A 114,672-nucleotide genomic window follows, 5' to 3' on the forward strand; every position below is an offset into this window, starting at 1 on the left:
TGATTTGATTCATCCCCTCAACTGAACCTGAAGGACGGTGGTAGGTCAAGATTGACAGCACGTACGGTATGCGCACACCGAAAACAGACTTGTGATCAGCTTCGTTAAAGAAAGCAATCATGTCCCAAGCTGCTGGGTCCTCTGTTGTTTCATAAACACCCTCTGTCGCTGAGAATTTCATCGGTTGAGTATTTTTAACTTCCAACATTTGTTGGTCACCAGCCACGAAGTTCCCCATCGCACCGATCAAAGCAACTAAGAGTCCTAAACGCAAGGCTGGTTTAAAGAAATCAGCTTCACGTTTTTTAAGGATTTGGAATGCAGAGATACCGGCAACCGCAAATCCACCAGTTAAGAATGACCCTGTGATAACGTGGGTAAATTCTAAGGTTGTTTGTGGGTTTGTCAATAAAGCTGAGAAACTGGTCAATGTGGCACGACCATCAATAACTTCATAGCCCACTGGATTTTGCATGAAGCTGTTCGCTGCCAAAATCCAAAGTGAAGAAAGCCAAGTTCCGACCATAACTAAGCCAAGTGCCGCCAAGTGCAACTTTTTGCCTATACGGTCCCAACCAAACATCCAAACACCCAAGAATGTTGATTCCATAAAGAATGCAAGCAGTGCTTCTACAGCAAGTGGTGCTCCAAAGATATCACCGACAAATCGTGAATAGTCTGACCAGTTCATCCCAAATTGGAATTCCTGAATAATACCAGTCACGACTCCGACGGCAAAAGATAATAGCATGATTGCACCAAAGAATTTGGTACGTGTTTTCCATTTCTCATCGCCCGTTTTAACATACAATGCTTCCATAATAAAGGTCATCAATGTTAACCCTATCGAAAGGGGAACAAAGAAAAAGTGGAAGATTGTGGTCATGCCAAACTGGAAACGCGCGAGAGTTTCAATTGTCAACATAAAGCCTCCTATTGCTCGAATAAAGGTAAAAGTACACAATTTTCGAGACTAACAAAAAATTAATTACAATTCATTGTAACACTATGAAAGCGTATCGAAAAGGAATTTGTTTATAAATTCAAGATTCTGATACATTTCTTATACAGCATCATCTTTAGTGTTCAAATTGACACGAGAAAACACTGCTTTTGACAGCAGTATTTCTTTTTAAATCTTATTTTCTACCTTGATTATCTTAAAATCCTGCCCTGATTTTGCTGGAAGGATAAGTTCATCAAGACAGTCCGCCAGTCGCTCAGTGAAAGAAACCTTTTGCAGAAAATGAATTTCTTTAAATGTTAGCTTGACTTCTGCATGTGTTGGATTAATAACGTAGACAAAAGCCTCGCAATCTGTGTAGCGAAAAATTCCTAAAACATCTCCTTGAAAAAACGTAAGCACCATTAATAGAGCTTATTCTAGGGCCTTGATTTCACCCAAAGAATTGAATTCCACTCTAACTTTTAACTTTTCTTTTGTATGTATAAGAATTAAAAATAAACTTTTTCTCATTTTACCTTAACTAGGAGAAAAGTTATTTTACAAACATTTCATCTCGTTATTAATTATAAAATTCTGAAAATTCGCAATAAAAAATTTGACACTTCTACTTCACTAGAAACGCTTTTATATCTTGGTATTTTCACATACTTTTATTATAGTATTTTACTATAAAATTTGCTAATATTAATATTAAATATCAAAAAAAAGACACAGAAACGTAAATTTTCTGTGTCTTTTATTTTATTTTTTAATTAAATTAGTCAACATACCATTGATAAACTTACTTGATTTTTCATCACTGAAATCTTTAGTCAGTTCGATAGCCTCATCAATGGCAACCAAATCCGGTGTTTCAGTAAAGAGGATTTCATAGGCACCTAGACGAAGCAAGGCTTGCTCCACTGTTGTTAAGCGCGAGAAAGTCCAACCTTTTGCTAAATGCTCGGATAAAGCAGCATCAAGAACATTTTGTTTCTCTATGATGCCGTCCACCAATTCTGAAAAATAAGCGGGTGCTTCTACGGGTTCATCTGTATCGTTATCATAATTCAAAGCAAAAGTTTTGGCTTGAACTAAGATATCTTTAGAAGCTGTGGCAAATTTTGGCTCAGTCATCGCCAAAATTTCAGAAACTTCATTTTGAACCGTCAAAGGTTTGAAAAGATCAACTGTAATCTTTTCACGAACACTTGTATGAACATCAGAGAAAACTCGGTTGAAAACCTCTAATTTTTGCTCTGCTGTCTCTGATCGGAAACTTGCACGCAAGAAATCACGGACACGAACCGCAATATTTTCTTCTTCAAGTTCAATATTGAAAAGGCGTACCAAGTTCAGGTTCATGAAGACATCTTTGTACAAATCAATAGCTTCTTGATCTGTCATACGTTTCGTATAACCACCAAAATCACGAATAAAACTCAAAGCTTTGTAAACAGCTGTTTTTTCACGGTTTGGAATATCTAAAATTTCATAAATCTTATCAATTTCTTTTAATGGTTTTGTGAAAAAGCGTGGAAAATCACGTACTGTAATGCGTTCATCTTTGTAGGCAACATCAAAACGAATCGGTTTTGCCAACTCACGATTAATCTTTTCGACATTGTTCTTGAACTCTGTCAAAACCGTTTCTGACATTGCTTTTCTGATTTCGTATTCAAAAAGAGTTTGCACAGTGCGCTGACGAATGCTATGTTGCGTTAGCTTGTTAGGCATCAAAGAAACCCTCATCAAACAAATCTTCAAAGCTTGGTTTTGGTAATTTTTCAGGAACGATACCTACTACGTGGATGTTCACATCATCAATTACGATTTCTGTTGCTTGTTCAACTGCTTCTTTCACTTCTTTTTGAATATTCATGGCTACTTGTGGGACGTTGATACCGAAAGCCAAGTAAACATAGATGTTGACAACAACTTTGTCGTCTTTGCTTTCGATATAAACACCACGGCCTTCTGATTTTTTGCCGAGGCTATCTGAAAAATGCTTGTTGCGTAATGCATAAACACCATCGATTTTTGCAGTTGTGATACCGATAATTACTTCAAGAACTTCTGGTGCAATAACGATTTCACCAAGTTCTTCAGTATGAACAGTTGTATCTGCCATAGTTCTCTCCTCTATCTTTTCTTTTGTTTCTCCGTGGAGCAGGGCTTTTATAACTCCTCACCTTGTGGGAGAGCTAGCCCAAAACGGCTTATGCACGTTTAAGGTATTCACCTGTTTGTGTGTTGATTTCGAGTTTTGTTCCTGCTTCAACAAAGTCAGGGACGTTAACAACCAAGCCTGTTTCCATTGTTGCTGGCTTACCTGAACCTGTTACTGTTGCACCTTTGATAGAAGGTTGAGTTTCAGCGACTTCAAGGACAACAGTCGTTGGCAATTGAAGCCCGATGACTTCTGTACCGTAAAATTGGATTTTTACATCTGTATTTTCAAGGACATAGAGCAATTCTTCTTTAACTTGTTCAACAGGGATTTCATATTGATCATATGTTTCGTTGTTCATGAAGAAAGCTGTATCGTCCATTTGGTAAAGATATTGTGCAGGCACTGTATCAATCACAGCTTGTTCAAATTTGTCTTCTGGACGGTATGTATCGTCAAATGTAGAGCCTGAACGCACATCACGCAATTTCATACGCATGATTGTGTTACCTTTACCTGGTTTGTGGTGACTTGCTTCCATAACACGGAGGAGTTTGTCTCCGTTCAAAAATGTCATTCCGGCTTTGAGGTCTTTTGCTGCTACCATAATTATATATATCTCCTAGTGAATATTCTATTTACCGCCCAAAGAGGCAGCTTTTAACAATTCATTTTAGCACAAATTCACCCTTTTTTCAAATGTCTGTTTGTTTCCTTCAGACAAACTTTAGAGCAAATGAAGCTCTTGAAGCAAGAATTCAAATTAAAGAACGAGAAGTTCTTTCGGCGATTGGGTCAGTACCTGACAGCCCTCCTCAGTAATAAGCAAATCGTCTTCTATCCGTACACCACCAAAGTCAGGAATATAGATTCCTGGTTCATCCGTAACGACCATATTGGACATGAGTGCTCCTTTTGCTTTAGCACCAAAGTAAGGAATTTCATGTACATCTAAGCCTAAACCATGACCAATCCCATGTGTAAAGTGTCCTCCGTATGAGGCTGCTTCAATGACATCGCGTGGCACTTTGTCAAAGTCAGCAAGAGACATGCCTTCTTTTGCTTCTGCGATCAGAGCTTCATTTGCTTGACGTACTGTCTGATAGATTTCACGCATCTTCGGACTTGCTTCGCCAACAAAGACTGTTCTTGTCATGTCACTTGCATAATGATTATAATAACAGCCGAAATCAATGGTTACAGGATCCCCAAACTCAATCATTTTATGGGTTGCTACTCCATGTGGCAAACTGCTACGTTTTCCTGAAGCAACGATTGTGTCAAAAGAGATGCCACTTGCGCCCATTTCTCGCATTTTAAAGTCAAGAAAATTAGCGACTTCTATTTCTGTTCTGCCTGGCTCGATATATCTCAATACAGCTTCAAAGGCCTTATCAGCAATTTGACAAGCTTTCTTGATTGTGGCGATTTCATCGACCTCTTTGATTTGGCGAAGCTCAGCTACAAAATTTGTCGTAGGAACAAGTTTCGCTTTCTTTAATTTTTCCGCTAATACACGATAAAATGCAAAATCAACTGTATCTTCAAAACCAATAGCTTGAAGGTCTTCAGCAAGGTCAGCAATTTCAGATAAGGCATCACGTGTCTGGATGATTTCAAACCCCGTAATCAATTGGCATGCAATTCCAATATAACGATCATCCGTCATAAAGTAGGAATGTTCTGCTGTCATGAAAATCGTTCCAGCTGTACCCGAAAAACCCGTCAAATAGTAGATGTTTTTCATATCAGTAAGGATTAAGCCATCTAAATTTTCTCGTGCTATTTTTTCTTTTAAGTTACTGATTCTCATTGATTTCTCCTTTTTAATTGGGATGTTTTCTTCTATTATAACAAAGTCTGAACTATAATATTGAATCTTTATCTAGAGAAAAAAGAACTCCTAAAAGCAGAAGTTCTTTCCTTTATTCTGATTCCGCCAACAAATTTTTGGCATCCGTAAGTGTCTCAATAAAACGGTCTGCTTGCTCTTGATTAATACCGAAATAGTTATCCTTAACTGCCCAAACAGTGGCTCCAGCCGCCTTACCAGCCATAATACCATAATGCGAATCTTCAATAATCAAGGTTTCTGAAGGTTCTACACCAAGCTTTTCCATAGCAGCCAGATAAATAGCTGGATTAGGTTTAGACTGCTCAAACTCGTCCTGCCCTGACAAGAAAAACTCAAAATACTGGCGTAAATCATGCGTATCCAAGACTTCAGCAATCTCATGACGACGAGAGCTTGAAGCTACGGCCATTTTATATCCCTTTTCTGAAAAGGTCTTCAAGGCGTCCGTAACACCAGGTAAAAGTAGCTCCTTATAAGGAATCGGAAATTGTGCATCGTAATCTAAGAATTCTTGGTGCACTTGCGCTGCATGCGCCTCTGTAAACTCATCACGTAATACTTTTGGCCACATGTCTTTCAAAACACTGCCGACAAAATCTTTTGGTGTTAAATGGCTAGCATCAATACCACTTTCAACGAAAAAGTTATCTAAAACCTTAGAGTGAAAACGTTCTGAATCTACCAAAACACCGTCCATATCAAATACAATTGCTTTAAATTTCATAGCTTTATTATAGCATAAGTAAGCGGTTATTTTTTATATTGAGATGTAATATATGAGGTATTGCTTATCTTGTTTTTTTATTTAGATATACTGAATCACTTAGATTACTGCGCACCATCACTCCTCAGCTTTTCCATCAGAACCAAGCACTTGAATTTTTTGTTTCACAAGTTCTTTGACTGCTTGTTTAGCTGCGGAGTTGTATTTTTTCGGATCTACGACTTTTTCATCTTCGGAGATGTAGGATTTGATAGCATTTGTGAAAACAGCGCGGAGTTCAGTGGCATAGTTAACTTTAGCAATGCCCATAGCAACAGCTTTTGAAACATCTTCGTCAGGGATCCCTGAAGTGCCGTGAAGGACCAATGGTACATCACCCGTTCTCGCTTTGACAGCCTCTAAGATATCATATTGTAACTTTGGTTCTGCTTTGTAAAAGCCGTGTGAGTTGCCGATACCAATAGCTAAAAAGTCAACATTTGTAGATTTGACAAATTTTTCAGCTTCTTCTGGATCGGTAAAAGCTACCGTCTCTGCATTATTGCCATCTTCTTTTCCACCAACAATACCTAGTTCAGCTTCTACTGGAATACCCATCGAATGTGCCATCTTGACCACTTCTTCGGTTATTGCGACATTTTCTTCAAATGGTTTTTTCGAAGCATCAATCATTACCGAGGTATAACCTGTACGCAAGCAACGTGCGACGCGTTCAAAATCATCACCATGATCAAGATGCATCACTACAGGCACTGAGACCTTGTCTGCTGCTGCTTTAACCATATGGTAGAACATTTCTGGGGGTGTCGTATTGAGCGTACCCGAAGTTGTTTGGACAATGACGGGGGCATTCATCTCTTGCGCTGCTTCTACGATTGCTTCCGCCATTTCCATATTTTCTGCATTAAAGGCCCCAATGGCATAGCCATTTTTAAATGCCTTTTCTATCATTTCTTTACTTTTTACAAGTACCATTTTTTCTCCTCTTCACGTCTTTGTTTTATATTTTTTCTACTTTGAGTTGATCAAACAAAGCTTGATAATTTGTCCGATTAATATAACCTGTCTTCGCCTCCTGCGCATTGAGCATGCCACATACATTAGCACCTTTCAAGGTATTCTCAACAGTTTCATTCTGGCTTATCCCATAAACAAGCCCTGCAACAGTCGCATCGCCGGATCCGACCGGATTTACTACATCTATTTTGGGGATTTGCACACGATAAAAGTCATTGGAAACTTTAGCAAATGCGCCTTCTTTTCCAAGAGAAACCACAATCCACTCAATACCGTTAAAAAGCCTATCCTGTAAACTTTCTTTGATATTTTCTAAGGTGACTTCCTTCCCTAACAAATCCGTCAACTCTTCCAAGTTGGGTTTGATTACACTTGGCTTATGTGGGTTTTTAAGCACTGCTTCAAGTGAGCGCCCCGAACAATCCAAAACAACTGTTTTCTCTTGCTTGTTGGCAATTGCGATAAGCTCAGAATAGAAAGTTTCCTGTAAGCCATCAGGCAGAGAACCAGAAATGGCAATTGCTTCAACTTCAGATAACATTGCTTTAAAATTTTCAATAAACTCTTCTGCTTCTTGCCTTAAAATCTGTGGTCCTTTTTCTAAAATCTCGGTCTGTTGTCCTTCGTGTAAAATCGCAATACAGTTGCGTGTCTTTCCAGAAATCTTAGTAAATCGACTATCAATGCCTTCACCTTTTAAGTTCTCGACAATCTCCGCACCTAAGATATCGTCAGCAAATCCTGTCGCCAAGACCTCTGCACCTAGTTCTTTCAGCACACGTGATACATTAAGCCCTTTACCACCAGCCGTTTTACCAACCTGTGCCACACGATTGACCGTATTTAAGTGAAAGGCTTCCAATGGATAAGAAATATCGATAGCAGGATTAAGTGTGACTGTTAAAATACTCATGGTTTACTGCTCTCCTATTTTTCCAGAGGATGGATAATCACACCTTTTACGACACGGTTCACTGTGCCTGATGCTGAAGGTGTATCAGGCGTATTTTTCACCAAAATTGAAGCATTCAAGGCAATGACATGAGCAAATGCAAATGCTGGGAAGACAAGATATGCTTCTTTAAGCTCTGGTACTTCCTTATACGTAAAACCTTCAGTAAGATTTTGTCCGATGACGACTGTTCGCTGAGCAATTGCATCACCGGCAACCTCTTTGTAGAGATCCAAATCATATTGACGTGTATAAGCGTTATTGGCAGCAAAGACGAAAACGACAGTATTTTCATTAATGAAAGATTTAGGTCCATGACGGAAGCCCATCGAGCTGTCAAACATGGTTGCTATTTTTCCTGCTGTTAATTCCAAAACCTTGAGTTGAGCTTCACGTACAAAACCTGAAAGTGTACTTGAGCCCACGTAAACCATACGGTCTGTATCGTCATTTAAAAAACTTACAATTTCCGTTTCTCGCTGAAAAACATCTGCAGCTAAATCCGCGGCAACGCTGACCTGCTTTTCTTTTTCCGAAAGGTCTTCTGTTGAAAAAATAAGCGTTGATAAAAGCGTCATTGAACTGCATGAGCCTGTCATTGCAAACCCTTTATCGTTAGACTCATCTGGCAAGATACAAGTCAACGCATTTTCCATGGTGAGGGCTTGCTGAGCGAGCTTGCCTTCTTTGGCGCAAGTAATTACCAACTGATAACTGTCTTGGACTAGCTCTTCTACAATATTGACTGCTGCAACAGATTCAGGGGAGTTTCCACTGCGTGCAAATGAAACCAACAAGGTCGGTGTATTCTGCTCCAACGTAGCTTGTGGGGCTGCTACGATATCCGTTGTTCCGATTGATTCAAAACGGAAATGTTCCGTATCTCCCAGCTCAATTAAACTTTTAAGTACGGTGTCACCCACATACTGCGAGCTACCTGCCCCAGTAAAAATTACTCGGATAAAGCCATGTTTTTCGATAAGTTTTGCTAAGAAAGCATCAATCTCTGTTTTTCTTTCTGCGTATTCTCCGAAAACCTTGCGCCATAAGTCTGGTTGCCCTAAAGTTTCTTTAACGGTGATAGCCGCACCTAGTTCTTTGAGTCGTTCCTCTGGTAATTGAAGCATATTATTCCCTCGATTTCTATTTTTCTTTAAGCTTATGGTATCTATTATAAGGTGATAACCATAGGAAAATTTTCCAAATGGCACTTTACCAAAATGGAAATTTTTCCTGATTTCAAGGGAATGTTTCAATGCTCCATAGAATTATTTTGTCACATCATGAAAAACCAAGAAGTTCCAATACTTCAGTTAAATGCTCAACACGTCTGTCTGCATGACTCTGGTCACTATCAAATCGTTGATCTCTAATCGCCCAAATGGTTGCTCCCACTGCTTTTCCCGCTGCAATACCATTGGGTGAATCTTCAATGACAAGCACATCAGATGCTCTGGCATTCAACTGCTTCATGGCAGACAAATAAACGGTAGGATGGGGCTTAGACTCTGGAAAATCTTCGCCAGATGAAATAACCTCAAAATATTTACGAAGATTATGTGTATCAAGAACTTCTGCAATTTCATCGTGTGACGAACTTGTGGCTAAACCAATCTTTAGTTTTGTTTCAGACAAGCGTTGCAGGACAACTTTCACATCAGGAAACAGCATTTCCTCGATGGGAAAATGGCTACTCTTTTTATAGGTGAAGAACTCTTTTTGTAACCTTGCCGCATCTTTCTTATCAAAATCTTCTCCCAAAATGAACGGCCACAAGTCTCTCAGAGGGCGACCTAAAAGCTCACGGCGATTTAGATGTGCTATCGGAATGCCCTTTTTATCGAAAAAGGCATCAAATACTTGGGCATAATGATACTCCGTATCGATTAAAACACCGTCCATATCAAAGATAATCGTATTAAAGCTCATCTTATACTCCTGCATATACAAGGCTTTCTGAAGCTTCCTCACTATTTTCAACTAGTTTTTGGTTAATGATTGACACAATCTCCGCTTGGCTGTCCGCTGCTTTTAGCTGATCTATCACCGCAGGTATCATGAGCATTTTCGCAACAGAAGAGAGCAATTGTAGATGTGCCGTACCTTTTTGATGTTTGGGTATAAAAAGTCCAATGATAAAAGTAATTGGTTGACCATCTAAGCTATCCCAAGCAATACCTTTCTCATTTTTTACAATAATCAAACTGGCTTTATTAATATTTGACGATTTAGCATGCGGTATGGCAAAGCCGTCCATCATTCCTGTAGTTCCTTCGAGTTCACGCGCCACTAACTTTTCCTTGATTTCTTCCTTGTCTGTGGCGATTCCTCGTTGGATTGTTTTTTCTGCTAAAAAGTCGAACATCTCATCTCGTGTATTGAATGTCTGATGGAGAAAGACATCATTTTCAGAAAGGAATGCAGAGGGAGCTAGAATTTCTTCAGTGGCTAATTCTTTATTTTCACGTTTTTCCTTCTCCCAGCGTCGTTTTTGATAGAGGCCAAGTAAAATTCCACCTACTGCCGAACCAATCAAAATTGATAAAACCCATTGGAAAGCACCTGTGACAACAGGTAAAACAAGAAATCCTCCATGTGGCGCAGGAACCTTTACTCCGAAAAGATAAGTTAAAATTGAAGCGATTGAAGAACCCACCATAAAAATAGGCAAAATAATCAAGGGATTTTTGGCTGCAAAAGGAATTGCGCCCTCAGTGATATGTGTGGAACCTAAGATGAGGTTCACAATCCCTGCATTACGTTCTTCAGTATTGTAATACTTTCTAAATACAAGCGTTGCAATACTTGTAATCAATGGCGGCGCAATACAAGCAGCTGACACACCTGCCATAAAGGAGTAATTCCCTTGAGCTAAGAGCGCTGTACCTGTAACATAGGCAGCTTTGTTGATCGGACCTCCCATATCAAAGGCACACATTGAACCAACAATAAGTCCTAAAACAATCGGGTTACTGTTTTCAAATCCAGCCAAGAAATTCATCATAGCTTGATTGATGGCTTCCATAGGAGCTGCCAACAAATACATAGCTATTCCGACAATTGCGACTCCTAGAACCGGTAAAATAAAGACAGCTTTTAATCCATCAAGAGATTTGGGCATCTTACGCAAGAGTTTTTGAAGGAAAAGAATTAAGTAACCCGCTAAGAAACCTGATAGAATTCCTCCTAAGAAACCTGCACCACCTGCATTTGCTACGATACCACCAATCAAACCTGCGACAAGCGCGGGACGCTTAGCAATGCTTTCAGCAATGAAAGCTGACAATATTGGCACCATCATTCCCATAGCTTGCCCGCCAATATCATTGATCATCGCTGCTGTGGCATTATATGTAGCATGATCTGGTTCTGCAGAATGGATCCCCCAAACTGCAAAAGAAATTGCAATCAAAACACCACCAGCAACAACGAAAGGCAGCATATGCGAGACACCGTTCATAAGGTTTTTGTAGATGCTGTGCCCGATTTTAGATACATCTGGTGCTGTTGAGGTATTTTCCCTAGTCGTTGTACCGTCCTTGATTTTTCCTTTCCCAGCTAATGCTTCCTTAATCAAGTGGTCCGCCTCTTTAATCCCTGCTGAAACAGAAACTTCAATGACCCGTTTTCCAGCAAAACGCTCAGCATGGACATCTTTATCGGCTGCAATAATTACAGCTTCTGCATGACGAATGTCCTCGTTTGTCAATTCATTTTCTACACCAATCTGTCCATGTGTTTCTACCTTGATTGATACACCTGCTTTTTTTGCCGCCGCTTCTAAAGCTTCCTGTGCCATAAACGTGTGTGCTATCCCTGTTGGACAACCTGTTGCAGCGATTATTTTATAGTTTCCCATAAATCCTCCTTATAGTTTATTCATAGTTTCAGTAACAGTAATTTGTTTCATCAGCTGTGGAACATCGGAAAAATCAGTCAAGCCTTTTTGAAAAGCTGTAGAAGAGCCAGCTGCAATTGCTAATTGCAAATTTTTTCCGATAGCTTCATTTTTGATTATTCCGGCTAAGAAAGTTCCAAGCAAGCTATCGCCTGCACAAGCTGTGTTGACAACTTCTCCTTGCGGAGCATTTACAGATAAGATTTGGTCCGAATTGATAAACAAGGCACCTTTTTCCCCCAAGGAAATCAAAACATTTTGCGCACCTTGCTCTACCAATTTTTTACCGTAATAGATTACATCTTCTGGCGTTTTTAGCTCCACATTAAACCAGTGCGCCAGTTCCTCATCATTGGGTTTAAGCAAGAAAGGTTTGTAAGACAAAGTATCCAGTACTTCTGCATAGCTGGTATCAATAATGAGTCTCACCTTGTTTTCTTGACAGATCGCTGCAATCTCTTTTAAGAGTATGGGTGGAACTCCTTCAGAAAAACTGCCAGATAAACAGAGGTAGTCCCCCTCTCTGAGTTGGTGTACTTGCTTTAAAAACATTTCTACTTGTTCAGATGTAACTTTTGGCCCTTTATTGACTAGCTTATACTCCAGATTTTCTTTTTTTACATGTGTAAAGACATTGATTCTGGTTATACCGTCAACTTCGATAAAGTCTGTGTAAATGCCTTCATTTCGGAGCGTGTCATCGATGAAATTTCCGGTAAACCCAGCCTTAAAACCAAGTGCTGTACTTGTCACTCCGAGTTGCTGCAAGATCAAAGAAACATTGACACCTTTTCCATTGGCTTGAACATCATACTCATCTGTACGATTCACTATTTTAGGAGACATCTCCTGGGTGTCAATAAACAGATCAATTGCTAAATTTAGTGTAGCTGTGTAGATCATTGAACACCTCACTTTCTTTTTATCATAGTATTATCATAGCGTATTATTTATGTACCCGCTTACAAATTTTGGATATTTCTGAAAAACGTTACACTTCTATTTTTAATTTTGCTATACTTAGAGTAATAAATCTTAGAAAACGGGGAGGTTTACTGTGAGTACTAAACTAAGCGACTCTGAGCAATATTTATGGAATTATATTGAGCGTAATATTATAGAAATCCCTAACTATTCCATCGCCGAATTAAGTGTTGAAGCTGCTGTTTCAACAGCAACAATTGTGCGTACACTAAAGAAAAAAGGGTATTCTGGATATGCCGACTTCAAGTATAAACTCAAAGAGCGAAGAAAGTTGCATGAAGATTTTTCCCAGTTTGATCAAGAAGATGAAGGTATTCGTCTCGTCATTACCAAAAATGAGCAAGAAGTCATGCGCACCATCTCAATGATTAATATCCAGAAACTTGAAGAAGCAATTCGAATTATCACTGCTTCAAGACGGCTCATTTTATTTGCCCGTGGTTTTTCAGAAATGGTTGCCCAAGAGATGATGATCAAGTTTCAGCTTACAGAAAAATACTGTGAACTCTTTACAGACCCTGAAATCATTAAAATCATGAGTAAAAAATTATCCCCCGAAGACGCTGTCCTTTTCATATCTTTAAATGGCGAAACTCCAGAATTGGTAAATGCTGCACAAAGTTGTCAACAACACAATATTGCAACACTTCTCCTTACGACAGCGGGTGAATCCACGCTGACCTCCCTATCTGATGTTGCTCTAGTTGGTTTTAAATCAGATGGCTCCTTTTTCCCAGACTATGAAGTACGCTCACGACTTCCTCTGACTATTCTTTCACGAATTTTGCTTGACTCTTATGCTTTAAGAAAAAAAGAAATATAAAAAAGTAAGTGTCTTTGTCCCACACTTACTTTTTTATATTTACGGCCAGATTGAAGGCCAGATACCTATTCCTGAGCCAAGGATGCCAAGGCAGAGGAGTAAAAGAATACAACGGATAGGTGTCCATTTGTGCTTCTGCATGAGATAGAACAAAAGTAAAGTTAATCCTAGCGGCAACATTGATGGCAAGATACCATCTAAGATGGATTGAATATTAATTTCAGCTTCACCATTTGGAATGACAATGTTTACTGAAGTAGCTCCCATAGCTGAAGTCAATGCCCCCACTACGAAAATACCAAGGATAGAAGCTGCGCGTGTAAATTCTTTTGCATTAGCAGTCATGATGCTGATAGCATCTGTTCCTTTTCGGTAAGACCAATGCATCAGGAAGTAACGCAAGCCGAACTGTACAGCATTGAAAATAAAGAGGAAGATGAACGGTGCTGCGATATTTCCCGCAATCGCCATATTGGCTGTTATCCCTGCCGTAATTGGTACAAGCGTGAACCAGAAGAGTGCATCACCAATCCCTCCAAGTGCTCCCATCGCTGCAACACGAACGGCACGTATCGTCTGAATATCTGTTTTATTTTGCTCAAGTGAAAGCACGATCCCCATTACAAAGTTAACCAAAAATGGGTGTGTGTTGAAAAACTCTAAATTGTGCGCCATTGAAGCTGAAAGGTCTTTTTTGTCCGTGTGGATTTTTTCCAAACCGGGCAAGATCGAGTAGAGCCATCCACCGGCTTGCATCCGTTCATAGTTAAAAGATGCTTGGAGGTAAACGGAGCGCCAAACCATTTTGTTGAGTGTTTTTTTATCAAGTTGTGGTGCTGGCGTTTGGTTAGAATAATTATCAGGAATATTAAATACCATCTTCATAATCTCCTTCACTAGCTGGTGCTGCTGCAGCAGCTGCTTTGAGTTTTGTATTCATTTGGAAATCCCAGTAGGCGAATGCAAAACCAATTACGGCGAGTAAAAGTAACGCTGGACCTTTGAGCGCTTCAATACCGGTAACAATAACAGCAAGCACGAAGCCTAGGAAGTAGAAGCCCCAAAGTTCTTTTGAAACCATAACTTTAATCAAGATTGCAAAACCGACATAACGCATCATGTTTCCGGATGCACCGAGTCCACACATAAGCCAGGCTGGAATAGCATTTACTACTGTATCTCCAAAGGCTTTCCCTCCAATAAAGAAGAGCGTTACGACAATACCAAAGATTGTTCCGAGTGCACACATCGCTAGCCAGTTAATTTTCGCGATTCCGGCTGGGTTTGCTTCTTCTGCATATTTATCCGCTACACCCATTACCGGTGCCATAACTGTGAAGATCAAGGTTACACCATATTGACCTAGCAATGAGAATGGGATAGCAGTGGCAACGGCTGCTGCGGGCTGGAGACCCAGAGTGATAGCCAAGACTGTTGCCATAATACCACCGATAACCGCATTTGGTGGTTGAGCCCCACCAACCGGCATATTACCAATAGTCATCAGTTGATAAGTACCACCAACAATCAAACCGGTTTGAACATCACCGAGAATAAGGCCGATAACCAAACCGGTGACAATAGGCTGGTACAAAGATTGAAGTAAACTAAATTGGTCAATGGCAACGACAAAAGTCACTGCAAAGATCAAAATAATCTGAAAAATGGAAGCATCCATAAGTTTTTCTCCTTATATTTTTTTGTTGGATTTTAACCAAAAAATTGAGAGCCTATAATATCAAAACGAGAAAAATAAATTCACTTGACAATAAATACTCTATTTTCTTGCAAAATCCTCTTGTTACCAAAATTAGAAATGTATCACGAGTATCATTTGAAGAGCTTATCTAATGGCTCTATTGCTGTCGTTGGCACGCGCTGTATCTCAAGCTCAACACCAAGTCCTTTCAGTTTCTTAAATGCTGCCACATCATCGTCATCCACGGCGATAACAGTTGCAACTTGACGTTTTCCTTCTGACATGTGCATATTACCGATATTCACTTTTTTAATGGGTACACCACCTTCAACAAGACGTAATACATCTTGGGGATTTTCACAGATAATAAAAATCAATTGGCGATCAGCAGCTTTACTAATAATATCAATCGTTTTTTGGAGACTAAAATAGCGTGTCGCAACTCCAGTCGGTGCGGCCATATCCATCAGTGCTTGACGCTGTGGATTGCTTGCCACATCATCATTTGCGACAAGCAAAAGGTTGGAGCCGACAAAGCTGTTCCACTGTGTGGCAACTTGACCATGAATCAAGCGATTGTCAATACGAGTAAGTAAAATATTTGGCATAAAAATAACCTTTCTTAATAAAGAATAGGAAGCTCTTTGTCCTACTCAAATTTTATTTAACATCCTAGAAGATAGGGAAATGAACGTTTTACAATATCTGCGTGATGGCATAACGTGAAACTCTAATCACCAACTTATCCGCAAGCTTTATGCGGCAGAATTCTTCATCTAAATCAGTAACCACTCCTGTCAAGCCGCCACTAAACATGACCTCACTCCCTACGGCAAGAGTCTGATGCAGCTCGGCGATAACTTTTTTTCGCTTGCTAAACTGCAGACCACTAACAATGCTATAAAAAGCACCGCCTAGAAGAATAAAACCAATAAAGACAAGTGAACTGTTGATAATAAATTGTGCCGTCATTTAAATGCCATCGCTTTCTTCAACTTCTAGCATTTTTTTGCCGAGCGCTAAGTCAAGAGTGACACCATCTTTAGCTGTAGAAACAGACAAATCAAGTATTAAATCACCCTCTGTTTCCATCATTCCTTGAGAAACAAACTCAATCAGCATCGGAAGATTCGTACCCGTAAAAATATGCACGTTCTCACTATCTCCTTTAGCTATCATTGCTTTATTAAAAGGTGTCCCTCCAAGTAGATCCGTAAAAATGGCTACTTCTTCACCATTTTTACAAAAATTATTTAAAGCCTCTTGATACTCTTCAAGGTTTGTTGCTTCATCAAAAGTAAGTGTGATTAAGTCTGCCTGTGGTCCGGTAATTAATTCAACCGCACTCTTCATACCTTCTGCAAAATGCGCATGCCCAGAAATTAAAGCTTTCATCATTTCTCCTTGTCTTCTCAATTTAGTTTTATTATAAGCTATGAATTATAGGAAATTTTTCCAAATAAGTCCTATATTTTTGGTAAATTTTCCTGAATTAACCGCTTACAACTATGTTTTGTCTTTATATACTTTCGCGTTTTAAGACGACATGACCTGTTCACCATTGACGTAGACTTCTGAAAGTTCCATATTGGACTTTAAAACGATAAAGTCAGCATTATAGTTTTCTTTAATTTGACCACAGCGGTCATCAATATTAACAGACTTGGCAGCAGTTAAGGTCGCCATCATAAGAGCTTCCTCCGGTGTTGCAATTCCCCAATCTACTATGTTTTTAACCGCATCCTTTAACATGAGGATAGAACCAGCCAAACTATTTCCTTCTTTAAGATGAGCAGCGCCTCCTTCAACACGTACAGGAAATTCTCCCAACATGTAATCTCCATCGGGCATTCCTGCAGCACGCATCGCATCGGTAATCAGGACCGTGTGCGATGCTCCCTTACTTTGAATTAATATTTTAGCCGCTGTCGGATGAACATGATGTCCGTCACAGATAAGCTCGGCATATGTATTCGGAAGGCTCAGTGCCGCACCAACCATTCCGGGTTCCCGATGGTTGAAGGGACTCATGCCATTAAATGTATGGACAAAGACAGTAGCACCTGCTTCTACTGCTGCTGTTGCTTGAGCTAAAGTAGCGTTAGAGTGTCCCAAAGCAACCGTGATTCCTCGATTTGTCAAAGCTCGGATAAATTCGATACTTCCTTCTCTTTCAGGTGCAACGGCTATTTTTCGAATCATACCATGCGCTGCTTGGTTCCAATTTTCAAATTCTTCCACATTTGGATCTGTCATATAAGCGGGATTTTGCGCACCTTTATGTTGAGTAGTAAAGTATGGTCCTTCAAAGAAAAGACCTTGTATTTTGGCCCCTGTAACTGCTGGTTTATAATTTCCAACTACTTCGCAGACTTCTCTAAGGCGCTCATGTTTCCCTGTTAATGGTGTAGCTATCCAAGAAGTTACACCCCCTCTAAGTAAACTCTGACTCATCTTATCAAGCAACTCTGACTATCCGTCCATCACATCTGCGCCATCGAAACCATGTATATGTGTATCCACCAATCCTGGCGCAATCCAGTATCCTGTATAATCTTTGACCTCAGCATCTTCAGGAACTTCTTGCATGTGTTTGCCAAATTTACCCGCTTTAATTTCTAAATAGCCACCACTGAGCGTTTGATAAGGATAAAAAAATTTATCTGCTTTAATATAGTAAGTCATGCCTTACCTCCATTTATCTTTTTTCTTAGTATAAATCAGAAATAAGGGGAAAATTTTCCAAAAAGTCCCTTATATAAGTGGAAAATTTTCCCAAAAAAAACAGAGATTTTATCTTCTCTGCTTGTCTTATTTAATCTTCACGAATAGGTGCTAAATTTTTGTAAAGGGCAAAAGCATCCAACAAGATACTATTCACAACTTGTAAACATAGGCGACTCCCCACGTCTAAACCAAAATTAATCGTTTTTTGAGTTGATTTGTAAGCATGGATGTAAACATCAGCTTGACTTCCAATGGCACTCGGCATTGCTCCCACAAGTGCAATAATCTTTGCTCCCCGATTCTTCGCTTTATGAAGTGCTTGTACAATCTCAGGTGTTTCGCCACTCAAAGAAAAGGCAACGATGAGATAATCACGGTTGGCTTTACTTGCAAAATACTGCATATAATCAAAATCATCGTGAATAACACAAAGTTTTCCAAAAAGTTGCAGCTTATCCATCATTTCCCGTGCAACATTAGCACTCAGCCCTGCACAAAAAATCATAATTTTGCTATGATGATCAATCAACTTAATAGCAGCTTCAATATCATCCGCTGAAAGTTGATTAATCGTCCGTGTATTTTCTATTTCATTTTTACGGATCGCCTGATTAACCTCTTTTGAAAAGCCATTTTTGCGACGCTCGTTTTTGGTATTACGAATAGTTTTTTTAAAGTCAGAATAACCATCGTAGCCCATTTTTTTCAAGGTTCTATTAACTGTGGAAACACTGACATGTGATTCTGTTGCCAATATCGAGATAGATAGATTAGGAATCCGATTTAAATTATCTTGAATATGATTCCAACAATACGACTCTGCTTCACTTAAGGTTTTCAATTGTCACTCCTTTAACTTCAAAATTTGTATTTTCGAGCATTGCAAGTCAATATTTTTCATAATTTTCAAAAAGATACTCTAAATCATCAATTGTCTTCAAAAGCTCCTGACCGATATTGGTATCTTTAACACAGGTTCTTTCCTCTACTCGATCAACTAATCGCTTGACACTTACAATATCGCTGCCGTCTTCGACAGCTGCTTTTATCGTTTTAAAAGGCTCGTGAGCTGCCAACTGCATACCATAGCTGTTATAAAGCAAAGTGTATCCCGCAATTCCAGTTTCTTTTTGGTAAGGCTTAGAAAAACCGCCATCAATTACAATCAGTTTACCACCAGCTTTGATTGGTTCTTCACCTTTCTTTTCTTTAACCGGTGTATGTCCATTGATGACATGCCCTTTTTCATCCATCCCAAAATTTTTCAAGATACGACTAATCGTCTCTGGCTCTTCTCTTAGACGATAATAAGGATTTTTCTTTTCCACATGTGTTGCTTTATCCGTGATATAATAACGCTCAAAAGTGGTCATCGCTTCTTTACCAAAAAGTGAAGAAGATTCTCCCACCCACAGATACCAGAGTAAGTCTGTAGATAAATCTTCTTTCACATCAGGATGCGCCAAACTCTTTCTCACATGATCTTCAAAAAGATCGAGCAATTCGCGCCCAGAATAAGCTTCTCCTTCAAGTCTGAAACACTTGAAGTCGCCGTTTTCATGGAGAGGAAGGCAACCATGAATCAATAAATTGCCATTGTAGGAAAGATACATTGAACCTTTTTCTAAAAGAAAATCAATATGTTTTTTGAGTTTTTGGGAAGCCTGAAAATTTTTCAGCAGTTTTTTCAGTAAGATTTCTTCCTCGTCTGTTAACTGCTCCGGTTGAACTGGATCAACCGTGGGTGCCTGAAATTCCTGTAAATCATACTGTTTGCCTTTGAGCGTGATACGCTCTTCATCATAATTAATAAAATGCAAGACATCCCGCTCTTCCAGATGAAAATCTGGGCGTCGTGCAATTAATTGACTTTCTAACTTGAACTGTAAGATTGCCGTAGCTTGTTGGAGTTTATTGAGTAAATCGCACTCCTCCTGTGACAGATATTCTCCTTCCGTCAAACGAGGGGCAAAGGCTGTACTGGGCTTATAATATCGCTCCGCATATTCAATCAGCGGACGTAAGTTAATCCCATATGAATCTTCAAGAATATCCAAGTTCCCATAACGCGAGCTAATCCGAATAACATTCATCATCGCAAGCGGTGAACCTGCGATGGCTGCCATCCAGATAATATCATGGTTGCCCCATTGAACATCAACCGAAGGCATACTGATCAGTCGATCGATAATTTTATCCGGAAAAGGGCCACGATCATAAATATCGCCCACCACATGTAAATGGTCAACGGTCAAACGTCTCACACTATCCGCAAGTGCAATAATTAAGTTCGGAAGTTCACCCAGATGTTGAAGCTTTTCAATAATGGAGTCAAAATAAGCACGTTTTTCTGAACTCGACTCAACCTCATGTTTTAATTCCTCCAGAATATAGCGGAATTTTTCTGGAAAAGCTTTACGTACTTTCGACCGTGTATATTTTTTCCCTGCAAAACGGGCGAGTTTCAATAAGGAAATCAGGTTCTCACGGCAATAATATGCAAATGCATCTTGCGAAAGCTGACTTTCTTTGGAAACCAGCTTTTCTTCTGGGTAATAAATTAAAGTTGCAAGCTCTGAAATCTCGGTAGGATCTAGGTCAGGAAAGCATTCGCGGAGCTTTTCTTTAATCGAACCTGAGCCATTACGCAAGACATGATTAAAAGCATCGTATTCCCCATGTATGTCACTCACAAAATGTTCTGTACCTTTAGGAAGTTCACAAATTGCGCTGAGGTTTATGATTTCGGTTAAGACTGCTTCTTTGGATACAAACTGTTCTTTTAGCAGCTTATAGTACTTTTCATCCATGATCTGTTTTCTCCTCTAATTCTTGCTTCGTAATAAAAGCAACATGCCTACATTATAGTATTTTTAACATTTATAGTAAAGCGCTTTCTTCTAAATATGTTTTTTCCATGCAAAAAAGAGCAAAGATCAGACTTTACTCTTTTTTTAATCAGACAATTATAATTTTTGTTTTAAATATTGTCCGGTGTAAGATTGCTCAACCTCAGCAACTTCTTCAGGTGTGCCTGTAGCTAGGATTGTTCCGCCGCCAGCACCGCCTTCTGGTCCAAGATCGATAATATAGTCAGCGGTCTTGATCACATCAAGATTATGTTCAATAACCACGATGGTATTGCCTTGATCCACAAGCCGATCCAAAACTTTAATCAATGTGGCGATATCTTCGCTGTGCAAGCCTGTTGTGGGCTCATCCAAGATATAAAAGCTCTTGCCTGTACTGCGTTTTTGCAATTCGGAAGCAAGCTTCATCCTTTGGGCCTCACCACCAGATAAGGTTGTAGCTGGTTGTCCCAAAGTAACATAGCCTAAGCCGACATCAACGATGGTTTGCAATTTTCTCTCGATTTTGGGAATATGACGGAAGAATTCTAAAGCATCCGACACGCGCATATCAAGAATTTCCGAAATATTTTTTCCTTTGTAATGTACTTCCAAAGTCTCTGAGTTATAGCGTTTGCCATGACAGATTTCACATGGGACATACACATCTGGAAGAAAATGCATTTCTATCTTGATAATCCCGTCACCCGAACAAGCTTCACAACGTCCGCCTTTCACGTTAAATGAAAAACGTCCTTTTTTGTAGCCACGTATTTTGGCTTCATTGGTTTCAGCAAAGAGTCCACGGATATCATCAAATACAGAGGTATAGGTTGCTGGATTTGACCGTGGTGTACGTCCAATCGGCGATTGGTCAATATCAATCAAACGTTCAATTTCTTCATAACCAGTAACTTTTTTATGTTTACCTGGTTTTTCTGAATTATGATTAAGTTTTTGCGCCAAGGTTTTCTTCAGAATCGAATTAACCAAGGTTGATTTACCCGACCCTGAAACACCAGTTACAGCTGTCATAATCCCTAAAGGAAATTGGGCATCGATATTTTGTAAATTGTTTTCTGAAGCCCCAGTGACCTTCACCATACGTTTTTTATCGATTTTACGGCGTTTGGCAGGTACAGGGATGGAACGTTTTCCTGATAAATATTGTCCTGTCAAAGATTTTTTATTTTTCGCTACTTGTTTCGGCGTACCAGCAGCAATGATTTCACCACCTAAATCTCCAGCGCCTGGTCCGACATCAATCAGCCAATCTGCTGCTTTCATCGTATCTTCATCGTGCTCAACCACGATAAGTGTATTTCCTAAATCACGCATTTTTTGGAGGGATTCAATCAAGCGGTCATTGTCTCTTTGATGTAGACCAATTGATGGCTCATCAAGGATATAAAGTACACCTGAAAGGTTAGAACCAATCTGGGTTGCTAAACGAATACGTTGCGATTCTCCACCTGATAAAGTACCTGAAGCCCGTGAAAGTGTCAGATAATCTAGACCCACATTTTTTAAGAAAGATAAGCGATCTTTGATTTCCTTTACAATAGGTTGCGCAATCATTTCATCGTTTGTAGATAAAGTAAGAGTAGCTAAAAACTCTAACTCGTCACCGATAGCTAAGTTAGAAAGTTCTCCGATATGTTTCCCATCAACCTTAACCGAAAGGGCTTGATCGTTCAAACGATAGCCGTGACAAGTCGTACATGTTAACTCCGTCATGTAACCACGAAGGTATTCACGTGTATAATCACTTGAAGTTTCGCGGAAACGACGGTTGATATTATTGATTATACCAGGGAAAACCATGTCTTTATCAGACACATTTCCAAAATCACCGACATAGTAAAAATGAAATTTACGCTCACCAGAACCATTAAGAATAATATCTTTGTGTTCTTCCGGCAAGTCAGCCCATGGTGTATCCATATCAATTCCAAAATCACGGCTAGCACATTCCAACATGGTTGGATAGTAATTTGAAGAGATAGGATTCCAGGCAGCGACAGCACCTTCACGTAAGGTCTTACTGTCGTCAGGAATAACCAAGTCAGGATCGACTTCATTTTTCATCCCTAGACCATCACAGTCTGGACAAGAACCAAAAGGCGCATTAAATGAAAAGAGACGTGGTTCTAACTCGGGAACTGTAAAACCACAGACAGGACAGGCATAAAACTCACTGAAAAGGAGTTCCTCCCCATCCATCTTGTCCACAATAACATAGCCTTCAGCAATACGAAGTGCTGCTTCAACAGAGTCGAACAAACGTGAACGAATACCTTCTTTTACAACGATACGGTCAATAACGACTTCGATATTGTGCTTTTTATTTTTATCAAGCTCTGGTGCTTCTGTTACATCGTAAACTTCACCATCAGCGCGGACACGCACATAGCCCTCTTTTTGCACACGCTCAAAAACTTTAACGTGCTGTCCTTTTTTACCACGCACAATTGGTGCTAAAATCTGTAGGCGTGTTTTTTCAGGCAATTCGAGGATTTGGTCCACAATTTCTTCAACCGATTGTGCTGAAATTTCTCCGTGTCCATTGATACAGAAAGGTTTTCCGACACGCGCAAAAAGTAAACGGAGATAATCGTTAATCTCCGTTACTGTTCCAACAGTAGAGCGTGGATTTTTGCTAGTTGTTTTCTGGTCAATAGAGATAGCTGGCGACAAGCCGTCAATACTGTCCACATCTGGTTTATCCATATTACCTAAAAACTGACGGGCATAAGCAGATAATGATTCGACATAACGTCGTTGTCCTTCAGCATATAAAGTCTCAAAAGCCAGAGAAGACTTCCCTGAACCTGATACACCTGTAACAACGACCAACTTATCACGCGGAATAGTAACATCTATATTTTTTAAATTGTGCTCTCGAGCACCATGTATAACAATTTTATCTTGGGGCATTTATTCTTCCCTTCTCACTTCTATCCCAGATTCACTGAGACTGAATTTCTTATTTTCGATAAAGATACTTCAATTATACTACATTTTAAGGTACAATAGCCTTATCATGAAATCTTATTTTGTCTATGTTTTACGTTGTGCTGACGATACGCTTTATTGTGGCTATACAGACGATGTTACAAAACGACTGGAAACCCATAATTCTGGTAAAGGTGCCAAATATACTAAAGCACGACGTCCTCTTCAACTTCTGACTTCCGTTGAATTTTCAGATAAGAAACGCGCCTTAAAATGCGAATGGTGGTTTAAGCATAAACTCAATCGTTCACAAAAATTAAAATTAATTAAAGAAAGAGCAATCAAAGAAACTTTTGAAAAAGAACTTCTAGCTAAAGAAAAGGGATAAACATCTCTTTTTTCAGTTTAATTATAAAAAGCAAACTCCAGTTTGCTTTTTATAATTTTTCTAGTTTAACAGCTGTACCGTAAGCAGCAACTGAGTCAACATTACCAAATGTCGATGAGTCAAAACGCATAGCGAGAATTGCATTAGCACCTTTATCTCGTGCTTCTTCTGCAAGACGTTCAATAGCACTCTCACGCGTTTCATGCTGGAGTTTCGTATAGCCGGCAATTTCTCCTCCGACAATCGTTTTTAATTGTTGTCCAGTACTTGAGAAGACGTTACGTGAACGAGTGGTTAAACCAAAAACTTCACCATAGACCTCAACCACACGATAGCCTGGTGCATCATTTGTAGTTAAAATTAAGATATCTTTCATTTCTTTACTCCTTTATAAGTTACATTTTGTCCAAGATTTCATGGATAATTTCATGCGAATCCAGAACATTTGTTTGCTTCATTTGTTTCATGAGTTCCACTCTGTTATGGCCATCAAAATTAGCTACTGCTTCAACCATACCAAAAACCAAACTTTCAAAACCACGATTATATGTGGCAGTTTGCCAGCCGTTAATTCCTATTTTTTGCTTGTCTAGTCCTGTAAGAATTTCTAACTCCGTCAGTTCTGATAAACGATAGGTTCCGCTGCTTGCTTCAACCGTAAATTCCTCAGAAAAAGCGCCTGAGACCAAGTTCATGCTGGCAACACCCATACAAGATTGTGTTCTCAGTGTGACCATCACACGTGAAAGTTTTTTGTCCGGTGTCATCGCTAATTGATAACTGTAACGTTCAATCTCATCATCCAACAAGTAAATCAACGTATCCAAAGGATGAATGAAAATATCATACAAACTAAACTGCACTTCGTCGGCATTGTTCGCTAAGTTTTTACTTACTTTGATAAAGTTTTTTTGATTGACCTCTTTTAGTTTGTCGGTCAGTGGGGCAAAACGGCGATTAAAACCGATAACAAAGAGGACATTATTTTCCTCAGCCAAGCGATGAAGTTCTTGGACCTCCTCAAAGTTTTCGGAAATCGGCTTATCCATCATGACATGTGTCCCTGCACTCAAATAACGTTTTGCAAGTTCAAAATGTTGGGCCGTTGCTGCATGAATGACAACCATATCGCAAGTTTCCAACGCGCTTAAATCCGTTGTCGCATATTCAAATTTGTATTTTTTTCGAATCTCTTCAGCTTTTTCCCAGGTTCTCGAATGCAAAATGAAGCGATGTTCGGCCTGCATTTTCGCATAAACGGGCAGATAGGCCTTACCTGCGATATTTGATGTTGCACCAATTATTCCAATAATCATATAATCTCTCTAACTGTCTTTTGAATAAATTACGATGAGCTTGCCTTGAGCAATTTTTAACTCCATCGTCTCACTGATAAAAGCATTACTTGCATAGATGTCCGCAAAGTTATCCTCAGCTTTCAGTGGATATTTTGCGTTTTTAATCTCTAAACTTCTGTTTGTTCCAACCTGAACAATTCCCAAATACGGATAGCCTTCAATCTTGCGAATTGTATGCTGCCCTTGAGTCAAATATGTTACAAAATTTTGATTGTCCTTCAAAGAAATCCTTTCCGGACAGGCAAAATACAGGGGCAGATACACATTGGTCAAATGATGGTCAAGCCTTCCACCAAGGGCGCCAATAATCATAATTTCTGCATCTGGAAAACGAGAAAGTACCTGATCTAAACCAGCTTCTAAATCCGTCTGATCCTTCTCTGCCGGAAGTTTAACAAGTTCATGAGCAGCTTCTGATAGTTTATCGAATTCTTCCTTACTTACAGAGTCAAAATCACCAACCGCTAAGTCCAAGTCTTGATGTTCCTCAAGTAAAAATAAAGCGCCACGGTCAATGCCGACATAATAATCATAGCTTTCTTCAGGTAGGCTGGCTGGCCGTCCTGCGTGAATAAGTACTCTCATCGCTCGTCCCCGCTGCCCGCTATTTTGCCTCTCAACTGACGACTTTCTAGTTTATTTAAGTTGGCTTGAGCGACTTGTTCCAAATCAAGCCCCAGATAGCGCGCACAGGTTGCCACATGCCATAAGACATCGCCTAATTCTTTTCCCAAAGCATTTTTATCATCATCTTTAATAATGCCATCCTGATCACGGATGATTTTTTTTATCTTATCCGCAACTTCTCCTGATTCCCCCGCTAAACCGAGTACCTTATCTAAAAAAGCAAAATTTACCTGCTCAATATCCGCTAGAGGACCATTGACATCAAATTTTATTATTTCCTTTTGATAATCCTTAAGTTCCATAGATAAGGTTCCTCCTTTAATTCTCCCTCTTATTATATCAAAAACTCCACTGAAAAAGGATGTTTCACCCCTTGGTTTTATACAAAAAAGCCCTCAAGTAACTTGAGAACTTTTATTTAAGCTTTAAGGGCGAATACGTCCAAGCATACGTGGGAATGGAATAGCTTCACGGATATGTTGGTTACCTGTAATAAAGGTTACCGCACGTTCCAAGCCAAGTCCAAAACCAGAATGTGGCACAGAACCGAATTTACGTAAGTCAAGGTACCAGCTGTACTCTTCTTCTGAAAGCCCGAATTCTTTTACTTTTTCAACCAAGTAATCATAATCTGTCGCACGTTCTGAACCACCAATGATTTCACCATATCCTTCTGGCGCGATAAGATCGGCACAAATCACAACATCTTCACGTGTTGGATGTGGTTTCATGTAGAAAGCTTTAATCGCTTTAGGGTAGTTGATGATAAATGTTGGCACACCATAGTAGTTAGAAACAAATGTTTCATGTGGTGAACCAAAGTCATCACCCCACTCGATATGATCATAATCATTATTTGCTTCTTCTTTTTGAAGAAGTTCAATCGCATCATCGTAAGTGACACGTTTGAATGGTTCATTGACATATTTTTCCAATAAATCAATGTCACGTTCCAAACTTTCTAAAGCATAACGTTGATTTTCCAAGACTGATTTGATCAAATGTTTGACATAAGCTTCTTGAATATCCAAAGATTCTTCATGAGTTGTGAAGGCCATTTCTGGCTCAATCATCCAGAATTCTGTCAAATGACGGCGCGTTTTTGATTTTTCAGCACGGAAAGTTGGACCAAAGGTAAAGACTTTGCCAAATGCCATCGCACCCGCTTCTGCATAGAGCTGACCAGTTTGTGACAAGTAAGCAGGCTGTCCAAAGTAATCTGTCTCAAAGAGTTCTGTTGTTCCTTCAGGAGCTGAACCTGTCAAGATTGGACTATCAATTTTAACAAAGCCATTGGCATTGTAAAACTCATATGTTGCACGAATAATTTCGTTACGTACAAGCATGATAGCATGTTGCTTGCGGCTACGTAGCCACAAGTGACGGTTATCCATCAAGAAATCTGTACCATGCTCTTTTGGTGTGATAGGATAATCCACAGATCCACCAATGACTTCAAGGTCTGTGACATCAAGCTCGTAACCAAATTTTGAACGTGAATCTTCTTTTACAATCCCTGTTACGATTACTGATGTTTCTTGAGCCAAGTGTTTGATTTCAGTGAACTTTTCTAGTCCTGCTTCTTCACCAAATTTTTCAAACATGTTTGGTTTGAAAACGACAGCTTGGAAATAAGCTGTACCATCACGGAGTTGGAGAAATTGCAATTTTCCTTTTCCTGATTTGTCTGCAACCCAAGCGCCAATTTTAATTTCTTCTCCGACGTGGTCTTTCACATCGATGATTGATACTAAGTCTTTCATAAATAATTCCTTCTCTTTTTTAATATAAATCTTTGTCTATAAATTTCTCTAACCAGATTTCTTTCAAAGTTTTCAAATCTTCTTTAAAAGCTTTTGGTGTCTGTAATTCATCTTTTTTAAGCTCTTCCAACACCAGGAGTTCAAAGTCATCAGACTTCCAATCTTTGTCAATGGCTAGGGGAACACCGATACCTGTTTTTCGTGAAAATTCAAAGCGATTTTTCAAACCAGGTAAATCTGGTGCTATATCAAGATAAAACTTGTTTTTTGAAATATTTTTATAAGCTACAACAGCACCAAGCTTTTCTTGGAGCTTATAAGCTGATTTTGCTTCTTTTTTATCTATCATGCGACTCTTCCATCCAAATCTGAAGACGTTTTACTGCTTCTGTCAAACTCTCAAGGTCAGTGGCATAACTCAACCTCACATGTACGGGTGACCCAAATCCTTCCCCCGTCACCAGAGCCACTCCAGTTTCTTCAAGAATCGCTGTCGCAAAATCCGTAACATTGTCATACCCTTTCAGTGCCATTGCTTTCTCAACTTTAGGAAAGAGATAGAATGCACCATTAGGCTTAATAGCCTCAAAGCCAGGTATTTGATCGATCATAGGATGTATCAAGTTTAGCCTTGATTCAAATGCTGTACGCATTTTTTCGACTGCCGCTTCATCAGAATTAAAAGCTTCAATGGCTGCATATTGAGCAACTGTACTTGGGTTTGAGGTCGTTTGACCTGCAATCTTCGTCATTGCTGCAATAATTTCGCTATCACCAACTGCAAGTCCAATGCGCCAACCGGTCATCGCAAAGGTTTTCGATACACCATTAATGACAATCGTGCGTTGACGAATCTCCTCTGATAAGGATGAAATAGCTGTAAACTCGCTTTTATTATAAACCAATCGGTGATAAATATCGTCTGCTAAGATTAACAAATCATTAGCAACAGCCCAATTTCCCAAGGCCAGTAATTCTTCTTTTGAATAAATCATTCCTGTTGGATTGGATGGACTATTTAATAAAAGCACCTTCGTCTTTTCGGTTTTTACTGCCTCAAGTTGTTCAACTGTGATTTTAAAGTCATTTTCTTGCAAAGTCGAAACGACAACAGGTTGACCTCCTGACATTTTGACTTGATCCACATAGCTCACCCAATACGGGGCTGGGATGATGACTTCATCTCCTTTATCTAAAACACTTTGGAAGAAGGCATAAAGCGCAAATTTAGCACCCGTGGTAACTAAAATTTCCTTATCTTCAATGGCGTAACCATAATATTTATCCCAATAATTACGCACAGCACTTTTCAACTCAGGTAAGCCAGAAGCTTGGGTATAGAAACTTGCCTTGCCTGAATGAATAGAATCAATGGCTGCTTCCCCGATGAGTTCTGGGGTAGAAAAGTCTGGCTGTCCCAAAGTTAAATCAATAATGTTTTTTCCTTGGCTTGCGAGATCTTTGGCACGCTTTGCAGCAGCGAGAGTCACAGACTCTTCGATGTTTGAAACAAAATCAGATAATTTTTTCATAAATTACATCAGCTCCTTACCCGTCTTGAAATCATAAAGTTTAAAACCTTCACGACTATTTACCTGCCATACGGGCTGATTTTTATACAGGGCCAAGACGATAGATGTCGTATTATCTGCTTGAAGCGTTTCGGGCTTAACACCTGTTGCCATGTCAATAACTGTTAAATTTCCCCCTTTTTCCGGAATTAAAACACCTATCTCCTTGCCTTTTTCAGTTTTGCCAAGTAAAGAATAATCTGTGCTATCTGTAGTTGCAATGTCAAAAGCTGTTGGAGTTTTCAGCTCCGTTTTATCCTTTGCTATAGCAATTGCAGCGCTTCTTGCTGTATTGTAAGGGCTGACTGCTCTCCAGATAAAGAGGCTTATCGCAATAAAACCTGCCAGAATTACCGTTAAAACACCGATAATAATCTGTGTGTGCAGAGTCATTCGTCTTCTTCTCATAGCCTACCTTTCTGTCCTTTAGATAATCTATTTAATTATAGCAAAAAAGCAACGAAATTGCTTCTCTACAAAGGTCTTCTACCAGAAAAAGTTAAATCCATAATTTTCCGTAATCTTGTCATTGAAGAAATTCGGTGTCTTTTCTTAACTTCTTCTTGGACTTATCTGTATCGGGTATCACTTCACATCAAGAATTCAATAATTTTTTCTACTAATTCACTATTTTCAAGTGTTTTAAGCGGCGCAGTTTGCGCAAGATTTTTACGCATTCTTTTCGCATAAGATTTTCCTGCTAATCGATTGTCAAGAATCACAACTTTGGAATACTGATTATGGCGACGATTGACGCGTCCAAGAGCTTGCTGCAACTTCAAAGTTGCCATAGGGACATTAAAATCGTAAAAAGGATTATTAAAACGTTTTGCATACTTTTTCGTTAAAATATCATCTGGCGTAGCAAAGGGTAGCCGGGGAATCATCAAAACAAGATGATCTTGCTTCTCAAAATCCACACCCTCCCAGAAGGAAGATAAGCCCAGAAGAATCTGCCCTTCTCCTTTATCAAATTTTTTCTTGATTTGTGCAGCAGTCCCATTAATATCTTGAGCCAATACATCCCAACCTTCAGCGGACAGTTGTTCTGCTACAAAAGTTAAGGACACTTTTGCCGTAAAGAGAACAACAACTTGGCAGCCTAGCTCAGCAACCTCGGAAACTTTATCCGCAACATAATGTGCATAAGCCATAACACCTGTATTTTTGATATGCGGCCCATCAGACACGATAAATATTTCTTGGTTATCGGCGGGATGGCTGTCAAATTTGAAGAAACGATAGTCCTTAAAGCCCAAAAGTTCTGGGAAAATAGGTTTGTCTTCTGTCAGAGATAAGGTTGCCCCCAGCATATATATTTTAGTTCCTGAAGGTACCAGTTTTTCAAAATTATAAAAATCCGTACTTGAAGCGTGAACCCTATCTCCCTCGCGCCAAATAAAGTTCTGCTCTGGATGTTCAAAAATTTCAGCCAGTTCTTTTAAACCAAGCTCTCTCGCATCAAGAGCGATTTTCTCACTGTCCAACTTTTTATTTTTGAGCTGAAATGTCAAACTTTCCACAAGGCGTTTATTTAAATGCGAATTTTCTATATCGACGGTTTCCAATTGCTCCGAGATTTTAACTGTTTTCTGATTGGCTCTTTCCAGTGTTGTGAAGAGTTGCTGTGCTTCATCCACAACCAAAATACGTTCCTGTAAGAAAGTCTCAGGATAATCTGCAAGACGTTCAATTAGGTAAGCATGATTGACGACTTTGACTTGCGAAATTTCAGCTCGGCGTTGTGCTTTCAGCCAGAAGTCCTGTTCATAATGCAGTTGTTTATTGTTAACATAGCCATCATGCGCAATCTGAGCAAAGTACTCCTCATTGGTCATCACTTTGGAGAGCTCGTCTAGCTCCCCTGTAAGCGTCTCCGTCAACCAAACCAAGATTTTCATCTTAAAAATTTCGAAGTTTTTTCCTTCAGTATTTGCCAGCAAAAGCCGTGAAAATTTTTCTAAAGAAATATAATTCTTCGTTCCTAAAAGCTTAGAGAAATTCACACCAAATTTTTCTTTAAGAATAGGTGCTACACCATGAATCATCTGATTTTGTAGAACTTTAGTCGGCGTTGATACAACAATTTCCCGTCCTTCTGCAAGCAAAGGTAAAAGATAAGCATATGTCTTCCCGATGCCAGTGGGGGCTTCAATGAAAGAAGGGCGACTTTGTGTAAGTTCTTCTTTTATTTTTTCGGCAATCTTTTCTTGATTTTTCCGGACTTTAAGACCCAAACGAGAGATATTTTTAGCAAAAGAATTGGCAAGGGGCTGTCTGTTTTCTTTAACTTTTTCTCTACGGGTAGCAATATTATGAACTACATAAAGATGTTCAACGTTGAGTGATGTATAAGGCAGCTGCTCCTTCAAGAATTCTTTCGTCTCATAGAGTAAGCTGTCCGAATGGTGAATAATCTCCTCTAACACAGCACGTGGAAGTTCCCTAATCTTGTCTTGCATTTTAAGCAACAACTCCGCTGTAGCCAAAGCATCGGATAAGGCCGCATGAGGCTGATCGTGTCGTAAGTCCAGTCGCTCACTCAGAGCTTCCATCCCATATTTTTCAAAGGTAGGAAAAACAACTCGCGCCAGCTCAACTGTATCTACACGCGGTAATTCCAAATCCAAGCCTAAAGGAAAAAGACTTTTCATTAATAAGGAGTAATCAAAGCGCGCATTGTGTGCCACAAAAATGGTGCCTTCCAATTTTTGGCGCACTTCTTCTGCAACTTCCGAAAAGTCTGGCGCTTTTGACAAGCGACGATCAGACAAACCTGTAAGGCTCGCAATTCTCGGCAAAAGTGACTCATGTGGATTGACATCTGTCGTATAAGTGTCTACCACTTCTCCACCCTCGACTAGCGCAATACCAATTTGGATAATTTTATTCTGCGAGCTGTGCGCATCGGTGGCTTCTAAATCCACCACAGCATATCGAGTCATTTTTTTACCTTTCAACTTCTATTTATTTTTATAAGGCTTTGCTTTGCTCGGCCATTTAAAAATAGATCTTTATAATTATATCAAATTAGACGCAATGACACAGCACACAGGTGTTCTTCTCAACATACAGCAACCTTTACCTGCCACTTTGATTCACCAAAAAGGTGATTTTACAGTAAGAAGGCCGTAAAAATCTCAAAAAATACACTTGCATATGCCCTTGCCTTGTCCTCTTCTGTTCGGTTAAGCCCCTCCTGCGCTAAAGCCAGACCCCCAAAAATAGTTTTTCTTTTACAAATGCTACAAATTAGAGTAAAATTAGAGTATAGTAAAAAAAAGAAAAGGAGTCCCACTATGCTCGATAATTACAAAAAAATCCTCGTTGGTCTTGACGGTTCTGTAGAATCAACTAAGGCCTTTGATAAAGCTGTTGCCACTGCTCTTCGTAACGATGCCGAATTGGTCATCGCTAACGTCATTGACTTGCGTGCATTTCAGTCTATCTCTGCTTATGATTCTGTTGTAGCGGATGATACACATAAAGGTGCCGAAAACCTCATTAATGACTTTGCAACTGAAGCGAAAAACGCTGGTGTAAAAACAGTAACTACTCGTGTCGAATTCGGCTCACCAAAAGTTATGTTGGGACAAACACTTCCAAAAGAAGAAAACATTGACCTTATCGTGCTTGGTGCAACTGGTTTGAGTTACATTGAACGTATCTTTATTGGTTCTGTTGCAGACTATATCATTAAAAATGCGCCATGTGATACTCTTGTCGTCCGTAAATAATTGTTATATTTCGCCCTCTCGTTGAGAGGGTTTTTATTAAGAAAAAGCACCGCAAAAACTGCGGTGCTTTTATTTTTCAATCTTTGTACGAAGTTTTTCAAGGATCAACTTGTTTATCCCTTTAGGATTTTGAGCCTTCAGCATAGCGTAGGCATAGCTGAAACTAAAAGGTTTGAGCGCATAAGCGATATAACGCGCTTGCCAATCGCTTGGGTTCCATTTTTTCTTGGCTTGATAAAGCCCCTTGAAGCCATATACACCATTCATATTTTCATAAATAAACTGGAAGAGCTGTGTTGTCACTTTGCTGCTATCCTCGTCATCTTTGATATTTGCCAAAGGGCAGAGACCGAGATTACCCCAAGTCACTCCCTCCTCGCGCATTGTTTCAAAGGCTTGGAGAAGACACACTTCCATAGAGCCATTAGGCACTTGCACGCGGCGGCGCGTCACATCAGCCATATAACCACTTTCCTCGCCTTCAGCATACGGAACAAAAATTACAAAAGCCAACATTTTTCCGGATGCATCACGACTGTAAAAATAACGGCGCCCAAGAGGATTTTCTAAAGCCAAGCCTCCCAGCATAAAGCCAAGCTCAGGGCCTTTAGAGCCAAACCATTCGTCTGATATTTCTTGAAGTTCATTTTCAATTTTTATATCTCGTTTTTCATTTGGCTTGTATTCTTCAACAGTAATACCTAAGCGGCGCGCATGATTGATATTGGCACGAACCTTTGCTGTTTTCTTGCCCTTAAGGCTAAAGTCCTCTAAGCGCAAACAAGCATCTTCACCAATCTTAATCATCGAAAATCCATAAGATTCATAGGCAGGGCGCATCGTTTCTGTAATGTCCATAAACAAGATTTTCCATCCATTACGACGTGAAAAATGAACCAGTTCTCCCATAAAACGAGCGGCATCTTTAGGGTCACAAACGATATCCCCACAACCTACGAGAACGTTGTTTACAACGGTATAGGCAAGCATCCCTTCAACAGTAACACTGAAAAAATAAGATTTTTGACCATCAATGGTCATATAAGCCATCGGATTTTGACCATATTTTTCAACAAGTGCGATGGCTTTCTCTTTTTCACGACCACTTAAGATTGGGTAATAAACCAATGGTTTCAATATATAATAGAGTGCTAACATCACACAAATCCAAGTAATGATGATTAGCCCAACCATATAAAAGCCATGTACATGAGAATTGAAATGCGCTTGCCGGATATCCATTGTAAAAAGAAAATGCAAGGATTGCTTAAAGATAGAATATACATCTGGATTTCCTAAATAATCGCGCTTCAAAAAGCTTAAACTCAATAAGGTATTAAAGAAAGCCAAGACCAGTGGGATGAAACCGAGAAACACTGCCTTTTTTGCATAATTACGGTCCATTGTTCGACTAAAATCACGATAAGTCAACCCGAGAATAACCAGAATGATAAGTGAAAGAAGTGAGCCAATACTGAAAAACCTCTGAGTAGAAATAAAGTTCAACCGTAAAATGACAAATTGAACGACAATAGTAATAATCCAAGCTGACCTTACCCGTCGGTAGAGATTGAGAGAGACCAAAAGCCCCAAAAGTCCTAAAGCAAAACCTAAAATATAATGCGGCATGAAGCTATAGGAAGGAAAATACTCTCTCAAAACAGGTGATCGATGCAAATAGAAAGCCAAAATTGCTCCAATATCAATCACTACGGACAAGAAGATTGCTAAATTTTGTGCAAAAATACGTAATCTATACATGAATAACTGTTCCTTTATGATAACTTGCGATGGTTAAACGATCACAGCATGTCTTTTTTGCGTAACGCCCAAACGACAATGCCACAAAATATAAGCGTTAACCCTAATATGGCCCACATGACCCAACTGATTTCCTGACCAGGTATGGGGACATTCATCCCATAAAAACCGACAACAACACCTGGAATACCCAAGACAAAGGTTGCGGATGTCATGATTTTCATGACAATATTCAAATTGTTAGACACAATATTTGAGAACAAGTCGCGCAGGTTTTGGAGCAATTTCAGTTGAATACGTGTTTCCGTGTAGGCCTGATCCGTTTCAATATAAATATCGTAAATCTTATCAGCAAAACCATCTTCATCTTCTTCACGCAGATAATCAATAAATTTCTTCAACACTTCGAGATTATTATTCAAAGCATCTTCAAAATAAATAAGGCTAGCTTGAATACCAATCATATCAACAATTTGATCATTTTTGGTTGAGTTTTTGATTCCTACCTCAAGACGACGACGACGGAGACGAAATTCTCGTAGATAATCATGGAAGTCATGTGTCATTTGATACATAACCTGATAAATAATTTCATGCTTATAGCGTGTAGAGCTGTATTCTCTACCGAATATATGTTCTCCCTTAATGTCATGATTTAAAGCTAAAATGACAGCTTCATTTTTTGTCCAAATCAAAGAGTAAGGAAATGTGCCTACCTCGCCATAACTTGATGAGGCTGGATATTGTAAAAGTATAAGATTATTATCGATATCATCCGTTTCAAAACGGGCGTTTTCATAATCATCGAGAATGCCGCTAAGGTAGTCAAAAGGCAGTTGAAAGTACTCCGAGACACTACCAATTTCTTCACGTGTCGGATTAAGTACGTATGTAAAATTCCTCATCTCTGCCGTAGAGACTAGCCGATGTTCAGCTGACAATTCATAGTTTTTAATCATAGTTATATTTTAACAGAAAATCTCTTAAATAAACGTCTCAAACGCTGTTTTCTCCCATGATTTTCACCTTACTTTTTTGAAAGCATTTTCCAAGCCAATCAAGCGGTAAAAAATATGATTTATGTTACAATGAGCTTAAAGTTAAGAATATTTTGATATAAAATTTAATTTTAAGGAGGATTTCATATGTCGACAATGGTTTTCGTCAACTTTCCTGTCTCAGATATTCAGGTTTCCACAGCTTTTTATGAAAAGCTTGGTTTCAAAAAGAACCCTGATTTTTCAGACGATTTGGTAAGCTGTATGGTTTGGGATGAAAATTTCTATATCATGTTACTTTCGCATGAGCGTTACCAAACATTTATTGGTGATAAAACAATCGCTGATACACACAAAGTAAGTGGCGCTCTTGCTGCCTTTACTCTTCCAAGTGCAGATGCTGTCAAAGCATTCGGCAAACTTGCCAGTCAATATGGCGGACAATCCCTTCATTTAGAAAATGGCATTCCTGAGGACGTTATGTATGGCCTTGAAGTTCAAGATCCAGATGGTAACTGCTTAGAGCCTGTATGGATGGCCATGTGAGTCAATCCCTTTCCTACAAAAAAGACAGGACGCAAATCCTGTCTTTTTTAATTCAAACGACTTAAATAATCATCCGTTGCTTTAAAGAAAACAACTTTATTATCCATGCGAACGCTGCCTAACTCGTTTGCTTGCGCATCATTTGCCCAAAAGTAAAGATAACTTTCCTTGCCTGAGGCATCTACTGGATTAGGCAGTTCTGTAGATGCTTCGCTGATGAGTGACTTTTCGTTCAAGTCATGATTCGTTTTACTGATAAGATTGTAACCATTGGTTTGAATATAAGCTTCTGCTTCCGCTGTCTTAGCTACAATTAAGTTCTTATAGGTGCTTTGAGGTGGAACGAGATGATAGAGAGAAGAGATAGACTGTTCACTACTGCTTGTTGAAGTTGAAGAGGGTGTTGTTTTCACTTCAGAGGAACTACTGGAGGTAGTACTCTCTTTGGTGGATGTTGAGGAACTAGAACTTTCCTTTGCCATCGGTGTAGCAGGTGATTGAGTAATATTAGATATCCCTAAGGCTACTATTGCTCCAAGTAAGAACGAAAACATCCCTACAATAATATACTTTTTCATCTGATTTTTTCTCCTTTATTCTCTTACTTTCTATTATACACAGTTTTTTCGTTCCTCTCGCTTCATCTGCTCTAAAATCTAAGATAATCTGTTCTTAGCTAAAATTTTGAAAGTGTTGCATCTGTTTCTCTCCTATTTTTTGGTATAATTACTCTAGTTAAGAAAGCTCTCAACATACACTAAAACCTTTGAGAAGCACTCTTTCACTGCTTATATACTTATCACAAGGAGACAAAATGTGAATTACAGCCATATCAAAATAGGGCAAAGAACAATCAAAACTGCAATTTGTGCAACATTAGCCATTATTATTGCACAGTTTTTCCACTTAGAATCTGCGACCAGCGCAGGCATCATTGCCATTCTTTCCATTACGAACACACAGAAAAGCACCTTACGATTAGGATTTCTGCGTGTTCTAGGGCTTATCATCGCCACCTTACTCGCCTTTATCGTTTTAAATTTATTTAATTTTACACCTTTATCTTTTGGTATCTTTTTATTATTATTTATTCCTATCTCTGTTGCCACAAATACGAGCGAAGGCATTGTCGTAAACTCTGTGCTTTTTTCCCATTACCTTTTGGCTCAAGAAATAACTTTTCCTCTCGTAGGCAATGAGTTTTCATTAATGTTCATTGGAGTAGGTTTAGCACTTTTGGCAAACATATATATGCCAAGCAATGAAAGATTATTAGAAAATAATCTTAATATTTTAGAAAAAGAATTCAAAAATATTTCAGCACATCTCGTCATTTGTTTGAATCAAAAGCAAGATCTCCAGGATCTCGTGGCGCAGTGTGAGAACCTGCTGGAACTCATTGATGCCAGCAGTAAAGTCGCCACTGAAAAATCAGAGAATAACCTTTTAAGAAATAATACATTTTATCAACGCTATTTTGACATGCGCCATATCCAAATTACACTTCTCAAAGATATTATTATGAAATTAGAAGAAATAGATGTGGAAAGTACGCATATCGCCGAAATTTCCAATATTTTTGAAACTTTGTCACTTACCTATGCTGCCCATAATGACGGCAGCGAGCTCTTAAAGAAAATAGAAAATGCCTATTCTCATTACCGTCAGATGGACTTGCCACAAACACGTGAAGAGTTTGAGAATCGCGCAGGTCTCTTCCAAGTGCTTCAGTTGCTTGAACTATTGATTCAAGAAAAAAATACTTTTGCATTAAGTCAGACCAACAATGCTTCATAAAAAAGACATGATAAAAACCTTGCTGGCTCATAAGAGCAACAAGGTTTTTTATATCTGTGTTATCACAAGTTGCGCGCCGACATGATCCTCTAAGATCATGCTCGTCCCTCTCGCTTCGTAAGTCCACTCCGTTGCCAACAGTCGTTCCAAAACTGCTTCATAATACGCTCTTCCAACTTCAATCTCCCAAGCTAAAATGCCGTTTTTTTGAAGGTTTCGTTTTTTCAAGCTTGTCCCTTCCCAGAGATTTGTCGCAAAGTGATGATGGTAATGATTTTGCGAGTAAAAATGAGCAGTATTACCCACTCGTGCGACTAGATCCGTCCGAAGTATATCCATAAAGAGTGTATCAGCCTGTGCAAGAGAACTTCCCGTGAAATGGAGATGACCAATACTCATTTTTGGCGGATAACGAAATGCTCCTACCTTTTTTGTTGCTAAAACAGCTTCAAGATCAACAGCAAAGGTCCCCATTTCAACTTGTCCTTCATTCCATTTCCAAGTTTTCGGGTCGCGGTCATGATAGAGCTCAATTCCATTTCCTTCAGGATCACTAAGATAAAAAGATTCACTGACGAGATGGTCTCCCGCTCCTAATGGATAGTTTGCCTTCATGAGTCGTGAAATAAGTCCAGCTTTTGAGGCACGATCGGGAAAAAGAAGAGCGTAATGAAAAAGGCCGGTCGTTTTTTCTGTACTTGCATTTCCACCAAACTCGAGTTTTAAAAAAGGAATTTCTTTTTCTCTAAACGCATAGGCAAGTGTATGCTCTGTTTCCTCAGAAAGATAAAAACCTAGTAACTCCTCATAAAAATGACGCATGACTTGTCGATTGGAAGCTTTCAAAGTAATTTTTTTAATATTAAAGGGTTGAGTGTCCATACTTATTCTCGTTTCTTTTGAATTTTACTTCATTCTTTATATGTTGTTAGTATATCACTTAAAATTCAGAAAGCAAAAGACTTTGTTTACAAACGTAAACAAAGTCTTTTGTGACTATAAAATTATTGTGAGTCTTCTTTTGTTACAGGAAAGCCTTTGGTCCCAAAGTGTGTAGCAATGGCTCCACCGCCATGTTTTTGATAGCTTACAGTAGAAAAACCCGCCTCGCTAAACAATAAAGCCAAAGCTTTCGCATCAGGAAAATTCTCCGCAGATTTTTGAAGCCATTGGTATTCCTTCAAAGACTTGGCAAAGACTTTTCCCAGAAAAGGCATCACTTTTTTAAAATAAAGTTCAAATGCTTGCTTGTAAATAGGCAAAGTCGGATGAGAAGTTTCAATACACACCACTTTTCCGCCAGTTTTTAAGACACGGAAAATTTCTCGTAGCACTGTGAGATAATCAGGCGTGTTTCTCAAGCCGTAACCAATCGTAACAGCATCAAACATGTCATTTTCAAAAGGAATGGCCATGGCATTTCCTTGAATAAATTCAATGTTTTCATTGCCTTTTTTGTCAAGTTTATCTTGGGCCACTTTCAGCATATTTTCAGAAAAGTCTAAGCCCACGACCTTACCCTTTTGCCCCACAGCTTTTGAAAGGTCAAAAGTCCAATCCCCAGTACCACAACACAAATCCAAAATGGTCATGTCAGATAAATCCCCCATTTTTTTCATGGTTTTATCCCGCCATAAGTCATGCTGCTTGAAACTAATGATTGCATTCATTTTGTCATAATCAGTGGATATATTATTAAATATTTCGTGTACACGTTCTTCGTTTACCTTATTCATGTACTCATTATAGCATAAGCTAACCTTTACACCCTTGCTTCTTGTCTCTCAATTTCCAAACTAAAAAACACTCTTTCGATGTTTAAAAATTAAACATCGAAAGAGTGTTTCATTAAGCATTAGTTGCTCTCTAAACCTTATTTTTTAAGGTTGTAGAATGCGTTAAGACCTTTGTAAACGGCAACTTCACCCAATTGGTCTTCGATACGAAGCAATTGGTTGTATTTAGCCATACGGTCTGTACGTGAAAGTGAACCAGTTTTGATTTGGCATGACCTATATGATAAATCCTTGTATAGTGCTGTTCTTATGTTTAAATGAAGTATAGCATATGGATTTGAAATTGTCTAGTATGTATAACCAAAACCATTAAAAAAAATGGTTCTATTTAGCAATACCCATTTAAATAGTAGAAAGTACAAAAAATAGACCAAATTATTACTCAGTCTATTTAATTTAGTTATCCTGTTGAGCTTCTTCTAGATTAAGAAATCCATTACCGTAAAGTGGGAATATCTGTTTACTTATTTGTTTTTGTTCAACGTTACTAAGTCCAGACTGTTTTAAGAACTTATCTTTTGTCTCATTCCAACTTCTTTCCATCTTACTCTGTACAACTTTACTAATACTTTCCATTGGAGTTTCATAATCATATAAAAGAACAATACGCTCATCACTATTTAAAAGCCATGTAGCTATTTTTCCCCAATATATTTTATCAGTTTCTCCAAGGGAAACTCCAAATAAGAAAATGACCTGACTATACCTGATAACTTCCAATGCCTCTTCTAAATCAGTGCTATTTACATGGTCAGTTAAATTTTTATTTTTGACAAAGAACTCTGGAAAATTATTATCAAAAATTTCTGATTTGAATTGAGTTTCATCATTGACACCTAATACCATAGAATTATTTAACGTACCATGAACATGAATAGGCTGGTTAATTCTTAATTGCATATAGTTTGAGTTTGATAATTTTCTTGAATACCCATTATCATGAAGAAGCATTTCCATAGTCTCTGTATAATTAAAAGTTATAAATTGGATTGGAGCTATACTATAAAAGTGGACAGAAAATTGTGTCTTAATAGACAGATTATAACACACAATTTTCTGTCCACTTTTATAGTATAGCTCCATGATAGGCTTTATCATTACTGTACTTTGCAATTTGATTCTTTATCATATTATCTACTTGTGTCCAATTAAAAGCGGTAGACCCACCTTTACCTGCATCTGGATTGTAAATATTAGTATTTCCATTATAACGCTCACATATAAAATGAGTGTTACCTTTTGCCTGACCACGAACTGGTTTATATTTTACTGAATCAAAAAAAGTATTCAAAGATTTTTCGACTGATATTCTAACTTTCGTTCCCATTTTTAAATTTTTAGATAACGATCGTAAAGATTTTTTACTAACTAAATAGGGATACTCTTCTACAATTTTCTCTACAGTCAAATATTCTATGTTTTGACCAACCTTTAATTCAAACATTTAAACTTCTCCTATTCCTCAACTATCTCTTAAAGTAAAAATCCATTAACGTACCTGTTCATTCCCATAAATAAATATATAATCTATAATATATTTATAGATAATGAACAAGTACATTAATAAACAATATAGTAGCTTGTACCTTAATAATATATTTTATCTTAAATTAATAAAAAAAACAGTTCTATCTATAACAACTATAATTTGGTTTAATTCCTCAATTAAAATAAACTTGTTAACAAAAATTTGAAATAATTGAGATTGTACCTATAGTATTAAGTTGTACTCCATTGTGACAATAAAAAAAAAACTTCAATGTGATGTTGCGGATATTACAGCTTGCTGGAATATCTAGCAACTCACTTAGAAATATCTAGACAGTAGCGTAGCGGATGTCGGATATTTCTAGAAGAAGATAGATCTTGAAGAAATTATTATTTTCCTGTTTATTAATAAATATCTTAATTATAGAAAGGACAGTTTAATTTAGTAGAAAGAGGGCTGTTGCCTATGAGTATAGGTGTTTCCCTATCAAACTAGAAAGACTAGATTTTTGAGTGTTTCAGATAGTTTAACTTTGCTAATTTCATTTGCAAGTTTCGTCGTTACGTTGCTCAATCTCATTATTGTAATTGTAAAGAGCATAAAAAAATAGAACCGCTAACTTTTGGCAGAGTCTTTTGGCAGAGTGCGGTTCTACTTTTAGATAAGTAACTTGTCAACCGTCTTAAACGGTCTCTATGAAGTTTGTTAGTAGCAAGCTCTTTTTTCTTTACTTATATAATGTCACGTCACGTTACGTTACCTTATGTCAATATAGATGATTAATATTGTTCTGTATGCAAGTCATATTTGATTATGGAATTATAGTGCATTACCATTTTCTAGTAGCTTCCTTAATTTTATCTTTTCTTCATTTGATAATTCAATATCGGAAAATTGAGGCTTAATAAAACTGAGTAGTTGATTTTCAAATACGGAAAATTTATCATAATATTTTGATAAAAGTCCACTTCTTATAACTCCCTTATACTCTGCAAAATCACAGACAGAATTATACATCATATACACTGATCTTAATAAACCAATATAAATATATAAATTATATTCTGAGGAAATTTTTCCATTAAAAGAAAATTCATCAATATTTTTATCTACACGTTGAGAATGAACCCAATTAGAAGGTTCATCATAACAAAAATAATAATCTTCATTAATAGAAAATTCATCTGATAGGTCTTTAAAAGATTTACCACTTGCTAATTCGAACCATAATTTGCTGTTGTTCATTTTCGATTGTTGTTTGATATTTTTTTAATTATTTTTCTGGTCGTCTCTCTCTTTCAACAATATCTTTTTCCCATGACTCTAGTAAATTACTGAAAGAATTATCAGCGGAAATTAACTTAGACCACTTAAATGATGTTTCGTAGCGTTCCTTGACAACATAAAACAAAATAAACTTTTCTTTTTCATCGGAATTTAGCATTGACTGATAAGCAATAAACATTTCAAAAAAAGTTCGTTGCAATGGATATACCCCATCATAAATATTATTATTCATTAAATAAAACATTGTGTTAAGACGTTCATTCATATTACTCAATAAAATCAGAAGAAGGGAGTCAGGAGCTTCTTCTTTTTTTGTTGTTGAAAATCGCCTTATTCTTCTTTTAGTTAATTCAGATAGCTTGGTATAATCAAAAATATTTCTCTACATGTTTATATATTCTCCCATTCCTTGTTTTGAATTTAATCTTTATCATCTAAATTCATTTTTTTTATTTTGTAAACTGTAGGTCGTGAAAGGCCATTCTCTTTTGCAATTTCCGCAACTGGAACTTCTGCTTTTAGCATATCCACTATATGAAGGATCATTTTATAAAATTCGAGTTTTAAATCTACGCTTCTGCGTTGCGATACTAATTCCAGTTTTTCGCTCAATCATTTTGTAAGTCATACCTTGTTTCTTTAGTTCAAAAGCAAAATCAATTTGTTCTTCAGTAAACTTTTGAGGCCGTCCTTCTTTGAATGCTGGATCATTGTCCTTGGCATATTTTTTTCCCTCACCCGTACGATTGACAATCATATCTCTCTCAAATTGAGCAAATGCACTAAATATAGTAAAAATAAGTTGCCCTGTTGGAGTGTTATCAATGATGCCCATATTTAGGATATGCACTTTTATATCATTCTGGAACAGATACTGAATGATTTCTAACGCTTCTCGAGTATTTCTTGCAAATCGGTCCAACTTTGTCACAATAAGCATATCGTCTTTTTGAAGTTGATTGAGGAGCTTTTGAAATTCTGGTCTCTCTGTTGTTGTCCCAGTAAATTTTTTCTGCCCCTGCAGCTTTTAAATTTTCAATTTGACTTTCTAGTTTTTGATCAGTTGTACTCACTCGAGCGTATCCAAATTTCATAATTTCTCCCCTACTTATAATCCTTAGTTATGAGCAATTGAAAACTCTGTATTTATTGTATACACAAAAAGAGCTCAAAACTGTTAAGTTATGAGCTCTTTTTGTTATAACTAGTTTCCATTTAAAACTTACTCATGACTCCATAGTTAATTCTACACTTTTCAAAACCAATTATAAGTAGACTTAAAATTTACTTTTCTTATAAAAAGTAGTACCCGATAAATCATAATTTTTTGTTTTTACAAAGCATATTTAAGGAATTAAAAAATATCTATGTTCTGAATATTATTAGTAATAATAATTCAACGTTAACTTAACCTTTTCCTAATTGTTATCAAAAACACAAAGTAGTATAATATATTTGTTTAAGTAAAAGTGTTTGAATATTTTAGAATAAGGAGAAAAAATATGGAAAACAACAATTACACAGTCCTTTCAGATGAAGAACTACAAAAAATTGATGGCGGTGGGAGAGAAACTCTCGCTCAAGGCATCAAACGTGTATATGACTCAATATGGCCAAACGATACGGCTTGGTATACTGGGAAAAATAATAAAACAAATATTCCTCCATACAGTCCTTACGGTCATTAAAATAATTAAAATAATTAAATTTTACTTTACTAATAGGAGAAACAGTTGTTTAATAAATCAAAAAAATATACCGTTAAAGAATTAGAGCAGGAAGTTTTAATTGAACTAAAAAGTATTATTGAAAATTCTGAAACTACTAATTTTGAAAAAGAAAAAGTTTCCATTGCAATTGATTTAATTGAAAATGGAACCCCTCTAGCAAATGTGCTTAGACGTCTCCAAATTACCTTCGTTGGAAAAACACAAAGTCCATCTTTAAAATCATTTAATAAAAAGATCACTCAGTATCTGAGAGATAGTCAAATATTAGGGACTGCTTTTATGGGCTCTGCGACATCACTATAATAATCTGTATATAAAAATTTATTAGTTACTTTATATTTGACTTATGACAAATAGAAGTTGATAAGCTATGAATAAAAAAGAAATAATGACTGAACTTGATTATTTGATTCAACAACCACAAATAAGTGATGATGAATTAACAATCTTGAAAGAATTAAAGGCTAAGTATCAAAATAATGATAACCTCTCACAAATCGCTCATGGAATTAAGTCTTCTTTAACTCCTTTGGCAATACAAGGTAAGTTATCTCAGGAAAGCGTTTCTTTATTTAAAAACCTTGCTCAAAATAATTTTTGGAATAAAGGAGCCAGAGTTAGCCCATTTTCTATGTAAATCTTTTGGTCCAAAAAGTATATAAAAGATGAGAATGTATTTCTCGTCTTTTATATTGTCCACGATTTATCTCAAAACCTTAGTGAAACAAAAAACAGGAAGAAATTATGCGTTTTAAAAAGAAATATTATACTTCACAAATAGATGAAAGAGATTGTGGGTGTGCTGCCCTTTCCATGGTTTTAAAAGCTTATGGTACAGAACAATCTCTTGCTTCATTACGTTTACTTGCTGGTACAACGATAGAAGGTACCTCTGCTCTAGGTATTAAAAAAGCCGCAGAACATTTGAAATTCAGCGTTCAAGCCTTTCGTGCAGATTCAACTCTATTTGATACAAAAAAACTTCCTTGTCCATTTATCATTCATGTGGTTAAAGAAAAGAAATATCCTCACTACTATGTGGTTAAATATTCCAATAAAAAACACATCATTATTGCAGACCCAGATCCCACGGTTAAAATTCGAAAAATGACGTGGGACCAATTTTATTCTGAATGGACAGGAGTAACTTTATTTATTGCTCCTCAACCTTCTTATAAACCAGTGAAAGAAAAATCCGAGTCTTTGTTTTCTTTTATCCCCCTCATCGCAAAGCAAAAGCTGCTTGTTTGTCAGATTATTATTGCTTCTCTTTTAGTCACTTTAATTAATATTATTGGCTCTTATTATCTTCAGAATATTATTGACGAATATGTGCCTAATGCTTTAATGAAAACTTTAGGCATTGTTTCGCTTGGATTAATGGCAACATATTTCATCCAGCAAATTCTTAATTTTGCTCAAACTTTCTTACTTACAATACTTGGACAACGTTTAGCCATTGATGTTATCCTTTCCTATATCCGTCATATTTTTCAACTTCCTATGTCTTTCTTTTCTACACGAAGAACGGGAGAAATTACCAGTCGTTTCTCTGACGCCAATTCAATTATTGATGCCCTTGCTTCTGCCATCTTATCCCTTTTCTTAGATGTCACGATTGTCATTCTGACAGGGCTTGTTTTAGGACTTCAAAACATGAGCTTATTCTTCCTTGTCTTGTTTTCAATTCCGCTTTATGTTCTTATCATTTTTATTTTTATTCCTTTATTTGAAAAACAAAATAATGAAGTCATGCAAGCAAATTCTATTTTAAATTCTTCAATTATTGAGGATATCAATGGAATTGAAACCATAAAATCTCTTGGGAGTGAAGAGATTCGCTATCAAAAAATAGACCGTGAATTTGCGGACTACATGAAAAAATCATTCACGCGTCAAAAATCCGAAGCTTTTCAAACTGCCTTGAAATCAGGATTACAACTTGTTTTAAATGTACTTATCTTGTGGTATGGAGCCACCCTCGTGGTGAGTCAAAAAATCACCTTGGGTCAATTAATTACTTTCAATGTCTTACTTTCATACTTTATGAATCCTCTTTCTAATATCATCAACTTACAAACTAAACTTCAATCCGCTAAAGTAGCTAATCATCGCTTAAATGAAGTTTACTTGGTAGACAGTGAATTTGATACAAAAACAGATGAAATTATTCTTTCAAATTTTGAGATGCAGTTGATAGGTATATCTTACCACTATGGTTTTGGTAGAGACATTCTTTCTAATATTTCACTTAATATAAAAGAAAATGAAAAATTAACAATTGTCGGAATGAGTGGCTCAGGTAAAAGTACCCTAGTCAAATTGTTGGTTAATTTTTTCGAACCTACACAAGGGACTATCATTCTTGGGGGGATAGATATAAAACAAATGGATAAACATCAACTCAGAAGGATTGTCAGCTATCTTCCCCAACACCCCTATATCTTCACTGGAACAGTACTTGATAATTTAACCTTAGGAGTAAGTGAGGATATTTCTCAGGAAGAAATTTTCCAAGCTGTTGAAGCTGCGGAAATTCGTTCCGATATTGAACAACTTCAATTGGGCTATCAAACGGAGCTTTCTAGTGATGCTACAACTCTCTCTGGAGGTCAAAAACAAAGAATCGCATTGGCTCGTACCTTACTTTCTCCCGCAAAGATCCTTATTTTTGATGAAGCAACAAGTAATCTGGACGTAATTACCGAGAAAAAAATTTTGAAAAATCTATTTAAGTTAGATAAAACCATTATTTTTATTGCCCATCGTCTGTCTATCGCGGAAAAGAGCGACAGGATTGTTGTTATTGATCAGGGAAAAATTATGGAAGAAGGTAGTCATTTAGAACTGCTTTCTAAAAATGGTTTTTATGCACAACTTTATAATCAATAGGAGGTTCACGTGTTTGATAAACGTTTATTAGAGAGTTCAGAACTCTATGAAAAGAGATATAAAAATTTCTCGGTACTTCTTATATTTCCAGTAGCTCTTCTTTTTATTGGATTGTTTGTTTTTTCTTTCTTTGCAAAAAAAGAATTGATTGTCACTAATATTGCAAGTATTGCCCCACAAAAAATTATTTCTAATATCCAGTCGACAAGTAATACACCTATTATTGAGAATCATCTCGTAGAAGGCAAAACAGTTCAATCCAATAGCTTACTTATAAAATATAATAATGACTCGGACAGCACGCAAATCACAATCTTAATGGATCAGAAGCAAGAATTTTTAAATAAAAAAGAACAACTTCAACTTCTTTTGAATAGTCTTAACTCAGATACCAATCAATTCCCTAGTACAGACTCTTACGGCTATGAAAAAACATTCGAAACATACAAAGCCCAAGCAGAGAGCTTAAGAGAAAGCATTCAAAAGTCTAACCAAGTTGTGGACGATCAGAACAACAGCATTGCGAATCAGAAGTCGGCTATTACTACACAAATTTCTAATGTTAACACTCAAATTAATGCTTATATTGATATCCAAAATGCAGCATCTACAAATAGCTCTGTATCCTCAGATAACCCTTATATAGCCCAGTATAATAGCTATCTTGAACAACGGAAAGTTCTTGAAGAGAGCATGAAAAATCAAGAAAAAACAGAAGCTTCCTCTAAAGCAGATATCACTCAACAAAAAGAAGCTTTAAAAGCTCAATTTATATCTACCATCTCTTCAAATATTGATAATTTAAAAAATCAAATACAAACTTTAGAAGTACAAAAAAGTAGTTTAAGCTCAAGCAATAGCTATGATCAAAGTCAAAAGAGCCAACTCCTCGCTCTTAAAACACAAGCTCTAACTACTGCAAATAAAGAACTATCTGATATAAATAGTACACTCACCGAAATAGGGGGTAAAATTAGCTTACAAAAACAAGCCAATCAATACAATGCAATTTTTGCGGAAAAGGAGGGCATTTTGCATGTTTTACCTAATGTTCTAGAAAATAAAACAGTCCAATTAGGCACTCCACTCGCTCAAATTTATCCCGCATTAAAAGCTAAATCTCAAGTTTATTTAACCTCTTATATTCCAAGTACTCAAATATCTGGTATCAAGTTAGGACAAAGAGCTCGCTTTACTGTTCAACAAAACCTTCCTAAGCCAGAAATATTAACGGGAACTATTAAACAAATTGATAGCGCACCCACAGCCTTAAAGGAGGGAAATGGTTATAAAGTTTCTGCACTCGTTACCTTGAATGAAAGAGACCTCTCTTATATTCGATATGGTTTAGAAGGTAAATTTGTAGTAGTTACTGGTCAAAAGACTTATTTTAACTATTATTTAGATAAGATAAAAGGACAAGATTCATTAGATTAAACTCGAAGATATAAAGTAAAAACAGCACTCTCTAAAATACAGAAAGTGCTGTTTTATAATCATTGCAATATAATCTATAAGCCTTTTGAAAGAAGTTGAAAAGTTTGAGCTATAAATTCAACAAAATCTTTCTCAGTCATTATTTTTTATTTGTTGTCCTAATTGTATCGCTTCTTCTGCTTCTAAGAGCTTCTGTGAAGGATGATATCCTTTTATTAAATCAATCGGAAAATAACCTGTGACGAGTCGTGTACTTGAAAAAATCTTCCCTTCTGTACGTCAATACCCACTTGTTCTCTAAAACTAGTGTCTACTGAAAATATATTACTATTGGTATTTATATAGATACTATCTAACTCTTTATGAGTCATAGTATTGTACTCACGTCTTAATGAGTTAATATTGTTAGATAAATCAATCATATAAGTAAGAACTGTTTGTTTTTAAATACAATATTTATTGTTCATCTTTTACACTTTTAATTCTCATATATGATTCATAGCTATGAGTAACTGTTACTTCTTTTTTAATTTCCTTATCTGTACCATCATTAATTGTGATATAGATAGTGCCGCCTATAACATCATCACTTAAACGGAATCCCTCTAAAATCTCCCCATAATCATCTGATGTTCCAACTTTATGAATCGTATCATAATCAGATTTGATATTACTTGCCTCAACTGTATATTCTGAGTTAGGTTCTGTTTGCCCCTCAACATTGAAAAATCCAAGATTGTTTGTCGTTACATTTTCATCTACAGTTAAAGTTCTTTCTGGTTCAGTATTTTGTTCCGTACTCTGTGTAGTACTTTCTTTTGTAGCAGCTGTGTCTTTGTTCTGAGAACAAGCACTCAGCGATATTCCACATAAAACAATCATTCCAATGATTGCAACCTTTTTCATAAATCTCTCCTTAAAAATTAAAATGAATATACAACTTCGTTCATTCGCTTCAAGTATAGCAAATAATGAATTTCTATTCAAGGTTTGTCAGTGGGCTAAATTTCAAAGCCTTGGTAATTAATTGTTCATTAGTTAGAGACTGTATGTATGTTTGAGTAATTGATAAATTACTGTGCCCTAATAACTTACTAATAGTAAATAAATCTTGTCCTAGTTGAACATTCTTGACTGTATAATAGTGTCTAAAGGTATGCGGTGAGAGCACCTCACAGAGCCTCTCACATTGGCTTTTAAGCCTGTTTGAGTAATCATTAACTCAATGTTAATCACTATCTTTATACGCTGTCCTGTCTTGCTTAAAAACAGGTTATCATCTAATTTTCTAGCTCTACCGTTTCTATTTCTCATTGTATAAAAATGGCTGTCTCTGATTCTCTTGTACTTGGTTAATAGATAGTTTAATTCATATGAAACTGGAACTACTCGCCACTTACTACCTTTTCCTAAAACCTTTATATACTGTTCATTTAAGTCACAATTTTTGATAGTTAGTAGTTCGCTTACCCTTATTCCTGTATCAGCTAAAACAGCTATTATAGCTTTATTCCTAGCGCCTAAATAAGTGTCCATTTTCCAAACATTTAACATACTCTTTATTTCATTGTCATTGAATGTAGTTAATGTTTGTTTATCCTCTTTAAGTAGCTTTACAGAGTCCATAGGACTTGTTTTAAGCACTCTTTCAAGTACAAGGTAATTCCATAATGCTTTGTTTGATTTGAGTATAGCATTGATGTATGTAGCTCTCAGAGAGCTATCTAAAAGCTGTGAGATAAAGATTTTGTAGTGAACTTTCGAGATATTATCAATATCTAAATCAGTAGCTATTTCCTCTTTGTAAAAGCTTATAAACTTATTTATGTGTTGCCTATAAGTTTCTATAGTCCTTTTAGAATAATTCTCTAGTTTAAGTTCTAGTAAGTATTCTTTAACCAATTGTTCTAGTTGCACAAAAAAATGCCCCCCTTATGTTTGTATTTAAACATAAGAGAGACATCTATCAAGGTAATATTTTACTAAATAGAACCATCTAAACCTTATTTTTTAAGGTTGTAGAATGCGTTAAGACCTTTGTAAACGGCAACTTCACCCAATTGGTCTTCGATACGAAGCAATTGGTTGTATTTAGCCATACGGTCTGTACGTGAAAGTGAACCAGTTTTGATTTGGCCAGCATTTGTAGCAACGGCGATATCTGAGATTGTTGAATCTTCAGTTTCACCTGAACGGTGAGAAACGATAGCTGTGTAACCAGCTTCTTTAGCCATTTCGATTGCTTCAAATGTTTCAGTCAAAGTACCGATTTGGTTAACTTTGATCAAGATAGCGTTCGCAGCTTCTTCTTTGATACCACGTGCCAAGTAAGAAGTGTTTGTAACGAAGAAGTCGTCACCAACGAGTTGAACTTTGTTACCCAAACGTTCTGTGAGGGCTTTCCAACCATCCCAGTCGTTTTCGTCCATACCATCTTCGATAGTGATGATTGGGTATTTGTTAACCAATTCTTCAAGGTAATCGATTTGTTCTGCAGCAGTACGTTTAGCACCACCTTCACCTTCGAATTTAGCGTAGTTGTAAACGCCGTCTTCGTAGAATTCTGAAGAAGCACAGTCGAAACCGATCATAACGCCGTTTTCACCAGCTTCGTAGCCAGCAGCTTCGATAGCTTTAAGGATAGTTTCTACACCATCTTCAGTACCTTCGAAACGTGGAGCAAATCCACCTTCGTCACCAACTGAAGTTTCAAGGCCACGAGCTTTAAGGATTTTCTTCAATGCGTGGAAGATTTCAGCACCCCAACGAAGCGCTTCTTTGAATGTAGGTGCACCAACTGGTACGATCATGAATTCTTGGAAAGCGATTGGAGCGTCTGAGTGAGAACCACCATTGATGATGTTCATCATTGGAGTTGGCAATACTTTAGCGTTGAATCCGCCAAGGTAGTTGTAAAGTGGAACACCGAGTTCATCAGCAGCTGCACGAGCAACAGCGATAGAAACACCAAGGATAGCGTTAGCGCCCAATTTACCTTTGTTTTCTGTACCGTCAAGAGCGATCATTGCACGGTCAATAGCTTGTTGTTCAGTAACTTCGTAGCCGATGATAGCTTCAGCGATTACGTTGTTTACGTTGTCAACAGCTTTTTGAGTACCAAGACCGAGGTAACGAGATTTGTCACCGTCACGGAGTTCAACAGCTTCGTGTTCACCAGTTGAAGCACCTGAAGGTACCATACCGCGTCCGAATGCACCGTCTTCAGTGTAAACTTCAACTTCGATTGTTGGGTTACCGCGTGAGTCAAGGACTTCGCGAGCATAAACATCAGTAATAATTGACATTTTTATCTCCTTATTGTTTTAAGTGCTTTCTGCACTTTTTAATACACTATGATTTTACTATTTTTCCGGCCTTATTTCAAGTGAAAAAGAAGCTAAAAGGCTTTTTATGCAAGGTATGCGGTTACATTTCAACTTTTTTATTCTGTGATATTTTTTTTATAAAATATCGTGTCCACCTCCATTCTTGGCATATGTTTGGGCAGTATTTTTTCATTGATAGGTAGAAAGTCATTTTTTTCATAAAAACGATGTGCCGCTTTGAATTGTTCGACAGTTCCAAGATAAATTTCTTTGATATTCTCTATGCGACAGTACTCAAACAAATTATCCAAAAGAAGTTGTGCAACAGACTTTCCTCTGTATTCAACATTGACAAACATCTTTTTCAGAACAGCTTGCTGTTCATTAAACTTGACGATACCAAGTGTTCCAACAACTCCCTTCTCTTCATCAACAGCAAGCCAAAATTGACTGTAATGTGCATGAATATCTTGCAAATCGGGTTGATCTGCTAAATCAATAGCAACTCCAAATTCTTCCTTCTGAATAGAAAGTATCAAATCAATAACTGCTTGTTTATAGGTATCATTGTAAGCGATTAACTTCATAGCCATAGTATAACAGATTACTTTAAATTTTATAAATAAAAAACTTCCAAAAGGAAGTTTTTAAAATTATTTAGCCAATGCTTTTTTAGCTTCTTCAGCAAGAGCTGTGAAAGCAGCTGCGTCAGCAATAGCGATATCAGCAAGCATTTTACGGTTGATTTCGATTTCAGCCAATTTCAAACCGTGCATCATTTTGCTGTATGAAAGTCCGTTCATACGAGCAGCTGCATTGATACGTGCAATCCACAATTTACGGAAGTCGCGTTTCTTTTGACGACGGTCGCGGAATGCGTAGTAGTATGAGTTCATTACTTGTTCTTTAGCTGTCTTGAAAAGACGGTGTTTAGAACCGTAGTAACCTTTAGCGAGTTTTAAAATACGTTTACGGCGTTTGCGAGTTGCAACGCTATTTTTAACACGTGCCATGTGTGTTCTCCTTGTTTCTTAGAAAATTTTTATCCTGTCATTGACAGTTAATTTAAATGGTTGATTGATTTCGAGTGAAATCCTATAAGTCTTATGTAATGCTTATGAGTTAATCAGTCGTGAAATGTTATTGGGACAGCAATGTATCCATGCATAACAGTCCACAGGACTGTTATTAACGCATGTTCGCAACCATACGACGGATACGTTTGAAGTCACCTGCTGAAACCATACGGCCTTTACGGAGTTGACGACGTTGTTTTACAGTTTTACCGTGCATACGGTGTGAAGTGTAAGCGCGGAAGCGTTTAAGACCGCCATTACCAGTACGTTTGAAACGTTTAGCTGATGCGCGGTGAGTTTTTTGTTTTGGCATTTTAATTCTCCTTGGTTAATAATAAGAACTTAGTTCTTTTTGATTGGTGCCAATTGTAAGAACATTTGACGACCATCCATTTTGGCTTTTTGCTCTACCACAGCGATATCTTTCACTGCTTCAGCAAATTCATCCATTACTTGACGACCCACATCTTGGTGAGTAATCATACGACCTTTAAAGCGAATCGAAACTTTAACTTTGTCTCCTTTTTCAAGGAACTTAGTTGCTTGACGAAGTTTTGTATTGAAGTCATTTTTATCAATGACTGGACTCAAACGAACTTCTTTCAAAGTAACAGTTGCCTGTTTCTTCTTAGCTTCTTTTTGCTTTTTCTTTTGCTCAAACATGAATTTAGTGTAATCCATGATTTTTGCAACTGGTGGTTCTTGATTTGAAATCAAAACCAAATCCATGTTAAGGTCTTCGGCCTGAGTAAGTGCAACAGCTGTAGGTGTAACACCAAGCTGTTCGCCTTCAGCACCGATAAGACGTACTTCGCGTGAACGGATTTGACCGTTCATCAAAGGTTTTCTGTTGTCTTGCTTTGCTATGTCTATTCTCCTTCTAAAATATTTTTTTAGAAAAACAAAAGCGGAACGCATAGTGCGCCCCGCTAATGAAAACATTCGTTTTGTGAATAATTCCATTTTGTTGCCCAGGGCTATTACCACTCAGGCGAGAAGCGGGTGCTTCTGCTTTTCAACATCTCTATTATACCACAAAATTATTTTCTGTCAACACCTATTTAATTTTTGTACGTGTCTATATTTTTCGTGCTCAAAAAAATATCAAAGTTTCTCTAACTAGAACAGAAAAAGACTGAAATCTGCTTTCCCCCTCGCAAATTTCAGCCTTGATTTTTTACTTCTTTTGGTGTAAAATAATCAAAGTTGATTATCGCAAGTCCGATTTGCTTTAATCACATGCCTCGAGTTGCCCGCTCGGGGCTTTTTTCTTGATTTATTCTATACCCTAATTATACTAAAGTGCACACAAAAATGCAACCTTTTTAAGCAAAAAGGCTGTTTTTTATTACTTTTTTCTCTTTATGGATCGCTTAAAAATACCTTGCTCGTCCCGATTTATTGGCTTGCTTCACCTGTCTAATTCCAGATGAGCGCTCTCCTCTTTTTAAAAATTGTTGGACACTTAAACAATCTAAATCTTTATATTTTGCATACTTTTCTCGCCAGTCTCCAAAGAAAAGATCATGAAGTTTACCTTCCGCTTTATCAAGAATCATTTGTCCCATGATAAGTGCACCCTCCACGGACCAATGTCGTGCTTGTTTTTTCATACGATATGACAGTTTCGTATGGTTACTTTCCATGATACCAATACCGGCAGAAGACAAACCACGGCTTTCTGGAGATTTCGTATAGGCAAAATTTCTTAATAACTTTCGAGAAAATGTCACAAAACTTTCCCCAAAGGATTCCTCTTTTTCAGGAATAAGTGCAGAGGCTCTATTCAATATCTCTTTTACGGCTTTCTTATCATGTTGTGCGATAGCCTGAAAAAGCCCTTCCTCAAAAGTTAAAGGAAAAGGTTTCATCATTTTTGAAATTTCTTTTCGAAGATGGTATTTGTCCCAAAAATGAACATGTTGGCAAGAAAAGGTTTTAACGATTTCATCAAACACATAAGGAGTATAGCCATGTCCCATATCTGAATTGGTAATGAGGAGTGTATCCTTTGTGATTTCATAATGATTGTACAGATAATCCATCACTTTTTCTCTGGCCGCTTTATTGCTGGTTGACCATATTTCATGGTGATGAACCGTTTTCTGACGCTTCCCATATTCTTTTTCAAGTCCCTCATGGATAAGAAAGTGTGAAAAATCTGTTTTCTTTTTCTTATCATTGGCTTCTGGGGTACTTAAAAGAAGACCGTCACCTTCTATATAAAGTACTTTAACCTCCTTCTTGATAAATTCTTCTTCGTCAAAAAAGCGATAATCTTCACGTTCTTTATAAAGTTGAGTCGCTAGTTTACGAGCCTTACACACCGTATCTTTACTGATATCCAGCTGAAGAAGTTCTTTGAAATGCGCAGCGGCTTTTCTACACGTTAAATCAACAGCTGTAACAGCTATTTTGTAAAGGAGTTCTTTAGAGTATCGGCTATAAGGCTCTAAACCAAGATATTCATCCACAGGATAACGGCGTTTTCCTTTTTTAACATAGCACCTTCTCACAAGGACAACTTCTCCAAAAATGAACATGACACGCCGCTCTGCCGTTTCCTTATAAAACCAACCTTCTTTTTCTAATAGAGCCCCCTGTTCACGATCAACTTGTTTCATCTTTTTGATAAACTTTTGAATATACAGTTCTCTTATTTCTATTTGAAAAGTTTCTTCGCTAAATGACATTTGGAGCTATACTATAAAAGTGGACAGAAAATTGTGTGTTATAATCTGTCTATTAAGACACAAAAATGAAAGGACTTTTATGTCAGGTTTTAAACGTTACGACGAGGAATTTAAGCAATCTCTCGTTAATCTCTACCAAACAGGTAAAACTCAATCCGAACTCTGTAAAGACTATGGTGTCTCCCCTTCTGCACTTGCAAAATGGATCAAGCAGTACTCTCAAGTTCGTCTTGAAGATAATACGGTCTTGACTGCTAAACAGATTCAAGAATTACAAAAAAGGAATGCCCAACTCGAAGAAGAAAATCTTATCTTAAAAAAAGCAAGTGCCATATTCATGCAAAACTCCAAGTGAGATTAAAAGCAGTCTATAGACTCCGATTTGAACACACGACAGTTATGCTCTGTCGTGTTTTACATGTCAATCGTTCCACCTACTATAACTTCATAAACAAGAAGCCCTCAAAACGTGAAATAGAAAATCAACGCTTGAGAAAATTACTCCTTGAGATTTATATGAAAGCCAAGAAAAGAATTGGAACGAGAGCTTTTAAAATCATTCTCCTGCGTGATTATGGCGTTAATATTTCTGAGGGGCGTATCTTAAGACTTCTCAAGTCTATGACACTCCCTAAAATGTCAACGATTAAACCTAGAGTTAAATCAAAACACTCTCCTGCATTTTCTTCTGATAATCTCCTTAAACAAGAATTTAATCCTAAGTCCCCGAATCAAGTATGGACAACTGATTTCACTTATATTTCTATAGGACATAGACGGCATGTTTATCTCTGCGCCATCCTTGACCTCTACTCTAGAAAATGTATTGCTTGGAAAGTAAGTGACAGGATTGATGCTAAACTTGCCTGTGACACATTAGGGATGGCTATAAATAAGAGGAAGCCTAAGGAACCAATCATTTTTCATTCGGATCAAGGTAGCCAATTTAAATCAGCTTCCTTTAGAAAAATATTAGATGAGCATCAATTGCTTGCTTCTTACTCCAAACCTGGATATCCTTATGATAATGCTGTCACTGAGGCCTTTTTCAAGTACCTCAAACAACGGGAAATAAACAGAAGAACTTATCACTCCATTCAAGAAGTTCAACTCTCTTGCTTTGAATACATCGAACAGTTTTATAACAACTATAATCCTCATTCCGCAAACAATGGTTTAACTCCAAATCAGAAAGAAGAAAACTATTTTAAGAAAATATAGCTCATTTTGTGTCTAAATATTTGACATTAGTCCAAGTATAATAAGCGTTGTAATTTAAGACTTTAAATCCTGCATCTAAAAGTTCTTGAGCACTTGCTGTATATTTTCGACCCAAAGTTGCTCTCTCGTCCGTACTATTAATATCCCAACCACCAATCTGTGTCCAATAAGTGATTTGAATGTCTTTATTGTAGGCAGGAAGATCTGCTTTAGCCACACGATCATTCCACATTCTCGTAGTATAACCTTGACTCTTTAAAAAATTGTCTAAAGCATTCACGTAGTTCACTAAATTCATGTTTGATTCAACAGGCAACCAGTCAATCTCATCGACACCGATATGAAAATAGCGCTTTGCTTGTCCAGCAAAAAGTGGTGTGTATTCTGCCAAGATTTCTTGAACAAATTTGAGTGACTCAACCTTAGAGTAATCAATCAGATTAAACTGCTCTGGCGCTCCATCAGGTAGCTTAATGGCATCATATCGCTCAGGATCATTGACTTTCAAAAGGTCCAGAATAGCTTGCATGTGGGCAGGAGCCTCTACCTCTGGGATTAAAACAACATTTTTTGAGCGCGCGTAAGCAACCAAATCTACCAGCTCCTTTTTCGAAAGAAAAGGGCGATTGATTTGCGTGTTTATCCATTGTCCGTCTTGATAAATAGCGTTTTTTTCAGTCGTTTGTCCCACCGCAGACATCTCCACAGCCAAATTTTGGTTGTCGGTCATATGCAGCTGTAGAAAACTATTCGGATATTTACTCAAATCATCAATAAACTTTTTGATAACCTGACTCTTATAAAATTTACGTGAAATATCCAAAGTTATTCCTTTTTCTGCCATCACTGCTGGTGGCTTTTTATCTGCTTGAACCCCTGTCTGTTTTAACATCATCATTAAAAGCATAACGAGTACCATTAATCCCCATATTTTGAAGACTTTTCTTTGATTCATTCACCGCTCTCCTTTTTCATTATACAAAGATTATAACAAAATGAGAATAAAATAACAAAAAATACAATAAAAAAACCGTCCAAAGACGATTTTTATTATTTTGCTTTCAATGCGCTCAAAATTTGTGTACGCATATCTTCTATACCATCTGCACTGGCTGGAAGGAAAATTGTAGAATTCCCTGCTTCAGCAAATTGATTAAGCGTATCAAGATACTGGTTGGTTAAAAGAATGGACATAATCTGATCTTCTGTTAAACTTGCTCCAGTATTTTTAATTTCAATAATTTGTTGAGCGAGTCCGTCAACAATAGCTTTACGTTGTTCAGCAATACCTACACCACGCAAGCGATCTTTTTCGGCTTCGGCTTCAGCAGAAGTTACAATTTTTATTTTCTCAGCATTCGCAAGCATTTGCGATGCATCTTGCTTACGTTGAGCAGCATTAATTTCATTCATTGATTGCTTAACCTCGGCATCAGGTTCTACACGTGTAATCAATGTTTTCACAATAATATAACCGTAGGTTGTCATTTCCTCTGCAACTTGATGCTGTACTTCCAAAGCGATCTCGTCTTTTTTCTCGAAAACTTCGTCCAAAGTCAACTTAGGCACAGCAGATCGAAGCGCATCCTCAATGTAGGCTTGAATTTGCTCAGAAGGGTTCATCAGTTTATAGTAGGCATCTTTAATATTTTCTTCATTGACACGGTATTGCGTTGCGATATTCATGGTCACAAAAACATTATCTTTTGTTTTTGTTTCAACGGTCATTTCATTTTGCAAAAGACGCAGTTGAATCCGTGCCGCAACACGATCAATTCCCCAAGGTAATTTTACATGGAATCCGGCCGAAGAGGTCGTTTGATACTTCCCAAAACGTTCGATAATCGCAACCGTTTGTTGTTTAATCACATAAAACAATGTTCCTGCACTCGCCAAAATAATAATAATGACGAGCACGGTAATAATAAGTGAAACTGTTAACATAAAACTCTCCTTTCCTTTAATTATACTTTATTCTTTAGAATATTCCAATCAAAATCCTTTAGAAATGTACATATAACACTTATTTTGCTCTGCTTGATAGAGGAGAGGATGGATGTAACGAATTTTTTCAGCTTGAAGCACCAAATCCTCAAAATTATAGCCTGTCAAACGAATATAGTCATCATTTTCATCAGCAGTTGTCAAATCGGATAGTTCTTGTGCATCTGTGAATTGACCTTCAAAATTCGCCTTTCTCATAATGATATAATCGCCTTCTTGTTCCAAAACATAATGTGGAAAAATCTGTGCGACTTCATAAATGATTTGAGCCGTCATCTTCAGTGGAAACTCACTAAAGACAACCGCTTCTTCGTGCGCATTGCGGTAGCAAAAACCAAAAGATTTGCCGGATAGATTTAAGCGCATAAAGCGGAAATTTTCTGTTCCTTCTTTTCCTTCAAGATGAAAATTAGGCTGGGCTTGAAACATCTTCAGATCACGTGACAACTCAAAGAAATAGTCTGTGGCATCTTGGGGAGAACGTTTTTGATAAAGTTCTGCAAAATAAGCATTGATTACACTTGAAGGCGGAGTCACCAACAGCATTTTTTCCTTTTCATCGTCTAAATTTGCTAAACGATTTTCCAAAAAGACACGGTCTTGAGCCATGTAGCCTCCGTATTTCAAACCTAAATCAATATATTCCTTATTTTTCACTTTTTTCCTCCATATTTAAAAATTCTCTTGCACATATTATAGCATTTTCTGGATAATCTTCATCAAAAACATCGTAAAAATTGACATTCATCCGGTTGCGGAACCAAGTCAATTGACGTTTCGCATATCTTCGTGAATTTCTTTTTACAAGTTCCACTGCCTCTTCAAGTGAGAGTTCCCCTGAGAAATAAGGGAAAAACTCCTTATAGCCAATACCTTTTGCAGCTTGAACCTCGGGGTGATTTTCAAATAAAGCTTGTGCTTCTTCAAGTAAGCCCTGTTCTAACATATCGTCTACCCGGTGATTTATTCGATCATAGAGTATTGTTCTTTCTGCATTCAGACCGAGAAGACAAAACTCATAATCAGACGCTTGATTTTCGCCTGTACCAAAAGCTTCCAGCTCAAGAAAACGCATTGCCCTTCGCCGATTCAGCTCAGGAATATATTGGGAGACACGCGCAAATAACTCTTCATCAGAGAGTTTCTCTAAGCTTCGACGCAGTTCCATCATTGCCTCATGATTTTCTTGCCCTCCTAGGTGATAACCCTCAACAAGACTCTGGATATAAAGCCCCGTGCCACCGACAATAATCGGAAGCTTACCTCGAGAAATAATTTGATCTATGCAAGCGGTAGCTTCTTGAACAAAGTCAAAAGCAGAATAATTTTCATTTACATCCCGTACATCAATCAAATGATGCACTGCTGCGGATTGTTCTTCTGGGCTTGCCTTGGCTGTCCCGATATCCAGCCCACGATAGACTTGTTGCGAATCGCCTGAAATAATCTCACCATCAAAAACTTGAGCCAGCTGAATGCCCAAAGCTGTTTTACCTACAGCTGTTGGTCCGACCACGACTATTACCTTATTTTTCATATAATATTTTCTATTAATTTTCTTATCTTTCTTGTCCTGTGTACGAAGATATCTTCTTTTATTATAGCATTTTTCTACTTAGGAACTCTTTTACCATATAAAAATCCTCATCTTACACATGAGGATTTCATTTATTGTGTTGCATTGTAATAAACGTGTGAATTTTCAAGTTTGCCACGTGCTTGTATGAGTTGATTGACTGTTACAAATGTATAGCCTTGATTTTTTAGTTTTTGAATCACTCTTGCTGCCCCATCGACAGAGGTATCATAAATATCATGCATGAGGATAATAGAGCCATCATAAACTTCATTCATGACAACTTGTTCAATTTGATCCACATTTTTACTTTCCCAATCTAAAGAGTCTACACTCCACTGAATAATCGGGGTTTGTGCCATTTTATTGATTTGAGGCGTTGTAGCACCGTAAGGAGGCCGTAAGCCTTGAGGACGAATGCCCACTGTCTTTTGCATCAAATCTGAAGTTTTTTTGATTTCATCTTGTGCTTGTTTTGCAGGGAGTTGTGGCAGATTCTCGTGATTATACGTATGTGAGCCCACTTGATTTCCTAAAGCATGTTCTTTTTTAACTAATTCTGGATAGAGTTCCAGACGGTTTCCGAGTACGAAAAATGTCGCAGGAACATTTGCCTTCTTTAAAATGGAAAGCAAGCGTGGTGTGGTTTGTGGATCTGGTCCGTCATCAAAAGTTAAAGCCACTAATTTCTTATGTGCCAGCGCTTTACTTTGCACCTGTTGGGCAGAAGGAATTTTTATTTTCGAATGTTTCGCTTCTTCTTTTAAATCCCCCACTAAAATCTGTGGTTTGACAATCTCGCCTAACTCACTCAGTGGAACTGAAACTTTAGTATATAAGTTTGTACTACTGTTGACTTGACCCGGTCTCAAAAAGAAATCCAGACATTTATTATCCAAGATAAAAGCATTAAAATTTTTCTCCATCGGCTGCAATCCCGCACTTAATACCTGCTTGGCCCTCTGATTTGAATTCTCTTGGAGCTTCACCATTTTCTCATAAATATTTTGTGCGATACTGCTGAGATCATCCTTGTCCTTGAACAAATCAGAAAGCTGTAACTCTTTATTTTCTTTCAAATTGTAAGTTTTAGTGATGACTTGGTTTTCAGCTTGGACACGCGCATTGCTTTTGCGCATCACATTAAATTTGAAACTCACGATATCTGGGGAAAACTCATAAGTTTCAAAGGATTGAAACAATGAACCCTTCTCATCCGTATCCTTCTCTGGTGTACATTCTTTAAAAGAAGAAAGTTCATGATTGGAAAATTCTTCCAACTTTTGATTAATCACTTTATTTTTTGTCTTGGGATAATTCATCAAGATATGATAACCTTGGTCTTCCTGCTTCGTTTCAATTCCTACTTCTTTAGATGCTATGCTTCGAATATAAGTATTCACGGAAGTCTTCTTATTTTCTTTTTCTGTTTCTGTTGTTTTCACCAGTATGCTGGCTGCTCCGAAAACGATCGCAAGTGCTAGTATCGCACTTCCTGCTTTCAGCACGTTCTTCTTCATGATTGCCTCTTTTTCTCCTCTATATGTCTCTACTGTTAAGATAACAATAATTTTTGACACTTTCAAATATTTAGTATACTTTCTAGGAAAAGAAGCTTAAAATATTGGGTATAGAGCCCGACAAATGTTATAATAACTTTATAAGTTTATCAAAGTAACATAGGATGATTATGGACAATAAGGAGGAGAGCATGAATAAATATCTTAAGGGCTACCTAATAGGTAAAGCCATTGAAATTACAGTTGCCGGTACTGCGGTAATGGTTGCTAAACATAAGGGATTAATTGATGCGGAAATGCGTCCTACCTTTAAAGAAGACGCTTTTGCTGAAAGTCAAAAACGTGCAAAACGCAAACGACTTGCGCGCTAAAACATACTAAAATTACTTTTGGAGGTCTACCTATGAATAAAAATCTCATCACTGGTTTTGTTGCCGGTAACATTGTCACTCTTGCTGCTTTGTTCACTGCAGGCGCAATCTACAAAAAACGTGTTGTTGACCCGATTGAACACAAATGGGAGTTTGCCCAAGAAAGTCGTAAAAAAGCAAACCGTAAACGTATTGCTCATTAATTAAAAAAATGCGTGCTACTTACATGTAGAACGCATTTTTTATTTATCAAAATTCTCTTCTTGATCAAGCAAGCTGTCACTAAAAGCCGCAACATCTTTCCCTGTAACGTCAAGCACAGCTTGATTGCGTTTCACACCATCTTCAAAAATGGCAAGCAATTCTCCAAGAACCTGAAGATCAGAAACACCAATCTTAAAAAAATATCGCTGAATCTCCTTATAAACGATACCATAATCCTTTGGTAGTTTTTTCACAGCATTTTGAAGAGCGTACCACTCTTTTTTTTCTTCAATGATTTTCTTGAACTTCATTCTATTGTCTCCCTAATTTTTTTGCTACATTTCGATTAAGTTGCTCGCGGCATTTGTCTCGGTAGGATTTATTGGGGATGGGACGCCGTTGATCGAACAGCTCCGCAACAAAAGCTTCCTTATCCTCACCAATGACAGCTGAAACATCTTCATGATCAAATGCTGTTTCTTCAAAAAATTCAAGTAAGCTACTCATGATGGGGATAAGATTTCTCCCTGTCAAATCACTATATCTTTGGATTTCTTCATCAAGCTCCGCCCATATGCGTTGGAAACTCTCTGGCAGACCTTTCACTCTTTCTGCAAAATCTGCCCTCGCCACAGTCATATCTTTTCCTGTTATTCTCTCCCAAAAATTCATCATTTCTCCTTATTTCTTATCTCAGAAAGTTTTTCTGAGATAAAATCCCAACGCACCCAAAATGCTGCCAGTTCCTCTTCTCCTGCAGTATTCAACTTAAAAAATTTACGTGATGGACCTTTTTCTGAGGCTTTTTTTTCTGTCTCCAGTAAGTTTTGCCGTTCAAGCCGAGAAGTTATCGTATAAACTGTGCCTTCTGCTACATTAGTAAATCCTAATTCTTTTAATTGCTGTGTGATGGCATAACCATAGGTTTCCCCTTGGCTGATGATTTGTAAGACACAACCTTCTAAAACACCCTTGAGCATTTCCGTATTATTTTCCATTACCACTCCTAATATGTATTACTAAGTACATCTATATAGTAACACAGATTAGTGACGTAACAAAGTAAAATACTTTTTCTTATGCAATTTAAGCTTAATCATTTGATTTCTCATCTAATCGTGGTAGAATAGTAAAAATTATGAAAGAGGTTTTAGAGACTTGAAACAAGAAACAACTTTTGCTCACACTAAATTTGCCAATCCTTTTATGAATGCATCTGGTGTACATTGTATGACTATCGAGGATCTGCAAGAATTAGAAAAATCTGATGCAGGCGCTTATATCACTAAAAGCTGTACCTTGGAAAAGAGAGAAGGCAATCCTTCTCCGCGTTATGTCGACTTAGCTTTAGGAAGCATTAACTCTATGGGTCTTCCTAATCTAGGCTTCAACTATTACCTAGATTATGTTTTGGAAGTACAACAAAATCAAGATACACCAATCTTTTTCTCCATTGCTGGTATGAGTCCTGAAGAAAATCTTGAAATGCTGGATAGTATTCAAAAGAGCGCATTTTCAGGCATTACTGAGCTTAACCTCTCATGTCCAAACGTACCAGGTAAACCTCAATTAGCCTATGATTTCCAAGCAACAGAGCAACTGTTAGAAAAAGTATTTGCTTTCTTCAAAAAACCTTTGGGTGTTAAGCTTCCGCCATATTTTGACTTGGCACATTTCGATCAAATGGCTGATATTCTTAACAAGTTTCCCCTCACTTACGTCAACTCTGTCAACAGTGTCGGAAATGCCCTCTATATCGATACTGAAGAGGAGGCTGTTGTGATTAAACCTAAAAATGGTTTCGGCGGTCTTGGTGGTCAATACATCAAACCAACTGCTTTAGCCAATGTGCGTGCCTTCTACACACGTCTTAAACCAGAAATACAAATCATAGGAACAGGCGGTATCGAAACAGGTCAAGATGCTTTTAAACATCTTCTCTGCGGTGCAAGCATGCTCCAAATTGGGACAGCCCTCCACAAAGAAGGTCCAGAAATTTTCACAAGAATCCGTAGAGAACTTCAAGAAATCATGGACAAAAAAGGGTACCAATCTATTGACGAATTCCGTGGTAAACTCAAAAGTCTCTAAATATAAAAATTAAACTAAGGCAAAACCTTAGTTTTTCTTTCTCAATTTTTATAGGATACCCTATAAATAACTTGACTTTATTTAGCATGTACTGTAAAATGATATTTAAGACTTCATACAAGAAATTATTTTTTACTTTTTAGAATTCATGCCCTTCCATTTCACGCTAAGACAGAGCAGGAAGAAAACAAAATTTATAGAAAGAAATGTTAATCTACATACCTTTCACACTACCTTCAGTATGAAGCTTATTTTTATATACCCAAATTTTCAAAACTCAAATCACGCTATCGACACCAAACTAAATCTTGGGCGCCAACAGTAGCTCACTGTGAACTTTAAAAACAAGGGAAATAATGTTAAAAATTTCAAATTTATCCGTCGAATATAAAGGCAACCTTGCCTTAGAAAATATATCACTGCATATACCTAAAGGCTCCTGTACAGGAGTTATTGGTCCTAACGGTGCGGGGAAGTCAACTTTGATGAAAAGCATCTTAGAGATGATCCCAACCAAATCCGGTTCAGTTACCATCGATGAAACCCCACTCAAGACTTTCAAGAGAAAGATTGCCTATGTTGCACAACGTAGTGAAATTGATCTTAGCTTTCCAATCACGGTCTTTGATACCGTTTTGACAGGTACATATCCCAACTTAAAACTCTTTCAAAAGCCCCGTAAAAAAGAAAGACAAAAAGCGGAACATGCACTTCATAAACTTGGCTTGGACAATTTTAAAGAGCGCCAGTTAAGCGCTTTGTCTGGCGGGCAATTGCAACGTGTTTTCATCGCTCGTGCACTGGCCCAAGAAGCTGACTATTACTTTTTAGATGAACCTTTTGTGGGTATCGATATGATGAGCGAAAAAATCATCATTAATATACTTGAAGAGTTACGCCAGAATGGTAAAACGATTATCATTGTTCACCACAATCTTCATAATGTTAAAGCATATTTTGATTATCTGGTTATTCTTAATAAAAAACTTATTTGTGCTGATTATACTGCCCAATCTTTCACTAATGAAAATCTTCAAAGAGCGTACGGTGAAGTCTTAGGCGATATCATCATCAAGGAAAGCGAGGGCTAGTCTCAGTGGATATTTTATTTTTTCTTTCAGATGTAACAGGCCTTACTGTAACCATGCTGAGTGCTTTTATCGCTTCCATTTTATTAGGGATAATCTCCGGAATTTTAGGGAGTTTTATCGTCTTGAGACGTCTTTCTCTCATGGGTGATGCTTTATCTCACGCTGTCTTGCCTGGGGTTGCTGTCTCCTACATGCTAGGGATAAATGTTTTGATTGGCGCAACAGTATCTGGGATTTTAGGTGCCATTCTGATTCAATTTATCATCAAACATAGTAATTTGAAGACAGATGCTTCGATTGGTATTATCCTAAGTAGCTTCTTTGCTCTAGGAATCATATTAATCACAAAAGCTGAAAGTGGTGCAGACCTTAACCATATTCTTTTTGGAAATATCCTTGCCGTTACCCCACACGAACTTGTTCAGTCTTTCGTTTTATTGATTGCTGTTGTTCTGGTAGTCAAACTCTTCTTCAAGGAGCTACTTATTACTTCCTTTGATCCAACTATGTCTAAAGCTTATGGTTTAAACAATACTTTTTATCACTATTTATTGATGATTTTGCTGACACTTTTTACAATTTCTGCCTTGTCACAAGTCGGAATTGTTCTTGTGGTTGCCATGCTTATCATTCCTGCCTCTATTTCTTACCTCTGGGTAAATAAATTGCCACATATGATCGCGATGTCTTCTGCCTTAGGTGTATTATTTGGTATTTTGGGCGTTATTATCAGCTTCCAATACGATCTGCCTACAAGCGCAACCATTGTAATCGTTGGGGCACTTACCTTTGCCCTCTCCTTCTTCCTCAGCCCTCGCAACGGATTTATCCGCTATTCTAAGAAAGGACCTCAATCATGAACCGCAAACAGCTCTCTTTAATTGCCCTTTTAGCTTCACTTCTGTTACTTCTTACAGCATGCTCGCCTAAAAAAGAAGAAAGTATGGCATCTGATAAACTTAAGGTTGTAACCACCTACTCCATTATTGCCGATATTGCCGAAAATATCGGGAAGGACCATGTGGATGTTTATAGCATGGTCCCACGTGGCACTGATCCCCATCAGTACGATCCGAAACCCAATGACACTCAAGCAGTCGAAAAAGCCGACCTTGTCTTTTACAATGGCCTCAATTTGGAAACTGGAAAAGGTTGGTTTGATAAGCTGATTAAAAATAGTCGTAAAGAAGATTCAACCTTTATGGTTAGCCAAGGTGTTACTCCCATTCACTTAAGTGAAAAAGGCAAAGAAAGTGAAGAAGACCCGCATGCTTGGCTTAATATTCAAAACGGCATTATTTATGCCCAAAATATCGAAAAAGAACTTTCAAAGAAAGATCCTCAGCATAAAGAAGATTATCAAAAAAATCTCAAAGCATATACGGATAAGTTGCAACAGCTGGACACAGAAGCAAAAGCTAAGATTGCAACCATTCCGGAGGAAGACCGAATCTTGGTTACCAGTGAAGGTGCTTTTAAGTACTTCTCAAAACAATACGGTCTTACAGCTGAATATATCTGGGAAATCAATACAGACAACCAAGGTGCACCAGCCCAACTCAACCGTATCAACACGATTGTTAAAGATAAAAATGTAAAAGCACTCTTTGTGGAAACCAGCGTTTCACCAAAAACGATGGAATCTGTCTCTAGACAAACCGGTGTAAAAATCTACTCAAAAATCTTTACTGATTCACTTGCTGACGAAGGTCAGAAAGGTGACACCTATTACGATATGCTCAAATGGAATATTGATCATATCACTGATGGGTTAAGTAGTAAGTAATCACCATTTTCTTAAGGATATCAAAAAAACTACCAACTTCTTGGTAGTTTTTTTGATTAATCCTCTTATACATGAGCTTGAGCTCAGCAAGGTATTTCTTTTATTCTTCTGTATACCAATCGTAATGGAAGATTCCTTCCATGTCATTACGTTCGTATGTGTGGGCACCGAAGTAGTCACGTTGTGCTTGGATAAGGTTCGCTGGCAAGTTTGCTGAGCGGTAGCTATCATAGTAGCTGATTGCACTTGTGAACGTTGGTACTGGGATACCGGCTTGAACAGCAAGACTTACTACATCACGTACTGCTGCTTGGTAGCGTTTTGTAATATCGATGAAGTATTCATCCAAGAGAAGGTTTTCAAGGTTAGCATCTTTGTCAAAAGCATCTGTAATGTTTTGCAAGAATCCAGCACGGATGATACATCCTGCACGCCAGATTTGCGCGATTGTACCGTAAGGAAGATCCCAATCGTATTCTTTAGAAGCTTGGCGGAGTTGAGCAAAACCTTGGGCATAGCTCATAATTTTTGAGAAATAGAGCGCTTGACGGATTTTTTCCACAATTTCAGCTTTGTCACCTGAGAATTTCACTTCTGGACCTGATAAGATTGAGCTTGCTTTCACACGTTCATCTTTATAGGTTGAGATGAAACGTGCAAACACTGATTCAGTAATCAATGGTAATGGAACACCTAAATCGAGCGAACTTTGTGATGTCCATTTACCTGTTCCTTTATTTCCGGCCTTATCAAGGATTTTGTCCACGATATAACCGTCTGTACCTTGATCATCTTTACGTTTAAGGACTTCTTTTGTGATTTCGATAAGGTAGCTGTCTAATTCGCCTTCATTCCATTCTTCAAAGATAGATTGGATTTCAGCATTATCAAGACCAAGTACACGTTTCAAAAGATCATAAGATTCAGCAATGAGTTGCATGTCGCCATACTCGATACCATTGTGGACCATTTTTACATAGTGACCTGCACCATTAGGGCCCATATAAGCCACACATGGTTTGCCATCTTGAGGTGCTTTACCTGCGATTTGTTCAAAGATTGGTGCAATCAAATCATAAGCTTCTTTTTGTCCGCCAGGCATGATTGAAGGACCTTCAAGAGCACCCTTTTCACCACCTGAAACACCTGTACCAATAAAGTTAATACCTGAGTCTGCAAGCTCTGCATTACGACGCATTGTATCTGGGAAATGTGTATTTCCGCCATCAATCAAGATATCCCCTTTATCCAAATGTGGTAAAAGTGCTTGAATTGTCGCATCTGTTGCTGGACCTGCTTGTACCATAAGCATAATACGGCGTGGTTTTTCAATCGCAGCTACAAATTCTTCGATTGTTTTTGTCAAAACAAAATTTTTATCTGGATGTTCAGCTACAACTTCTTCTGTTTTTGCAGTCGTACGATTAAATAAGGCAACCGTATATCCACGTGATTCAACATTGAGGGCTAAGTTTTTACCCATTACGGCCATACCGACTACGCCAAAGTTAGCTTGAGTCATTGTAAATCCTCCGATTTTTTATTTTTGATAAAACTATTATAACGCAATTTCTTTACAAAAGCTCAAATAAACACTGTAACATTTTTACAAAAAGAAAAACTGTCCGCAGACAGCATCTCTTTTACCACTCTGTACCTGAGAGGTCTTTAGCTTTTTTTTCAAGCTCTCCGGCTTCTTCAGAAATTTTACCAAAATCGACGTTATTTTCTACTGCTTCTGCAGCATCTTCTTTAACATCTTCGACTTTTTCTGCGACTTTATCTGCACTGTCATCCAACTTTTCTTTGAACTCAGCAGTTTTTTCCACTACTTCGTCAGTAATTTCTGATTCGTTCTCATCAAAAAGTTCTTCAGTATCTTCTTTCGCTTGATTGATTTTATCAACTATTGCATCGCGTGTGCTGTTGAAAAATTCAATAACAGAGTCTTTTGAAAGTTCACCTGAATCAACTTTTTCTTTAATCAAATCACGTTTACTTGTCAAATAATCTTTTGCTGAGTCTGCAGAAATTTCTCCTGAATCAAAACGCTCTTTGATATCATTGAATTTTTCTGTCGAAAAATCGCGTAAGTTGTTCAATGCGGCTTCTGGATCGTCTTTAAAGTCGTCATACATCTTACTCGCATCTTCACGCATTTCGCTTCCTTTTTTAGGGGCGAAAAACAAAGCTGCAGCGGCACCAATCAAAGCTCCTGCTAAAAATCCTGATTTTTTAGACATATTATTTATCCTCCACTTTCTTTTTCTTGTTCTTCTTCATAAATTTGTTTGCTGTTTTAGCCAATACTAAAGTCGAAGCTGAACGACCAACCGTTCCCGATTTTCTTGAGAAACGTTCAACCATGTCGCGACTGCTTTTATTCACCGCAGTAACACTCTCTGAAAGCTCTGCTACTGCAACGAAGAGAGGGTCAATTGTTGCAACTTTTCCATTAACATCATCTAAAAGAACATTGGCTTTCGCCATCAAGCCATCCGCTTGGTGAAGCAAAACATCGACATCACTAGAGACGAGTTTCACCGTACGATTGGCTTCCTCAACAACCTTTGAAACTTTAACTAAAAGTACAATTAAGAAGATAACCAAAGCTGCAAAAGCAATTGCAATGATCAGCCAGGCTATATTTTGTACACTAATTTCTCCCATACTTCACCTCCGAAACCGCTTAAATTCAAACGGTAATTTTACTTTATTATAGCAAAATTAATATTTTTTATAAACTAATTTGGCACATAATTTTCTCCGAGATATTTAGGGCACTCGTAGCAGTGTTTTCAGAGGATTTTTATATTTATCCCTTTTTTATTCTTTCCTCAGAAAAAACGAGGCCTTACCGGAAAAGCTTATGTGAGAGATTGGCAGCTTCTTTGACAAGATCCGAGATGAAAGTGGGGATTTTGCTGTAAAATTCTGCTGAATCCTTGACTTTTTGTACAGTTGGATCTTTCTGTCCGCTTTCGTCAAGCGATTTTTCATTATCCGGAAAAACGATTCGTTTTTTCATGTTCTTGGCATAAATGTCAAGAACATTTACATTTTTCTTTTTCGATGGGGCAGATGTTTTGTGAGTGCCGAGAGTATCCGAGGGAAGGCTACGGACGGTTTCCCTTTGTTGATGGAGTATATTAAAAACACAAAATGTGATAAGCCCAACAGTTGTCACAAGTGCAAGTGTATGTTTCATTTTTCGCTCCTCTTCTCCTCTTAATATCTCTATTTTACGCGTACTGGCATGAAGCTGAACTTACTTTTTTGTAATGTAATAAAAAATGCACCTTTTGCCTTACTGCAAAAGATACACTTGTACATTTTTTTCTTAATCAATTTTTTTCAAACGTCTGATAAGCACAAACGCTATACCCGCAACAATCATTAGGGCTGAGAAGACCTGTGATACACGGAATGCTCCCCACATCAGACTGTCTGTCCGCATGCCTTCCACAATAAAGCGAACTGCTCCATACCAGATAAGGTAGAAAGCAAAGATTTCACCACGCTTGAGTCCTGGAATACGATGGAGGAAAATCATAATGAGAAGAAAGCCCGAAAAGGTTCCAATACTTTCGTAGAGGAAAGTGGGTATTCGATAAGCGCCATCAATAAACATCTGCTCCCGAATAAAGGTTGGCAGATAATTTAAGTTGCTTACTGCATCACCATAGGCTTCCTGATTGACAAAATTTCCCCAACGTCCAAAAGCTTGTCCGATTAATACACCAGGAATACTTATATCCAGTAAATCCAGAGGATTAATCATCCTATAGTAAGAAAAGACAAACAAGACAATTGCACCCGCAATCAGACCGCCATAAATTGCACCTCCGCCATCCCAAAGAGCGATAATTTCACTCGGATGTTGGCTATAATAATCCCATTGGAAAGCAACGTAATAAGCCCGGACACCGATCAGACCGATTGGGAAAGCCCATAAGATAAAGTCAATCACATCATCTGAGGTCAAGCCTCGCCGTGGTGCTTCCTTACATGCCAGCCAGACACCTAGGGCAGCCCCCGTCACAATGAAAATCGCATACCAATGAATGGAAAAGGGCCCTAACTCTAAAGCAATCTTATTCATTGCTAAATATGGAAAATAATTCACTTTCACTCCTTAGCTATTGTTTTCGATCAAATGTGTCAAACGATCTTCAAAAAGTGCCGTTGCATCATAGCCCATATCTTTGGCACGATAGTTCATCACGGCAGCCTCAATAATTGTGGAGACATTACGTCCTGTTTTTACAGGAATCTTGATCTGTGGCACCTCAACATCTGCAAGAATAATGTTTTTCACACCATTACCCAAACGGTCAAATTCGCCCCCTACTTCATAAGGTTCAAGATAAATTGTTAAATCAATATCCGTTTGATCCTTGACCGCACGCGCACCGTACAAGCTCATAACATCAATAATACCAACACCACGAAGCTCCAAGAAATTTTGCAAAACTGGCGCTGGTTCCCCCGCTAAAGTAAAGGCATCTCTTTGGAAAACATCGACACGATCATCAGCCACGAGACGGTGGTTACGCGCCACCAAGTCCAAAGCCGTTTCTGATTTCCCAATACCACTTGCTCCCTGAATCAAAACACCCACACCATAAATGTCCATCAAGACACCATGTACACTGACACGCTCTGCCAGCTCTTCATCCAAGTAAGAGGTCAGGATGCTGTTCAGACGGCTAGTTGTCTCACGTGACTGCAGCAAGACAATATCATGCTTACGCGCTGCATTCACCATCTCTTCCGGAATTTCAAGATTACGTGCAACGATAACAACAGGAGTTATCTCAGTCATTACCTTTTTGAGAATATCATAACGCGCATCACCTACCTCGTTCATCATGTAGGACCATTCCTTCATCCCGAAAAGTTGTATCCGTTCAGGGGTAAAGTATTCAAAATAACCAGACATCTCTAAACCTGGGCGTAAAATATCTGAGGTGGTCACTTCTTTTTGAAGTGCTGTTTCCGTGGAGTAGATAACATTAAATTTTATTTTTTTGATGAGATCTTGTACTGTGACTGTCATAACCGTCTCCTATCGTCTTTTTCTCTCCTTATTATATCAAAATATAAACAATAATCCTTTTTGCTTTGGCTAATATAATATAGAGTTTAATATTTTATTCCCTTTCAATAGCCAAAATATAACTTAGTATACTGGTTCATCTCAGACCTAAAAATAGTAAAAAAAAAAAAATAATGGATATTCTCCATTATTTGATCTTGCTAAGTTTTACAAACTTGTCTACTTTATAAGCCACATAAATTCTGCGACCTAAAAGGAAGCTTGCGATAAAGAACCAAAACCATTGTGCCTGGAAAAAGGCGATGGAGAAAATCCATGCTTCAATGATTGTTCCAAGTATAAAAGAGTAAAATCGTGATTTTAACATAGATTAAGTTTATCATACCCAAGAACGGAGGTCAAATATGCTAAACGAAATTTTTACCAGAGCGTCACTTTTTTTACACTTGTTTTTTCATTCGCTTCCTGATAGAAAAAAGTTGCGGGATACTGTATAATACATTATGATCATCGCGTATCGCCAGCTTTGAAATCAACTTAAGAAAGAAGATTACCTAATGGAAAAAGTACATGATGAAGGTCCTTTCTACCACGGGACGAAAGCCGAACTCAAAATAGGGGATTATTTAAGGGCGGGTTTTGTCTCTAATTATGATTCACGTGTGACTATGAATCATATCTATTTTACAGCTTTAAAAGATGGCGCTGGCTTTGCTGCCCAAATCGCTGCTGGAAAAGCTGAGGTGCCACATGTCTATCTGGTGGAGCCAACAGGTCCTTATGAAAATGATCCCAATGTCACCGACAAAAAATTCTCGGGTAATCCCACACGTTCCTATCGCTCTACTACACCATTAAAAGTAATTGCTGAGGTGACCGATTGGGCGCGACAACCACAAGATAAGATTGACATTTTACGGGAAAAAATTGCCACACGTGCGACAAACAGTAAAACAACCATTATTAATTAAGCCCCCTTACATCCGACTATATTTTAAACATGTATCATCTGGCAAAAAAACTACAATTTTGGTAAAATGAGGTGCTATGGAAAAAATTAAAAACTTTGCTAAGACTGAGGCTTTCACTTATCTCGTCTTCGGTGTCTTGACGACCCTTGTCTATTACGTCTTTATGCAGTCAAGCTTTTATCTGCTTAATCACCCCGGGATAAATGCGGGGGCGATTTCAGAGGCAATCGGACAAATTGTCAGTATTATCTTTGCTTTCTTTACCAATAAAATTTGGGTTTTCAAACATAAATCTACGCATATTTTCCGTGATTTCCTTAACTTTGCTGCTGGACGTTTATTCTTCATGCTTTTGGCTATTGTTCTGAAATGGTGGTTTATCGATAGTCATCCGGAGATTTTGATGGATCTCTTGCACTTGAAAAAACCAGTAGTCGTTCTTGCTCTTTCACTGGCCATCCAAGTATTGAATATTGTCTTGAACTATTTCTATTCAAAATTTATTGTTTTCCGTAAAAAAGCGAAAGTATAAATGTATAATAAAAAAAACGTCTGCCAAAACAGAACGTTTTTTTATTTTCTAATTTCTTTAATAAAAGCAACAATCTCACCACGTCGTGTTTCGATTTGACCAAAAGACTTTTTCTGATAAGTGGCGTTGAATACCGCTCCGATGATAATAACTTTAGCAATGAAAATAAACCAAATCATTAAACCAAAAATAAGCAAGGAACCAACCAGTTTAAAGTCACGCATTTGCCCTAAAGCTCGACTTAAATAGGCCCCAAAAAAATGAGGCAGGGCCACAAGAACCAAAGTAGAGAAAATGGTCCCGGGCATAATATAACGTAACTTATGTATTTTGACGTTGGGTAAGACAAAGTACAGTAAAATCAAAGAAATAAGCACAACAATGATGACAACTGGTAAGGTAGCTGTTTGCAATGTCCGATACAGTCGATCATCAAAGGCAAAGAGGTTCTCATGCACATAGGTCAAAATCACCTGACCAAATGTTGAAATCAAGATAGTTAAAGAGAGCATAACCATGAGCCCTAAGCCAACAACTAGACCAATGATTCGGCTGAGAATGAAATCACGATGTTCTGAAACCTCATAAGCTTTGTTCATAGCCATCTGTAAGGTCGCAAGTGCGCGAGAAAATGTCCAAAAACCAGCCAAAACGGAAATCGAAAGTAATCCTGTATTGGGATTTTCTAAGACATTTCGGATAAATCCGACACTCATATCATAAATCTGATCCGGGATCTGATCATGAAGCACATCCAAGATCATATCAATATCAAGATTTAAGAAGGGGAGAATGTTGGCAAAAATCAAAAGTAGCGGGAAAATGGATAAAAGCAAGTAATAAGCCACAGCAATACTTGATAAGGACATCTCTGAACTTTTATAAAAGTTCATGAAGTCTTTCAAAGTTTGCCAAGACGATACACGTTGAAAAAGAGCTTTCATCTGGTCTTCTCCTCCTTTCATTTTTCTGTCTTCATAAGATAGGAGAGACTTCTTAGTAAGTGCCTTCTTCTCCTTGGCTTGTCAAAATTACTGGACCATCTTTGGTAATGACAAACTGATGTTCATATTGACAAGATAAACCGCCGTCCAATGTCTTATGCATCCAACCTGTTTCCATATCGGTATCAATTTCCCAAGTCCCTGTCGTAATCATGGGTTCAATGGTCAAAACCATACCCTCACGCAAACGTAAGCCACGTCCAGCTTTTCCGTAATGTGGCACCAGTGGATCTTCGTGGAAAGTTGGCCCCATACCATGACCGACAAGGTCACGAACTACACCATAACCACGACTTTCTGCATATTCTTGAATAGCTGCTCCAATGTCACCGATACGGTTACCAACAACAGCTTGTTCGATTCCGAGATAGAGACACTCACGTGTCACATCCATAAGGTTCTTCACTTCTTCTGATGGTGTGCCTACGGCATAAGCCCAGCAGCTATCTGCAATGGCTCCACTGAAACCTTCCGTATATTTCTTCATCTCAGGAACATTATCAAAATCAAGTTTTGAAACATCAACAGAACCATCTTCAACCATACCCAAAACCATGTCTACTTTGATAAGGTCGCCATCTTTTAACTTCATGTGGCGTGGAAAACTGTGCGCCACCTCATCGTTCAGTGAACAACATGTGGCATAAGGATAATCCATAATTGAACCATCTACACCGATTTGGAGAGGAAGCGTATTATTTTCTTTACAGACTTTTCGTACATATTCTTCGATTTCCCACATGTCGATACCTGGTTTTATCAAATCACGCAAACCGATATGGATGCTTGCCAATAAAGAGCCGGCACGATCCATTTGATCTATTTCACGTTGAGATTTTAATGTAATCACTATTTTTACCTTCTTCTAAATATTTCTTTAATCGTAATGATACTCCTATTTTATCATAAAAATACTGTGGTAGAAAGTACCGAAAAATGCATAGGAGCTGATTTTTCTGGAATTTCTTGATATAATTTTGTTATATAAATTTCACAAGGGAGCAAAAAATGGCTTTAGCAAAAGTAGTTTATGCAAGTATGACCGGCAATACGCAAGAAATCGCGGAAATCGTTGCTGATAAATTGGAAGATTTAGGTCTTGATGTAGATTTGGACGAATGTACTTCAGTTGACGCTGACGAATTTGAAGATGCGGATCTTTGCATTGTTGCCACTTATACTTATGGCGATGGTGAATTGCCAGATGAAATCGTTGATTTCTATGAAGATTTACAAGACGTTGATCTTTCTGGAAAAACATTCGGTGTCTGTGGTTCAGGAGATACTTTCTATGATGATTTCTGTATTTGTGTTGACATGTTTGAGGAACAATTTGCACTTACTGGAGCTGAGAAAGGTGCAGAATCTGTCAAAGTGGACTTGAATGCTGAAGATGAAGATATTACAAATCTTGAAACGTTTGCAGAAACTTTAGCAGCCAAAGTTCAATAAAAGAAAAAACTGCCTATGAGCAGTTTTTTTATAGGCTAAACATCAAAATTCCTGCGGCCACTGCGACATTCAGAGACTCTGCGCGTCCAGGCATCTCAATATGGACAAGTTGATCCGCTACAGCTACTGCCTGATCAGAAACACCCGCACCTTCATTCCCCATCACTAAGGCAAAGTCCTCTTCTGCTACAAGTTCTTTGTGACTGATGGACCGGTTGGACAAAGTGGTAACATAAAGAGGAATGTGCGCTTCTTGTAATTCCGTAAAATCTGCCACAGACAAAACAGGAATATGAAAGTTACTTCCTTGCATACTTCGCATCACTTTTGGAGCATAAATATCTGCCGTATCCCCCATACAAAGTACTGCTGAAAAACCTGCAGCATCTGCTGTCCGAATCATCGTTCCGACATTGCCAGGATCTTGGACATTTTCAAGGACTAAATACTTACCGTGCCCAAACTCAACTTTCACTTCTTCGAAAGCTACCTCAGCGACAACACCTTGCGGTGTTCCAGCATCCGATAGGCTTTTAAGAACTTCTGAACTCACTGCGAAAACATTTTCTAGGTGTGAAACGTGTTGATATTTGTTTTCTTCCACAAAGATTTGTAAAATTTTCGCTCCCGAATTGACAGCTTCTTCTAGCAAATGAAAGCCTTCAATAAGATAAGAATTTTTGCGATATTTTTTCTTTGTCAGCAGTTTACGTGCTTCTTTTATTTTTTTATTGTCTTTTGCTGTAATAATTTCCATTTGCTATAATTATAACATAGAATACATGAAGATTTTTTATTTTCCTATAAGGAGGTGTAAGGATGTCTAAGGTTAAAATGATTGCTCACGGACAGGTACAAGGTGTCGGTTTCCGTTATGGTACGGTCCAAATCGCGCGTCAACTCAAACTTAGAGGACGCGTGTGGAATAATTCCGACGGTACGGTGGGACTTTATGTCCAGTCAGATAGCCAGAAAGCTTTGTCAGATTTCGAAGATAAACTTCGTAAAGGGCCCACTCCTTTTGCCTCAGTCACAAATCTCGAAATCTATCCAGACGAATTCCCGGACTTTAAAAATTTCGATATTAAATATTAATGAACAAACAAAAAAAGACTGCCTTAAACAGTCTTTTTTTGTTTTACCAGTTAAAAAGATTAAGAAGCATCAAATGCCACTTGACTTCATTGGCATAATACATATTTCCACCATTAACGTAGAGTTTTCCCCCACTGTTCATCAAAGAGTCAACCGTCACATGATAATAGGTTGCATTTGTGGTGTTTCCCAAGCTAGGTGCTACAACTGTACGTGAATATTTTTCAGCCAGTTCTAAATTATTTTTTCCACCATTTTTCGCAACATAATCTATATAGGATTGACCAAAGTTATATGCTTGAACGCCTGTCCAAATATCAACTTTTTTGTCTTCAGCGTACTCTAAAACTTTACAAAGGTTTGAAACACCTTGTGCGATACTCTTATCTTCATCTGAAATACTATTTTGATTGCCGTTCAAGCTTTCGCTCGACTGCATAACATCAACAGCATTCCCTTTTGTCTCTGTATAAATAATAGCTAATGCAAGCTTTGTATCCCCCTCTAAGCCTTGAGCTTTTAGGGTTGCATCAACCGATTTTTCATATTGCATCACGTTTTTTACGTTCCTATAAGTTCGGTGCACGTAAAAACCTGCTCCGACCACTGCTGCCAGTAGTGCAAGCTTGATGAATAGCTTCAAAATTTTCAACATTTATCTATTCCTAATCATTTTTTCGACGGCTCATGTCTCAATTCCAGTTGTTATTATATGCCATCTCATGTTAAAAACTTCTCTAGCATTTCCACCTTTATTTACTTATCACTGTTCATTTTTATTCGGTTGGTGGAAATTTTGTTAAAAAAGTCGTACTTATATTCTAGACTAAAGGAAACCCTTTTGTCAAATCTAATGCAAATTGTCGAACTTCTTGAAGAGCAAATTCGTCATCTTTATTGGATAATGCTTTAATAATTGCTTGTGCAATCTTACGGCTTTCCTCTTCCTTCATGCCGCGGCTAGTGATTGCTGCGGCACCAATACGCACACCGCTTGTTTTAAAAGGACTAAGTTCCTCACCAGGAACAGAGTTTTTATTGAGGGTAATGTTAACTGTATCAAGGAGATTTTGTGCTTCTTTACCATTAATTCCAAGCTCAGTTACTTTGACGAGGAAGAGATGATTGTCTGTACCATCTGAGATAACATGTAAACCAGCTCTGCTAAATTCATCGGCCATGGCTGCTGTATTTTTCACTACTTGATCAATATAAGTTGAAAAGTCTGGTGACAAAGCTTCTTTAAAGGCAACTGCTTTAGCAGCAATAACATGCTCCAAGGGACCACCTTGTAAACCAGGGAAAATAGCGCTATTGATTTTTTTAGCTAGCTCCGCATCATTGGTCAAAATGAGCCCCCCACGTGGGCCACGCAATGTTTTATGTGTTGTAGAGGTTACTACATCTGCATAAGGAAAAGGACTTGGATGATGACCTGTAGCCACAAGACCAGCGATATGAGCCATGTCTACCATCAATTTTGCACCGACACTGTCTGCAATCTCACGGAATTTTGAAAAATCAATAATACGAGAGTAAGCCGATGCACCAGCAACGATAAGTGCTGGGCGATGCTTTTCAGCTTGTGCTGCAATCTCATCAAAATCAAGCAACTCTGTTTCTGAATTAAGACCGTAAGACACAAAGTTATACATCTTACCTGAGAAGTTGACTTGAGAACCATGAGTCAAATGCCCACCAGAGTTCAAATCCATACCTAATACAGTGTCACCAGGCTCAATCAAGGCCATGTAAGCTGCTGCATTGGCTTGTGAGCCAGAGTGTGGCTGCACATTAGCAAAGTCTGCATGGAAGAGTTCTTTGGCACGTTCGATGGCCAAGTTTTCCACTACATCTACAGCTTCTGTCCCACCATAATAACGCTTTTCCGGGTAACCTTCTGCGTATTTATTTGTTAAGACAGATCCCTGAGCTGCACGTACCGCTGGGGATACGATATTTTCTGAGGCAATTAACTCAATTGTTTCTTGTTGTCGAACTTCTTCGGCATGTATAGCAGCCCAAAGTTCTGGATCAAACGCTTCAAAATTATAAATTTCCATGTGTGTCTCCTTTGCCTTATACGATGCTTACCTCAAGCATTTTTCCTTTTGCGTGGGTAGCTTTTGTACATCTACCATTATATCTAAAGCAAAGTGCCGAACCAAATTATTTGTTCAGACAATTTCAGATAATTCTGGAACAGCATCAAGAAGTTCTTGCGCTGTAATAGCCCCTTGACGTAAAATCTTAGGCATTTCACCAGAAAGATCCAAAATCGTTGTATCTAGACCATAAACACTATCATCTTGAAGTGCAACAGCTGCTTTATCAAGGATAGCGGATGTTAAATCATCATAGAAACGTGGGCTTGGTGAGCCGGTAAGATTAGCAGAGGGACCAACTAAAACCCCTAAAGCTTTAATCACTTCTTGTGTGGCTGGAATTGAAGGCATTCGGAATCCGACAGTAGTTTTACCCACATGAATCCACTCAGGAACTTCAGGACTTGCTTCTAAAATAATCGTCAACGGTCCAGGCAGAAAAGTTTGCACGAGTTTTTCAAGATAAGCAGGTTGATGCACTGAATATTTTAAAATTGTGTCATAATCCGCCACGTTCATATTCAAGGCTTTTTCAACAGGACGCCCTTTTACAGCATAAAGTTTTTGCACCGCTGCCTCGTTGGTTGCATCCGCGAAAATGCCGTAAACTGTTTCTGTTGGCAACACTGCCAATTCTCCTGCTTTTAAAGCTGCTATTGCTTTTTCAACTGTCATTTTATAGCTCCTTTCTTAAGTAGCATTTATCTTTAAGTTGTTTTCCATCTTCGTAAATTGGAAAACTATAATGGTCAATAAAATAATTTTTTATCTTATGGGTATATTCAAAACCACAAGCTTCATAGAAAAGGACATTTCCCGATATATCGTCGGTGCCGACGGTCATGACACCTTGGCACTTGTACTTTTTAAAAAGGTAGTTTATCAGGGCTCTGCCATAGCCTTGACCTTGTGCATCAGACGCTACAGCTAGGTTTTCAATTTCGAGAGTCGGACTGACTACACACACTGCCCTAATTTCAGACTGATCCATCAGTACAAAAAGTTCACCTTTTGCAAGATAGGTCATAATATGCTCATGATCATCAGCTAAAAGAAGTAAAGGGAGATATCTATCTTTCTTTACTTCTATATGTTTTATTTTCATCTATGTCACACTTATCATACGATCTTTTTCAAAAATATCACGGTGCACACGGACTTTTTTAGTAGGAAAAGCCTTCTCAAACAAATCTTTCACTGCTGGACCTTGCTTATAACCAATTTCTAAATATATTTTCCCTTGTGGCTTTAAAAATTGATGAGCTGCTTCAGCAATGTTCTGATAAATTGCTAGACCTTGCTTTTCAGCAAAGAGTGCGCTATCTGGTTCAAAGCGAATGACGGATTGATCCATTTCATACGTTTCATCAAAGGCAATATAGGGTGGGTTGGACACAATGATATCGTACTGTCCTTGAATATTTTCAAAGACATCAGAGAGAATGAAATTAAGAGAAATTTGATGTCTTTTTGCATTCAATTGAGCAAGTTCAAGTGCTTTTTCTGAAACATCCGATGCAGTAATCTCCCACTCTTTTCTTTTCTCCGCCAGTGCTAGAGCAATAGCTCCGGATCCTGTTCCAATATCTAAAACCGTACGTCTATCTTGCTCATTTTCATCGAGAATCATCTGCACCAGCTCTTCTGTTTCTGGCCGTGGAATCAGGACACGCTCATCCACGGCAAGTTTTAAATCACAGAATTCAGCCCAGCCTACAATATATTGTGGCGGTTCATTATTTTTCAAACGCTGCGCGACAGATGTAAGTGCAGCTAAATCCGTATCTGAAATCGCTTCTCTTTGTAAATTTAACCACTGTAATTTTGTGAGCTCGTGTAAATTTCTCCAGACAAATTCTAGAGCGAAAGGCTCTTCCAAATCTTGAGATAATTGGCGCACAGCCTTAATCCATAACATTTTTTCTTTCCTCACTCTCCTCACCTTTTAAAGGAGAGGAAAAACACGCCCCAATAAATAAACGATGATGGGGATTTTCAGATTATCTTTTGCAAAAAGGACACCATTTTCATTTCGTGTCCTATTTTTCTCATTGACAATATTTTCCAATCTTCCTAGAGCCAAAGCATCAAAGGTTTTCATAATTTCCGTCACCGATTGACTGCTGTATTTGCTAAACTCCGGAAGTGAAAGAACTTTTTTACGTTTGCTCCAATTATCCCCTTCTTTGAGCTCTTGCCAAAGACGACAATAAGCATTGTCCTTATAAAAGTCAATGCTCATCCGTACGCGTCTATCCAATCTCTGAAGATGCTTTGAAGGACTCTCAACATTTTCAATGGTAATCCAATAATCTTGATTGATTGCTTGGCAATAGAGCAAATCAAAGTGCGTCTCTTGGGTACTGACCTCAAAGACAAGAACTTTTGTCTCAACGTCCTTCACTCTCTTTGCCGTTTCCATACGTCTTTGCTCTTCTGAACGCAGCCGAATGTTAAAACCTTCAAATTGAAATTCGATCATTACTTGTTAAGCTCCGCCAACTTCTCCGTTTGATCATAAACCACAAGTGCATCAATGACTTCATCCATTTTTCCAGAAAGGATGGTATCTAACTTTTGTAAAGTTAGTCCGATACGGTGATCGGTCACGCGGTTTTGGGGGAAATTATAAGTACGGATACGTTCTGAGCGGTCACCTGTTCCGACAGTGGACTTACGTTCAGCATTTTGCTTGTCCAACTCGATTTGTTGATAGTAGTCAAATACCTTCGTATTAAGCAATTTTATGGCTTTGTCACGGTTTTTTTGTTGCGTACGTTCTTCTTGCATTTCAACTTTGATGCCTGTAGGCAAGTGAACCATACGTACAGCTGTCGCAACTTTGTTGACATTTTGTCCACCAGCACCTGAGGCATGGTAGATATCCACACGAAGATCTTTTTGTTCAATTTTCATCTCGAATTCTTCAACTTCAGGCATGACAAGGACCGTTGCTGTTGAAGTGTGTACACGTCCTTGTGTTTCTGTTGATGGCACACGTTGCACGCGATGAGCACCAGATTCGTATTTTAGTTTACTGTAAACAGAAGTTCCCGAAACAAGGGCTGAAACTTCTTTATACCCCCCAATGCTCGTCACACTGGCTTCCATGATTTCAAATTTCCAACCTTGTGACTCTGCATAATGCTGGTACATATTTAACAAATCACCAGCAAAAAGGGCTGCTTCATCACCACCTGCTGCGCCACGAATTTCCAAGATAATATTTTTATCATCATTTGGATCTTTAGGGAGCAAGAGAATTTTAATCTTTTCTTCCAGTTCTTCTTTGGCTGATTTTGCTTCTGAAAGCTCTTCTTTGAGCATTTCTTTCATATCCTCATCAAGGCCACCCTCACCAAGCATTTCTTCACTGTCAGAAATGGTTTCGAGCACCTTTTTATGTTCATTATAAGTGGCTACAGTATCTCGCAGACTCGCTTCTTCACGTGAAAGTTCCATAAAGCGCTTTGTATCATTGACAACCTGTGGGTCACTGAGTAATTCGCCCAGCTCCTCATATCGTCCTACCATCGTTTCAAGTTGATCAAACATTTTTTATTTTTCCTTACTTCTTTTTTTATATCTCTTCGTTTATACGATTAGTCTCCATCTTTTTCAATGGATGAAAATAGTGCTTACGGCACACTGGAATATAGCTCTCATTGCCACCAATCTGCAGTTGCTCGCCTTCATAAACAGGTTCACCTTCAACCATGCGTAAAACCATCGTTGCTTTTTTACTGCAATACCAGCAAATCGTTTTAATTTCTTCGATTTTATCAGCCAGAAGCAATAAGTATTTTGAGCCTTCAAAAAGTTCATTTCTGAAATCATTTTTTAAGCCAAAAGCCATAACAGGGACATTTAAATCATCAACCACGCGTGCCAAATCATAAATATTTTGTTTATTAAGAAATTGAGCTTCATCAATCAACACACAAAAAGGTCTTATCGGCAAGCTTTCAATATATTCATACACATTCATGGTATCGTCAATCGCTACAGCTTCGCTACTCATACCAATACGACTTGCGACTATACCAACACCGGCACGTGTATCTAAACTAGAAGTCATAATCAAAACAGGTTTTCCCTGTTCTTCATAATTATGAGCAACTTTCAAGATTTCGATACTTTTGCCTGAATTCATACTGCCGTATTTGAAGTACAATTGTGCCAATTTTCTTTCCCCTTTATAAAAATGGCTTAAAAGCCCTATTTAATAGCATTTTTCAGTGATACTATTATTTTATTTTCGATAATAATATCATTAATTATCACTATTTTTCATTCATTTCTGCCCACTTTTTTGCCCACCAAATTTGCTTAAGAAATTTTGTTAATTCTATTCATTTTTTTGTTTAATTCTTTAGACATATTAGGTGTTACATGGGTATATATATTATTGGTAATAGTGGATGTTGCGTGACCAACTCTTTGCATCACCACTTTTTGGTTTATTCCCATTTCTGCTAATAATGAAATATGAGAGTGGCGCATACAATGGCAAGAGAATTGCTTATCTAGCCCCGTTGCTTTTCCATAATACTTAAAAGATCGATTTAGATGGCCAATATTATGTGGTTGACCTGAACGAGTACAAAAAATGTATCCATGATTTTTATAACCTACATAAGTATTGTCATGATTAGCTTTGAGATACTCTTCGATAATTTCGATCGCTCTATCATTGAGATCAACTTCCCTATAAGAAGATAATGTTTTAGTCGTGGTATGAGTATGTTTCGTCACACCCTTAGTATAATCTAAGTTAGTTTCCACTTTAATTATACGTCTTGTGCGGTCATAATTTTCTTCTTTTAACGCAGCTAATTCACAGTATCTTAAACCAGTTAAAAACAGAAATTCAATAGTTAGAGCTATAAAGTACGTGCGAGAATTCTCAGAACTTCTCATCCTATTTAATACCTTAGCTAAATCTTCCACTGTAAACAGTTTTCGATTCTGCTTTTTTATATCTTCCAAAGTTTTTTTGGAAAGACTTAATTTCACATTCAATGTAGGATCTTTAGAAATAATCTCCATTCTCTTTGCAAAATCAAAAATAGATTTACAAGTTAAAAAATAACCTTTTACTGTACCTGATTTTAAATTCAAACTATTAAAAAACACCTGAATTTGGAAAGTTGTAAATTGTGACATTTCCTGATCTCCAAATTCATCAGCAAAACGTTTTATTTGTTTTCGCCTATTATTTAAGGTTGACGGCTTTAGCCTTCTGCTACAGTCATTTAACCATAAATTAGCCACAGAAGAAAAAGTTAATGAATTAATATTTAATCTCGAATTTAATATATTTAACTCACTTTGTTCAATTTTTCGCTTAGCCTTTGTTAACAATATTTTTCTAGCTTTTGTTTTAGCTTGATTTGAATTAGATGTCAAAGTTACAGAAACTTTATCCTCAGATTTTGTAACTATATTAAAGTATCTCATACGCCAGAGGAACTTGTTTTTCCTAGTTTCTGACCATAAACTTCCTACTTTTATATCTTCAACTTTCATATTTCCTACCTTTTCTTTTGGGAAAAGTGCAGAATAAAAATCATACTTATTATATCATTTTTATCTGTATTTTTCCTCGTCTTTTATTTTTAAAAATTCATCAAATGCTGGAAACCATACACGTCCGCTCATTCTAAAATAATCCCCTTGCATGAATCGTTTATCTTTTTTCATTTCGCAAATTTTATTTCTAGCGGTAGAAACCTTTATAGAATAAAAGTTTGAAATACCTTCAGCATCAATCATCTTCTTATCCACGGTTATCCCTGTTCTGCTCATTCTTCCCCCTATATACAAAAAAAGAAGGACAAGATTTCTCTCGTCCTTAATATTCACCGATTTTATTTTTACATGGCAGCAATTATCACTGCCTAAACTAATTTCTTAAATGTTACGTACATAGCCATGTGATGTTTGAGAATAATCACTTATTGCTAAGTCACGACCATAAGCTGCATAGTTGAAATACTGTTCTAAAGTTGCTTGGTTTAGAGTTTCTACTCCTCCCATTTGTGCAACCAATTCTGCTGCTAAATCTTCATCATCTTCAGCTTCTACAAATTCCAAGTCATCTTTACAAGAAATAATATCATCTATTGAATATATTTCCAGAAATTCTTTGATATGGTCTAAATCTGAGATTTCTTCTAGTTTTTCCGCATAATCATTAAGTTCACTAATGGAAGAATATTCGCCTACTGAAAATCCATAAAAATTTTCGAAATCATGAATTGCATATTCTTCCCCATGCTCTGGATCAAGCTGCAATTCTCGTTCAACTCTACCCATATCAACTGGCAGTTCGTACCACTTGCCCCTTGTATTGCCATTATTATAGCTTGGAGCTATACTATAAAAGTGGACAGAAAATTGTGTGTTATAATCTGTCTATTAAGACACAAAAATGAAAGGACTTTTATGTCAGGTTTTAAACGTTACGACGAGGAATTTAAGCAATCTCTCGTTAATCTCTACCAAACAGGTAAAACTCAATCCGAACTCTGTAAAGACTATGGTGTCTCCCCTTCTGCACTTGCAAAATGGATCAAGCAGTACTCTCAAGTTCGTCTTGAAGATAATACGGTCTTGACTGCTAAACAGATTCAAGAATTACAAAAAAGGAATGCCCAACTCGAAGAAGAAAATCTTATCTTAAAAAAAGCAAGTGCCATATTCATGCAAAACTCCAAGTGAGATTAAAAGCAGTCTATAGACTCCGATTTGAACACACGACAGTTATGCTCTGTCGTGTTTTACATGTCAATCGTTCCACCTACTATAACTTCATAAACAAGAAGCCCTCAAAACGTGAAATAGAAAATCAACGCTTGAGAAAATTACTCCTTGAGATTTATATGAAAGCCAAGAAAAGAATTGGAACGAGAGCTTTTAAAATCATTCTCCTGCGTGATTATGGCGTTAATATTTCTGAGGGGCGTATCTTAAGACTTCTCAAGTCTATGACACTCCCTAAAATGTCAACGATTAAACCTAGAGTTAAATCAAAACACTCTCCTGCATTTTCTTCTGATAATCTCCTTAAACAAGAATTTAATCCTAAGTCCCCGAATCAAGTATGGACAACTGATTTCACTTATATTTCTATAGGACATAGACGGCATGTTTATCTCTGCGCCATCCTTGACCTCTACTCTAGAAAATGTATTGCTTGGAAAGTAAGTGACAGGATTGATGCTAAACTTGCCTGTGACACATTAGGGATGGCTATAAATAAGAGGAAGCCTAAGGAACCAATCATTTTTCATTCGGATCAAGGTAGCCAATTTAAATCAGCTTCCTTTAGAAAAATATTAGATGAGCATCAATTGCTTGCTTCTTACTCCAAACCTGGATATCCTTATGATAATGCTGTCACTGAGGCCTTTTTCAAGTACCTCAAACAACGGGAAATAAACAGAAGAACTTATCACTCCATTCAAGAAGTTCAACTCTCTTGCTTTGAATACATCGAACAGTTTTATAACAACTATAATCCTCATTCCGCAAACAATGGTTTAACTCCAAATCAGAAAGAAGAAAACTATTTTAAGAAAATATAGCTCATTTTGTGTCTAAATATTTGACATTAGTCCATTCAATTGCTTACTCGTAATATTATCTTCTATCTTATATGTTATGTTTTCGTTTTCTTCACGTACAACCAGTGCATTAAATTCCTTCATTTTACACTTCCTCCAAACATATTTTAACATTTTTGAAAGTTTCATAGCGAATGAAAACAATTTGTTCTACATATCAAACATGTTATAATTTAGTAAAGTAAGTATATTACTTATATTAAAAATATTTTAAAATAGAAATGAAATAACTATGATTTTAATTGCTCTATTAGCTGTTCTAATTCCTCTTTTTTTATTGGGGATTCTAAATATGTCTGCACGATTAGGAATGACAACTAGTGCCATAATTGTTGCTTTAACAGGGTATTTATTTTGGAAAATTCCAATCGATGTACTCTTTGCTTCTATCTTACAAGGTATGCATAAAACTTTACCTATTTTGTGGATACTTTTCGGAGCTTTAATGCTCCTGAATGTTTTACGTAAAACCGGAGCGATTACTTCAATTAATGCCGGGTTTAAGTCACTCTCACTTGATATGCGTGTTCAAGGAATTTTGGTTGCTTATCTTTTTGGGGCGCTCATTGAAGGTGTCTCAGGATTTGGTACTCCTGCAATGGTAACTGCTCCTCTCCTTATTGCACTAGGTTTTACACCTTTATCTGCTGTTGTATTGGCATTAGTCGCTAATTCTACACCAGCCGCATTTGGTGCAGTAGGTACCCCAATTACAGTTGGCTTAAGTAATGCTGCTCAAGAACAAGGAAATCATATTTTCTCTCAAGTCTCTTCGACAATAACTTCCCTGGACCTCCTAGGTGGTGCATTTATGCCAACTATTTTAGTCTTACTAATGACAATAATGTTAAATAAAAATAAGAAAAATCACCGTGATTGGTTAGAAATTATCCCCTGGACATTATTTATTGGAGTATGTTATAGCAGTTTTGCGTGGTTATATTCTCGCATAATTGGTTATGAATTTGTATCTATTATCACTCCACTCACAGTGCTCGCTCTAACAATAGTTTTATTGAGATTCAATTTTTTATTACCTAAAAGTACTAATCAAAATCCTTGGAGAAAACTTGAAGAAAAAAAACAAGTTGTTCAACCACAAAATTTAAAAGTAGAAAATATGTCTCTAATAAAGGCCTGGTTACCTTATGGTATTGTAGTACTACTTCTTCTGATTAGTCGGACAATTCCCATAGTAAAAACTTTTTTAAATAACACAATTAATTTGAGTTGGAATACTATCCTAGGGTTTAAAGAAATAAATTCGGAATGGGCTATCCTTTATTCTCCTGGATTAATATTAACCATTGCTTCCTTAATTGCTTTGGCTGTTCAAGTTAAATCACTAAAACTTTTTACGCCAATTGCTAAAGATGTTTTTTCAACTATTATGAGAACTGGACTCACCCTAGTAGTAACTTTAATTATGGTCCAAATTTTTTCAAATTCAGGTATGAACAATGGGAATCACCTATCAATGCCTTCCTATATTGCTGAAATACTTTCAAGATACTTATCAGGGGTGTGGATATTTATTGCTCCATTTATTGGTGAATTAGGTTCCTTTATTACTGGAAGTACCACTGTATCTAATCTTACTTTTGCCTCAATTCAAGCCGATATTGCCTATGATTCTGGGCTTCCCATCAATGCAGTGTTAGCTGGACAAGTTATTGGTGCTGCGGCTGGAAATATGATTTGTGTGTTTAATATTGTAGCAGTCAGTGGGGTCGTTGGTCTCTTTGGAAAAGAAGGTGAAATTCTAAGAAAAACAATTATTCCAGCATTACTTTATGCAGGCTTGATTGCTATATCTACTTCACTTTATCTCTTCTTCAAATGAAACCACTAAACATCAACTGCCTATAATCTTCCTCAAAAAAACTTACTTAAATATTAAGTAAGCTTTTTTATATCATTCTAAAATAAAAAACTTCTCGCGGCGTAATGCGAGAAGTTCAACACTTCTTAAAGTATAAGCGATATTACTTAAATAAAACAAAAAATACTGGAGCCTTATTCGTTAATCTATTTTGAACTATCACTTTTTTCTTTTTTAATTTCAATATTCTTGTCGGTGCTTTCATCTAACTTGTTTTGTATATATTGATCTAGATACTTAGAAAGTTCCTCACCCTTTAAATTTCCTAATTCTGGTATTTGAATTACCTCTAATGTCACTTTTTTTAGCCCGTAACTAGATAACCTTTCTTTTAAATTATTCATTTTAGAGGCATTAATTTCTTTACCAGATACTGTTAAAACAAGCTTATTCTGCGAGTTTTTATAATTCTGATCCAAAATAACGTAATCATTAAATTCATTTTTCAAAAAATTGTTAATGGTATATTTTCGAACACTATCCTGAACTAAAGATGAAGCAGAAATAATACTTGGGATCATGATTAATATAGAAATTATTAACAAGAAAAGGTTAATTCTATTTTTGTTTATACTCACTTTATAATGTACTGGAAATTTCATCACTCTGATACCAATAACTGTCGCAATGATAATGAAAGCACTATTGATAACAAATAAATAAGACGACCCTAAAAAATATTCCCATTTTAATACTGAAATTGAATATCCAATAGTACATAAAGGTGGCATTAAAGCTGTAGCTATTGCCACTCCTGGAACAATATTATTAGCTTGTTTTTTTCTCGCACCAATGATTCCTGCCACTCCACCTGCAAAAGCGATGATAACATCCCAGATGGTTGGACTTGTTCTTGAAATAATTTCGCTACTCGGATAACTGATGGGTGATATCATAAAATAAAGTGAGGCTACGATTATGCTGACCGCTACTTCTAAGAGCAATAATTTAGCAGACTTTCTTACTACAAAAGAGTCTAAAACAGAGAGACCATATCCTAAAGCTAATATTGGTGTCATAACAGGAGAAATTAACATAGCTCCTATGACTACAGCATTAGAATTCATATTTAATCCAATTGAAGCAATTAAAATAGCACACACTAATATTATTGAATCGCTAATTCTAATTTCTAAATCTTGTAATATTTTTTCCCTAAACTCTATCGGGGTAAATTCATAATTATTTTTCATAATTCATCCTTATACTTCTTTTAAAAATTTTAACTGTCATCACTCCAGATTATCCGACCATTACATTTTCTTCAGGATATTTATAGAGAGCTTCTTCTCTATTTTTAGTATTAAGAGAGTAAATGATTGTAAATATTCCAACACGACCAATAAACATAAGTAAGCCAATTAATCCCTTGCTTGCAGAACTTAATTCAGGTGTTACATTCATACTCAGTCCTACTGTAGACAAAGCAGAAACTACTTCAAAGAGAACTTGATCGAGTTTTAAATTAGGCTCCAGTACCAATAAAATAAAAGTAGAGATAATTACAAGAGAAAAGTATAAAAAAATAGATTCATAAGATTGTTTAACCAAATTTTGAGGAATAGTTCTATTCCCAAATCTTGTATGTTTCTCTCTTCGTATGACAGCTCTTATATTAAGAATAAAAACTCCAATTGTTGTTGTTTTTATTCCTCCTGCAGTTGAGCCTGAAGTTCCTCCAATTGTCATCAAAATAATTGTTAGAAATAGACTTGCTTGACTTAAAGAGGAATAATCTTGTATAGCAAATCCAGCAGTTCTTGGTGTAATCGCAAAAAATAGACTCTGAACAAAATAAACTAAAAAATCACTTTTATAAAAAGAAAAACGAGTGATAAAAAAGAGTAATATCCCAACTAATATTAAAATTCCTGTTACAATAAGTGCCAATTTAGAATGTAAAGAGAGTTTATGTCTTTTTTTATATCCTATCAAATCCATAATAACAATAAACCCCAAGCTTCCACATACTATAAGTAATGAAATAACAAGCATAATGTAAGGAGAATGATCGTAAGATATAAGAGAATTTCCAAAAAGATCAAAGCCTGCATTACAATAGGCAGATACTGAATGAAATATACTAAACCATCCCCCCTTTACCCATCCATATTCTGGAATAAAAATAAATGAAAGCAAAACCGCTCCTATAAATTCAGCAATTAATGAAATAAATAGTATACCTAATACTAATGATTTTTTAAAACCTAAATGAGAAACAGAATATGTTTTTTGTAGGGCAGTTCTTGATTTCATGGATACTTTTTGGTTCAATAATAGGAAAATACTAGCAACTAAGGTCATAAAGCCGAGCCCTCCAACCTGTATTAAAATCAAAATAATAATTTGACCAAAAAAAGACCAGTATGTACTTGTATCTAGGACAGCTAATCCAGTGACACATGTGGCCGATATTGCGGTAAAAAGAGAATCTACAAAGCTGGTATATTCTCCAGCTTTTGAAGATATTGGAAGGCTTAGTATCCCTCCTCCTAACAGCACTACAAAAAGAAAACTCAAAAAAATAATTTGTAAATCTGTTAAATTTTTAATCATCCTTTTAATAAAAAAGTTTTTCATTTCTATCCAATCTTGTATTCATAAAGTATTTACCATAATTAGTATAACAAATTAAATACATTTGTCCTAAATGTCAAAACCAATATTTTTTCGAAAAAAATCTAGTTTTATAACACCTCATAGTTCATTTTACAAATCATGAATGAGCTGATATACTAAACTTCTAAAGAAATTAAATCAAAAATTTAAGTATTGATTTTTAGAATGCGTTTATATAGAAAATAAAATTATAACTTTATTATGATATAGGAAATGCTTCATGTGTTCAGGCAATAAAATGGTTTAGAAAGCATAATATTAACATTAAGAAAAAGAGAATAGAATTAATAACAAAAAATGCAGTAGTCTATATCCTTTCTTTAACTAATAATGGCTTTCTTGATATTTTAAAATATACAACTAGGCTAAGCCTCAAAAAACTAGATCAAATAAAATACATTGAAACTTCAACATTTAACACAAGTGTAAATTATATTCTTGAAAATACCAATATCTTAAGAAGCCCCCTTATAGTTGATCAGAACAAGCTACTCATCGGTTACAAAGCAGAAGATATAAGAATTTTTTACCTCCCAAATATAGAGAGGTTAAAATATCCTAATCCTAGGTCTTTATAAAAGATATAAAATAAAAGTCATTCCAATATATCCGAATGACTTTTATTTACACACAATTTAGTTGGTTGGTTAGTTTTTTGGTTAGTTTATAGCTTGAATTTTTTAAAACCTATATTTATCAAGTCCAATAAGAACTTTAAAATAAAGCTTTATATTACCATATTTTGCTGTGAGAGCCGAAATTATCATGGTATTTAGCAGGCGCAAGAGTTAAAGTCTCGCGATCAACTACGCGTACATCATGATCTTCAAGTTCTACAATAATAATATTTTTAAATTTATCAGTATCTGCAGTAACTATTGTTGCTTTTTGTCCATTTGATAATGTAATTATATCTCCTCTTTGCATATTTTCTCTCCTCCTGAAGTACTTCACTTTGAATAGAAATATTATTCAACTAAAATAATACTTTTACTTTCTCTACCTTAGTAAATCGATATTTAATACTCAATTTATTCGTAATAATTCAAATATTTATAATATCCGTACATATTTACATAAGTTTGTTTTTTATAACTAGAATCAAATATGTATTCTTTAAAATTAATGTTTTTCCTCATTGTTGCTAATTCATAATTTACTAAACTCAATGGTTTTTCAAATATTACTGATATCTGTTGTTTAGTTCTTGCTATTCCCATATATCTCCTCCTTTCATTCCTCGTCTATTTTACATTTATGTATTTTATCAGCTATTCTATCTTATTTGTAAGCTACGTCTTCTTAATATATAACAAATTATTATTTTATATCCAAACCAATATATATAAAAATCCCCGACGAAGCAGGGAAATCATCTTCATATTGCGGGAGTAGGATTTGAACCTACGACCTTCGGGTTATGAGCCCGACGAGCTACCTAGCTGCTCCATCCCGCGTTAATAAATAAAAGCTAACAAACTCCACAAAGTAACATTGTTCTATATAAGTCCACTACCTTAATGGATGTTATTCAAATACTATCCTCATTGTAGCACACTTAACTAAATTAACCTAATTTCCCAATAAACGTATTACTTTAAATTCATAAACTTACTTCTAATGATATTATTCTCTACTTCCAATCGTTTCACTTTTTTGAGTAATTTGTTATTAATTCCCCTTAGCTGTTTATTTTCAACTTTAACTTTTTCTTCACATCTCTTCAGTATAAAATTTCTTAACATTGTTCTCCTTCTATAATCCTAGTCTTCATTACCTTGGTCATTATTTCTTCTCATATCAAGTTTTCTATTAATACTTGGGATAAACTGACGTATTTCGCTTCCATTGAAACCTACAAAAAGTTGGTTTTTATCAATAATAATTGGAGTTTGTAATATTTCCACATGCTCCTCTAGATAGTCTATAGCCTCTTCAAATGACATTAAATCTAGGGTCTTAATAGCTGCTTTTGTCTTCCCCTTCATCGTAAGTCTATTTTTTAAAATATCATCAAACCCACCATCTGTTAATAATAATAGTTTTATTAATTCGTTATGAGTTATTTTTGTGATCTCGATACATTCTATTGCAATTCTATGCGTTTCAAACCATAAGAGTGCCTGCTTACTAGAAGCACAATTTTTTCGCCAATATATTTTAAGACTAATAGTACTCTCCCTTGGGCTTTGGTTAAAAAAAGCACTCCAAAGAGTGCTTTACAATTAAGCTTTATTAATATTTGTAGCTTGTGGTCCACGTTGACCTTCGCCCATATCAAATGTAACTTTTTCGCCTTCTTCAAGTTTTTTGAAGCCGTTACTTTGGATTTCTGAGAAATGTGCAAACACATCTACTCCATCTTCAGCTGTAATGAAGCCAAATCCTTTGGCATCATTAAACCATTTTACTGTTCCTTTTGTCATAGTATATATATTTCCTTTCAACTAGATTGTAAATCATTATGGTTAAAGAAAACATTTAAAAATATATAACTTTGACTAAACTTACTTAGTACATAGTATCACGCTTATTCATTTTTGTCAAATAGACATAAAAAATCTTCGTTCATGAACTAAATGCCAATAGTAAGAAACTCACTGACTTTTAAAATATAATATATAAACAATAAAAATTTCTAATATACTAAAATTATTATATACCCATGTATGTTAAAATATTTGTATAATGCCTAATCATACAGAAAAGAGACATCCGATATGTGAGAGATGCCTCTTTCTGATAAATAATCCAGTTATAGATTACACTATATAGCTAGATATTTTATAAGTCGTAGGAAAGTACAAATTTTTGACATAAGCATCGACCTACAACGAACTTAGTATAACACTAATGTCTCCGATAACATAATGATATAAAAAGTGAGACTTAACTTTATACACACATAATAAAAATCCGTTAAATAACGGTTTTTTATTTTATACATTTATCAATTTTTATTCTGCCCACTTTTTGCCCACTAAAATATTTTTTTGTTATTACTTCTCACTACTAAAGAGGTCATGGTGCATCACTACATATTTGAAGTACAATTGTGCCAATTTAATACCAACAGTTGTAAAGGAATTTATCGAGTATCTAGCCAGGCACTGAGCGCTTCCACTGCAGGTATTATAGCTGCTTCTTTTGGAGACATCTTTTCGTGATGTAAGGGATAATCTGATTGAACACCGAGCCAGAGCATCACACCAGGTACTTTATCTAATAAGTATCCAAAGTCCTCCCCTGTCATCAAGGGGGAAATTTCTGAAAAATTAACTGTTGGCTTTTCTTTCAGAAAAGACATCAGTTGGTCTGCAAGATTTTTATTATTAATAACAGGGAGATAACCTCCTTGTTTTAGTATAATTTCCGCTTGACAGTCAAAGGATTGCGCAATACCTTCAGCGATTTGTGTGATACGTCTTTGTGTTAGTTCGTTCATTTCCTTCGTCAAGGTACGAATTGTTCCGTGAACTTCCGCTTCTTTGGCAATCACGTTATTAGTCATTCCAGCACGCATCTTGCCAAAAGTCACAACAGCATTTTCCATTGGCCCAACATTTCGCGAGATGATTGTCTGCACTTGCGTTACAAAATGACTCACAGCAACTACCATATCATTACTATTCTGGGGGAACGCTGCGTGGCCTCCTTTTCCAGTAAACTTAATACTAACCTCACAAGTTCCTGCAAATAAAGTGTGATTATTCGTTGCTAGTTGTCCAGCAGGTAGTTCTGGATGAACATGAAGTGCATAAAACTCATCCGGTAACCAATCCGCAAAAACGTTTGCCTCATATAAAAGTTTTGCGCCTGAGAGATTTTCTTCAGCGGGCTGAAAAAGAAAAAGACGGTCATTTTTACTTGGCGTTTCAATAGCAATTTTTAATAAACCAAGTGCTACAGCCATGTGTATATCATGTCCACAAGCGTGCATTCTTCCTTGGTGCTTTGAACTGCATTCTAAATTTGTTTCTTCATTAACTGGAAGCCCGTCCATATCTGCACGCCAGCCTATAATTTTGTCTGAGTCAAATCCTGTTATTTTGACCAGAACGGCTGTCTTCCAAGTTCGAATTTTGACATGCTTAACTGCCTGGGTCATTTGCCGTATTTTATCTAATAGATAAGCCTGTGTTTCAAACTCTGCCATACCAAGCTCAGGAATTTCATGCAATTCCCGACGTATTTGAAGCAATTCTTCATTTGTAAAAGGCACTCTACACCTCCTTATTAAGTCCTTTAGGTTGTCAATTCTTCATATAAGGCGACTAAAGCCCTTTGATAATGCTTATTGGCAACACCGATAATGATATTGATTCCACGCGGGCTTTGTGTAATAAGCTCAATATCAATATCTTCTTTAGCAAGTGCTGTAAAAATTTTGTTCGTAACTTTTGCTGAGCGTATAATTTCTTCACCTACAACTGTCAAAAGCGAAATATTTTCTTTGACTGTGACATCATCTGCTTTCAAATCTTTTTTTAGGCGGTCCAGTAAATCAAGCAAAATCTCTTCTACTTCAACCATTTCGACGATAACTCCGATTTGATTGATACCTGTAGGGAGATGTTCAATATTCAAATGATAATCATCAAAAATTTTCAAAGTACGTTGTAAAAAACCAACCTCTGTTGCCATTTGATTTTTGACAATATTAATCGAAACATAGTTTTTTCTGCCTGAAATTCCTGAAACTTGTGTCGTATGCGTACGGTGTTCTGCCAAAATCAAAGTGCCTTCGGCGTCTGGAGCATTCGTATTTTTAATATGCAAAGGAATATTGAGTTCACGAATCGGATAAATCGTCTCAGCATGCAGCACACTTGCCCCCATATAAGACAATTCACTCAACTCTTCATAAGTCAATTCACTGATCGTTGCTGGATTGTTAATAATACGCGGATCTGCCATCATTACACCTGATACATCTGTCCAGTTTTCATATTTATCAGCACCTAAACAGCTTGCCAGAATTGCGCCTGAAATATCTGAACCACCACGACTCAAAAGTTTGATTTTTCCATTTTGGAAAGCACCGTAAAATCCTGGGAGAACAATTCTCTCAATTCCAGAGAATTGTTCCTGCAACAAACGTTTTGACATTTCCAAATTGATACGACCGTTACCTGAAAAGGAAATTACTTCAGCCGCATCAATAAATTGATAGCCCAGATATTCCGCCATTAGATGCGCTGTAAAATACTCGCCACGACTCACCAGATAATCCTCTGTAAATTGACCCGAATCCAGCTCACATTTAAGTTTCTCTAAATGTGATAAGATGTCGTATTTAAGCTGCAATTCTTCTTTGACTGCAACAAATCGAGTGACTAAATTATCCCAAAGTGCTTGGTAAGAAACACCGTGTTTCACATGAGCCGCAATGAGATAGAGCAAGTCGGTAACCTTATCATCAGATGGATTTTTACGTCCAATCGCTGAAACAACGACAATTTTTTTCGTTTCATCTTGGCTGACAATATTTTTTACTTTTTGAAATTGGCTTTCTGTAGATAAGGATGAACCGCCAAATTTTGCAATAGTTAATGTCAAATTAAATTCTCCTGGATCATATGTTCCGCAATTTGAATTGCATTTAATGCTGCGCCTTTACGGATATTATCAGCTACGCAGTAAAAGAGTAAACTGTTTGCTTGCGCCAAATCTTCACGAATACGTCCAACATAAACATTATCATTACCATTTGCGATTGTTGAAACTGGATATTCATGATTTTTAGGGTTATCGATAAGAGTTATACCTTCTTGGTTTGAAAAAACCTCACGAACTTCGCTAAGCGTGAAAGGCTGATCCAATATTACCTGGATACTCACACCGTGACTGTTTATTACTGGAACACGTACACAAGTTGCTGAAACAGCCAACTCTGGCTTATGTAAGATTTTACGTGTTTCATTGACCATTTTCATCTCTTCTTTGGTATATCCATTTTCAAAGAAAACATCAATTTCAGGAAGGGCTGTTTCAGAGATATTATATGGATAAAATTCTGGTGCTTTGCCTTGACGTGTCCGAAGTAAATCGTCACGACCTCTCTGTCCGCTTCCACTTACTGCTTGGAAAGTTGTATAGTTCACTTGTAAAATACCAAAGGCTTTCTCCAAAGCATAAAGCGGTAAAACAGATTGAATCGTTGAACAGTTAGGATTGGCAATGATTTTATTCATTTGCGTATCTTGGATGTTAATTTCTGGGACAACCAGGCCAATTTCAGGTTTTTCACGCCAAACTGATGAGTTATCAATGACAACCAACCCTTTTTCTCGTGCAATTGGGGCAAAATGTTCAGAAGTATCTCCGCCAGCACTAAAAAGGGCAATATCATAACCATTAAATGAATCAGCCGTTAATTCTTCAACTACGTATTCTTGACCCGCAAAAGACAAAACTGAACCTGCTGAACGACTTGAGGCTAATAATTTCAAATTTTTAATTGGGAAATTTCTTTGTTCTAAAATATCGAGAAAAGTACGACCAACAAGTCCAGTTGCACCCACAACACATATATTATATTTTTTCATTTTTATCCTTTCTTCTTTGGATATAAGATACTCGAAGATAAAGTTCGTACACTCTAAAGTTAAATAACTTTGGTGCTATTTGAAGTGCATGGACGATATACTCCATTTATTAATAGCGTACGAAGCATCATGTATGTTGATAAATAGTCTATCCTTATGGCAATTTTACAAATTTCTCAACGCTTCTTCCAGTGCAGTTTTTTGCTGTGTTTGGGCATCAATTTTCTTGATAATACGGGCTGGCACACCAGCAACAACTACATTTTCAGGAACATCTTGTGTCACAATAGCACCGGCCGCAACAACTGAACCTGAACCAACTTGTACACCTTCAATAACCACTGCATTTGCACCCACAAGTACATTATCCCCAATACGCACAGGCACAGATGAAGCTGGTTCAATAACTCCAGCAAGTACTGCGCCTGCACCAATATGGGAATTTTTACCAACTGTTGCACGTCCTCCTAGAACAGCACCCATATCAATCATTGTACCAGCCCCAATTTCAGCACCTATATTAATAATTGCTCCCATCATGATTACTGCATGATCACCAATTACGACATGTTCACGGATAATTGCGCCTGGCTCGATACGTCCATTGACATCGCGAATATCAAGCAAGGGTACAGCTGAATTGCGGCTATCAAGCTCCACAATATAATCTTTATTTTCAGTCATGTCAGCCAAAAGCGGTTGAATCAAACTCCAATCCCCAAACAAAGTATTGCTGATTTTGATGATTTCTTTTGATATTTGACCTGTCAATTGACCTTCAAAAGTTACTTTAACTGTTGTTTTTTTCTCAGCATTTCCAATATATTGAATAATTTCTTGAGCCGAAATTTTTTGTACTTCCATAAATCTCCTTCTTGTGAGTAATCCTATAAAAACTAAGTTTTTTAAGGAATATCCAAAATTTATTTTATTGTTTCTCTTCTATAAAAATAGGACTTAATTCACTCCGTCTTTTCCAAAAAGAACTTCCTCCATTGAATACATCCCACTTTCTTGATGAATAAGCCAATTCATCCCTGTGATCGCCCCTTTTACAAAAATCATTTTCGAAAGAGCTTCATGCTTAATCGTAAGAAGTTCGTCCCTTCCTGCAAATATTACTTCATGTTCACCAACGATTGTCCCCCCTCGAACAGCATGTACTCCAATCTCTTTCTTCTCACGTGGCTTTATACCTGAACGTCCATGAACAACTTTATAGTCCAATGTTTCATTGATACTGTCAAGCAACATCTTTGCCGTACCAGATGGTGCATCTATTTTTTTATTATGATGTTTTTCAATGATTTCAATATCAAAACTGTCCGATAAAATATAGGTCATTTCTTTGACTAAACGATTCATCAAGATAACTCCAATACTAAAATTGCCACTAAATAATACAGGCATTTTTTCAGAAAGGTGATCAATTGTTACCTTTTGTATGTCGTCAAAGCCTGTTGTGGCAATAACTGTGGCTGTTGGATGCTTTTCTAGATATTTAGCAAGATTATTGAGATTCTCAGGGTGTGAAAAATCAATGATCACATCGAATTTTTCTTCTGGAATATCCTTTGTTAAGGATACGACTGTTAATTCATGCTCTTTTTCTAGCTCTGCCGCAAGCAGCCCGCCCATTGTACCTGTTCCAATTTGTAAAACTTTCATTATAAAATCTCCAATTCTTTAAGAAGTTGAATTTTTGCCGTTTCGGATGGCTCGTCAAGTGGCAACCGAACAGAACCGACATTATAACCGAGTTGATTCATCACAAATTTGACCGGAATTGGATTTGCTTCTATAAATAAGCTGTCAATCAAGTTCAAATATTTTTGTTGCAGACTCAAAGAATGAGCTGGGTTGGTCGCAAAAGTTTCGATTAACTCCTTAACTACATCTGGCATGAAGTTAGCCCAAACACTGATTACACCCGAAGCGCCTAAACTCAGGCATGGAACTATCATATCGTCATTACCACTATATAATGCAAAATTATTAGAAAGATAGCGGCTAATTTTTTCCACATAGGCAATATCGCCTGATGCTTCTTTTAAGCCTGTAATATTCGGGTGTTTCGCCAATACTTCTACGGCTTCAACAGAAAGATTCACTCCTGTTCTACCTGGTGCATTGTACATGATAATCGGAATATCGACAGACTCCGCAATCTTAGTAAAATGCTTTAACATCCCTGTTTCATTGGTTTTATTATAATAAGGGGTAATCACAAGCAAACTATCCGCACCTAACTTTTCAAATGCTTGAGCAAATTCCACTGCTTGTGCTGTGTTATTACTTCCTGCTCCAACATTGATATGAATACGTCCAGCAACCTGTTTAACTACAAACTCAACGATTGCTTTTTTCTCCTCAAAGCTAATCGTCGGTGCTTCTCCTGTTGTGCCTAAAATAGAAATAGCCGCACTTCCATGGCTAATCTGAAATTCAATCAGCTCAGCTAATTTTTCAAAATTTATAGAATTATCATCATTAAAGGGCGTGATGAGCGCCACAATTGAACCTTTAAGCATTATTTTCTCCTGTAGATTTATTTCAGAAACCTTTGATGAGTGTTGCGATAGAAGAAAAGGAAACTACTCATCGTATAATTTTCTTTCTCTTGAAAATCATCTCCTCTTCGCCTTGTTTTTACTCCACTCCTTTAATTTGTATCCAAATATTATTTATGATTTTATCAGTAGTTAGAAGTAAAAGCTTTTACAAGCGTTCACCAGCTAATTCCCGGTAAGATTTCAAACTCAAAGCCATCCAATGTTGCAAAATAGTCTTCAGGTCGCTCTGCCCGTCGAATCATACGCGTGCTCCCATCTTGCTGAAGCAATAATTCGGAACTTCGTAATTTTGCATTATACTGATATCCCATCGAAAAACCATGCGCACCTGTGTCATGAATGACTAATAGGTCTCCCTCATCAATCACAGGAAGTTCGCGCTGCCTGGCAAATTTATCATTGTTTTCACATAATGAACCAGTCACGTCAACAATTTCTTTCACTTTATCTTCCTCCTTTCCTATAACAGTAATCTGATGATAAGCATCATAAAATGCTGGTCTCATCAGATTAACTGCGCTCGCATCCACACCAATATACGTCCGATATGTTTGCTTTCTATGCAAGACACGTGTGACCAGTAAGCCATGAGGCGCCAACATAAAGCGTCCAAGTTCCGTATAAATTTTGACTTCCCCTAGGCCATTGGCAGTTAGAACTTCATCATAAACACGATGTACTCCTTCGCCGATGACAGCAATATCGTTAGGAGCTTCATCTGGACGATAATTAACGCCGATACCACCAGAAAGATTTATAAAATCAAGAGAAACGCCTGTTTTTTCACGAATTTCAAGTGCTAATTCAAATAATTGCTGTGCTAATTTTGGATAATACTCATTTGTCACAGTATTTGAAGCCAAAAAGCTATGCATTCCAAATTTCTTCACACCCAACTTTTGCAAATCTCTAATTCCCTGAATTAGTTGGGCTTTTGTCATTCCAAATTTTGATTCTTCAGGATTATCCATAATTTTGGTACCCATTGTAAAAACTCCACCAGGGTTATAGCGTAAGCTCATTGTTTCGGGAAATTCAAATCCTGCCAATGTGGATAAAAATTCAATATGGTTGTATGCATCAATATTAATCGTAGCCCCTAGCTTTTTGGCTAATAAAAATTCTTCAGCTGGAGTGTCATTTGATGAAAACATAATTTCAGACTTATCAAAACCACATTTATTTGCCAGTATAAGTTCAACATAGCTCGCGCAATCAGCTCCACAGCCTTCTTCTTGCAAAATTTTCAAAATTGCAGGCGTTGGTGTAGCTTTTACCGCAAAGAATTCTTTGAAACCTTTATTCCAAGAAAATGCTGTGTTTAGCGCCCTTGCTTTTTCACGAATTCCGTGCTCGTCATACAAATGAAATGGTGTCGGAAATTCTGCAGTAATTTTATCTAATTGATTTTTAGTAATAAATGGTACTTTCATTTCATACTCCTGTGGACTTGCTATGCAAATCTTTATCTGAAGATTTCGGTGATTTCAATGCTCTGGAGGGTTGTCAAAAATTGTAACTGAAAGAAGGAAGATTTTACTTTTAGTCTACCAAATGATATTTTTTCCCATCTCAATCTTTAACTCTGTCTCCAGTGCCCTTTGACCACTGATATAATGAGTTTCGATGTAAGAAGCAGAGTTTTTCTTATTCGTTGACTCGCTAAAACATTATTCTATCGTTGTCGCGCTTCAACCTGCAAACTCACATCATATAAAAACAAAAGGCACTTGTAAGTACAAGCGCCTTTTATGTCGTCATGAAAATAGAGTTAAAAAAGAATTCTATATTATTCGGTTCGATCACTTAGCGCCAGACTTATTCAAGTCCGAGTGGTATAGGTGTTTCCTATACCCCCACGCTAGCCAGATACCTCTGTTGCTAACGTTCGGCAATGATTACCTTTCGTACACGGTCGTCGGATGCCTCCTCTCGTGTAGTACTCATTTGCATTGCTACCTCTAATTTATTTTTCACAATTATAATATTTTCAGTATTGTTTGTCAATTGAAAACTTTTCAAATTTTTAGTATTGACTTATTTTTTTCTTTAAAACTGCTTTAAATCAAGGTTTACAAGGTGTATTTTTTATCTGAACTTCCGAATCTCCAAAATATTTTGCAACATTGTTTTGTGAATTTTTAAAATAAAATGCTATAATACAAATTTAAAACGACGAATATACGGAGTTTTTGCTTGAAGCCAACTTTAACTATTGACCTGCGGAGGTGCTATGTATGGATTTATCAAATAAATTTAACACTAATCTTGGAAAAATTGAAATTTCTAAAATTCGTGAATTTGATCAGGAAATCTCCAAAATACCGAATGTTTTGAAATTAACACTTGGTGAACCAGATTTTCCGACACCTGAACATATCAAAAAAGCTGCAATTGATGCGATTGATGCCGATGAAAGTCATTATACTGGCATGCGTGGCCTGATTGAACTCCGTCATGCAGCCAGTCAATTTGTAGCTGAAAAATACAATTTACATTACGATGCTGAAACAGAAATTTTGACCACAGTTGGTGTCACAGAGGCGATTGCTACTTGTCTCCTTTCAATTATTGAACCTGGCGATAAAGTTCTAATCCCAGCACCTGCTTACTCAGGTTATGCGCCTGTAGTAAGCTTAGCTGGCGGTCAATTGGTCGAGATTGATACCACAACTGATAAATTTGTCTTAACTCCTGAAAAACTTGAGCAAGTATTGAACGAAACCGAGAATATCAAGGCTATCATCCTTAATTATCCTTCAAATCCAACGGGCATAACTTACACTCATGCCCAACTTAAAACACTTGCTGAAATCATCAAAAAACATGAAATTTTTGTCCTTTCTGACGAAGTTTATTCTGAAATTAACTATAGCCAACATGTACATACTTCTATTTCGACCTTTTTACGTGATCAAACTTTTGTACTTAATGGCCTTTCAAAATCACATGCGATGACGGGTTGGCGAATGGGGCTGATTTTTGCACAAAAATACTTGATTGATCAGCTTGTAAAAACACACCAATATCTGGTTACTTCTGCCTCAACACAATCGCAATGGGCAGCAGTTGAAGCTCTGAGTAAAGGAAAAAATGATGCTGAGCTAATGAAAGCCGAATACCTCAAACGGCGGGATTACATTATTGAGAAGATGACTGAACTTGGCTTTGAAATTATCAAGCCAGACGGGGCTTTCTATATTTTTGCCAAAATTCCAGCAGAATATAACAGCAATTCTTTTGAATTTTTATATGATTTTGCAAAGAAAAAACATGTAGCATTCATTCCAGGCTCAGCCTTTGGCCAATATGGTGAAGGTTATGTCCGTTTGTCCTATGCAGCTTCAATGGAAGTGATTAAGATTGCTATGGAGAGATTGAAAGAATATCTTTCGGAATAACTTACTATTATGGTTGTGCTATACTCAGAGTTTATCTTTGCTTTAATGTAAACCTTCTCAAAAAAGACGAGATTTTTCTCGTCTTTTTTGTTATGTATTCATTCTTGTTATTAATTAACGAAAATAGGTTTGGCTTGTAAAAAAGAGATTGTTTTAATGTGTAAATCCATATACTTTATTTTTAGGATTATTATGGTATTTAAGATGTGCCTTATTCAAAAATTCAATAGCTTCTTGCATATCTTGCACGTAATTGTATGCCATATTCATTCCAAAATCCGCTCGAATTACTATCCGTTGTATAATATTATCCTCTAAGTTTTTTGGTAAAGGATAGGCTGGCACTTGCCATCCTTTCATTAATAAACGATCGGCTAAGTCGTATAAATCCCAGTCACAATTTCTGTCTTCTCTTAATTTATAGCATACAATTGGAAGTTGTGAACCATCATTTACAATTTCAAATAAACCTGTTTTTTCAATTGATTTTGCTAAATACATCGCTACTTTATGCGTTCTTTCATGTATAGCTTTGTATCCATCAAAACCATAGCGTACAAAATTATAATATTGTCCTATCAGCTGAGCCGCGCTATGAGAAAAGTTAATAGCCATGGTTGGTAATTCTCCTCCAAGATAGCTTACTTTAAAAATTAACTCCTCTGGTAAATATTTCTTATCACGCCATAATACCCAACCTACTCCAGGATAAACGAGACCGTACTTATGACCTGATGTATTGATGGAAATGACATTTTTTAATTGAAAATCCCACTTAAGATGTGGTTCAACAAATGGTGCATAAAGTCCACCTGAAGCAGCATCTACGTGTATGTACACTTTATAATCTGTACGTTTGTTGTGTTCTTCAACTAACTTATCAAGAGCCTTGATATCGTCATATCTTCCTGTATACGTAATCCCCATAATCCCCACAATACCAATAGTATATTCATCAACATAATCCATAACCTTGTCTAGATTAATTGACATGTGGTTTTTGTCCATCGGTACTTCACGCATTTCAATATCCCAATATACACAGAATTTTTCCCAACAAACTTGATACCCAGAAGAAATAACGAGATTTGGTTTTTTAGCATTAATGTCCAAGCCTAACTTTTCTGCTCGTTTACGCCAAGAGAATTTCATTGCCATTCCTCCCAACATACAAGCTTCTGAAGAACCAATTGTTGATGTTCCCATAAACTGTTCGTTTTCACTTGCATTCCAAAGGTCAGCAATCATATTTACACAACGGTTTTCGATTTCGGTTGTTCTTGGATATTCTGATTTATCTATTGCATTTTTCTCAAGAGTTTGACTCATTAGTTTTACTGCTTCAGGTTCCATGTATGTTTGACAAAAAGTGGCTAAGTTCAACCGCGCATTCCCTTCATCTAGCATCTCATCTTGAACTAATTGATAAGCTACCCGAGGTTCGATCGATTTTCTCCCTAATTTATATTTGGGCAAATCAACTTGTTCACTTTCGGAGCCAAATATTGGTTCTAAAAATTCTGCCTCATCACGATTTTCTTTTCCATATAACATATTTACATCCTCCAATTTTCTTTAATGTTTTAATATATGTTCTTCATTCTTTACAATATGATGCTCCCCTCGAGCTGCCGGATAAACGGCTGGATTCACTTCTCCTGCTTTGAAGTGAATTGGTTCTTCAAGAGATCCATGACTCTTTTTATCATGTAGTTCATAAATAACAAATGGTAAGATTACTGTAACAGCAAAGCTTATAAGTAATATCATTTGATAAGTTCGTGTCTCACTTTGAGCAATTGATTCCGGTGGGACAAAAGAAATTAATAAAGCAAACAGAGATAATAATAACCCTACTCCTGCAATAATTGATTTGCCTATCATTTTTCCTGGAACATTATATGTTCGTTTTAAATTCTTTTTCTTGTAGATTAAGACGAAATAGCCTAAGAAAAATAGTAGATAACCAACCAAATAGATAACTACAGTCAAAGAAATTGCTACCAAAAAGGACAAGTTATTGCCGCCACCACCAAAGGTTAAAATCGCTCCCCAAAGAGTCACGATGACACCTTGAATCATAACTAAAGGCACGGGAACATCATGGGTATTCGTTTTTCGTAAAAATTTTGGAAGTAATCCACGTTGCGCTGCTGCAAACATTCCTCGAGAAGGTCCAACTACCCATGAGCTTACTTCTCCCATTACTCCAAACGCAATCATTATTGCAATTATTTTGACCAACCAACTTAAGTGGTTATTAAAATGTAAAATCAGCGTTTGAAAAGTCTGAATCACACCAGCGCTTAAAGATAACTCTTTTTGAGGTATTACTGCAGCCACTGTAAAGCCCCCAAGGGCATCTAAAGAAATAGCTAATATTACTAATAAAACCATTGCTAAAGGATAATTTCTTTTTGGATTTTCTAACTCATTGATATGAGAAGCTGAAGCTTCAACTCCCATATAAGCTAAAATAAACGAAACAAAAACTACCAATGTTGAAAGCTGTGAAAAATCTGGAATAAAAGCTGCCTTATTGATGGGGATTTCTATAGGATTTCCTCCTACAAAATAAGCTACTGCTAATACAAATAAGATAATGGATGGAATTACAATCCCGATTATAAATCCCGCTTTTACTAATTTTGCAGTGCGCTGAGTCCCACCTAATTGTGAAAAAGTCAGTCCCCAAAAAATGACCAGCAAGCCTATAAATTTAATGAGTGGATCTGAGTTTAAAGCTTCAAAATTTAATACGTATGAAAGTGCTCCTAAGATAAAGTATATCATTGTTACAAATCCAACTGTAATTTGAAACCATTGGAAAAAAATTGCCGCAAATCCAAAACGCTCTCCTAAAGTTTGGCTCACCCAGCTGAAAATGCCTCCATTTTTCCACCCTTCAACTGTGGACATTTCTGCAGCACATAGGGCAACTGGTAAAAACCATAGTATTCCGCCTAGTAGTAAAAAGAAAACTAAGTGCAATTTAGAAGTGGCAAAGGTCGGATACTCATATACGGTCAAAACCATTGAAGCAGTTAAAGCAAAGAATCCGAATAATGTTAATTTTTTTTGATTCATCATACTTCCTTAAAATATGGGGCAACAATTTTCAAAATAATTGTTGCCCAAATCTAGTTTTCATCTCCTTTCTATATCAAGTATATTCTCTTAAAAATAAAAAAACTCTCTGTATCTGTTGCTTTAAAGCAACAGATACAGAGATTAATTTTTTAAAAACTTTTCCAACCTTCTTTGATAAAATTCTTTCAATCGTAAACCTCCAAATTCCTCCAAAGCTCCCAGAGCACAATTAATTTTTTTACGTCCTAAATCCTTATCTTCAAAGTTAAAAATAACAATTCCTGTTGCCAGATGCCTTAAAACTTCAGCATATAAATCCACTCCCATTTCCCGATATTTTTTGGTAATTTCTAATATATTTTCAGCTTCACTTCTTTCCCCATGCGCTGCAAAAATAGCCGCACTTTGATACGCAATCTGTAATAATCTTCGTCTGTACTTTAATAATCGACAATATTTTTCACACCTTTTGTCAAAATTGGCCAGAAGATTTTCCAGCTGATCAATATCAATATGATCTGAGACAAAATAAAATAATGTGAGCTCAAAATAGCCCCATTCTTTAACATTACAAAGATAATTTTCAATCTCTCTCACTTCCAGGGGACTTATATTTTCAAGTCGAGTTTTTGCAGCAAGTGACAACATATGTTTTCCTGCTTCACGCGCCTCAAGATATAACTTTTGAATTTTATTTAGATCTTGACTAAAGTCCGCTTCTTCTAGTTCCAACAAGAAAAAATCTTGATAATTGGGCATAAAGTTATTTACAATTAATTCGTACTCTGCTAAGGGGACTTGCATCTCTTCTAACATCAAGTCAACGCGCTCAAAACTCATCATACTTTGCCCTCTTTCAAATCGAGATAAATTTGCTCTATTTATTCCAATCTTACTAAAATATGAGAGTCCCAAATTCTTTTGGTTCCTTAACTTTTTAAAACAATCTCCATATTTTTTATACACAGTTAATGACCTCCTAATTTTGTTTTTAACGTTATGATAAATAACAATAATTACATTTATGCCTAAAAAAATATGCACGTGAAATTATAACTCATTTACAAGTTGGTCGTCAAATATATACTCAATTAAGGCTATCAGGCATAGGTTTTTATGTTCAAAAAACTTCCTTTTAAATCTCTATATGGCGAAATTAATTTATCTCTGTGAGTTCAAAGCATTGACAGTTTTCTTAGAAAATGATATTATTACTCCTAATAAAAACGAAAGGAGCTGTACAACCAATGATCAACTGTTATTCTACTCAACTTTGGCAAAGATACAGGTGTATGTATGGCTTCTAACTGAAGAAAACCATAGATACAAATTTTAGTGTACTTTCTAAAACCTGTATCTATGCTCAAATTGGATGATTAAAGCATAGAAGTTTCTATGCTTTTTTTGTGTTATAGAAAGTACTCTGCCTTCTCATTAAAAACTAGAAAGAGGAACTTTTATGAATCAAAAAAACAAATCATCAAATACTATTACACTTACTCCAATCTTCATTATACTTGGTCAAATTTTGAATATTATCACTCCCAGTATCGCTGGAATTATTCGCCCGGACTTTTCCTTGGCCTTTTTATTCCTCTGTATAATGATTAAACCTACACTCAAACAAGTTTTCTTGGCAAGCGGTCTTGTTATCCTTACTTCCATGATTCTTGGTGGTAATCCGATTTTCCAGCTGCCAGCTGCTTTTGACCGTACCCTGTCAGCCTTGGCATGCTTACTCTTATATAGGTTAGTCCTAAGAATTTCTCCCAAATTATTTTTAGCTAAAATAGGGGTAATCTATTTCCTCGCCACATTGATAAGTGGTTGCGTGTATGTTTTTGCTGTATATCTTTTGGGAACTTTACTTCACATTTCGGAGCTTATGGTTGTCTTTAAAATGGGCCTTCCTGTTCTTTTAATTACGATTTTTTCTACGGCATTTGTCAATTATTTCCTGGGAATTTTGCTCTACAAACTTGTTTCAACACTTTCCAAAGGAAAATATCTTTTCGCCGTTTCTTAATGAGATATGAAAAAGACTTCTCTCTATAAAAACATAAACAATTTAATTGGTATAGACTTTATGCTATGTTAAAATATCTGAGGCGAATCGCCAATTCAAACAAGGAGGTCTATACTTTTGAATTTTTTACGTGATAATAAAAGAGAATTCATTATATTAACTATATATATTTTATTTGTCCCCTTCCCACTTGGAATGATCCCCTTACTCTTTCTATCTGAGTTAGCTCAGACAAATTGGGTAGAATCTGATTTTTTAAACTTCGCAGTTGGTATAACAGTCTCTGCACTGACAGCACTTATTCTCTTCCGAAAAGAATTAAGAGAAAGTTTTGGCTATTTTAAGGAGCATTCCTTATGGAAAATTTTAAGCCTCCCCTTATGGATGGCAGCGATACTTTTGGTGGAATCTCTGGCTCAAGGTATTTATGGAAAGGGATTAAACCCTGAAAATCAAGCTGCTCTCTCTGAAATGAGTAAGCAAATCCCTTTATTCTTCACCATCCTTATTCTTGGTGTTTTAGGACCCATCATTGAAGAGATTATCTTTCGCCATATCTTCCTTAATAGACTCTCAAATTATACAGGAACACTAATTGCAGTCCTTGTTTCTACTGGTTTATTCACCGTTATGCATATGCAGCAACCTATGGATTTTGTCCTCTATGCACCTGGAGCAATGCTTTTAGCTTTAGCTTATTTAAGCTCTCATCGTTCCTTAATTTTTGTTATTTGTCTTCATATGTTGAATAATATTTTAGGCTTATTAAGTTAAGGTATTTATTATATATAACCAAATAGTTGCAAACGCAACTATTTTATTTTATAATCAATACATCCTCTTCCATGAAAGGAGAAATACTATTCAAAATAATATTTTAAGAGATATTGGTACTATAGCACGCGCCTTAGATTCTATCAGTAATATTGAATTCAAGGAGCTGAAACTTGCAAAAGGACAATACCTCTACCTCAGTCGTATTTTTGAAAATCCTGGAATTAATCAACAACAAATTTCTGAACTTTTATGTGTCGATAAGAGTACAGCAAGTCGTGCTATCAATCAATTGGTAGAAAAAAAACTTATAAAAAAAGTTGAAGATACTGGAAACAAAAAAAATAAACTATTATATGTTACTTCTCATGGCAAAGAAGTTTACCCTATCTTAAACAGAGAGCTTCACTATTCTACTCAAGTTGCCTTATCCGGTCTTAATGCACAGGAGATTACTCAAGTAGAGAATTTACTCGGAAAAATCAGTCAAAATATCGTGGATAACTGGATCGATGTTAAAAAAGGAAAGAAACGAATCTACTAAAAGGAGTTGGTGTGAATATTAGAATTTCCCGCGTTACTATGCAGGATCTACAGGTCTTACAAGACTTAAGTATAGAAACCTTCGCTGAAACTTTTGGAGAACAAAATCCACCAGAAGATTTAGAGCTTTATTTAGAAAAGGCTTTTAATCCTCAACAATTAACCAAAGAATTCAATGACTCTAACAATAGTTTCTATTTTATTTTCCAAGATGGTTGTCTCGCAGGTTATATCAAGTGGAAAAATGCAACTCTTCCAGAACACTCTACTTTAGCTGAGGCTCTTGAAGTGGAAAGACTATATGTTAGAAAGTCTCACCAGCACTTAGGCTTAGGAAAACATTTATTAGATTTTGCTTTCGAAGAAGCACAGCGCACACACAAGGAATATATCTGGCTCAGTGTCTGGGAGCACAATCCTAATGCTTATAGTTTTTATAAAAATCAAGGCTATGTGGAATGTGGGTCACGTCATTTTCATTTAGGGACTTTAACGCAAACAGATTTAATCATGAAAAAAGAAATAAGGAGAACTACTATGCAAACTGTTACTGTGGATAAAAACTTTTGGGAACTTTTTCCAGAAGCTCAACTCTATACCTTAGTTGTAAACAATATTGACAATCATGTTCATGATTTAGGCCCCTACCAAGAGCTTCTAAAGGAGGCATTTAAAGAGTCTGAAAAATTTTTAGTTGAAGATGATTTTAAAGAAAACTTTGTCATCTCCGAATGGCGTGATATTTTTACACAGTTTAAGAAGAAAAAAGGTGCACGCTCTTCTATTGAAGCTCTTTTAAAAAGAGTGGCTCAGGGCAAAGAGTTAGAACCAATCAACCCACTTGTGGATATCTATAATAGTATTTCTCTTCGTTATGGTGTACCTTGTGGCGGTGAGGACTTAGATAAAATCAACGGCGATTTACATTTAGGCTTAGCCAAGGGGGGTGAAGATTTTTATCCTCTGGGGGCGCAAAAGAGTGAGCCAGCTCTTGCGCAAGAAATTATATATTATGACCTTGATGGTGCGATCTGTCGCTCTTTGAATTGGCGTGAAGCCCAACGTACCATGTTGACAGAAGAAACTACAAACGCCATCTTGGTGATTGAAGCAGTAACCCCTTCTCAACAAGAACGTGCACTAGAGGCTATCCAAGAGTTACAGGCTAAAATTAAGGATATTCTTGGTGTTGAGGGAGAAATTCAAATTATCAACAATAAGTAAGAAAGAAAGAAAGATAAATAATAATAAAAAAGTGCTAGATAATCTAGCATCTTTTTGTTATTTAAATTCTGTGATTTTTTCAGCCGCTAATCTTACAGATTCATATCCTGCTTCTTTGTCTTTGCCGACAGATAAAATCATTACTGGCACGTAACGGTTTTCGTCCAAACCAAAAGCTTCTGCCAATTGGTCTGCCTCGAATCCGCCGATAGGATTTGTTTCGTAACCATGAGCGCGTGCGATGAGCATAAATTGCATTGCAGCTAAGCTTGAATCAATTTTGACAACATCATTCATTTCTTCTTTACTAAAGCTTTGGTAGTAAGGAATAATCGCTTCTAACTGTTGATCACGTACTTCTGCTGGCATCTTGCCTTCTTCTACAGCTTGGTTATAAATTTCTTCCCCTAATTCATAACAGAGAAGATCCCCAAAAATAAGAACCATAGCCGAAGAAGTTTCATTTTGACGGGTATTAAAACGAATTAAAGGTTTTAATTTTTCTTTTTCTTCATCACTTTCAACAACAACAAAACGCCAAGGTTGCATATTTACAGATGATGGTGCTGTTGTTGCTTCTTGGATCATTTCAAGCATTTCTTCATGTGAAATTTTATAAGTTTCATCATAAACACGCACGGATTTTCTTCCAAATGTGATTTCTGAAAAATCATTATTTACAATACGAGTTGACATTTTATTCTCCTTTATGTCCCAATAACTTTGTGAGCAGCTCAAGAAGTACGTCTTCTTCTTGAGCTGTGAGTGCTAGCTCTAAACTTTTCTCAGAAGAGTTATTATAGTTTCTTTCACAACGTTCCAAAGCCTCTTTTGAGCTATCCGTGATTTTAACAAAAACTTCGCGATTGTTTTGTTTATTTCTCTCACGGGTAACATAACCTTTTGCTTCGAGCAATTTTAGATGCCTTGTAATAGCTGCACTGTCTATTTTTAACTCATTCTGTAATTGCCCTTGAGAACATTGACCGTTTTCCTTCAAAAACATCATAAGCTCATAACGGGTTATACTAAAGCCAGTTTCTTTTTCAAACTTCGTTGTCATCTCTTGATTCGCTAGTTTTAGCTTGTAAAAGAGCTGACTCATTTGTCTAAGGTTCATTTGTCCCCCTTTTTAAATTGACCGGTCAATCATTGACTAGTCAATGATACTACATTCCTATTTTTTTGTAAACTATTTTGATTGCTGCTGTGTCAAAATAAGTAGCTTTGATTTTTTCTCTCTTACTTGTGGTAAACTTAAACCATGTATAATTCGCTGACCTATATAACGACCCTTTTGAATGATTTAGGCTTATCTCCAAGTATACCTACAAAAGATACTTATAATTCTGAATACGAAGGTTTTTGTTTTCAAGCAGATGGACTATCTTTTCGAAGTCGTCGCGCTAAAAAAACTCCTAAAAAACAAGGATATTTTGTAGCATTTTGGGAAAAGGACACCAACAACAAAAATATCCCCTTTAGTTTTGAAGCTTTTCCCGATAAACTTGTCATTTCAGTCATTGATGGACCCTTGAGTGGCCAGTTTATCATTCCCAAGAGCGTTCTTCGAGAAAAAAAGATTTTAAAACACAAGGGAATTACTGGAAAAATGGCTTTGCGTTTTTACCCATCCTGGGAAAATTCACTCAACAAAACCGCGCAGGCTGCCCAAAAATGGCAATGCGATTATTTCATTGATACTACTAATATTATCCAAAAAGAAAAATTAGCCCAATTGTATTTTTCTTCTACATCCATAAACAATAAAAAACCGTAGTTTTGAGCTTACGGTTTTTTATTGTTTATTGCTGCGCTAACTTTTTACTAAAAAGCATTGCAGTTAAATCGATTCGATTTTGACCAAAATCAAGTTGAATATCTCGAGCTCCGGCCATATGAAAACCCTTGTATTCATAGAATTGATAAGTACAGCCCGTATCTGTGAAGAGGAATATTTCTTTTCCAGCTTCCCGCGCCGTGAGTTCATTGATTAAAGCGGTACCTACACCTTTGATTTTTTTCTCGGGATCAGCAGCCAAATACAAAATTTCGCCCTCAGGTGATGCTTCACTTTTATACGACCGTAATAATTCTTTATTCGTAGCTTCATAAGTGTCTAAGCCTTTGTTTTTAGAAAAGGACCGCAAAAAGTTAAAAGTCTTCATGTAAGCTTTTTGGCCAAACGTTTGTTTCAGTTTAGGTTCTCCATATATCTCTGCGAGCAATAAGCCCACCATTTCACCATCAACATAGGCAGCAATAGCTTGCGTAGCTTTTGACAGCTCAAAATATAGAAAATTTTTGGCATACATATTGATGATGGTTTTATTATTACTGTACCTATCAAAGCTCATCCCTTTAACAGCAAACTGGATTGCTTTTTGATAATCCTTTGGATCAAATGCTCT

The 114,672-nt window shown here is 36.9% G+C and carries 126 protein-coding genes, 1 tRNA gene, 6 pseudogenes, 1 riboswitch and 1 other annotated feature (2 of these 135 running past the window's edge); of the genes and pseudogenes, 32 read left to right on the forward strand and 101 right to left on the reverse strand.

Translation table 11 applies throughout. The features are described 5' to 3' along the window. From J0J36_RS07090 to pfkB, 13 genes are all read right to left on the reverse strand, one after another. Positions 1–925: the 5' portion of a cytochrome ubiquinol oxidase subunit I gene (locus J0J36_RS07090; RefSeq protein ID WP_019291587.1), read on the reverse strand. The gene continues 524 nt to the left of window position 1, outside the view; 925 of the gene's 1,449 nt are visible here — the first part of the coding sequence; the start codon lies at positions 923–925; its stop codon lies off the left edge, out of view. 207 nt (positions 926–1,132) lie between these two features. Further along, on the reverse strand, positions 1,133–1,369 hold the full coding sequence (locus tag J0J36_RS07095) for a hypothetical protein (RefSeq protein WP_019291588.1): 237 nt from the start codon (positions 1,367–1,369) through the stop codon (positions 1,133–1,135). Positions 1,370–1,708: 339 nt separating this feature from the next. Further along, entirely contained in the window at positions 1,709–2,683 is a 975-nt protein-coding gene (gene nusB, locus J0J36_RS07100) for a transcription antitermination factor NusB (RefSeq protein ID WP_019291589.1), read from the reverse strand. After that, a complete protein-coding gene (locus J0J36_RS07105) occupies positions 2,676–3,077 on the reverse strand; it encodes an Asp23/Gls24 family envelope stress response protein (RefSeq protein ID WP_003132981.1) in 402 nt (133 codons plus the stop codon). The genes nusB and J0J36_RS07105 overlap by 8 nt, the downstream gene beginning before the upstream one ends. A gap of 88 nt (positions 3,078–3,165) precedes the next feature. After that, the gene (gene efp, locus J0J36_RS07110; protein WP_019291590.1) at positions 3,166–3,723 is read right to left on the reverse strand and encodes an elongation factor P; all 558 of its coding nucleotides are present in this window, start codon (positions 3,721–3,723) and stop codon (positions 3,166–3,168) included. Positions 3,724–3,879: 156 nt separating this feature from the next. Continuing rightward, positions 3,880–4,929, reverse strand: a complete 1,050-nt coding sequence (locus tag J0J36_RS07115) for a Xaa-Pro peptidase family protein (RefSeq protein WP_019291591.1) — start codon at positions 4,927–4,929, stop codon at positions 3,880–3,882. 112 nt (positions 4,930–5,041) lie between these two features. Beyond that, complete coding sequence (locus J0J36_RS07120; RefSeq protein WP_019291592.1) at positions 5,042–5,695, reverse strand: HAD family phosphatase; 654 nt, start codon at positions 5,693–5,695, stop codon at positions 5,042–5,044. 117 nt (positions 5,696–5,812) lie between these two features. Beyond that, positions 5,813–6,670 (reverse strand): class II fructose-1,6-bisphosphate aldolase, encoded by an 858-nt coding sequence (gene fba / locus J0J36_RS07125; protein WP_019291593.1) that lies wholly within the window; start codon positions 6,668–6,670, stop codon positions 5,813–5,815. 25 nt (positions 6,671–6,695) lie between these two features. Continuing rightward, positions 6,696–7,625, reverse strand: a complete 930-nt coding sequence (gene lacC / locus J0J36_RS07130; protein ID WP_019291594.1) for a tagatose-6-phosphate kinase — start codon at positions 7,623–7,625, stop codon at positions 6,696–6,698. A gap of 14 nt (positions 7,626–7,639) precedes the next feature. Then, on the reverse strand, positions 7,640–8,791 hold the full coding sequence (locus J0J36_RS07135; protein WP_040087121.1) for an SIS domain-containing protein: 1,152 nt from the start codon (positions 8,789–8,791) through the stop codon (positions 7,640–7,642). A gap of 154 nt (positions 8,792–8,945) precedes the next feature. Next, positions 8,946–9,593, reverse strand: a complete 648-nt coding sequence (locus J0J36_RS07140) for an HAD family phosphatase (RefSeq protein ID WP_153925240.1) — start codon at positions 9,591–9,593, stop codon at positions 8,946–8,948. Between the two features lies 1 nt (position 9,594). After that, positions 9,595–11,523: a fructose-specific PTS transporter subunit EIIC gene (locus J0J36_RS07145; RefSeq protein ID WP_019291597.1), complete on the reverse strand. Its 1,929-nt coding sequence runs from the start codon at positions 11,521–11,523 to the stop codon at positions 9,595–9,597. 9 nt (positions 11,524–11,532) lie between these two features. Next, positions 11,533–12,465, reverse strand: a complete 933-nt coding sequence (gene pfkB / locus J0J36_RS07150; RefSeq protein ID WP_153925243.1) for a 1-phosphofructokinase — start codon at positions 12,463–12,465, stop codon at positions 11,533–11,535. 154 nt (positions 12,466–12,619) lie between these two features. On the opposite strand from pfkB, the gene J0J36_RS07155 reads away from it, so the two are divergent. Continuing rightward, a complete protein-coding gene (locus J0J36_RS07155) occupies positions 12,620–13,369 on the forward strand; it encodes a MurR/RpiR family transcriptional regulator (protein WP_153925246.1) in 750 nt (249 codons plus the stop codon). Positions 13,370–13,408: 39 nt separating this feature from the next. Here the strand turns inward: J0J36_RS07155 and J0J36_RS07160 are convergent, their stop codons facing one another. The 9 genes and pseudogenes from J0J36_RS07160 to uvrA form a co-directional block, all read right to left on the reverse strand. Beyond that, entirely contained in the window at positions 13,409–14,248 is an 840-nt protein-coding gene (locus tag J0J36_RS07160; protein ID WP_153925249.1) for a PTS system mannose/fructose/sorbose family transporter subunit IID, read from the reverse strand. Then, positions 14,238–15,047: a PTS sugar transporter subunit IIC gene (locus tag J0J36_RS07165; RefSeq protein WP_019291599.1), complete on the reverse strand. Its 810-nt coding sequence runs from the start codon at positions 15,045–15,047 to the stop codon at positions 14,238–14,240. The genes J0J36_RS07160 and J0J36_RS07165 overlap by 11 nt, the downstream gene beginning before the upstream one ends. 152 nt (positions 15,048–15,199) lie before the next feature. Further along, complete coding sequence (agaV, locus tag J0J36_RS07170; protein WP_019291600.1) at positions 15,200–15,676, reverse strand: PTS N-acetylgalactosamine transporter subunit IIB; 477 nt, start codon at positions 15,674–15,676, stop codon at positions 15,200–15,202. Between the two features lie 88 nt (positions 15,677–15,764). Continuing rightward, positions 15,765–16,040, reverse strand: coding sequence for a preprotein translocase subunit YajC (gene yajC, locus J0J36_RS07175; protein ID WP_017370592.1), 276 nt, complete (start codon positions 16,038–16,040; stop codon positions 15,765–15,767). Continuing rightward, the gene (locus tag J0J36_RS07180) at positions 16,041–16,463 is read right to left on the reverse strand and encodes a PTS sugar transporter subunit IIA (RefSeq protein ID WP_017370591.1); all 423 of its coding nucleotides are present in this window, start codon (positions 16,461–16,463) and stop codon (positions 16,041–16,043) included. A 141-nt stretch (positions 16,464–16,604) separates the two neighbouring features. Then, positions 16,605–17,753 (reverse strand): annotated as a pseudogene (gene nagA, locus J0J36_RS07185) (N-acetylglucosamine-6-phosphate deacetylase). Positions 17,754–17,883: 130 nt separating this feature from the next. Further along, positions 17,884–18,636: a MurR/RpiR family transcriptional regulator gene (locus J0J36_RS07190; RefSeq protein WP_153925252.1), complete on the reverse strand. Its 753-nt coding sequence runs from the start codon at positions 18,634–18,636 to the stop codon at positions 17,884–17,886. A gap of 46 nt (positions 18,637–18,682) precedes the next feature. Beyond that, the gene (locus tag J0J36_RS07195) at positions 18,683–20,605 is read right to left on the reverse strand and encodes a fructose-1,6-bisphosphatase (RefSeq protein WP_153925255.1); all 1,923 of its coding nucleotides are present in this window, start codon (positions 20,603–20,605) and stop codon (positions 18,683–18,685) included. Positions 20,606–20,761: 156 nt separating this feature from the next. Then, positions 20,762–23,581 carry an excinuclease ABC subunit UvrA gene (gene uvrA, locus J0J36_RS07200; RefSeq protein ID WP_019291602.1) on the reverse strand — a complete coding sequence of 940 codons (2,820 nt, stop codon included), beginning with the start codon at positions 23,579–23,581 and terminating at the stop codon, positions 20,762–20,764. 106 nt (positions 23,582–23,687) lie between these two features. Between uvrA and J0J36_RS07205 the strand changes: the two genes are divergently transcribed. Next, on the forward strand, positions 23,688–23,987 hold the full coding sequence (locus J0J36_RS07205; protein ID WP_003133006.1) for a GIY-YIG nuclease family protein: 300 nt from the start codon (positions 23,688–23,690) through the stop codon (positions 23,985–23,987). A gap of 49 nt (positions 23,988–24,036) precedes the next feature. On the opposite strand, the gene J0J36_RS07210 is transcribed toward J0J36_RS07205, so the two are convergent. From J0J36_RS07210 to J0J36_RS07250, 9 genes are all read right to left on the reverse strand, one after another. Then, entirely contained in the window at positions 24,037–24,363 is a 327-nt protein-coding gene (locus tag J0J36_RS07210) for a heavy metal-binding domain-containing protein (RefSeq protein ID WP_003133007.1), read from the reverse strand. A 19-nt stretch (positions 24,364–24,382) separates the two neighbouring features. Next, on the reverse strand, positions 24,383–25,303 hold the full coding sequence (locus J0J36_RS07215) for a Gfo/Idh/MocA family protein (RefSeq protein ID WP_003133008.1): 921 nt from the start codon (positions 25,301–25,303) through the stop codon (positions 24,383–24,385). A 9-nt stretch (positions 25,304–25,312) separates the two neighbouring features. After that, positions 25,313–25,930, reverse strand: coding sequence for a thiamine diphosphokinase (locus J0J36_RS07220; protein ID WP_003133009.1), 618 nt, complete (start codon positions 25,928–25,930; stop codon positions 25,313–25,315). Next, positions 25,927–26,274 (reverse strand): nucleoside triphosphate pyrophosphohydrolase family protein, encoded by a 348-nt coding sequence (locus J0J36_RS07225; protein WP_003133010.1) that lies wholly within the window; start codon positions 26,272–26,274, stop codon positions 25,927–25,929. The genes J0J36_RS07220 and J0J36_RS07225 overlap by 4 nt, the downstream gene beginning before the upstream one ends. Positions 26,275–26,397: 123 nt before the next feature. Next, positions 26,398–27,735 carry an asparagine--tRNA ligase gene (asnS, locus tag J0J36_RS07230; protein WP_003133011.1) on the reverse strand — a complete coding sequence of 446 codons (1,338 nt, stop codon included), beginning with the start codon at positions 27,733–27,735 and terminating at the stop codon, positions 26,398–26,400. 19 nt (positions 27,736–27,754) lie between these two features. Further along, complete coding sequence (locus J0J36_RS07235) at positions 27,755–28,084, reverse strand: GIY-YIG nuclease family protein (RefSeq protein ID WP_003133012.1); 330 nt, start codon at positions 28,082–28,084, stop codon at positions 27,755–27,757. Beyond that, complete coding sequence (locus J0J36_RS07240) at positions 28,074–29,267, reverse strand: pyridoxal phosphate-dependent aminotransferase (protein WP_003133015.1); 1,194 nt, start codon at positions 29,265–29,267, stop codon at positions 28,074–28,076. Before J0J36_RS07240 ends, J0J36_RS07235 begins: the two co-directional genes overlap by 11 nt. Before the next feature lie 3 nt (positions 29,268–29,270). Beyond that, positions 29,271–29,714 carry a DUF5590 domain-containing protein gene (locus J0J36_RS07245; protein ID WP_003133017.1) on the reverse strand — a complete coding sequence of 148 codons (444 nt, stop codon included), beginning with the start codon at positions 29,712–29,714 and terminating at the stop codon, positions 29,271–29,273. Positions 29,715–29,896: 182 nt separating this feature from the next. Beyond that, positions 29,897–32,251, reverse strand: coding sequence for a helicase C-terminal domain-containing protein (locus tag J0J36_RS07250; protein WP_153925258.1), 2,355 nt, complete (start codon positions 32,249–32,251; stop codon positions 29,897–29,899). A 354-nt stretch (positions 32,252–32,605) separates the two neighbouring features. On the opposite strand from J0J36_RS07250, the gene J0J36_RS07255 reads away from it, so the two are divergent. Beyond that, complete coding sequence (locus J0J36_RS07255; protein ID WP_003133021.1) at positions 32,606–33,043, forward strand: universal stress protein; 438 nt, start codon at positions 32,606–32,608, stop codon at positions 33,041–33,043. A 69-nt stretch (positions 33,044–33,112) separates the two neighbouring features. Here J0J36_RS07255 and J0J36_RS07260 read toward each other — a convergent pair whose 3' ends face one another. Continuing rightward, positions 33,113–34,804: a bifunctional lysylphosphatidylglycerol flippase/synthetase MprF gene (locus J0J36_RS07260; protein WP_003133022.1), complete on the reverse strand. Its 1,692-nt coding sequence runs from the start codon at positions 34,802–34,804 to the stop codon at positions 33,113–33,115. A gap of 41 nt (positions 34,805–34,845) precedes the next feature. Beyond that, positions 34,846–35,763, reverse strand: a complete 918-nt coding sequence (locus tag J0J36_RS07265) for a magnesium transporter CorA family protein (protein ID WP_003133025.1) — start codon at positions 35,761–35,763, stop codon at positions 34,846–34,848. A 186-nt stretch (positions 35,764–35,949) separates the two neighbouring features. On the opposite strand from J0J36_RS07265, the gene J0J36_RS07270 reads away from it, so the two are divergent. After that, positions 35,950–36,348 (forward strand): glyoxalase, encoded by a 399-nt coding sequence (locus J0J36_RS07270; protein ID WP_019335623.1) that lies wholly within the window; start codon positions 35,950–35,952, stop codon positions 36,346–36,348. 47 nt (positions 36,349–36,395) lie between these two features. On the opposite strand, the gene J0J36_RS07275 is transcribed toward J0J36_RS07270, so the two are convergent. Next, the gene (locus J0J36_RS07275) at positions 36,396–36,926 is read right to left on the reverse strand and encodes a hypothetical protein (protein WP_003133028.1); all 531 of its coding nucleotides are present in this window, start codon (positions 36,924–36,926) and stop codon (positions 36,396–36,398) included. Positions 36,927–37,164: 238 nt separating this feature from the next. Between J0J36_RS07275 and J0J36_RS07280 the strand changes: the two genes are divergently transcribed. Beyond that, entirely contained in the window at positions 37,165–38,145 is a 981-nt protein-coding gene (locus J0J36_RS07280; protein ID WP_003133030.1) for an aromatic acid exporter family protein, read from the forward strand. Positions 38,146–38,193: 48 nt separating this feature from the next. Here J0J36_RS07280 and J0J36_RS07285 read toward each other — a convergent pair whose 3' ends face one another. The 5 genes and pseudogenes from J0J36_RS07285 to J0J36_RS07305 form a co-directional block, all read right to left on the reverse strand. Next, complete coding sequence (locus tag J0J36_RS07285; protein WP_003133031.1) at positions 38,194–39,027, reverse strand: VOC family protein; 834 nt, start codon at positions 39,025–39,027, stop codon at positions 38,194–38,196. 122 nt (positions 39,028–39,149) lie between these two features. Continuing rightward, the gene (locus J0J36_RS07290; protein WP_003133033.1) at positions 39,150–39,881 is read right to left on the reverse strand and encodes a demethylmenaquinone methyltransferase; all 732 of its coding nucleotides are present in this window, start codon (positions 39,879–39,881) and stop codon (positions 39,150–39,152) included. 137 nt (positions 39,882–40,018) lie between these two features. Then, a pseudogene (locus J0J36_RS10675) lies at positions 40,019–40,150 on the reverse strand (hypothetical protein); the annotation flags it as partial. Between the two features lie 187 nt (positions 40,151–40,337). Beyond that, positions 40,338–41,039, reverse strand: coding sequence for an AbiH family protein (locus J0J36_RS07300; RefSeq protein ID WP_153925534.1), 702 nt, complete (start codon positions 41,037–41,039; stop codon positions 40,338–40,340). After that, positions 41,008–41,385 (reverse strand): hypothetical protein, encoded by a 378-nt coding sequence (locus tag J0J36_RS07305; RefSeq protein WP_153925264.1) that lies wholly within the window; start codon positions 41,383–41,385, stop codon positions 41,008–41,010. The genes J0J36_RS07300 and J0J36_RS07305 overlap by 32 nt, the downstream gene beginning before the upstream one ends. Positions 41,386–41,905: 520 nt before the next feature. On the opposite strand from J0J36_RS07305, the gene J0J36_RS10735 reads away from it, so the two are divergent. Continuing rightward, positions 41,906–42,040, forward strand: coding sequence for a putative holin-like toxin (locus J0J36_RS10735; protein WP_368819573.1), 135 nt, complete (start codon positions 41,906–41,908; stop codon positions 42,038–42,040). A 209-nt stretch (positions 42,041–42,249) separates the two neighbouring features. Here J0J36_RS10735 and J0J36_RS07310 read toward each other — a convergent pair whose 3' ends face one another. From J0J36_RS07310 to J0J36_RS07325, 4 genes and pseudogenes are all read right to left on the reverse strand, one after another. Beyond that, complete coding sequence (locus J0J36_RS07310; RefSeq protein WP_153925267.1) at positions 42,250–42,675, reverse strand: hypothetical protein; 426 nt, start codon at positions 42,673–42,675, stop codon at positions 42,250–42,252. Between the two features lie 28 nt (positions 42,676–42,703). Beyond that, the gene (locus J0J36_RS07315; RefSeq protein WP_333493046.1) at positions 42,704–43,093 is read right to left on the reverse strand and encodes a DUF5677 domain-containing protein; all 390 of its coding nucleotides are present in this window, start codon (positions 43,091–43,093) and stop codon (positions 42,704–42,706) included. A gap of 44 nt (positions 43,094–43,137) precedes the next feature. Continuing rightward, entirely contained in the window at positions 43,138–43,263 is a 126-nt protein-coding gene (locus tag J0J36_RS07320; protein ID WP_242520601.1) for a helix-turn-helix domain-containing protein, read from the reverse strand. A 1-nt stretch (position 43,264) separates the two neighbouring features. Then, positions 43,265–43,811: pseudogene (locus J0J36_RS07325) on the reverse strand (recombinase family protein). A gap of 408 nt (positions 43,812–44,219) precedes the next feature. Between J0J36_RS07325 and J0J36_RS10690 the strand changes: the two are divergent. The 5 genes from J0J36_RS10690 to J0J36_RS07350 all read left to right on the forward strand — a co-directional run bounded on the left by J0J36_RS10690 (position 44,220) and on the right by J0J36_RS07350 (position 48,776). Further along, positions 44,220–44,405, forward strand: coding sequence for a bacteriocin (locus J0J36_RS10690; RefSeq protein ID WP_165719075.1), 186 nt, complete (start codon positions 44,220–44,222; stop codon positions 44,403–44,405). 45 nt (positions 44,406–44,450) lie between these two features. Then, positions 44,451–44,750, forward strand: a complete 300-nt coding sequence (locus J0J36_RS07335; protein WP_153925273.1) for a hypothetical protein — start codon at positions 44,451–44,453, stop codon at positions 44,748–44,750. A 67-nt stretch (positions 44,751–44,817) separates the two neighbouring features. After that, the gene (locus J0J36_RS07340) at positions 44,818–45,084 is read left to right on the forward strand and encodes a bacteriocin immunity protein (RefSeq protein ID WP_153925277.1); all 267 of its coding nucleotides are present in this window, start codon (positions 44,818–44,820) and stop codon (positions 45,082–45,084) included. A 107-nt stretch (positions 45,085–45,191) separates the two neighbouring features. Beyond that, complete coding sequence (locus J0J36_RS07345) at positions 45,192–47,339, forward strand: peptide cleavage/export ABC transporter (protein WP_153925280.1); 2,148 nt, start codon at positions 45,192–45,194, stop codon at positions 47,337–47,339. Positions 47,340–47,348: 9 nt separating this feature from the next. Then, positions 47,349–48,776, forward strand: coding sequence for a bacteriocin secretion accessory protein (locus tag J0J36_RS07350; protein ID WP_153925283.1), 1,428 nt, complete (start codon positions 47,349–47,351; stop codon positions 48,774–48,776). 456 nt (positions 48,777–49,232) lie between these two features. On the opposite strand, the gene J0J36_RS07355 is transcribed toward J0J36_RS07350, so the two are convergent. From J0J36_RS07355 to J0J36_RS07390, 9 genes are all read right to left on the reverse strand, one after another. After that, positions 49,233–49,682, reverse strand: a complete 450-nt coding sequence (locus J0J36_RS07355; RefSeq protein WP_242520602.1) for a hypothetical protein — start codon at positions 49,680–49,682, stop codon at positions 49,233–49,235. Positions 49,683–49,755: 73 nt separating this feature from the next. After that, positions 49,756–49,947, reverse strand: coding sequence for a tyrosine-type recombinase/integrase (locus J0J36_RS10680; RefSeq protein ID WP_255566820.1), 192 nt, complete (start codon positions 49,945–49,947; stop codon positions 49,756–49,758). Then, positions 49,893–50,693 carry a tyrosine-type recombinase/integrase gene (locus tag J0J36_RS07360; RefSeq protein WP_255566821.1) on the reverse strand — a complete coding sequence of 267 codons (801 nt, stop codon included), beginning with the start codon at positions 50,691–50,693 and terminating at the stop codon, positions 49,893–49,895. Before J0J36_RS07360 ends, J0J36_RS10680 begins: the two co-directional genes overlap by 55 nt. A gap of 86 nt (positions 50,694–50,779) precedes the next feature. Next, positions 50,780–52,081, reverse strand: a complete 1,302-nt coding sequence (eno, locus tag J0J36_RS07365; protein WP_003133057.1) for a surface-displayed alpha-enolase — start codon at positions 52,079–52,081, stop codon at positions 50,780–50,782. Positions 52,082–52,218: 137 nt separating this feature from the next. Next, a complete protein-coding gene (locus J0J36_RS07370; protein ID WP_017370512.1) occupies positions 52,219–52,695 on the reverse strand; it encodes a GNAT family N-acetyltransferase in 477 nt (158 codons plus the stop codon). A 60-nt stretch (positions 52,696–52,755) separates the two neighbouring features. Continuing rightward, positions 52,756–53,115 carry a 50S ribosomal protein L20 gene (rplT, locus tag J0J36_RS07375; protein ID WP_003133061.1) on the reverse strand — a complete coding sequence of 120 codons (360 nt, stop codon included), beginning with the start codon at positions 53,113–53,115 and terminating at the stop codon, positions 52,756–52,758. A gap of 175 nt (positions 53,116–53,290) precedes the next feature. Continuing rightward, positions 53,291–53,491, reverse strand: coding sequence for a 50S ribosomal protein L35 (gene rpmI / locus J0J36_RS07380; protein ID WP_003133063.1), 201 nt, complete (start codon positions 53,489–53,491; stop codon positions 53,291–53,293). Positions 53,492–53,520: 29 nt separating this feature from the next. Beyond that, entirely contained in the window at positions 53,521–54,096 is a 576-nt protein-coding gene (infC, locus tag J0J36_RS07385) for a translation initiation factor IF-3 (protein WP_080567137.1), read from the reverse strand. After that, positions 54,072–54,198 (reverse strand) — a sequence feature (ribosomal protein L20 leader region). (Overlaps the previous gene by 25 nt.) Before the next feature lie 353 nt (positions 54,199–54,551). After that, positions 54,552–55,871 carry an ISLre2 family transposase gene (locus J0J36_RS07390; protein WP_206886702.1) on the reverse strand — a complete coding sequence of 440 codons (1,320 nt, stop codon included), beginning with the start codon at positions 55,869–55,871 and terminating at the stop codon, positions 54,552–54,554. A 79-nt stretch (positions 55,872–55,950) separates the two neighbouring features. On the opposite strand from J0J36_RS07390, the pseudogene J0J36_RS07395 reads away from it, so the two are divergent. Further along, positions 55,951–57,108 (forward strand): annotated as a pseudogene (locus J0J36_RS07395) (IS3 family transposase). On the opposite strand, the gene J0J36_RS07400 reads toward J0J36_RS07395, so the two are convergent. The 5 genes from J0J36_RS07400 to J0J36_RS07420 form a co-directional block, all read right to left on the reverse strand. Beyond that, positions 57,094–58,047 (reverse strand): family 20 glycosylhydrolase, encoded by a 954-nt coding sequence (locus J0J36_RS07400; protein ID WP_003134352.1) that lies wholly within the window; start codon positions 58,045–58,047, stop codon positions 57,094–57,096. The pseudogene J0J36_RS07395 and the gene J0J36_RS07400 sit on opposite strands and share 15 nt — an antisense overlap. A gap of 95 nt (positions 58,048–58,142) precedes the next feature. Further along, positions 58,143–59,036 (reverse strand): SPFH domain-containing protein, encoded by an 894-nt coding sequence (locus J0J36_RS07405; protein WP_003134350.1) that lies wholly within the window; start codon positions 59,034–59,036, stop codon positions 58,143–58,145. A 48-nt stretch (positions 59,037–59,084) separates the two neighbouring features. Continuing rightward, positions 59,085–59,753: a hypothetical protein gene (locus J0J36_RS07410; RefSeq protein ID WP_153925289.1), complete on the reverse strand. Its 669-nt coding sequence runs from the start codon at positions 59,751–59,753 to the stop codon at positions 59,085–59,087. Continuing rightward, complete coding sequence (gene miaA / locus J0J36_RS07415) at positions 59,743–60,633, reverse strand: tRNA (adenosine(37)-N6)-dimethylallyltransferase MiaA (RefSeq protein ID WP_019292817.1); 891 nt, start codon at positions 60,631–60,633, stop codon at positions 59,743–59,745. The genes J0J36_RS07410 and miaA overlap by 11 nt, the downstream gene beginning before the upstream one ends. A gap of 131 nt (positions 60,634–60,764) precedes the next feature. After that, complete coding sequence (locus J0J36_RS07420) at positions 60,765–62,192, reverse strand: polysaccharide deacetylase family protein (protein ID WP_153925539.1); 1,428 nt, start codon at positions 62,190–62,192, stop codon at positions 60,765–60,767. Positions 62,193–62,362: 170 nt separating this feature from the next. Between J0J36_RS07420 and J0J36_RS07425 the strand changes: the two genes are divergently transcribed. Then, positions 62,363–62,563, forward strand: a complete 201-nt coding sequence (locus tag J0J36_RS07425) for a DUF3042 family protein (RefSeq protein WP_003134343.1) — start codon at positions 62,363–62,365, stop codon at positions 62,561–62,563. A 32-nt stretch (positions 62,564–62,595) separates the two neighbouring features. Further along, positions 62,596–62,766: a DUF3042 family protein gene (locus tag J0J36_RS07430; RefSeq protein WP_014025228.1), complete on the forward strand. Its 171-nt coding sequence runs from the start codon at positions 62,596–62,598 to the stop codon at positions 62,764–62,766. A 39-nt stretch (positions 62,767–62,805) separates the two neighbouring features. Here the strand turns inward: J0J36_RS07430 and J0J36_RS07435 are convergent, their stop codons facing one another. The 3 genes from J0J36_RS07435 to J0J36_RS07445 are packed head-to-tail and all read right to left on the reverse strand — an operon-like array spanning position 62,806 to position 63,765. Then, positions 62,806–63,078 (reverse strand): DUF1048 domain-containing protein, encoded by a 273-nt coding sequence (locus J0J36_RS07435; protein ID WP_153925292.1) that lies wholly within the window; start codon positions 63,076–63,078, stop codon positions 62,806–62,808. Position 63,079: 1 nt separating this feature from the next. Beyond that, entirely contained in the window at positions 63,080–63,439 is a 360-nt protein-coding gene (locus tag J0J36_RS07440) for a DUF1048 domain-containing protein (protein ID WP_153925542.1), read from the reverse strand. Then, positions 63,439–63,765: a PadR family transcriptional regulator gene (locus J0J36_RS07445; RefSeq protein WP_003134338.1), complete on the reverse strand. Its 327-nt coding sequence runs from the start codon at positions 63,763–63,765 to the stop codon at positions 63,439–63,441. Before J0J36_RS07445 ends, J0J36_RS07440 begins: the two co-directional genes overlap by 1 nt. Before the next feature lie 160 nt (positions 63,766–63,925). On the opposite strand from J0J36_RS07445, the gene J0J36_RS07450 reads away from it, so the two are divergent. The 4 genes from J0J36_RS07450 (at position 63,926) to J0J36_RS07465 (ending at position 67,735) form a co-directional block, all read left to right on the forward strand. Next, complete coding sequence (locus J0J36_RS07450; protein ID WP_003134335.1) at positions 63,926–64,858, forward strand: dihydroorotate oxidase; 933 nt, start codon at positions 63,926–63,928, stop codon at positions 64,856–64,858. Positions 64,859–65,214: 356 nt separating this feature from the next. Continuing rightward, a complete protein-coding gene (locus J0J36_RS07455) occupies positions 65,215–65,949 on the forward strand; it encodes a metal ABC transporter ATP-binding protein (RefSeq protein ID WP_003134333.1) in 735 nt (244 codons plus the stop codon). 5 nt (positions 65,950–65,954) lie between these two features. Then, the gene (locus J0J36_RS07460) at positions 65,955–66,809 is read left to right on the forward strand and encodes a metal ABC transporter permease (RefSeq protein WP_003134332.1); all 855 of its coding nucleotides are present in this window, start codon (positions 65,955–65,957) and stop codon (positions 66,807–66,809) included. Next, positions 66,806–67,735 (forward strand): metal ABC transporter substrate-binding protein, encoded by a 930-nt coding sequence (locus J0J36_RS07465; protein ID WP_153925295.1) that lies wholly within the window; start codon positions 66,806–66,808, stop codon positions 67,733–67,735. Before J0J36_RS07460 ends, J0J36_RS07465 begins: the two co-directional genes overlap by 4 nt. Positions 67,736–67,835: 100 nt before the next feature. Here J0J36_RS07465 and gndA read toward each other — a convergent pair whose 3' ends face one another. From gndA to J0J36_RS07500, 7 genes are all read right to left on the reverse strand, one after another. Next, positions 67,836–69,257, reverse strand: a complete 1,422-nt coding sequence (gene gndA, locus J0J36_RS07470) for an NADP-dependent phosphogluconate dehydrogenase (protein ID WP_003134329.1) — start codon at positions 69,255–69,257, stop codon at positions 67,836–67,838. A gap of 121 nt (positions 69,258–69,378) precedes the next feature. Next, positions 69,379–69,978, reverse strand: a complete 600-nt coding sequence (locus J0J36_RS07475) for a YtxH domain-containing protein (protein ID WP_003134327.1) — start codon at positions 69,976–69,978, stop codon at positions 69,379–69,381. Between the two features lies 1 nt (position 69,979). Next, the gene (locus J0J36_RS07480) at positions 69,980–70,405 is read right to left on the reverse strand and encodes a DUF948 domain-containing protein (RefSeq protein ID WP_003134326.1); all 426 of its coding nucleotides are present in this window, start codon (positions 70,403–70,405) and stop codon (positions 69,980–69,982) included. Positions 70,406–70,589: 184 nt separating this feature from the next. Then, the gene (locus J0J36_RS07485) at positions 70,590–70,943 is read right to left on the reverse strand and encodes a hypothetical protein (protein WP_003134324.1); all 354 of its coding nucleotides are present in this window, start codon (positions 70,941–70,943) and stop codon (positions 70,590–70,592) included. A gap of 132 nt (positions 70,944–71,075) precedes the next feature. Beyond that, entirely contained in the window at positions 71,076–71,837 is a 762-nt protein-coding gene (lgt, locus tag J0J36_RS07490) for a prolipoprotein diacylglyceryl transferase (protein WP_206886800.1), read from the reverse strand. 33 nt (positions 71,838–71,870) lie between these two features. Continuing rightward, complete coding sequence (gene hprK / locus J0J36_RS07495) at positions 71,871–72,794, reverse strand: HPr(Ser) kinase/phosphatase (RefSeq protein ID WP_003134322.1); 924 nt, start codon at positions 72,792–72,794, stop codon at positions 71,871–71,873. Between the two features lie 187 nt (positions 72,795–72,981). Continuing rightward, complete coding sequence (locus tag J0J36_RS07500) at positions 72,982–73,161, reverse strand: hypothetical protein (protein ID WP_014025241.1); 180 nt, start codon at positions 73,159–73,161, stop codon at positions 72,982–72,984. Between the two features lie 190 nt (positions 73,162–73,351). Between J0J36_RS07500 and arr the strand changes: the two genes are divergently transcribed. Continuing rightward, positions 73,352–73,765, forward strand: coding sequence for an NAD(+)--rifampin ADP-ribosyltransferase (arr, locus tag J0J36_RS07505; RefSeq protein WP_003134320.1), 414 nt, complete (start codon positions 73,352–73,354; stop codon positions 73,763–73,765). A gap of 76 nt (positions 73,766–73,841) precedes the next feature. Then, entirely contained in the window at positions 73,842–74,297 is a 456-nt protein-coding gene (locus J0J36_RS07510; RefSeq protein WP_003134318.1) for a GtrA family protein, read from the forward strand. A gap of 41 nt (positions 74,298–74,338) precedes the next feature. On the opposite strand, the gene J0J36_RS07515 is transcribed toward J0J36_RS07510, so the two are convergent. Both J0J36_RS07515 and J0J36_RS07520 read right to left on the reverse strand, forming a co-directional pair. Further along, positions 74,339–75,241 carry a YihY/virulence factor BrkB family protein gene (locus tag J0J36_RS07515; protein ID WP_003134316.1) on the reverse strand — a complete coding sequence of 301 codons (903 nt, stop codon included), beginning with the start codon at positions 75,239–75,241 and terminating at the stop codon, positions 74,339–74,341. Positions 75,242–75,293: 52 nt separating this feature from the next. Next, the gene (locus J0J36_RS07520; RefSeq protein WP_003134314.1) at positions 75,294–76,151 is read right to left on the reverse strand and encodes a methionyl aminopeptidase; all 858 of its coding nucleotides are present in this window, start codon (positions 76,149–76,151) and stop codon (positions 75,294–75,296) included. A 158-nt stretch (positions 76,152–76,309) separates the two neighbouring features. Here J0J36_RS07520 and J0J36_RS07525 point away from each other — a divergent pair, with 158 nt between their 5' ends. After that, a complete protein-coding gene (locus J0J36_RS07525; RefSeq protein WP_003134312.1) occupies positions 76,310–76,753 on the forward strand; it encodes a flavodoxin in 444 nt (147 codons plus the stop codon). A 28-nt stretch (positions 76,754–76,781) separates the two neighbouring features. Here J0J36_RS07525 and J0J36_RS07530 read toward each other — a convergent pair whose 3' ends face one another. Next, positions 76,782–77,510 (reverse strand): RNA methyltransferase, encoded by a 729-nt coding sequence (locus tag J0J36_RS07530; RefSeq protein ID WP_153925300.1) that lies wholly within the window; start codon positions 77,508–77,510, stop codon positions 76,782–76,784. Positions 77,511–77,572: 62 nt separating this feature from the next. On the opposite strand from J0J36_RS07530, the gene J0J36_RS07535 reads away from it, so the two are divergent. After that, positions 77,573–77,848, forward strand: a complete 276-nt coding sequence (locus tag J0J36_RS07535) for an acylphosphatase (RefSeq protein ID WP_003134309.1) — start codon at positions 77,573–77,575, stop codon at positions 77,846–77,848. Positions 77,849–77,891: 43 nt separating this feature from the next. Here the strand turns inward: J0J36_RS07535 and J0J36_RS07540 are convergent, their stop codons facing one another. From J0J36_RS07540 to J0J36_RS07590, 11 genes are all read right to left on the reverse strand, one after another. Then, positions 77,892–78,503 carry a lysozyme family protein gene (locus J0J36_RS07540; RefSeq protein ID WP_016170867.1) on the reverse strand — a complete coding sequence of 204 codons (612 nt, stop codon included), beginning with the start codon at positions 78,501–78,503 and terminating at the stop codon, positions 77,892–77,894. Between the two features lie 166 nt (positions 78,504–78,669). Beyond that, positions 78,670–79,911: a serine hydroxymethyltransferase gene (gene glyA / locus J0J36_RS07545; protein ID WP_003134306.1), complete on the reverse strand. Its 1,242-nt coding sequence runs from the start codon at positions 79,909–79,911 to the stop codon at positions 78,670–78,672. 114 nt (positions 79,912–80,025) lie between these two features. After that, complete coding sequence (locus tag J0J36_RS07550; RefSeq protein ID WP_003134304.1) at positions 80,026–80,628, reverse strand: L-threonylcarbamoyladenylate synthase; 603 nt, start codon at positions 80,626–80,628, stop codon at positions 80,026–80,028. A gap of 1 nt (position 80,629) precedes the next feature. After that, positions 80,630–81,058 carry an N-acetyltransferase gene (locus tag J0J36_RS07555; RefSeq protein ID WP_003134302.1) on the reverse strand — a complete coding sequence of 143 codons (429 nt, stop codon included), beginning with the start codon at positions 81,056–81,058 and terminating at the stop codon, positions 80,630–80,632. Continuing rightward, positions 81,059–81,871, reverse strand: a complete 813-nt coding sequence (gene prmC, locus J0J36_RS07560) for a peptide chain release factor N(5)-glutamine methyltransferase (protein ID WP_153925303.1) — start codon at positions 81,869–81,871, stop codon at positions 81,059–81,061. A 27-nt stretch (positions 81,872–81,898) separates the two neighbouring features. Then, positions 81,899–82,435 carry a hypothetical protein gene (locus J0J36_RS07565; RefSeq protein WP_003134300.1) on the reverse strand — a complete coding sequence of 179 codons (537 nt, stop codon included), beginning with the start codon at positions 82,433–82,435 and terminating at the stop codon, positions 81,899–81,901. Next, the gene (gene prfA / locus J0J36_RS07570) at positions 82,435–83,508 is read right to left on the reverse strand and encodes a peptide chain release factor 1 (protein WP_003134299.1); all 1,074 of its coding nucleotides are present in this window, start codon (positions 83,506–83,508) and stop codon (positions 82,435–82,437) included. Before prfA ends, J0J36_RS07565 begins: the two co-directional genes overlap by 1 nt. A 25-nt stretch (positions 83,509–83,533) precedes the next feature. Further along, the gene (locus J0J36_RS07575) at positions 83,534–84,136 is read right to left on the reverse strand and encodes a thymidine kinase (RefSeq protein ID WP_003134298.1); all 603 of its coding nucleotides are present in this window, start codon (positions 84,134–84,136) and stop codon (positions 83,534–83,536) included. Positions 84,137–84,282: 146 nt separating this feature from the next. Further along, on the reverse strand, positions 84,283–85,482 hold the full coding sequence (locus J0J36_RS07580; RefSeq protein ID WP_019292109.1) for a site-specific integrase: 1,200 nt from the start codon (positions 85,480–85,482) through the stop codon (positions 84,283–84,285). Positions 85,483–85,542: 60 nt separating this feature from the next. Continuing rightward, positions 85,543–85,761, reverse strand: a complete 219-nt coding sequence (locus J0J36_RS07585; RefSeq protein ID WP_003134296.1) for a hypothetical protein — start codon at positions 85,759–85,761, stop codon at positions 85,543–85,545. Positions 85,762–85,866: 105 nt separating this feature from the next. Continuing rightward, on the reverse strand, positions 85,867–86,331 hold the full coding sequence (locus J0J36_RS07590; protein ID WP_026063955.1) for an antirestriction protein ArdA: 465 nt from the start codon (positions 86,329–86,331) through the stop codon (positions 85,867–85,869). A gap of 69 nt (positions 86,332–86,400) precedes the next feature. Between J0J36_RS07590 and J0J36_RS07595 the strand changes: the two are divergent. Together J0J36_RS07595 and J0J36_RS07600 are read left to right on the forward strand one after the other, a co-directional pair. Continuing rightward, positions 86,401–87,558, forward strand: a pseudogene (locus J0J36_RS07595) (IS3 family transposase). Positions 87,559–87,813: 255 nt separating this feature from the next. Further along, positions 87,814–89,424 (forward strand): L-lactate permease, encoded by a 1,611-nt coding sequence (locus J0J36_RS07600; protein WP_153925306.1) that lies wholly within the window; start codon positions 87,814–87,816, stop codon positions 89,422–89,424. A 185-nt stretch (positions 89,425–89,609) separates the two neighbouring features. Here the strand turns inward: J0J36_RS07600 and J0J36_RS07605 are convergent, their stop codons facing one another. Beyond that, positions 89,610–90,656, reverse strand: coding sequence for a DUF389 domain-containing protein (locus tag J0J36_RS07605; protein WP_003134282.1), 1,047 nt, complete (start codon positions 90,654–90,656; stop codon positions 89,610–89,612). 49 nt (positions 90,657–90,705) lie between these two features. After that, positions 90,706–92,043: a TrkH family potassium uptake protein gene (locus tag J0J36_RS07610; RefSeq protein ID WP_003134281.1), complete on the reverse strand. Its 1,338-nt coding sequence runs from the start codon at positions 92,041–92,043 to the stop codon at positions 90,706–90,708. Between the two features lie 326 nt (positions 92,044–92,369). Between J0J36_RS07610 and J0J36_RS10740 the strand changes: the two genes are divergently transcribed. Next, a complete protein-coding gene (locus J0J36_RS10740) occupies positions 92,370–92,660 on the forward strand; it encodes an ArsC/Spx/MgsR family protein (protein ID WP_324249117.1) in 291 nt (96 codons plus the stop codon). A gap of 154 nt (positions 92,661–92,814) precedes the next feature. Here the strand turns inward: J0J36_RS10740 and J0J36_RS07620 are convergent, their stop codons facing one another. The 12 genes from J0J36_RS07620 to J0J36_RS07675 form a co-directional block, all read right to left on the reverse strand. Beyond that, entirely contained in the window at positions 92,815–93,009 is a 195-nt protein-coding gene (locus J0J36_RS07620) for a hypothetical protein (protein WP_003134280.1), read from the reverse strand. 104 nt (positions 93,010–93,113) lie between these two features. Then, entirely contained in the window at positions 93,114–93,302 is a 189-nt protein-coding gene (locus J0J36_RS07625; protein WP_017371230.1) for a hypothetical protein, read from the reverse strand. A 163-nt stretch (positions 93,303–93,465) separates the two neighbouring features. Next, positions 93,466–93,539, reverse strand: a tRNA-Met gene (locus J0J36_RS07630). Positions 93,540–93,845: 306 nt separating this feature from the next. After that, entirely contained in the window at positions 93,846–94,253 is a 408-nt protein-coding gene (locus tag J0J36_RS07635) for an ArsC/Spx/MgsR family protein (protein ID WP_306723676.1), read from the reverse strand. 54 nt (positions 94,254–94,307) lie between these two features. Beyond that, positions 94,308–94,508, reverse strand: a complete 201-nt coding sequence (locus tag J0J36_RS07640) for a cold-shock protein (protein ID WP_014025161.1) — start codon at positions 94,506–94,508, stop codon at positions 94,308–94,310. Positions 94,509–95,170: 662 nt separating this feature from the next. Then, a complete protein-coding gene (locus J0J36_RS07645; RefSeq protein WP_003134271.1) occupies positions 95,171–96,304 on the reverse strand; it encodes an N-acetyldiaminopimelate deacetylase in 1,134 nt (377 codons plus the stop codon). A 23-nt stretch (positions 96,305–96,327) separates the two neighbouring features. After that, positions 96,328–97,641 carry an aspartate kinase gene (locus J0J36_RS07650; protein WP_003134269.1) on the reverse strand — a complete coding sequence of 438 codons (1,314 nt, stop codon included), beginning with the start codon at positions 97,639–97,641 and terminating at the stop codon, positions 96,328–96,330. After that, positions 97,638–98,630: an aspartate-semialdehyde dehydrogenase gene (locus tag J0J36_RS07655; RefSeq protein WP_017370978.1), complete on the reverse strand. Its 993-nt coding sequence runs from the start codon at positions 98,628–98,630 to the stop codon at positions 97,638–97,640. Before J0J36_RS07655 ends, J0J36_RS07650 begins: the two co-directional genes overlap by 4 nt. A gap of 165 nt (positions 98,631–98,795) precedes the next feature. Next, a complete protein-coding gene (dapD, locus tag J0J36_RS07660) occupies positions 98,796–99,494 on the reverse strand; it encodes a 2,3,4,5-tetrahydropyridine-2,6-dicarboxylate N-acetyltransferase (protein ID WP_003134267.1) in 699 nt (232 codons plus the stop codon). 93 nt (positions 99,495–99,587) lie between these two features. Continuing rightward, entirely contained in the window at positions 99,588–100,298 is a 711-nt protein-coding gene (dapB, locus tag J0J36_RS07665) for a 4-hydroxy-tetrahydrodipicolinate reductase (protein ID WP_003134265.1), read from the reverse strand. Next, positions 100,298–101,161, reverse strand: coding sequence for a 4-hydroxy-tetrahydrodipicolinate synthase (gene dapA / locus J0J36_RS07670; RefSeq protein ID WP_003134262.1), 864 nt, complete (start codon positions 101,159–101,161; stop codon positions 100,298–100,300). Before dapA ends, dapB begins: the two co-directional genes overlap by 1 nt. Positions 101,162–101,358: 197 nt before the next feature. Continuing rightward, entirely contained in the window at positions 101,359–102,636 is a 1,278-nt protein-coding gene (locus J0J36_RS07675; protein ID WP_153925312.1) for a diaminopimelate decarboxylase, read from the reverse strand. Between the two features lie 366 nt (positions 102,637–103,002). Continuing rightward, positions 103,003–103,175, reverse strand: a riboswitch (Lysine riboswitch). Between the two features lie 265 nt (positions 103,176–103,440). Between J0J36_RS07675 and J0J36_RS07680 the strand changes: the two genes are divergently transcribed. Then, entirely contained in the window at positions 103,441–104,604 is a 1,164-nt protein-coding gene (locus J0J36_RS07680; RefSeq protein ID WP_003134259.1) for a pyridoxal phosphate-dependent aminotransferase, read from the forward strand. Between the two features lie 153 nt (positions 104,605–104,757). Here J0J36_RS07680 and J0J36_RS07685 read toward each other — a convergent pair whose 3' ends face one another. From J0J36_RS07685 to J0J36_RS07695, 3 genes are all read right to left on the reverse strand, one after another. Further along, positions 104,758–106,158: a glutamate decarboxylase gene (locus J0J36_RS07685; protein WP_153925315.1), complete on the reverse strand. Its 1,401-nt coding sequence runs from the start codon at positions 106,156–106,158 to the stop codon at positions 104,758–104,760. Positions 106,159–106,179: 21 nt separating this feature from the next. Beyond that, complete coding sequence (gene gadC / locus J0J36_RS07690) at positions 106,180–107,691, reverse strand: glutamate:gamma-aminobutyrate antiporter (protein WP_017370980.1); 1,512 nt, start codon at positions 107,689–107,691, stop codon at positions 106,180–106,182. A gap of 144 nt (positions 107,692–107,835) precedes the next feature. Then, positions 107,836–108,660 (reverse strand): Rgg/GadR/MutR family transcriptional regulator, encoded by an 825-nt coding sequence (locus tag J0J36_RS07695; protein ID WP_003134254.1) that lies wholly within the window; start codon positions 108,658–108,660, stop codon positions 107,836–107,838. A gap of 493 nt (positions 108,661–109,153) precedes the next feature. Between J0J36_RS07695 and J0J36_RS07700 the strand changes: the two genes are divergently transcribed. From J0J36_RS07700 to J0J36_RS10590, 5 genes and pseudogenes are all read left to right on the forward strand, one after another. After that, complete coding sequence (locus J0J36_RS07700; RefSeq protein WP_003134253.1) at positions 109,154–109,720, forward strand: tryptophan transporter; 567 nt, start codon at positions 109,154–109,156, stop codon at positions 109,718–109,720. 117 nt (positions 109,721–109,837) lie between these two features. Further along, positions 109,838–110,494 carry a CPBP family intramembrane glutamic endopeptidase gene (locus tag J0J36_RS07705; RefSeq protein ID WP_153925318.1) on the forward strand — a complete coding sequence of 219 codons (657 nt, stop codon included), beginning with the start codon at positions 109,838–109,840 and terminating at the stop codon, positions 110,492–110,494. An 88-nt stretch (positions 110,495–110,582) separates the two neighbouring features. Next, the gene (locus J0J36_RS07710) at positions 110,583–111,038 is read left to right on the forward strand and encodes a MarR family winged helix-turn-helix transcriptional regulator (RefSeq protein WP_034999696.1); all 456 of its coding nucleotides are present in this window, start codon (positions 110,583–110,585) and stop codon (positions 111,036–111,038) included. Between the two features lie 38 nt (positions 111,039–111,076). Continuing rightward, positions 111,077–111,496: pseudogene (locus J0J36_RS10585) on the forward strand (GNAT family N-acetyltransferase); the annotation flags it as partial. A 78-nt stretch (positions 111,497–111,574) separates the two neighbouring features. Further along, on the forward strand, positions 111,575–112,261 hold the full coding sequence (locus J0J36_RS10590) for a B3/4 domain-containing protein (RefSeq protein ID WP_046401215.1): 687 nt from the start codon (positions 111,575–111,577) through the stop codon (positions 112,259–112,261). A gap of 57 nt (positions 112,262–112,318) precedes the next feature. Here J0J36_RS10590 and J0J36_RS07720 read toward each other — a convergent pair whose 3' ends face one another. Continuing rightward, on the reverse strand, positions 112,319–112,957 hold the full coding sequence (locus J0J36_RS07720; RefSeq protein ID WP_017370985.1) for a nitroreductase family protein: 639 nt from the start codon (positions 112,955–112,957) through the stop codon (positions 112,319–112,321). A 1-nt stretch (position 112,958) separates the two neighbouring features. Next, positions 112,959–113,381 carry a MarR family winged helix-turn-helix transcriptional regulator gene (locus tag J0J36_RS07725; RefSeq protein WP_017370986.1) on the reverse strand — a complete coding sequence of 141 codons (423 nt, stop codon included), beginning with the start codon at positions 113,379–113,381 and terminating at the stop codon, positions 112,959–112,961. 144 nt (positions 113,382–113,525) lie between these two features. Between J0J36_RS07725 and J0J36_RS07730 the strand changes: the two genes are divergently transcribed. After that, a complete protein-coding gene (locus tag J0J36_RS07730; RefSeq protein WP_003134251.1) occupies positions 113,526–114,041 on the forward strand; it encodes a MepB family protein in 516 nt (171 codons plus the stop codon). A gap of 25 nt (positions 114,042–114,066) precedes the next feature. Here J0J36_RS07730 and J0J36_RS07735 read toward each other — a convergent pair whose 3' ends face one another. Further along, a protein-coding gene (locus tag J0J36_RS07735; protein ID WP_003134250.1) for a hypothetical protein crosses the window boundary here: on the reverse strand, positions 114,067–114,672 show its 3' portion. It continues 15 nt past the right edge of the window; 606 of the gene's 621 nt are visible here — the last part of the coding sequence; its start codon lies off the right edge, out of view — the gene reads right to left on this strand; the stop codon is at positions 114,067–114,069.

Origin of the sequence: Lactococcus sp. LG1074, assembly GCF_017309525.1 — a bacterium.
In the GTDB taxonomy this organism is placed as follows: domain Bacteria; phylum Bacillota; class Bacilli; order Lactobacillales; family Streptococcaceae; genus Lactococcus; species Lactococcus petauri.

What these genes read in the sequence shown, in the direction of transcription:
- J0J36_RS07095 (WP_019291588.1), bottom strand. Translation starts at nt 1,369, where the DNA reads ATGGTGCTTACGTTTTTTCAAGGAGATGTTTTAGGAATTTTTCGCTAC.
- nusB (WP_019291589.1), bottom strand. Translation starts at nt 2,683, where the DNA reads ATGCCTAACAAGCTAACGCAACATAGCATTCGTCAGCGCACTGTGCAA.
- J0J36_RS07105 (WP_003132981.1), bottom strand. Translation starts at nt 3,077, where the DNA reads ATGGCAGATACAACTGTTCATACTGAAGAACTTGGTGAAATCGTTATT.
- efp (WP_019291590.1), bottom strand. Translation starts at nt 3,723, where the DNA reads ATGGTAGCAGCAAAAGACCTCAAAGCCGGAATGACATTTTTGAACGGA.
- J0J36_RS07115 (WP_019291591.1), bottom strand. Translation starts at nt 4,929, where the DNA reads ATGAGAATCAGTAACTTAAAAGAAAAAATAGCACGAGAAAATTTAGAT.
- J0J36_RS07120 (WP_019291592.1), bottom strand. Translation starts at nt 5,695, where the DNA reads ATGAAATTTAAAGCAATTGTATTTGATATGGACGGTGTTTTGGTAGAT.
- fba (WP_019291593.1), bottom strand. Translation starts at nt 6,670, where the DNA reads ATGGTACTTGTAAAAAGTAAAGAAATGATAGAAAAGGCATTTAAAAAT.
- lacC (WP_019291594.1), bottom strand. Translation starts at nt 7,625, where the DNA reads ATGAGTATTTTAACAGTCACACTTAATCCTGCTATCGATATTTCTTAT.
- J0J36_RS07135 (WP_040087121.1), bottom strand. Translation starts at nt 8,791, where the DNA reads ATGCTTCAATTACCAGAGGAACGACTCAAAGAACTAGGTGCGGCTATC.
- J0J36_RS07140 (WP_153925240.1), bottom strand. Translation starts at nt 9,593, where the DNA reads ATGAGCTTTAATACGATTATCTTTGATATGGACGGTGTTTTAATCGAT.
- J0J36_RS07145 (WP_019291597.1), bottom strand. Translation starts at nt 11,523, where the DNA reads ATGGGAAACTATAAAATAATCGCTGCAACAGGTTGTCCAACAGGGATA.
- pfkB (WP_153925243.1), bottom strand. Translation starts at nt 12,465, where the DNA reads ATGATCTACACAGCTACACTAAATTTAGCAATTGATCTGTTTATTGAC.
- J0J36_RS07160 (WP_153925249.1), bottom strand. Translation starts at nt 14,248, where the DNA reads ATGGTATTTAATATTCCTGATAATTATTCTAACCAAACGCCAGCACCA.
- J0J36_RS07165 (WP_019291599.1), bottom strand. Translation starts at nt 15,047, where the DNA reads ATGGATGCTTCCATTTTTCAGATTATTTTGATCTTTGCAGTGACTTTT.
- agaV (WP_019291600.1), bottom strand. Translation starts at nt 15,676, where the DNA reads ATGCCAAATATTTTACTTACTCGTATTGACAATCGCTTGATTCATGGT.
- yajC (WP_017370592.1), bottom strand. Translation starts at nt 16,040, where the DNA reads ATGACGGCACAATTTATTATCAACAGTTCACTTGTCTTTATTGGTTTT.
- J0J36_RS07180 (WP_017370591.1), bottom strand. Translation starts at nt 16,463, where the DNA reads ATGAAAGCTTTAATTTCTGGGCATGCGCATTTTGCAGAAGGTATGAAG.
- J0J36_RS07195 (WP_153925255.1), bottom strand. Translation starts at nt 20,605, where the DNA reads ATGGATGAAAAGTACTATAAGCTGCTAAAAGAACAGTTTGTATCCAAA.
- uvrA (WP_019291602.1), bottom strand. Translation starts at nt 23,581, where the DNA reads ATGCCCCAAGATAAAATTGTTATACATGGTGCTCGAGAGCACAATTTA.
- J0J36_RS07205 (WP_003133006.1), top strand. Translation starts at nt 23,688, where the DNA reads ATGAAATCTTATTTTGTCTATGTTTTACGTTGTGCTGACGATACGCTT.
- J0J36_RS07210 (WP_003133007.1), bottom strand. Translation starts at nt 24,363, where the DNA reads ATGAAAGATATCTTAATTTTAACTACAAATGATGCACCAGGCTATCGT.
- J0J36_RS07215 (WP_003133008.1), bottom strand. Translation starts at nt 25,303, where the DNA reads ATGATTATTGGAATAATTGGTGCAACATCAAATATCGCAGGTAAGGCC.
- J0J36_RS07220 (WP_003133009.1), bottom strand. Translation starts at nt 25,930, where the DNA reads ATGAGAGTACTTATTCACGCAGGACGGCCAGCCAGCCTACCTGAAGAA.
- J0J36_RS07225 (WP_003133010.1), bottom strand. Translation starts at nt 26,274, where the DNA reads ATGGAACTTAAGGATTATCAAAAGGAAATAATAAAATTTGATGTCAAT.
- asnS (WP_003133011.1), bottom strand. Translation starts at nt 27,735, where the DNA reads ATGAAAGACTTAGTATCAATCATCGATGTGAAAGACCACGTCGGAGAA.
- J0J36_RS07235 (WP_003133012.1), bottom strand. Translation starts at nt 28,084, where the DNA reads ATGATAGATAAAAAAGAAGCAAAATCAGCTTATAAGCTCCAAGAAAAG.
- J0J36_RS07240 (WP_003133015.1), bottom strand. Translation starts at nt 29,267, where the DNA reads ATGAAAAAATTATCTGATTTTGTTTCAAACATCGAAGAGTCTGTGACT.
- J0J36_RS07245 (WP_003133017.1), bottom strand. Translation starts at nt 29,714, where the DNA reads ATGAGAAGAAGACGAATGACTCTGCACACACAGATTATTATCGGTGTT.
- J0J36_RS07250 (WP_153925258.1), bottom strand. Translation starts at nt 32,251, where the DNA reads ATGACTCGATATGCTGTGGTGGATTTAGAAGCCACCGATGCGCACAGC.
- J0J36_RS07255 (WP_003133021.1), top strand. Translation starts at nt 32,606, where the DNA reads ATGCTCGATAATTACAAAAAAATCCTCGTTGGTCTTGACGGTTCTGTA.
- J0J36_RS07260 (WP_003133022.1), bottom strand. Translation starts at nt 34,804, where the DNA reads ATGTATAGATTACGTATTTTTGCACAAAATTTAGCAATCTTCTTGTCC.
- J0J36_RS07265 (WP_003133025.1), bottom strand. Translation starts at nt 35,763, where the DNA reads ATGATTAAAAACTATGAATTGTCAGCTGAACATCGGCTAGTCTCTACG.
- J0J36_RS07270 (WP_019335623.1), top strand. Translation starts at nt 35,950, where the DNA reads ATGTCGACAATGGTTTTCGTCAACTTTCCTGTCTCAGATATTCAGGTT.
- J0J36_RS07275 (WP_003133028.1), bottom strand. Translation starts at nt 36,926, where the DNA reads ATGAAAAAGTATATTATTGTAGGGATGTTTTCGTTCTTACTTGGAGCA.
- J0J36_RS07285 (WP_003133031.1), bottom strand. Translation starts at nt 39,027, where the DNA reads ATGGACACTCAACCCTTTAATATTAAAAAAATTACTTTGAAAGCTTCC.
- J0J36_RS07290 (WP_003133033.1), bottom strand. Translation starts at nt 39,881, where the DNA reads ATGAATAAGGTAAACGAAGAACGTGTACACGAAATATTTAATAATATA.
- J0J36_RS07300 (WP_153925534.1), bottom strand. Translation starts at nt 41,039, where the DNA reads ATGATAAAGCCTATCATGGAGCTATACTATAAAAGTGGACAGAAAATT.
- J0J36_RS07305 (WP_153925264.1), bottom strand. Translation starts at nt 41,385, where the DNA reads ATGTTTGAATTAAAGGTTGGTCAAAACATAGAATATTTGACTGTAGAG.
- J0J36_RS07310 (WP_153925267.1), bottom strand. Translation starts at nt 42,675, where the DNA reads ATGAACAACAGCAAATTATGGTTCGAATTAGCAAGTGGTAAATCTTTT.
- J0J36_RS07320 (WP_242520601.1), bottom strand. Translation starts at nt 43,263, where the DNA reads ATGATCCTTCATATAGTGGATATGCTAAAAGCAGAAGTTCCAGTTGCG.
- J0J36_RS10690 (WP_165719075.1), top strand. Translation starts at nt 44,220, where the DNA reads ATGGAAAACAACAATTACACAGTCCTTTCAGATGAAGAACTACAAAAA.
- J0J36_RS07340 (WP_153925277.1), top strand. Translation starts at nt 44,818, where the DNA reads ATGAATAAAAAAGAAATAATGACTGAACTTGATTATTTGATTCAACAA.
- J0J36_RS07345 (WP_153925280.1), top strand. Translation starts at nt 45,192, where the DNA reads ATGCGTTTTAAAAAGAAATATTATACTTCACAAATAGATGAAAGAGAT.
- J0J36_RS07355 (WP_242520602.1), bottom strand. Translation starts at nt 49,682, where the DNA reads ATGAAAAAGGTTGCAATCATTGGAATGATTGTTTTATGTGGAATATCG.
- eno (WP_003133057.1), bottom strand. Translation starts at nt 52,081, where the DNA reads ATGTCAATTATTACTGATGTTTATGCTCGCGAAGTCCTTGACTCACGC.
- J0J36_RS07370 (WP_017370512.1), bottom strand. Translation starts at nt 52,695, where the DNA reads ATGGCTATGAAGTTAATCGCTTACAATGATACCTATAAACAAGCAGTT.
- rplT (WP_003133061.1), bottom strand. Translation starts at nt 53,115, where the DNA reads ATGGCACGTGTTAAAAATAGCGTTGCAACTCGCAAACGCCGTAAACGT.
- rpmI (WP_003133063.1), bottom strand. Translation starts at nt 53,491, where the DNA reads ATGCCAAAACAAAAAACTCACCGCGCATCAGCTAAACGTTTCAAACGT.
- infC (WP_080567137.1), bottom strand. Translation starts at nt 54,096, where the DNA reads ATGCGTTCCGCTTTTGTTTTTCTAAAAAAATATTTTAGAAGGAGAATA.
- J0J36_RS07390 (WP_206886702.1), bottom strand. Translation starts at nt 55,871, where the DNA reads ATGTCATTTAGCGAAGAAACTTTTCAAATAGAAATAAGAGAACTGTAT.
- J0J36_RS07400 (WP_003134352.1), bottom strand. Translation starts at nt 58,047, where the DNA reads ATGAATCAAAGAAAAGTCTTCAAAATATGGGGATTAATGGTACTCGTT.
- J0J36_RS07405 (WP_003134350.1), bottom strand. Translation starts at nt 59,036, where the DNA reads ATGTTAACAGTTTCACTTATTATTACCGTGCTCGTCATTATTATTATT.
- miaA (WP_019292817.1), bottom strand. Translation starts at nt 60,633, where the DNA reads ATGAAAAATAAGGTAATAGTCGTGGTCGGACCAACAGCTGTAGGTAAA.
- J0J36_RS07420 (WP_153925539.1), bottom strand. Translation starts at nt 62,192, where the DNA reads ATGAAGAAGAACGTGCTGAAAGCAGGAAGTGCGATACTAGCACTTGCG.
- J0J36_RS07425 (WP_003134343.1), top strand. Translation starts at nt 62,363, where the DNA reads ATGGACAATAAGGAGGAGAGCATGAATAAATATCTTAAGGGCTACCTA.
- J0J36_RS07430 (WP_014025228.1), top strand. Translation starts at nt 62,596, where the DNA reads ATGAATAAAAATCTCATCACTGGTTTTGTTGCCGGTAACATTGTCACT.
- J0J36_RS07435 (WP_153925292.1), bottom strand. Translation starts at nt 63,078, where the DNA reads ATGAAGTTCAAGAAAATCATTGAAGAAAAAAAAGAGTGGTACGCTCTT.
- J0J36_RS07440 (WP_153925542.1), bottom strand. Translation starts at nt 63,439, where the DNA reads ATGAATTTTTGGGAGAGAATAACAGGAAAAGATATGACTGTGGCGAGG.
- J0J36_RS07445 (WP_003134338.1), bottom strand. Translation starts at nt 63,765, where the DNA reads ATGGAAAATAATACGGAAATGCTCAAGGGTGTTTTAGAAGGTTGTGTC.
- J0J36_RS07455 (WP_003134333.1), top strand. Translation starts at nt 65,215, where the DNA reads ATGTTAAAAATTTCAAATTTATCCGTCGAATATAAAGGCAACCTTGCC.
- J0J36_RS07465 (WP_153925295.1), top strand. Translation starts at nt 66,806, where the DNA reads ATGAACCGCAAACAGCTCTCTTTAATTGCCCTTTTAGCTTCACTTCTG.
- gndA (WP_003134329.1), bottom strand. Translation starts at nt 69,257, where the DNA reads ATGACTCAAGCTAACTTTGGCGTAGTCGGTATGGCCGTAATGGGTAAA.
- J0J36_RS07475 (WP_003134327.1), bottom strand. Translation starts at nt 69,978, where the DNA reads ATGTCTAAAAAATCAGGATTTTTAGCAGGAGCTTTGATTGGTGCCGCT.
- J0J36_RS07480 (WP_003134326.1), bottom strand. Translation starts at nt 70,405, where the DNA reads ATGGGAGAAATTAGTGTACAAAATATAGCCTGGCTGATCATTGCAATT.
- J0J36_RS07485 (WP_003134324.1), bottom strand. Translation starts at nt 70,943, where the DNA reads ATGAAACATACACTTGCACTTGTGACAACTGTTGGGCTTATCACATTT.
- lgt (WP_206886800.1), bottom strand. Translation starts at nt 71,837, where the DNA reads ATGAATAAGATTGCTTTAGAGTTAGGGCCCTTTTCCATTCATTGGTAT.
- hprK (WP_003134322.1), bottom strand. Translation starts at nt 72,794, where the DNA reads ATGACAGTCACAGTACAAGATCTCATCAAAAAAATAAAATTTAATGTT.
- J0J36_RS07500 (WP_014025241.1), bottom strand. Translation starts at nt 73,161, where the DNA reads ATGTTAAAATCACGATTTTACTCTTTTATACTTGGAACAATCATTGAA.
- arr (WP_003134320.1), top strand. Translation starts at nt 73,352, where the DNA reads ATGGAAAAAGTACATGATGAAGGTCCTTTCTACCACGGGACGAAAGCC.
- J0J36_RS07510 (WP_003134318.1), top strand. Translation starts at nt 73,842, where the DNA reads ATGGAAAAAATTAAAAACTTTGCTAAGACTGAGGCTTTCACTTATCTC.
- J0J36_RS07515 (WP_003134316.1), bottom strand. Translation starts at nt 75,241, where the DNA reads ATGAAAGCTCTTTTTCAACGTGTATCGTCTTGGCAAACTTTGAAAGAC.
- J0J36_RS07525 (WP_003134312.1), top strand. Translation starts at nt 76,310, where the DNA reads ATGGCTTTAGCAAAAGTAGTTTATGCAAGTATGACCGGCAATACGCAA.
- J0J36_RS07530 (WP_153925300.1), bottom strand. Translation starts at nt 77,510, where the DNA reads ATGGAAATTATTACAGCAAAAGACAATAAAAAAATAAAAGAAGCACGT.
- J0J36_RS07535 (WP_003134309.1), top strand. Translation starts at nt 77,573, where the DNA reads ATGTCTAAGGTTAAAATGATTGCTCACGGACAGGTACAAGGTGTCGGT.
- J0J36_RS07540 (WP_016170867.1), bottom strand. Translation starts at nt 78,503, where the DNA reads ATGTTGAAAATTTTGAAGCTATTCATCAAGCTTGCACTACTGGCAGCA.
- glyA (WP_003134306.1), bottom strand. Translation starts at nt 79,911, where the DNA reads ATGGAAATTTATAATTTTGAAGCGTTTGATCCAGAACTTTGGGCTGCT.
- J0J36_RS07550 (WP_003134304.1), bottom strand. Translation starts at nt 80,628, where the DNA reads ATGACAGTTGAAAAAGCAATAGCAGCTTTAAAAGCAGGAGAATTGGCA.
- J0J36_RS07555 (WP_003134302.1), bottom strand. Translation starts at nt 81,058, where the DNA reads ATGAAAATAAAACATATAGAAGTAAAGAAAGATAGATATCTCCCTTTA.
- prmC (WP_153925303.1), bottom strand. Translation starts at nt 81,871, where the DNA reads ATGTTATGGATTAAGGCTGTGCGCCAATTATCTCAAGATTTGGAAGAG.
- J0J36_RS07565 (WP_003134300.1), bottom strand. Translation starts at nt 82,435, where the DNA reads ATGATCGAATTTCAATTTGAAGGTTTTAACATTCGGCTGCGTTCAGAA.
- prfA (WP_003134299.1), bottom strand. Translation starts at nt 83,508, where the DNA reads ATGTTTGATCAACTTGAAACGATGGTAGGACGATATGAGGAGCTGGGC.
- J0J36_RS07580 (WP_019292109.1), bottom strand. Translation starts at nt 85,482, where the DNA reads ATGAAAGTTGAAGATATAAAAGTAGGAAGTTTATGGTCAGAAACTAGG.
- J0J36_RS07585 (WP_003134296.1), bottom strand. Translation starts at nt 85,761, where the DNA reads ATGAGCAGAACAGGGATAACCGTGGATAAGAAGATGATTGATGCTGAA.
- J0J36_RS07600 (WP_153925306.1), top strand. Translation starts at nt 87,814, where the DNA reads ATGATTTTAATTGCTCTATTAGCTGTTCTAATTCCTCTTTTTTTATTG.
- J0J36_RS07605 (WP_003134282.1), bottom strand. Translation starts at nt 90,656, where the DNA reads ATGAAAAATAATTATGAATTTACCCCGATAGAGTTTAGGGAAAAAATA.
- J0J36_RS07610 (WP_003134281.1), bottom strand. Translation starts at nt 92,043, where the DNA reads ATGAAAAACTTTTTTATTAAAAGGATGATTAAAAATTTAACAGATTTA.
- J0J36_RS07620 (WP_003134280.1), bottom strand. Translation starts at nt 93,009, where the DNA reads ATGCAAAGAGGAGATATAATTACATTATCAAATGGACAAAAAGCAACA.
- J0J36_RS07625 (WP_017371230.1), bottom strand. Translation starts at nt 93,302, where the DNA reads ATGGGAATAGCAAGAACTAAACAACAGATATCAGTAATATTTGAAAAA.
- J0J36_RS07640 (WP_014025161.1), bottom strand. Translation starts at nt 94,508, where the DNA reads ATGACAAAAGGAACAGTAAAATGGTTTAATGATGCCAAAGGATTTGGC.
- J0J36_RS07655 (WP_017370978.1), bottom strand. Translation starts at nt 98,630, where the DNA reads ATGAAAAAATATAATATATGTGTTGTGGGTGCAACTGGACTTGTTGGT.
- dapD (WP_003134267.1), bottom strand. Translation starts at nt 99,494, where the DNA reads ATGGAAGTACAAAAAATTTCGGCTCAAGAAATTATTCAATATATTGGA.
- dapB (WP_003134265.1), bottom strand. Translation starts at nt 100,298, where the DNA reads ATGAAAGTTTTACAAATTGGAACAGGTACAATGGGCGGGCTGCTTGCG.
- dapA (WP_003134262.1), bottom strand. Translation starts at nt 101,161, where the DNA reads ATGCTTAAAGGTTCAATTGTGGCGCTCATCACGCCCTTTAATGATGAT.
- J0J36_RS07675 (WP_153925312.1), bottom strand. Translation starts at nt 102,636, where the DNA reads ATGAAAGTACCATTTATTACTAAAAATCAATTAGATAAAATTACTGCA.
- J0J36_RS07680 (WP_003134259.1), top strand. Translation starts at nt 103,441, where the DNA reads ATGGATTTATCAAATAAATTTAACACTAATCTTGGAAAAATTGAAATT.
- J0J36_RS07685 (WP_153925315.1), bottom strand. Translation starts at nt 106,158, where the DNA reads ATGTTATATGGAAAAGAAAATCGTGATGAGGCAGAATTTTTAGAACCA.
- gadC (WP_017370980.1), bottom strand. Translation starts at nt 107,691, where the DNA reads ATGAATCAAAAAAAATTAACATTATTCGGATTCTTTGCTTTAACTGCT.
- J0J36_RS07700 (WP_003134253.1), top strand. Translation starts at nt 109,154, where the DNA reads ATGAATCAAAAAAACAAATCATCAAATACTATTACACTTACTCCAATC.
- J0J36_RS10590 (WP_046401215.1), top strand. Translation starts at nt 111,575, where the DNA reads ATGCAAACTGTTACTGTGGATAAAAACTTTTGGGAACTTTTTCCAGAA.
- J0J36_RS07720 (WP_017370985.1), bottom strand. Translation starts at nt 112,957, where the DNA reads ATGTCAACTCGTATTGTAAATAATGATTTTTCAGAAATCACATTTGGA.
- J0J36_RS07725 (WP_017370986.1), bottom strand. Translation starts at nt 113,381, where the DNA reads ATGAACCTTAGACAAATGAGTCAGCTCTTTTACAAGCTAAAACTAGCG.
- J0J36_RS07730 (WP_003134251.1), top strand. Translation starts at nt 113,526, where the DNA reads ATGTATAATTCGCTGACCTATATAACGACCCTTTTGAATGATTTAGGC.